The sequence below is a fragment of the Promicromonospora thailandica genome (assembly GCF_024171955.1).
GTDB classification, from domain to species: Bacteria; Actinomycetota; Actinomycetes; order Actinomycetales; family Cellulomonadaceae; genus Promicromonospora; species Promicromonospora thailandica.
The window spans coordinates 171,129-268,991 of record NZ_JAMTCS010000010.1 but is presented as its reverse complement, the minus strand read 5'-3'; the positions used below and the strand labels follow the sequence as shown (position 1 = coordinate 268,991).

At 72.8% G+C, this 97,863-nt stretch carries 79 protein-coding genes and 2 pseudogenes (1 of these 81 cut by a window edge); 48 read left to right on the top strand and 33 right to left on the bottom strand.

The annotated features are described in order from the left end of the window. Window positions 1-254, top strand: a 254-nt coding sequence (locus APR03_RS17350; protein ID WP_253837585.1) for a hypothetical protein, incomplete at its 5' end; no start/stop codon positions are given. Window positions 255-417: 163 nt separating this feature from the next. Here the strand turns inward: APR03_RS17350 and APR03_RS17345 are convergent. The 3 genes from APR03_RS17345 to APR03_RS17335 form a co-directional block, all read right to left on the bottom strand. Next, entirely contained in the window at window positions 418-852 is a 435-nt protein-coding gene (locus tag APR03_RS17345; RefSeq protein ID WP_253837584.1) for a VOC family protein, read from the bottom strand. Between the two features lie 88 nt (window positions 853-940). Further along, on the bottom strand, window positions 941-3,277 hold the full coding sequence (locus APR03_RS17340) for an FdhF/YdeP family oxidoreductase (RefSeq protein ID WP_253837582.1): 2,337 nt from the start codon (window positions 3,275-3,277) through the stop codon (window positions 941-943). Window positions 3,278-3,307: 30 nt separating this feature from the next. Then, window positions 3,308-4,546, bottom strand: coding sequence for an MFS transporter (locus APR03_RS17335; protein WP_253837580.1), 1,239 nt, complete (start codon window positions 4,544-4,546; stop codon window positions 3,308-3,310). A gap of 204 nt (window positions 4,547-4,750) precedes the next feature. Between APR03_RS17335 and APR03_RS17330 the strand changes: the two genes are divergently transcribed. Beyond that, window positions 4,751-5,536, top strand: coding sequence for an alpha/beta fold hydrolase (locus APR03_RS17330; protein ID WP_253837578.1), 786 nt, complete (start codon window positions 4,751-4,753; stop codon window positions 5,534-5,536). Between the two features lie 100 nt (window positions 5,537-5,636). Here the strand turns inward: APR03_RS17330 and APR03_RS17320 are convergent, their stop codons facing one another. The 3 genes from APR03_RS17320 to APR03_RS17310 form a co-directional block, all read right to left on the bottom strand. Next, window positions 5,637-8,288, bottom strand: coding sequence for an FAD-dependent oxidoreductase (locus APR03_RS17320; RefSeq protein ID WP_275977639.1), 2,652 nt, complete (start codon window positions 8,286-8,288; stop codon window positions 5,637-5,639). Then, window positions 8,285-8,584: a 2TM domain-containing protein gene (locus APR03_RS17315; protein ID WP_253837576.1), complete on the bottom strand. Its 300-nt coding sequence runs from the start codon at window positions 8,582-8,584 to the stop codon at window positions 8,285-8,287. Before APR03_RS17315 ends, APR03_RS17320 begins: the two co-directional genes overlap by 4 nt. A 109-nt stretch (window positions 8,585-8,693) precedes the next feature. Beyond that, complete coding sequence (locus tag APR03_RS17310; RefSeq protein WP_253837574.1) at window positions 8,694-11,927, bottom strand: BTAD domain-containing putative transcriptional regulator; 3,234 nt, start codon at window positions 11,925-11,927, stop codon at window positions 8,694-8,696. Between the two features lie 296 nt (window positions 11,928-12,223). Here APR03_RS17310 and APR03_RS17305 point away from each other — a divergent pair, with 296 nt between their 5' ends. The 4 genes from APR03_RS17305 (at window position 12,224) to APR03_RS17290 (ending at window position 17,824) form a co-directional block, all read left to right on the top strand. Continuing rightward, complete coding sequence (locus APR03_RS17305; RefSeq protein WP_253837572.1) at window positions 12,224-15,439, top strand: ATP-binding protein; 3,216 nt, start codon at window positions 12,224-12,226, stop codon at window positions 15,437-15,439. 13 nt (window positions 15,440-15,452) lie between these two features. Further along, entirely contained in the window at window positions 15,453-16,076 is a 624-nt protein-coding gene (locus APR03_RS17300) for a TetR/AcrR family transcriptional regulator (RefSeq protein WP_253837570.1), read from the top strand. Window positions 16,077-16,443: 367 nt separating this feature from the next. After that, window positions 16,444-16,914, top strand: a complete 471-nt coding sequence (locus APR03_RS17295; RefSeq protein ID WP_253837569.1) for a VOC family protein — start codon at window positions 16,444-16,446, stop codon at window positions 16,912-16,914. 40 nt (window positions 16,915-16,954) lie between these two features. Beyond that, window positions 16,955-17,824, top strand: a complete 870-nt coding sequence (locus APR03_RS17290) for an oxidoreductase (protein WP_308216511.1) — start codon at window positions 16,955-16,957, stop codon at window positions 17,822-17,824. A gap of 66 nt (window positions 17,825-17,890) precedes the next feature. On the opposite strand, the gene APR03_RS17285 is transcribed toward APR03_RS17290, so the two are convergent. Further along, a complete protein-coding gene (locus APR03_RS17285) occupies window positions 17,891-18,751 on the bottom strand; it encodes a helix-turn-helix transcriptional regulator (protein WP_253837567.1) in 861 nt (286 codons plus the stop codon). Window positions 18,752-18,868: 117 nt separating this feature from the next. After that, window positions 18,869-19,606 (bottom strand): SDR family oxidoreductase, encoded by a 738-nt coding sequence (locus APR03_RS17280; protein WP_253837566.1) that lies wholly within the window; start codon window positions 19,604-19,606, stop codon window positions 18,869-18,871. Here APR03_RS17280 and APR03_RS17275 point away from each other — a divergent pair. From APR03_RS17275 to APR03_RS17265, 3 genes are all read left to right on the top strand, one after another. Next, window positions 19,500-20,558, top strand: a complete 1,059-nt coding sequence (locus APR03_RS17275; protein WP_443703137.1) for a helix-turn-helix transcriptional regulator — start codon at window positions 19,500-19,502, stop codon at window positions 20,556-20,558. The two genes, APR03_RS17280 and APR03_RS17275, sit on opposite strands and share 107 nt — an antisense overlap. An 82-nt stretch (window positions 20,559-20,640) precedes the next feature. Then, entirely contained in the window at window positions 20,641-20,943 is a 303-nt protein-coding gene (locus APR03_RS17270; RefSeq protein ID WP_253837565.1) for a hypothetical protein, read from the top strand. A 1,251-nt stretch (window positions 20,944-22,194) separates the two neighbouring features. Beyond that, window positions 22,195-22,959 (top strand): nuclear transport factor 2 family protein, encoded by a 765-nt coding sequence (locus APR03_RS17265; RefSeq protein ID WP_253837564.1) that lies wholly within the window; start codon window positions 22,195-22,197, stop codon window positions 22,957-22,959. A 134-nt stretch (window positions 22,960-23,093) separates the two neighbouring features. On the opposite strand, the gene APR03_RS17260 is transcribed toward APR03_RS17265, so the two are convergent. The 3 genes from APR03_RS17260 to APR03_RS17250 all read right to left on the bottom strand — a co-directional run bounded on the left by APR03_RS17260 (window position 23,094) and on the right by APR03_RS17250 (window position 26,133). Then, the gene (locus APR03_RS17260; protein ID WP_253837563.1) at window positions 23,094-23,786 is read right to left on the bottom strand and encodes a DsbA family oxidoreductase; all 693 of its coding nucleotides are present in this window, start codon (window positions 23,784-23,786) and stop codon (window positions 23,094-23,096) included. Between the two features lie 468 nt (window positions 23,787-24,254). Further along, window positions 24,255-25,217 (bottom strand): AraC family transcriptional regulator, encoded by a 963-nt coding sequence (locus tag APR03_RS17255; protein WP_253837562.1) that lies wholly within the window; start codon window positions 25,215-25,217, stop codon window positions 24,255-24,257. 151 nt (window positions 25,218-25,368) lie between these two features. Further along, on the bottom strand, window positions 25,369-26,133 hold the full coding sequence (locus tag APR03_RS17250) for an SDR family NAD(P)-dependent oxidoreductase (RefSeq protein ID WP_253837560.1): 765 nt from the start codon (window positions 26,131-26,133) through the stop codon (window positions 25,369-25,371). A 174-nt stretch (window positions 26,134-26,307) separates the two neighbouring features. Between APR03_RS17250 and APR03_RS17245 the strand changes: the two genes are divergently transcribed. Beyond that, a complete protein-coding gene (locus tag APR03_RS17245; RefSeq protein WP_253837558.1) occupies window positions 26,308-26,946 on the top strand; it encodes a stage II sporulation protein M in 639 nt (212 codons plus the stop codon). Here APR03_RS17245 and APR03_RS17240 read toward each other — a convergent pair. Beyond that, complete coding sequence (locus APR03_RS17240; protein ID WP_253837556.1) at window positions 26,933-27,586, bottom strand: TetR/AcrR family transcriptional regulator; 654 nt, start codon at window positions 27,584-27,586, stop codon at window positions 26,933-26,935. The genes APR03_RS17245 and APR03_RS17240 overlap by 14 nt on opposite strands. 37 nt (window positions 27,587-27,623) lie before the next feature. On the opposite strand from APR03_RS17240, the gene APR03_RS17235 reads away from it, so the two are divergent. Beyond that, entirely contained in the window at window positions 27,624-28,451 is an 828-nt protein-coding gene (locus APR03_RS17235) for an alpha/beta fold hydrolase (RefSeq protein WP_253837554.1), read from the top strand. A gap of 9 nt (window positions 28,452-28,460) precedes the next feature. Continuing rightward, window positions 28,461-28,931 (top strand): annotated as a pseudogene (locus tag APR03_RS25465) (histidine phosphatase family protein); the annotation flags it as partial. A 131-nt stretch (window positions 28,932-29,062) separates the two neighbouring features. On the opposite strand, the gene APR03_RS17230 reads toward APR03_RS25465, so the two are convergent. Beyond that, window positions 29,063-30,805 (bottom strand): M15 family metallopeptidase, encoded by a 1,743-nt coding sequence (locus APR03_RS17230; protein ID WP_253837552.1) that lies wholly within the window; start codon window positions 30,803-30,805, stop codon window positions 29,063-29,065. Window positions 30,806-31,245: 440 nt separating this feature from the next. Between APR03_RS17230 and APR03_RS17225 the strand changes: the two genes are divergently transcribed. From APR03_RS17225 to APR03_RS17215, 3 genes are all read left to right on the top strand, one after another. Beyond that, window positions 31,246-33,990 carry a CLIPPER-2 domain-containing protein gene (locus APR03_RS17225; RefSeq protein WP_253837550.1) on the top strand — a complete coding sequence of 915 codons (2,745 nt, stop codon included), beginning with the start codon at window positions 31,246-31,248 and terminating at the stop codon, window positions 33,988-33,990. Window positions 33,991-34,258: 268 nt separating this feature from the next. Beyond that, on the top strand, window positions 34,259-35,839 hold the full coding sequence (locus tag APR03_RS17220) for a helix-turn-helix transcriptional regulator (protein WP_253837548.1): 1,581 nt from the start codon (window positions 34,259-34,261) through the stop codon (window positions 35,837-35,839). A 79-nt stretch (window positions 35,840-35,918) separates the two neighbouring features. Then, window positions 35,919-36,347: an ester cyclase gene (locus tag APR03_RS17215; RefSeq protein WP_253837546.1), complete on the top strand. Its 429-nt coding sequence runs from the start codon at window positions 35,919-35,921 to the stop codon at window positions 36,345-36,347. A gap of 9 nt (window positions 36,348-36,356) precedes the next feature. On the opposite strand, the gene APR03_RS17210 is transcribed toward APR03_RS17215, so the two are convergent. Then, on the bottom strand, window positions 36,357-36,815 hold the full coding sequence (locus tag APR03_RS17210) for a nuclear transport factor 2 family protein (protein ID WP_253837544.1): 459 nt from the start codon (window positions 36,813-36,815) through the stop codon (window positions 36,357-36,359). Window positions 36,816-36,979: 164 nt separating this feature from the next. Between APR03_RS17210 and APR03_RS17205 the strand changes: the two genes are divergently transcribed. From APR03_RS17205 to APR03_RS17185, 5 genes are all read left to right on the top strand, one after another. Beyond that, window positions 36,980-37,864, top strand: coding sequence for an alpha/beta fold hydrolase (locus tag APR03_RS17205; protein WP_253837542.1), 885 nt, complete (start codon window positions 36,980-36,982; stop codon window positions 37,862-37,864). Beyond that, a complete protein-coding gene (locus APR03_RS17200; RefSeq protein WP_253837541.1) occupies window positions 37,861-38,349 on the top strand; it encodes a nitroreductase family deazaflavin-dependent oxidoreductase in 489 nt (162 codons plus the stop codon). The genes APR03_RS17205 and APR03_RS17200 overlap by 4 nt, the downstream gene beginning before the upstream one ends. A gap of 76 nt (window positions 38,350-38,425) precedes the next feature. After that, entirely contained in the window at window positions 38,426-40,945 is a 2,520-nt protein-coding gene (gene treY, locus APR03_RS17195; RefSeq protein ID WP_253837540.1) for a malto-oligosyltrehalose synthase, read from the top strand. After that, window positions 40,942-42,771, top strand: a complete 1,830-nt coding sequence (gene treZ / locus APR03_RS17190; RefSeq protein WP_253837539.1) for a malto-oligosyltrehalose trehalohydrolase — start codon at window positions 40,942-40,944, stop codon at window positions 42,769-42,771. The genes treY and treZ overlap by 4 nt, the downstream gene beginning before the upstream one ends. Before the next feature lie 51 nt (window positions 42,772-42,822). Then, entirely contained in the window at window positions 42,823-43,233 is a 411-nt protein-coding gene (locus APR03_RS17185; RefSeq protein WP_253837538.1) for a GNAT family N-acetyltransferase, read from the top strand. 126 nt (window positions 43,234-43,359) lie between these two features. Here APR03_RS17185 and APR03_RS17180 read toward each other — a convergent pair whose 3' ends face one another. From APR03_RS17180 to APR03_RS17165, 4 genes are all read right to left on the bottom strand, one after another. Then, a complete protein-coding gene (locus APR03_RS17180; protein WP_253837537.1) occupies window positions 43,360-43,776 on the bottom strand; it encodes a Dabb family protein in 417 nt (138 codons plus the stop codon). Beyond that, entirely contained in the window at window positions 43,773-45,026 is a 1,254-nt protein-coding gene (locus tag APR03_RS17175) for an MFS transporter (protein ID WP_253837536.1), read from the bottom strand. The genes APR03_RS17180 and APR03_RS17175 overlap by 4 nt, the downstream gene beginning before the upstream one ends. A gap of 376 nt (window positions 45,027-45,402) precedes the next feature. After that, on the bottom strand, window positions 45,403-45,957 hold the full coding sequence (locus tag APR03_RS17170) for a TetR/AcrR family transcriptional regulator (protein ID WP_253837533.1): 555 nt from the start codon (window positions 45,955-45,957) through the stop codon (window positions 45,403-45,405). Between the two features lie 57 nt (window positions 45,958-46,014). Beyond that, on the bottom strand, window positions 46,015-47,043 hold the full coding sequence (locus tag APR03_RS17165) for an LLM class flavin-dependent oxidoreductase (RefSeq protein ID WP_253837531.1): 1,029 nt from the start codon (window positions 47,041-47,043) through the stop codon (window positions 46,015-46,017). Window positions 47,044-47,135: 92 nt separating this feature from the next. Between APR03_RS17165 and APR03_RS17160 the strand changes: the two genes are divergently transcribed. Next, window positions 47,136-47,489, top strand: coding sequence for an ArsR/SmtB family transcription factor (locus APR03_RS17160; RefSeq protein WP_253837528.1), 354 nt, complete (start codon window positions 47,136-47,138; stop codon window positions 47,487-47,489). A 10-nt stretch (window positions 47,490-47,499) separates the two neighbouring features. After that, on the top strand, window positions 47,500-48,000 hold the full coding sequence (locus APR03_RS17155; protein WP_253837526.1) for a flavin reductase family protein: 501 nt from the start codon (window positions 47,500-47,502) through the stop codon (window positions 47,998-48,000). 11 nt (window positions 48,001-48,011) lie between these two features. Here APR03_RS17155 and APR03_RS17150 read toward each other — a convergent pair whose 3' ends face one another. Then, a complete protein-coding gene (locus APR03_RS17150) occupies window positions 48,012-48,917 on the bottom strand; it encodes an aminoglycoside phosphotransferase family protein (protein ID WP_253837524.1) in 906 nt (301 codons plus the stop codon). Continuing rightward, complete coding sequence (locus APR03_RS17145; RefSeq protein WP_253837523.1) at window positions 48,914-50,059, bottom strand: MFS transporter; 1,146 nt, start codon at window positions 50,057-50,059, stop codon at window positions 48,914-48,916. The genes APR03_RS17150 and APR03_RS17145 overlap by 4 nt, the downstream gene beginning before the upstream one ends. Window positions 50,060-50,250: 191 nt before the next feature. On the opposite strand from APR03_RS17145, the gene APR03_RS17140 reads away from it, so the two are divergent. The 7 genes from APR03_RS17140 to APR03_RS17110 all read left to right on the top strand — a co-directional run bounded on the left by APR03_RS17140 (window position 50,251) and on the right by APR03_RS17110 (window position 57,447). Continuing rightward, window positions 50,251-50,892, top strand: coding sequence for a helix-turn-helix domain-containing protein (locus tag APR03_RS17140; RefSeq protein WP_253837521.1), 642 nt, complete (start codon window positions 50,251-50,253; stop codon window positions 50,890-50,892). A 39-nt stretch (window positions 50,893-50,931) separates the two neighbouring features. Then, window positions 50,932-51,501 (top strand): DUF1697 domain-containing protein, encoded by a 570-nt coding sequence (locus tag APR03_RS17135; RefSeq protein WP_253837519.1) that lies wholly within the window; start codon window positions 50,932-50,934, stop codon window positions 51,499-51,501. Between the two features lie 77 nt (window positions 51,502-51,578). After that, window positions 51,579-52,421, top strand: coding sequence for a DeoR/GlpR family DNA-binding transcription regulator (locus APR03_RS17130; protein WP_253837518.1), 843 nt, complete (start codon window positions 51,579-51,581; stop codon window positions 52,419-52,421). 326 nt (window positions 52,422-52,747) lie between these two features. Then, window positions 52,748-54,118, top strand: a complete 1,371-nt coding sequence (locus tag APR03_RS17125; RefSeq protein ID WP_253837516.1) for an ABC transporter substrate-binding protein — start codon at window positions 52,748-52,750, stop codon at window positions 54,116-54,118. Between the two features lie 91 nt (window positions 54,119-54,209). Continuing rightward, window positions 54,210-55,151, top strand: coding sequence for a carbohydrate ABC transporter permease (locus APR03_RS17120; protein ID WP_253837514.1), 942 nt, complete (start codon window positions 54,210-54,212; stop codon window positions 55,149-55,151). Then, complete coding sequence (locus APR03_RS17115) at window positions 55,148-55,966, top strand: carbohydrate ABC transporter permease (RefSeq protein WP_253837513.1); 819 nt, start codon at window positions 55,148-55,150, stop codon at window positions 55,964-55,966. The genes APR03_RS17120 and APR03_RS17115 overlap by 4 nt, the downstream gene beginning before the upstream one ends. After that, window positions 55,963-57,447: a mannitol dehydrogenase family protein gene (locus APR03_RS17110; RefSeq protein WP_253837512.1), complete on the top strand. Its 1,485-nt coding sequence runs from the start codon at window positions 55,963-55,965 to the stop codon at window positions 57,445-57,447. Before APR03_RS17115 ends, APR03_RS17110 begins: the two co-directional genes overlap by 4 nt. A 29-nt stretch (window positions 57,448-57,476) precedes the next feature. Here the strand turns inward: APR03_RS17110 and APR03_RS17105 are convergent, their stop codons facing one another. Genes APR03_RS17105 through APR03_RS25305 form a run of 3 tightly spaced genes read right to left on the bottom strand, consistent with a single transcriptional unit; the run spans window position 57,477 to window position 60,147 of the window. Continuing rightward, on the bottom strand, window positions 57,477-58,142 hold the full coding sequence (locus APR03_RS17105; protein WP_253837511.1) for a response regulator: 666 nt from the start codon (window positions 58,140-58,142) through the stop codon (window positions 57,477-57,479). Beyond that, window positions 58,139-59,299 carry a sensor histidine kinase gene (locus APR03_RS17100; protein WP_253837510.1) on the bottom strand — a complete coding sequence of 387 codons (1,161 nt, stop codon included), beginning with the start codon at window positions 59,297-59,299 and terminating at the stop codon, window positions 58,139-58,141. The genes APR03_RS17105 and APR03_RS17100 overlap by 4 nt, the downstream gene beginning before the upstream one ends. Then, on the bottom strand, window positions 59,296-60,147 hold the full coding sequence (locus APR03_RS25305; RefSeq protein ID WP_253837509.1) for a CPBP family intramembrane glutamic endopeptidase: 852 nt from the start codon (window positions 60,145-60,147) through the stop codon (window positions 59,296-59,298). Before APR03_RS25305 ends, APR03_RS17100 begins: the two co-directional genes overlap by 4 nt. Before the next feature lie 143 nt (window positions 60,148-60,290). Between APR03_RS25305 and APR03_RS17090 the strand changes: the two genes are divergently transcribed. Next, a complete protein-coding gene (locus APR03_RS17090) occupies window positions 60,291-60,890 on the top strand; it encodes a uracil-DNA glycosylase family protein (protein ID WP_253837508.1) in 600 nt (199 codons plus the stop codon). A gap of 3 nt (window positions 60,891-60,893) precedes the next feature. Here APR03_RS17090 and APR03_RS17085 read toward each other — a convergent pair whose 3' ends face one another. Then, a complete protein-coding gene (locus APR03_RS17085; RefSeq protein ID WP_253837506.1) occupies window positions 60,894-61,538 on the bottom strand; it encodes a VOC family protein in 645 nt (214 codons plus the stop codon). Window positions 61,539-61,693: 155 nt separating this feature from the next. Between APR03_RS17085 and APR03_RS17080 the strand changes: the two genes are divergently transcribed. The 4 genes from APR03_RS17080 to APR03_RS17065 are packed head-to-tail and all read left to right on the top strand — an operon-like array spanning window position 61,694 to window position 67,258. Continuing rightward, the gene (locus APR03_RS17080; RefSeq protein ID WP_253837504.1) at window positions 61,694-63,007 is read left to right on the top strand and encodes an ABC transporter substrate-binding protein; all 1,314 of its coding nucleotides are present in this window, start codon (window positions 61,694-61,696) and stop codon (window positions 63,005-63,007) included. Beyond that, the gene (locus APR03_RS17075) at window positions 63,004-63,933 is read left to right on the top strand and encodes a carbohydrate ABC transporter permease (RefSeq protein ID WP_253837502.1); all 930 of its coding nucleotides are present in this window, start codon (window positions 63,004-63,006) and stop codon (window positions 63,931-63,933) included. Before APR03_RS17080 ends, APR03_RS17075 begins: the two co-directional genes overlap by 4 nt. Continuing rightward, entirely contained in the window at window positions 63,930-64,814 is an 885-nt protein-coding gene (locus APR03_RS17070) for a carbohydrate ABC transporter permease (protein ID WP_372494923.1), read from the top strand. The genes APR03_RS17075 and APR03_RS17070 overlap by 4 nt, the downstream gene beginning before the upstream one ends. Window positions 64,815-64,834: 20 nt before the next feature. Further along, the gene (locus APR03_RS17065) at window positions 64,835-67,258 is read left to right on the top strand and encodes a glycoside hydrolase family 31 protein (RefSeq protein WP_253837500.1); all 2,424 of its coding nucleotides are present in this window, start codon (window positions 64,835-64,837) and stop codon (window positions 67,256-67,258) included. A 103-nt stretch (window positions 67,259-67,361) separates the two neighbouring features. On the opposite strand, the gene APR03_RS17060 is transcribed toward APR03_RS17065, so the two are convergent. The 4 genes from APR03_RS17060 to APR03_RS17045 all read right to left on the bottom strand — a co-directional run bounded on the left by APR03_RS17060 (window position 67,362) and on the right by APR03_RS17045 (window position 72,507). Then, complete coding sequence (locus tag APR03_RS17060) at window positions 67,362-68,384, bottom strand: LacI family DNA-binding transcriptional regulator (RefSeq protein WP_253837498.1); 1,023 nt, start codon at window positions 68,382-68,384, stop codon at window positions 67,362-67,364. Between the two features lie 28 nt (window positions 68,385-68,412). Next, window positions 68,413-69,759: an NADP-specific glutamate dehydrogenase gene (gene gdhA, locus APR03_RS17055; protein ID WP_253837496.1), complete on the bottom strand. Its 1,347-nt coding sequence runs from the start codon at window positions 69,757-69,759 to the stop codon at window positions 68,413-68,415. A 186-nt stretch (window positions 69,760-69,945) separates the two neighbouring features. Continuing rightward, the gene (locus APR03_RS17050) at window positions 69,946-71,682 is read right to left on the bottom strand and encodes an L-aspartate oxidase (RefSeq protein ID WP_253837494.1); all 1,737 of its coding nucleotides are present in this window, start codon (window positions 71,680-71,682) and stop codon (window positions 69,946-69,948) included. A 90-nt stretch (window positions 71,683-71,772) separates the two neighbouring features. Further along, on the bottom strand, window positions 71,773-72,507 hold the full coding sequence (locus tag APR03_RS17045; protein ID WP_253837596.1) for a biliverdin-producing heme oxygenase: 735 nt from the start codon (window positions 72,505-72,507) through the stop codon (window positions 71,773-71,775). An 85-nt stretch (window positions 72,508-72,592) separates the two neighbouring features. On the opposite strand from APR03_RS17045, the gene APR03_RS17040 reads away from it, so the two are divergent. The 11 genes from APR03_RS17040 to APR03_RS16990 all read left to right on the top strand — a co-directional run bounded on the left by APR03_RS17040 (window position 72,593) and on the right by APR03_RS16990 (window position 88,573). After that, window positions 72,593-73,516, top strand: coding sequence for an alpha/beta fold hydrolase (locus APR03_RS17040; RefSeq protein ID WP_253837489.1), 924 nt, complete (start codon window positions 72,593-72,595; stop codon window positions 73,514-73,516). Between the two features lie 32 nt (window positions 73,517-73,548). Beyond that, on the top strand, window positions 73,549-73,821 hold the full coding sequence (locus APR03_RS17035; protein ID WP_253837487.1) for a hypothetical protein: 273 nt from the start codon (window positions 73,549-73,551) through the stop codon (window positions 73,819-73,821). Window positions 73,822-74,093: 272 nt separating this feature from the next. Beyond that, window positions 74,094-75,413: an aspartate--tRNA(Asn) ligase gene (gene aspS / locus APR03_RS17030; RefSeq protein ID WP_253837484.1), complete on the top strand. Its 1,320-nt coding sequence runs from the start codon at window positions 74,094-74,096 to the stop codon at window positions 75,411-75,413. A 147-nt stretch (window positions 75,414-75,560) separates the two neighbouring features. After that, window positions 75,561-79,382: a DUF4132 domain-containing protein gene (locus tag APR03_RS17025; protein WP_253837483.1), complete on the top strand. Its 3,822-nt coding sequence runs from the start codon at window positions 75,561-75,563 to the stop codon at window positions 79,380-79,382. Between the two features lie 66 nt (window positions 79,383-79,448). Further along, window positions 79,449-79,832 carry an ArsR/SmtB family transcription factor gene (locus APR03_RS17020; protein ID WP_253837482.1) on the top strand — a complete coding sequence of 128 codons (384 nt, stop codon included), beginning with the start codon at window positions 79,449-79,451 and terminating at the stop codon, window positions 79,830-79,832. Then, window positions 79,829-80,320 carry an SRPBCC family protein gene (locus APR03_RS17015; RefSeq protein ID WP_253837481.1) on the top strand — a complete coding sequence of 164 codons (492 nt, stop codon included), beginning with the start codon at window positions 79,829-79,831 and terminating at the stop codon, window positions 80,318-80,320. The genes APR03_RS17020 and APR03_RS17015 overlap by 4 nt, the downstream gene beginning before the upstream one ends. Further along, window positions 80,317-80,943, top strand: a complete 627-nt coding sequence (locus tag APR03_RS17010; protein ID WP_253837480.1) for a dihydrofolate reductase family protein — start codon at window positions 80,317-80,319, stop codon at window positions 80,941-80,943. The genes APR03_RS17015 and APR03_RS17010 overlap by 4 nt, the downstream gene beginning before the upstream one ends. A 136-nt stretch (window positions 80,944-81,079) precedes the next feature. Continuing rightward, window positions 81,080-82,243: an ATP-binding protein gene (locus APR03_RS17005; RefSeq protein WP_253837479.1), complete on the top strand. Its 1,164-nt coding sequence runs from the start codon at window positions 81,080-81,082 to the stop codon at window positions 82,241-82,243. Beyond that, window positions 82,234-85,047: a DUF5682 family protein gene (locus tag APR03_RS17000; RefSeq protein ID WP_253837478.1), complete on the top strand. Its 2,814-nt coding sequence runs from the start codon at window positions 82,234-82,236 to the stop codon at window positions 85,045-85,047. The genes APR03_RS17005 and APR03_RS17000 overlap by 10 nt, the downstream gene beginning before the upstream one ends. Before the next feature lie 50 nt (window positions 85,048-85,097). Then, the gene (locus APR03_RS16995) at window positions 85,098-86,267 is read left to right on the top strand and encodes a VWA domain-containing protein (protein ID WP_253837477.1); all 1,170 of its coding nucleotides are present in this window, start codon (window positions 85,098-85,100) and stop codon (window positions 86,265-86,267) included. After that, window positions 86,264-88,573 carry a hypothetical protein gene (locus tag APR03_RS16990; RefSeq protein ID WP_253837475.1) on the top strand — a complete coding sequence of 770 codons (2,310 nt, stop codon included), beginning with the start codon at window positions 86,264-86,266 and terminating at the stop codon, window positions 88,571-88,573. Before APR03_RS16995 ends, APR03_RS16990 begins: the two co-directional genes overlap by 4 nt. Window positions 88,574-88,746: 173 nt before the next feature. Here APR03_RS16990 and APR03_RS16985 read toward each other — a convergent pair whose 3' ends face one another. After that, window positions 88,747-90,441, bottom strand: a complete 1,695-nt coding sequence (locus APR03_RS16985) for an HNH endonuclease signature motif containing protein (RefSeq protein WP_253837473.1) — start codon at window positions 90,439-90,441, stop codon at window positions 88,747-88,749. A 171-nt stretch (window positions 90,442-90,612) separates the two neighbouring features. Here APR03_RS16985 and APR03_RS16980 point away from each other — a divergent pair, with 171 nt between their 5' ends. Beyond that, window positions 90,613-92,655 carry a bifunctional 3'-5' exonuclease/DNA polymerase gene (locus APR03_RS16980; RefSeq protein WP_253837471.1) on the top strand — a complete coding sequence of 681 codons (2,043 nt, stop codon included), beginning with the start codon at window positions 90,613-90,615 and terminating at the stop codon, window positions 92,653-92,655. Window positions 92,656-92,661: 6 nt separating this feature from the next. Here APR03_RS16980 and mtnN read toward each other — a convergent pair whose 3' ends face one another. The 3 genes and pseudogenes from mtnN to APR03_RS16965 form a co-directional block, all read right to left on the bottom strand. After that, on the bottom strand, window positions 92,662-93,375 hold the full coding sequence (gene mtnN, locus APR03_RS16975) for a 5'-methylthioadenosine/S-adenosylhomocysteine nucleosidase (RefSeq protein WP_253837469.1): 714 nt from the start codon (window positions 93,373-93,375) through the stop codon (window positions 92,662-92,664). Between the two features lie 158 nt (window positions 93,376-93,533). Next, window positions 93,534-93,977, bottom strand: a pseudogene (locus tag APR03_RS16970) (S-ribosylhomocysteine lyase); the annotation flags it as partial. A gap of 66 nt (window positions 93,978-94,043) precedes the next feature. Beyond that, on the bottom strand, window positions 94,044-95,837 hold the full coding sequence (locus APR03_RS16965; protein WP_253837467.1) for a SulP family inorganic anion transporter: 1,794 nt from the start codon (window positions 95,835-95,837) through the stop codon (window positions 94,044-94,046). 160 nt (window positions 95,838-95,997) lie between these two features. On the opposite strand from APR03_RS16965, the gene APR03_RS16960 reads away from it, so the two are divergent. After that, complete coding sequence (locus APR03_RS16960; protein ID WP_253837465.1) at window positions 95,998-96,948, top strand: Nif3-like dinuclear metal center hexameric protein; 951 nt, start codon at window positions 95,998-96,000, stop codon at window positions 96,946-96,948. An 82-nt stretch (window positions 96,949-97,030) separates the two neighbouring features. After that, complete coding sequence (locus APR03_RS16955) at window positions 97,031-97,783, top strand: zinc ribbon domain-containing protein (RefSeq protein WP_253837464.1); 753 nt, start codon at window positions 97,031-97,033, stop codon at window positions 97,781-97,783. Window positions 97,784-97,814: 31 nt separating this feature from the next. Here the strand turns inward: APR03_RS16955 and APR03_RS16950 are convergent, their stop codons facing one another. Next, window positions 97,815-97,863: the final stretch of an MFS transporter gene (locus tag APR03_RS16950; RefSeq protein ID WP_253837463.1), read on the bottom strand. The gene runs 1,148 nt beyond the window's last position; 49 of the gene's 1,197 nt are visible here — the last part of the coding sequence; its start codon lies off the right edge, out of view; the stop codon is at window positions 97,815-97,817.

Below are 97,863 nucleotides of genomic sequence, written 5' to 3'. Positions count from 1 at the left end.
ACGTCGAAGACCCCGGACACGTCGAGATCCTCTCGATGCTCGCGGACCTGAACGCCACCGACAACACGTTCTTCGTGATCTACCCCGAGGACGAAGACATCGACTGGTCGATCTCGGTCCACACCCGCCCCGGAGCGTTCGGCGGCTACGAGATCGAGCACCGCGACCCCGCCACCGGCGAGCAAGCCACCACCGTCGAAGCCGACCACGCCACCATCGCCACCCACGTCCTGGACTGGCTCAGCCACCGCTGACCACTTCCGAAACACGCCCTAGGGCGGGCCATCACCGATGGTCGGGGGAGGGAACCGCTGGGTTTCCTCTCCCGACTTCTGATCGCTCATTACAAGTTAGGTCACCCCGTCATCTATCCGTGCAGCAGTCCCAGGCATCCGCCGGCAAGCGTGCGACGTGAGGTCAGACGTCAGGTGCCATGAACTCGAGCTGGATGTTGTCCAGGTCCCGGAAGACGACCGTCGAATACGTAGACGGGTCGGTCACCCGCTGGATCCCGGAGTGTGCAACGCCGAGGGTGTCGAGCCAGTCCGCCCATGCCTGGAGATCATCGCGGCCCTCCACCTGCAACCCGATGTGGTCCAGGCCGGTTCGCTTCTCGTCGAACTCCTCGCCCTGGTTGCCCTCGTTGTGGTGCAGCCCGATGGTGATGCCGGTGTGCGGCTCGATCATCAGCAGCGCGTACCCGGTCCGCTCTCGACCGTAGTGCGGGAACGTGCCTTCGACCGGCGTGGTCTGGAACACCTTCTGATACCACGCGATGCTCGCGTCCAGATCTCTGACCGTGAACGCGAAGTGGTGCAGTCCGACAAGGCCCGGCGTGGTCGGCTCGCTCATCTCAGGCTCCTCTCACAGCTCTTGGGTTGGGCGCGTGGTGCGCCCGCGCCATCAACCTAAGAAATGACTCTTGATGCGCAGTGGATGCTCACTTGACCGGACTGTTTCCCCGTCGAGGAGGAGGTCCGGACGAGATGTTCCGCGAAAGGGCGACACGAACTCTCAGGTTCTTCATTAGGGGCTGGTCGCTCTGGATGCTGTAGTCGCTGATGCCGATCAGGACGTTCATCTCCGGCATGTAGCCGGCTGCACTTCCCCTCGGCAGGTCGTAGGCCAGAGCCCGGTAACCGCGCAGCTCACGGACGCTGCCGTCCTTGGCGGTGGCAGTAATGTCCACCAGCGATCCCTGGTCGATCCCGCGGAACGCCATGTCGTCCTTGTTCATCAGGATCAGGGTCCGCAGGTTCTTGACGCCGCGGTAGCGGTCGTTGTCGGAGTAGATCGTGGTGTTCCACTGGTCGTGCGAGCGCATGGTCTGCAGCACGAGCACGTCGCCGGATTCCGGGATGACGTCTGGCAGCGGGACCGAGGCGAATTCGGCGCGCCCAGTGAGCGTGTGGAAAACCAGCTCACGTGCGGGCTGCTCGATTCGAAAACCTCGCGGAAGGCGGACGCGTCTGTTGAAGTCGTCGAAGCCGGCAAGGGCCTGGGCCATCACGTCGCGGATCCGGTCGTAGTCCTCGACGTACCACTCCCAGGGGGTCGCGCTGCCGGGGAGCGTGGCCCTGGCGATCCCGGCGATGATCGCGGGCTCGGACAGCAGGTGGGGCGAGGGCGGCTTCCGGTTGCCCCGGGACAGGTGCACCATGCTCATCGAGTCCTCGACGGAGACGGACTGCAGGCCGCTCCGCTGGGGGTCCCGCTCGGTGCGGCCCAGGCAGGGCAGGATGAGCGCCTTGCGGCCGTGGTCGAGGTGGCTCCGGTTGAGCTTGGTGCTGACGTGGACGGTCAGCTCGCACCGGCTGAGGCCGACCGCCGTGTAAGGCGTGTCCGGCGCGGCACGGACGAAGTTGCCACCCATGCCGACGAAGACCTTGACCGCGCCGCGGTGCATCGCCCGGATGGTGGCCACCGTGTCCAGGCCGTGCTTGCGAGGAGGATCGATCCGGCAGACGGCGGCGAGACGGTCCAGGAACTCCTGAGACGGGCGGTGGTCGATGCCGCAGGTCCGGTTGCCCTGGACGTTGCTGTGCCCGCGGACGGGTGACGGCCCGGTTCCCTCGCGGCCCAGGTTGCCTCGTAGGAGCAGGACGTTGACGATCTCTCGGACGGTGTCCACCCCGTGCTCGTGCTGGGTGACGCCGAGGCACCAGCTCATCAGGGTGCGCTCGGACGCCCGGTAGATCTCCGCGGCCTGGTGCAGCTCGGTTCGGCTGAGGCCGGACTGGGTGACGAGGTCGTCCCAGCTGGTGGCTTCGACCAGTGCGCGGTAGTCGTCCAGTCCGCTGGTGTACCGCTCGAGGAACGTCTCGTCGATGGCCTGGGCATCGGTGCGGTGCTCTTCGAGGAGTGCCTTCGCGATGCCACGCAGCAGCGCGAGGTCTCCACCCGGGCGCACCTGGAGGTTGAGGGTGCTGGTCCGGGTGGCCCGGTTCAGGGCCATGTCGGCGACCTCGTGCGGGATGATCGCCCGTCGTGCGGCCGCCTCGACGAGAGGGTTGACGTGGACGACCTGGGCGCCCCGGGCATAGGCCTTGGTGAGGGCGGTCAGCATCCTGGGTGCGTTCGAGGCGGCGTTGACGCCAAAGATGAACAGTGCGTCGGCGCTCTCCCAGTCCTCGAGGTCGGCCGTGCCCTTGCCCGTTCCCAAGGCTGCCTGGAGTGCGCGCCCAGACGCCTCGTGACACATGTTGGAGCAGTCGGGCAGGTTGTTCGTGCCGTACTCCCTGGCCATCAGCTGGTACAGGAACGTCGCCTCGTTGCTGAGCCGGCCGGAGGTGTAGAACGCGGCCTGGTCGGGGCTGTCCAGTGCCCGGAGCTCCTGGCCGATCATCGCGAACGCGGCCGCCCAGGTGATGGGCACGTACCGGTCGGTGGCAGGGTCGTACACCATGGGTTCGGTCAGGCGTCCCTGCGCCTCCAGGTCGGCGTCACGCCAGGTCTGCAGCTCCGAGACGCTGTGCCGGGCGAAGAAGTGCCTGTCGACACGGCGCGCCGTCATCTCCCAGGCGACGTGCTTGACGCCGTTCTCGCAGAGGTCGAGCTTCAGCCCCTTCAGGTCGTCGGGCCACGCGCACCCCGGGCAGTCGAAGCCGCCGTCCTCGTGGTTCATCCGGAGCATGGCCGCTCCGCCGGGGACCAGCACACGCTCCGTGGCGAGGAAGCTCGCGACCGAGCGCGCCGCTCCCCACCCTGCTGCCGGGTGCTCGTAGTCCGACTGCGACCATGACGCTCCTGCCGCCTCGGGTGTGTCCGAACCGGTCATCTGTGCTCCTTGCGTGAAGTTGTCCGTAGGTCACGCGCGCGCGGGCAGCAGCGGCCTGTCCCGGCCGACAGTGGTGACGTAGAGAAGGAGGCCCGCGGTCGTCAGGACGGCGCCGGCCCAGACGGTCGACAGGGTTCCCCAGCCGGCGTCCAGGGTGATCGCGCCGCCGATCGCGCCGAGGGAGTTGGCGAGGTTGAGCGCGGCGAGGTTGAGGGCGCCCATGAGGGTCGGCGCGTCGGGGGCGAAGCCGGTGAGCCGGACCTGGATGGTGGGGATGGCGAACATCATGGTGGCGCCCGTGCCGAAGAAGCTGAACAGCAGGACGGTGAGGTTGTCACCCGCGAGACCGATCAGGATCAGGAAGACCAGCACGCCCGCGTAACCGTAGATCAGCCCACGATGCGTGTAGCGATCGGCGATCCGCCCGCCCCAGGTGTTGCCGACAGCCATACCGACGCCGAACACGCCCAGGGCGATCGGGATGACGGACGCGTCCTGTCGTGCCGCGTCGGTGATGAAGGGGCCGATGAAGGTGTAGACGGCGAAGATGCTGGAGATGCCGAGCGACGCGACGGCGACCATGAGCCAGACGTTGAGGCGGCGCAGCGCGCCGAGCTCGTTGCGCACGGAACCGCCGCGTAGGTCTGCGGTGCGTGGTAGCCAGGTCACCAGGGCTGCGCCGGCGAGCAGGCCGATGATGACCACGGCCCAGTACATGGCGCGCCAGCCGGCGTTCTGCCCGATGAAGGTGCCGAGCGGTGAGCCGAAGATGGTGGCGACGGTGAGTCCCCCCATCACAGTGGCGAAGGCTTTGCCGCCGCGGCCAGGACCGTAGACGTAGGCGGCGACGACGGCACCTGCGCCGAAGAACGCACCCTGGACGCTGCCGGCGATGAACCGGAACACGACCAGCAGGGCGAGGTTCGGGGCGACCGCGGACAGGCCGTTGCCGATCAGGAACAGCGCGACCAGGCCGAGCAGCAGGGTGCGGCGGTTGACGCGTGCGGCGAGCAGGGTGATCGCGGGGGAGCCGAGCATGACTCCGAAGGCGTAGGCGGTGATGGCGTAGGTGGCGACGGGGATGGTCACGTCGAGATCGGCGGCGAAGAGCTGGATGATGCCGTTGCTGCCGAACTCTCCGGTGCCGATCGCGAAGGTGCCCAGCGCCAGGGCGAACAGGGCCAGTCGCGGGTTGCGGATGGAGGTTGTGGCCTGGTCGTGCCGCTTCTCCTCGGCTGTGCACTGCTTCTCGAAGGCCTGCTGGTGCATGGGCTCTTTCCTTTGGTGGTGACGATCTCTCGCTGTGATGCTCGCCGAGCGCGCTGGACAACCACTGGATCGGTGGCCGCGGGCTGTTCCAGTGCCACTCAAGTACGGACCGGCACCGTGGCCTGACAGAGCAGGTCCAGCACTAGCAAGAGGAGTCCGATCGTGTTCCGAAAGTCCCTGAAGGCATTTGCCGTCGGTTCGGCGGTGGTCGTCGCGGCGAGCATGAGCCTGTTCGCCGTGACAGCAGCGGCCCATCCCGGCGGCCACCACGGCCATCCCGCGAAGAAGCCGACAGTCGTGCTCGTGCACGGGGCGTTCGCCGACAGCAGCGGCTTCGAGGCCGTCAGCCGCCGGCTGCTGGCCGGCGGCTATCCCGTGGTCGCCGCGCCCAACCCGCTGCGCGGAGTCTCGTCCGATGCCGCGCAGGTCAAGGCGCTCCTTGCGAGCATCGAGGGTCCGGTCGTGCTTGTCGGCCACTCCTACGGCGGCGCCGTGATCTCGTCGGCGGCCACCGGGAACGAGAACGTCAAGGCACTGGTCTACGTGGCTGCGTTCGTCCCGGATGAGGGCGAGAGCGTCGAGCAGCTGGTCGGTAAGTTCCCCGGCAGCACCGTCGGGGAGTCGTTGAAGCCCGTCCCCCTGTCCGACGGACTGGTCGACCTGTATATCAACCCCGCCGTGTTCCACGAGCGGTTCGCGGCCGATCTGCCGGCCAAGGACGCCGCGCTCTACGCGATCTCGCAGCGTCCGGCCACCAACGCCGCGCTCGGAGAGCCGGCGGCGGGCACCCAGGCATGGCACTCGATCCCGAGCTACTACCTGATCAGCGGTGCCGACAAGATCATCCCGCCGGCGGCGCAGGAGTTCATGGCAGAGCGGGCCGGATCGACGGTGCAGACGGTACGGGGCGCATCCCACATGGTCTTCGTCTCCCGTCCCGACACGACCGTCTCGCTCATCGACCGGGCAGCCCGCGAGACCGCCCGCTGACCTCACCGAGGACGAGACGAGGCTCGGGTCGGGCGGCACCGGGAGTGCCGCCCGACCCGAGCCTCGTCGTGCGTCTCGGGGCATACCTCGAGACCGCTCGTCAGGCGATCGTCAGGTCGCTGGTGGGCAGGGTCTGGCAGGCGAGGCGCCAGCCGGCCTCGATCTCCTCGGCCGAGAACATGCCCCTGGTGTCGGTCTCGCTGGACCCCGAGAGCACGCGGACGCGACACGTGCCGCAGATGCCCTCGTCGCACGACTGGGGCAGCGGGACCTGAGCCGCGTTGGCGCCGTCCAGGACCGACTGCCCGGGCACACAGGTGAACTGGCGGCCCGCCGCCCTGGCGTCGACGGCGAAGGAGGTGACGCCTGCCTGTTCGGCCGCCAGAGCGATGTCGTGCGCACGCTCGCGGCGGGTGGTCCGGCTCCGGCTCGAGGTGAAGGCCTCGACGTGGATCGCCGAGCGGGGCACACCCGCGGCGGTGAGGTGGCCGATCACGTCCTGCATCATCGGCCCTGGCCCGCACAGGTGCACACGCGAGACGTCGCTCGCGTAGGGCGCGAGCACACTGCGGCCGATCCGCCCCGTGGGTCCCTGCCAGCCTGGTCCCGGTCGAGAGACGAACGTGTTCACCTCCAGGTGAGGCAGACGTGCGCGGAGCGCCTCCAGCTCCGGGCGGAACAGGATCTCCTCCTCGGTCCGGTACCCGGCGAGCAGCACGACCTGTCCGGCGTGCGCGACGTCCGCGGCCGCCTCCAGCACGCTCATCAGCGGCGTGATGCCGACGCCGCCTGCCACGAGCAGCAGCGTCCCGGTGCCCGCGTCGCGCCGGGGGTCGTAGGTGAACTGACCGTACGGCCCGTGGAGCCTGAGGGCTTGTCCCTCCTTGACGTCGTCGTGCAGGAACACCGAGCCAAGGCCCTGAGCCTCGCGCTTGACCGCGATCTCGACGAAGTGCGTGTCGGACGGCCCGCTGCAGACCGAGTAGGACCGTTCGATCGGTTCGACCGCGACCGGCAGGTCGAGCGTGAGGTACTGGCCCGCCGTGAAGGTGAACGGCAGCCGTCCTCCGTCGATCGGTTCCAGGCGGATCCGGTTCACGGTCGGTGTCAGCCGCGTGACCTGGCCGACACGCAGATAGCCCTGCCACTGCCTGGCCGGGGCGGCGCCCCTCGCAGCACGCGACGACCGACGGGCGGCGCGCGACGACGGACGGCCGCCGGACCCCACCGTGCGCCACATGGCGGCTGTCTGGCTGGGCCGCAGGGCTGCCATCGCCGCCATGAGACCACCGGCCAGCGCACCGACGACCCCGGTGCCCCAGGCATCCTGACCTGCCAGGAGCAGGCCCGGCACCGGGGTGTGACAGCCCGCCAGCCGTGTTCGAAGCCGTCCGGGGGTGGTGGGCAGCCCGTAGAAGACGCCGTGCCTGCTGTTCTGGTAGGTCTCGAACGTCAGTGGCGTCGCCAGCTCGGAGAACGTCACGGTCGCGCCGAAGCCTGGCCACTGGCGGTCGAGCCGATCCAGCAGCCGCCTGGTGACCGTCGACTTGAGCTGCGCGTAGTCGGCCGGGCGGTGGTCCTCGGAGGTTCCGCGCCACCGTGCGAACAGGCTGGGCTCGACCAGCTCCAGCACCTCCACGGTGTGCGACCGGGCAGCAGGGTTGTTCAGCGACCCGAACGAGACGTAGAGGGTGCCGTCGCCAGGTTTCTGGTGAAATCCGCCGTCACCGCCGAGGTCCGGCATGAACCAGTGGTTCTCACCCTGAAGCCCGAACTGCGCGGGGGTGCGGTCCAGGCCCAGGAACAGCATGAGCGTGGACGGCCCGTCGGGCAGGTCCGACAGCGCCGACTCGGCGCCAGGGGCTGCCCCCGGCGGGAGCAGCGCGTAGGTGTTCCGGGCGCCCGCCGCCGAGACGACGGTCGACGCCTCGATCCGGTATCGGTGGCCGGTCGCGGCGTCTTCCACGTCCACGCCGCGGGTCCGGCCGCCCTCCACCACGATCCGGTGGACCCGGTGGCGGGTGCGCAGCTCGACCCCGCGCCGGCGGACTGCCGCCAGCGTGAGGCTGCTGATCTCGGCCGGTCCACCCACCGGGTGGGTGGCGCCGTCGGCGAAGTAGGTCAGGGGAACCGAGGCGTGGTAGCCGAAGGCGCTCTCCTCGGGCGGTGGCCCGTACAGGCCCCATCGTGCCGCGACGACCGCCCGTAGCCCGGGGTCCCGGAAGCTGCGCGAGACCTCCTGCCACAGAGTGCGGTAGGCCGACGGGAAGAGGCGCTCGACGACCGGCAGCCCCAGCGCACCGACAGGCGCGGGGAACGAAGCAAGGGTGTTGCGCGCGGTCAGGGCACCCATGGCGCGGGGGACCGATCGGAAGAACCGGTCGATCGCTGCCGACTCGGCGGGAAACTGCTCCTTGAGCCGGTCCCGGAACCGGTCCCGCGAGGACGGGACGGCGAAGTCGAGACCCGGGAAGTGGAGGACGTCGAAGTCGTCCGGAAGCCGGGTGAACTGGGCTCGCCCGTCGGTCATGAAGTCCAGGAACGGCTGCGATGCGGCACTGAGGTAGTGCAGGCCGGTGCCGAAACGGTACGTTCCCTGCCGGGAGAACTCGTGCGTCATCCCGCCGGGCGTGTAGTGCTGCTCGAGGACGAGCACGCGCTGACCGCCGAACTGGGCGAGTGCTCGGGCGGCGGCCAGTCCGCCCATCCCGGACCCGATCACGACCACGTCGAACCGGTCGGTCCCGCTCAACGGCGTCGGATCCGGTCGATCTCACGCTGGACTCGCTCCTCGTCCGGCGTGGACGGCAGGTAGACGGCCCAGGCGTGGAACGCGAGGCCGATGCCCCAGCTGAGCAGGAGATACAGGGGCCAGAAGAAGATCCTCGGGGTCAGGAACCACCACAGGCTCACGCTCACGAGGTTGACGAGCACGAACGACAGGGCGTGGGCCTGAAAGCCGCGCTTCCGGTGCAGCCTGCGGACCGCCTGCGCACGCAAGCTGTCCTGGTCGACTGTCTCGTCGGGTTGGTCCTGGTACGGCCTCATAGCGGGTACTGCTCCGTTCCTCATGCCGCCGGGCGGGTACCGGCAGATCCTGGGGACGGACATTAAGGACGGGTACTGGAGCGGCTCTGGAGCAGGACTTGATCGCGGCTCAGCCTTCCGGCAATGAGGCGAGCAGCTCCTGGGCGCGCCGGGCGAAGAGGTGCGCCTCTCGTTCGGTGGAGAGCGCGCGGGCCCGCTCGACGGTTACGCGAACCTCCCCGAGCGGCTGACCGGTCGCCAGCAGCAGCCGGGCTCGCAGAAGGACGAGGTACCCCTCCGCGTAGCGCTGGTCGTATGCCTCGACCGCCTGCTCGGCGCGGTCGAGCGCACCTGCCGCTTCCGCCGGCCGGCCGGCCGACAGCCACATCTCCGCGAGCAGCCCGTACCAGGTCGCCAGACCCGATCGCGGTGGGTCCAGCAGAGCGGTGGTGATGAGGTGCTCGGCCCGGGTGGCGGCACCGACAGGATCCTGGCCGGTCAGCGCGTGCGCCCAGCACCGGGCCAGCCGCTGGTAGCTGCCGAGGAAGAGGAAGGAGAACTCCGGGTCCACGCGGATCCCGCGCTCTGCCGCTCGCAGGGCCCAGACCGGGTCCCCGGCGAGCGCCGCGACGGTGACGGCGAACGCGGCCCAGACGGTGATCGCGTAAGGGTCCTCGCCCGCAGCGGTCTCCAGGGCGTCGAGCTGCTCCCGGGCGGAGTCCACGTCGCCGTGCAGGGCGGTCATCAGGGCGAGCATCACGGGGGAGAGGAGCTGCAGGTCGTGCCGGAGCTGGTCCTGCTCGCCCGCTGTGTCGTCCAGCATGGTGGTGCGCGACTTGCTCAGGTACCGGAAGGCCTCGCCGACGTTGCCGACGTCCCACTGGTGGATGCCCCAGGCGTGCTGGCCATAGGCGCGTACGACGGCGTTCTCCGACGCCTCTCCGTGGTCGAGGAGCCGCCGGGCCAGCGGCGCGGCGAGGTCGAGGCGGATGCCCTGGGAGTACCCGGCCCACCGGGAGAAGAGGAAGTCGGCGGCTACCACCTCGTGCCCCAGCTGCCGAGCCAGCTGCTCGGCGCGCTCCATCACGTCGATCGCCGACGCGACGTACCCGGAGCGCATCCCGACGACGGCGGTGAGCTGAGCCAGGGCGGTCAGCTCCAGCTCTGCGAGGCCCGCGGCCCGGGCGGTGTGCGCGGCGGCCCGCAGGTGCTGCGCCGCGGTCTCGAAGGCGGACTTCCCGGCCGCACACCGACCCGCCTCGACGAGGGCACCCGCCGTACGTGTGGGTTCTGCGAGCGGGCCGGCGGCCCAGAGATGGTGCGCGAGGCGCTCGGCGATCGGTTCGCTCTCGGCGCTCGTGCGCTCCAGGGCGTCCGCGAGGCGCAGGTGCAGGCGGCCCGCGTGGAGCTGCGAGATGGTTCCCACCACCGACTCCCGCACGAGGTCGTGGGTGAACCGCACGGTGAACGGATCGTCCGGGACGGGCTCGACCAGGCCCTGGGCCTCCAGCGGTTCGAGCCGGTCGTGGCAGGCCGCGACGTCCAGGCCGGCGGCCGCGGCCAGGAGAGTGACCTCGACGTCCCGGCCGACGAGCGCGGCGAGCTGGAGCAGGCTCCGGGCGTCGTCGTCGAGGGTGGCCATCCGGCCGCGCACGACGTCCAGCACCGACGACGGCACCCCCGCCGCAGCGACCGACTCAGTGGTGAGATCACCGATCTCGGCCAGGAGCCGGGACAGCTCCCGGACGAAGAACGCGTTGCCGCCCGTGCGGCCATGGATGGCGAGGGCGACGTCAGGACCCGGCCGTTGACCGGTCTCGCGGTCAACCAGCTCGGCCACGTCCTGCGGACGCAGCGGACCCAGATGAACCCGCCTCTGCCCGGCCGCCCGGCTCACCACGGCGAGCATCCGCGCCAGCTCCGAGTCGGATTCGGGCTGGCTCTCGCGCAGCGCACCGACGACCGCGGTACCGGCCGGTAGCCGTGTCGCCAGATGGGACAGCAGGCGCATCGAGGTGGAGTCCGCCCACTGGAGGTCGTCGATCACGACCACCAGGGGACCGTGCGAGGCGGCCGTCGCGACGACGGACACCACGTGCTCGAACAGGCGGAACTGAGCGTTGCTGTCGGGGATGATGTCCCCGGCCAGCAGATCTCCGTGCGGCTGCATCAGCTGGCCCAGGTCGCCGGCCAGGGACTCCTGGCGTTCGTCCGGCGGCAGGGCGTCGAGGATCGCTCCGAGTGCCTGGGTCCAGGGCCACATCGTGGGCGCCCCCGCGCCGTCCAGGCACTCTCCCCACACGGTGAGGGCGCCGCGTCGTTCGGCTTCGCCCGAGACCTCCGTCAGCAGGCGGGTCTTGCCGACGCCCGGTTCTCCCTCGACGAGCACGAGAGCGGAGCTGCCGGCGAAGACCGGTTCCATGACCTGACGCAGCACGGAGATCTCGCCGGAGCGCCCGACGATGCCATGGGCCGGAGACCTGCCCGGCCGGTCACGGACCGGACCGTGACCGCTTTGCCGCAGCGCCTGGGAAACGTGCTGACGACCCGCGGATGCTCGTCCGTGCAGCAGGCGCTCGTGCACGGTCCGCAACACAGGACCTGGGTCGAGGCCGAGGTCGTCGGCGAGCCGACGTGCCGCCGACTCGTACGCCGAGAAGGCCTCCGCCTGGTGACCGGCAGCCCAGAGGGCGGTGACCAAGCCGGCCTGGACGGGCTCGTGGAGCGGCGCCATGGACGCGGCCAGGCGGAGGCAGGGCAGAACCTGCTCGGCCTGACCGGCCGTGGACACGAGGTCGGCCGCGGCCGAGCAGACCTCCAGGAACTCGGCGTTCAGGCCGGCGAAGACACCCACCGCGGCGGGGTCGGGACTCAGGCCGTCGCAGGCCGGTCCCGTCCAGAGTGCTGCCGCCTCGGCGTAGCGGTCGAAGGCGACCTCGGGCAGACGACTGCCGATGGCCGTCTGCGCGGCCCCCACGAGCTGACGAAAGGCGACGAGATCCAGGGTCTCCGCGCCGGCGGTGCAGACATAGGTGTCGCCTCGCCGTACCAGGTACGAGCTGCTTCCCCGTGCCGCTCGCTCGGGTTCCAGGAGGTGTCGCAGCGTCCCCACGTATTTGTGGATGGTGTTGAGCGCGCTCGGGGGTGGGCCCTCACCCCAGATCCAGTCGATCAGCTCACCGGTGCTGACGGGTTGTCCCGCACGGGCCAGGAGCAGGGCCAGGAGGTATGCCTGCTGGCGCGGACCGGCGTCGAGCTCGACGCCGCCTCGCCAGATCCGGAGCGGACCCAGCACTCGCAACCGCAACGGGCCGCCCGCGGCGGCTCCTGGATCTCTGCTGGGCCCGCCGGGTCCGGTCTCCATCACCACGGGTGTCACCCCCGCTCACTCTTCCGACTGGTCACGCATGGGTCACGGCACCATGCCGGCAAAAGTCTATGACGCGGTGTGCTCGTGGCCTTCGACCGCGACAGGCCGTTCCCGCGGGGTGGCCCCGGCACGAACAGGAAACACCTTCTCGCTAGAGTGGCACTCCAGCTATTACAGTCATGCCATAGCAGGTGGGCACCACGGCGTCAGACGCTGATCCATCTGCCGGTTCGAGTGAGGAACGGATGGACGTGGGCAGTCTTGCACCACCCGCCGCCGCAATGGCCCCCATGGCCTCGGGGCCGACACTGCGCCTGCAGGTCCTGGGACCGCTGCGCATGTGGCGGGACGACCAGGAGGTCGACGCGGGACCGAGGCAGCAGGCCTCTCTGTTCGCGCTGCTTCTCGCCCGGTACGGTTCGCCCGTACGCCGCGCCGACCTGATCGACATGATCTGGGGCGCCGAAGCGCCGACCAGCGCGGTGAACGTAGTCCACAAGTACGTGGGGGCGCTTCGGCGCCTGCTGGAGCCCGACCTGCCGCCACGCGGAGCAAGCTCCTACCTGGTACGCCGCGGCGACGGATATATGTGCGCCACGGGACCCGCAGTGCTCGACCTCGCCCGCTTCCAGACCCTGACGGCTTCGGCACGCACCGCCGTCGGACAAGGTATGCCTGAGGTGGCGCTCGACAGGTACGTGGAAGCCCTCGGGCTATGGCACGGTCCGGCCGGCGACCGACTGGTCCACAGCCCCGGCGCCGCAGCCGTCTTCACCGGCTTGAACGACGAGTTCCTCGACGCGTGCACAGCGAGCACAGAGACTGCCGTCGCGTGCGGCCGCCCCGAGCGTGTGCTGCCCCCGCTCCGGCTGGCATCCTCGATGGCACCCCTGCACGAGCCGGTCCATGCCGCGCTCGTCACGGCGCTCGGAGCCGCTGGTCAGCAGGCGGAGGCGCTCGCGGTGTTCCGCGCCGTCCGGCTGGCACTCAGGAAGGACCTCGGCGTCGATCCGGGTCCGCTGCTCGAGCGCGCCCACCAGCGTGTGCTGCGCCAGGACCTGACTCCTGCGGGCACGCCGTCGCCCGTGGTGCTCACCACACCTGGGACGTCCACGGTGGTGAGTCCTGGCCGAGACCTCGCGCGCGACTCCCTGGTCGGCAGGTCCGGCGAGCTCGCCGTCCTCCGGGCCGGGCTGGACCGTGCCGCGGGCGGCGGCAGCGGGCTGGTCCTCGTCGAGGGCGAGCCGGGTGTCGGCAAGTCCCGGCTGCTGGACGCAGCGGCAGCAGAAGCGGACGACGGCCATCGTCTCGTTGCGCGCGGGCGCTGCACCACCGGGGAGGGTGCTCCGTCGATGTGGCCGTGGATGCAGGTGATCCGTCAGGTCCTCGACGACGTCGACGGCCAGGAGCGCGCCATCTGGCTCGAGACCGGGCTGGGGGCGATCCTGGAACCTCAGGACGAGGTACCGGCCCGACCGGTCCTGTCCACCGGCACAGGTCAGTTCCGCCTGTTCGAGACGGTCGTCGCACTCGTGGCCCACGTCTCGGCGTGCCGGCCGGTCGTCATCGCCGTCGACGACCTCCAGTGGGCGGACAACGCGTCGCTGCAGCTGTTCGGCCACCTGTCGTCCCGCCTGCCGCCCGGCGTCCTCCTGCTCGGTGCCGTCCGGGACCGGGCGCCGGTGCCCTGCGCCGACCTGGCGCGGATCCTCGCCGCGGTGAGCCGCTCGCCGGGTCATCATCGGCTCCGCATCGGTCCGCTGGGAGTGCACGACGTGGCGGAGCTCGTACGCCTCGAGACCGGACAGGTGCCCGATCCGGACGCCGCACGAGCCCTCCACCTGCGTACCGACGGCAACCCGTTCTTCGTCCAGGAGCTCGCTCGCCTGGCGGCCGGTGCCGGCCCGCTCACCCAGGAAGCCGTGGCACGCGCCGGGATCCCCGCGACCGTGCGCGACGTCGTCCGAGACCGGATGGCCGGGCTCGACGGCGACGCCACGCGGCTTCTCGAGATCGCTGCGCTGATCGGCCGGGACGTGAACCTGAACCTGCTGGCCGAGGCGGCCGGTCTGGACGCCGCGACCTGCCTGGCACGGTTGGATCTCGTCCAGGCTCTCGGGCTCGCCACGACGCTGCCGGACGATCCGTACTCCGTGCACTTCGCCCATGACCTGGTCCGGCAGTCCGTCTCCGACGCGACTCCCGCTCGACGGGCCGCTCGCCTGCATCTGAGGATCGCGGACGCGCTGGAGCGGACCCATCTGCAGGGGGAGTCCGCTCCGGAGCGCGTGGCCCATCATCTCTGGGAGGCCGGACCTCTCGCCGATCCGGCGCGTACCGCCGCCGCGCTGGTGCGTTCTGGCCGCCGGGCCGCCGCCAAGTCGGCGCTCGACGTGGCGGAGCAGCAGCTGCGGCTGGCGGCGCAGATCAGCCGGACTGCCCGTCTCGCGACGGCGGAGCTCGGGGCGCTGTCCGAGCTGACCGCGGTCGTCGGCATGCGCTCGATGTTCGCGGGCGCGGAGCTTCAGGTGCTGGAGCGCGCCGAGCACCTGGCCCGGAGTCTCGGGCGCGAGGTCGAGGCCGCAGGCATCCTCTACTCCCGGTGGGCCGCCCATGTGCAGGGCATCGACCTCGACCGGTGCGGTCCGCTGGCGCAGCAGCTACGTGACCAGGGCGAACCGTCGCCTCACCCGATCATCCGGACCTACGGACTGCAGGCGTGGGGCATCCACCAGTACCACCTGGGCAACATCGGCGAAGGCGTGCGGTACCTGAGCGAGGCACAGCACACCCTTCGCACGGACAGCACCGTGCCCCGGGACGATCCTGTCCGGAACGGCCTCCAGCTGCTCCTCACGGGGATGCTGGCCGAGACCACGGCTCTCCACGGTGACCTCGACGGTGCACGCGCCCTGCTCGATCCGCTCGAGTCCGCCGGTGACGACTACACGGCCACGGTGTGGGCCACCTGGAGCGCGCGCATCGCGGCCATGGCGGGCGACCCGGCCTGGGCACTGCATGCCGCCCGACGCGGCATCACGATCGATCCGGAGCTCTCCTACGCCTTCCTGGGTACCTACCAGCGGCTTGCGCTGCTGTGGGGCCGGGCGGCCACCGGTGACGATCCCGCGGCCGCTGCCGACGAGGCCCAACGGGTGATCGAGGAGAACCTGGTCGACCCCGTCCGCTCCTGCGTCTCCACCTGGTACGGGCTCCTGGGGGAGATGCGGCTCCTCGCGGGACAGACGGACCTGGCGGCTGTCGCCCTCGACCATGCCGAGCACCGGTTGGCTGCCCACGGCCAGCGCTACGCCGAGGGCCTGATCCTCCTGCTCCGAGCTCGTCTGCTGCACGCGCAGGGCCGTCCCGTCGACACCGTACGGGCCGCCGCGGAGACAGCACGGCGGCTCGCGGCCGAACGCGAGGCGCACCTGTTCGTCCGTCGCGCCGACAGCTTCCTGGTGTCGCTCCGCGCGCCGGCGCCTCGTCCCGGCGCCGACCACTAAACTGGCGCATGCCATGGCCACCACCAGCTCACCTCGTCTCAGCCGCCGTGATCAGTACGCGGCTCTCACTCGGGAGGCGATGCTCGGCGCCGCGCGGGAGCTGTTCGCGGAGCGAGGCTACGAGGCGACGACGGTCGAGGCGATCGCACGACGAGCCCGCGTGTCTTCCGCGACCGTCTACGCGCAGGCCGGGGGCAAGCGCGGACTCCTGAAGAGCCTCATCCTGGCATGGTCCGTCAACGACACGGTGCGGGACGCACCCGGGCGCTGGGCGCAGGTGCACACCGCAGCCGAGAAGCTCACCCAGCTGGTCGAGGGCACCCTCCGGGTGTACCGCGACTACGGCGACCTGATCGAGATCGGCCGCCGCGCCGCGGCGTCGTCCCCGGTCGCAGCGGAGTTCACCGTCGAGACCAGGACGCGGTTCCGGGACCTGCTCGCCACGTTCGTCGCGCAGGTCCGAGAGACCGGTGAGATCGCAGACGCCCTGACCGACGACGAGGCCGTGGACGTCCTCTACTTCTACCTGCGATTCGAGCAGGTCTCGCTCCTGACGCGGGACTTCGGGTGGAGCCAGAGCCGCGCGGCCGACTGGTTGTGTAGCCGGGTGGCTTCGGGGCTGCTGGCCCGCACCTGAGTCCGACCTGGGTGGGGAGGGGACCGTGGCTACCGAGGGCGACGCCGCATCGCCCACGGGCTGCGGACGGTTTACCACTGGTGGTCCTGACGCTGCCCACGGTCGCTGGCATTCTGGACCGGTAGCGGTTGCAGCGGGGGAATCCCGAACTGCGGCGCGCGAACGTGATTCTCAAGGCGGCGAGCGTGTTTTCTCGAGCGAGGCTCGGCATCGACGCTAGAGCGGCTGGGCGGGCCTGACGACGGGTTGGGTGGTACCGCGAGAGCCATGACCAGGGGTACCAGGCAGGCTCTCCCGGCGAGCCCTATGGCGGGCTTGCAATGGTCGTGGGCCCGACCCTGGGCCCACGACCAAGGAGAAGATCCCGATGCCACTGCCCGCAGCCTCCGCACGCAGCACCACCTCGCCGTTCTCGTCGATGCACGGCCACCACACAGCGATCCGTTACCCCGACTTCGAGGCGGCACGCTCGTTCTGGGTCGACACGATGGACTGGCGGGTCCTGCAGACCTGGCCGTACGGACAGCTCACACTCGCTTACGTGATGCCGCCCGACCAGGACGACTTCCACCTGGAGATCCTGGCCGGGCCTGGTGCCGCCGCTCAGACGATCTACGACGACGTGGACGCGAGCCTGGTCGTGAACGGGTTCAACCACGTCTGCCTGTCCGTCGACAGCGTGGACGAGACGCTCGCCGCGCTCCGTGAGCGTGGGGTCGACGTCGTCAACCCGCCGTTCGAGATCGACGACATCAGCGCGCGGCTCGCGTTCTTCCGCGACCCGTGGGGCAACATGTTCGAGCTCACCGAGCGGATCGGCGGCGACCACGCCCACTGACCCCGGCACGTCACCACATCACATCAGCACGACGACATTCATGAGGAGATCTGCCATGGCAGTCTGGTTCGTCACGGGCGCGTCCCGTGGCCTGGGTGCGGAGATCGCTCGCGCCGCTCTGGCGAGCGGGCACAGCGTGGTCGCCGCTGCCCGCGACCCGCGAACCGTGCGCGCTGCCTTTCCCGATGCGGGAGAACGGCTACTGTCGGTGGCGTTGGACGTCACCGACGAGGCGCAGGTCCAGGCCGCCGTCGAAGCCGGCGTCGAGGCCTTTGGCCGCATCGACGTCCTGGTCAACAACGCCGGGCGTGGGCTGCTGGGCGCGGTCGAAGAGGCGAGCGACGCGGAGGTCCGCGCGGTGTACGACACCAACGTGTTCGGCGTCCTGACCGTGACCCGCGCGGTGCTGCCGGTCCTGCGCGCGCAGCGGTCGGGTCACGTCGTCAACGTGTCCTCGGTCGGCGGCTTCGTGGGCTCCGCTGGGTGGGGTGTCTACGCTTCGACGAAGTTCGCCGTCGAGGGTTTCTCTGAGACGATGGCCCTGGAGCTGGCACCCCTCGGGATCGGCGTCACGCTGGTCGAGCCCGGGTATTTCCGCACCGACTTCCTCGACTCGTCGAGCCTGCACCGGGTGACTACTGCGGTCGAGGACTACGCCGAGGGGCCGGCGGGAGCGATGCGGATGACCGCAGAGCAGGTCAACCACGGTCAGCCTGGTGACCCGGTCAAGGCCGGCCTCGCGATCGTGTCCGCGATCGACTCCGGCCGGGCCCCGCTGCGACTGCAGCTCGGCTCGGACTGTGTGGCCTCGGTCGAGGCAAAGCTCGTGGCCGTGCAGACAGAGCTCGACGCATGGCGCGAGGTCGCCGTCTCCACCGACCACGACGACGTCGCCACGCCGGCACGCTAGCGCGAACGGCCGGGTGGGGTGAGCGAGCGCGCCTCGCTCACCCCACCCGGCGTTGCGTACCGACCGTCACAGCGGAGCAGGTACGGGTTTCTCGGCCGGCGTCCGGCCCGACATGAGGAGCAGCTTCTCCGCCGACGGCGAGCCGCGGTCGGCGCTGTACACGATGACGGTCTGACCGTTGTCGGCCGGTAGTGGTAGCGCCTCGTAGTTGAGCCGCAGGTCACCCACTGCTTCGTTGAAGAAGAGCTTCACGCCGTGCGTGTGCTCGAACAGCTGGTAGTCGGCCCAGAACCGCGCGAAGTCCTGCGACGCCGCGGTGAGGTGGTCGACGAGAGCTGACAGATACTCGTTGGCCCCTGCGGCAGCGGCATTGCGCAGGATCGCCACCATCTGGGGCGCGATGTCCTCCCAGTTCCGGTACACGACCCTGGCCCGCGGGCTGAGAAACATCCAGCGGGCCATGTTCCGCTCGTCGGACGGCATGCCTGCGAAGTCGTCCAGCAGGAGCGTGGCCGCCCGGTTGATCCCGAGCACTTCCAGGTGCGGCCCATGGATCACCGCCGGAGCGGGATCGAGCGCCTCGATCATCGCGATCAGCGCCGGCCGAGCTCGCATCGTGATCGGCGGGATCCGCCGGGTGTGGATGCTGTTGGGGTTGAGGAGCGCACGCAGGTGCAACCGCTCCAGGCGATCGAGGCGCAGTGCGCGCTCGACCGACTCGAGCACCTGCTCGGAGACGTTCCCGACGCGCCCCTGCTCCAGCTTGACGTAGTAGTCCACGCTCACGCCGGCCAGGATCGCGACCTCCTCGCGGCGCAGGCCGCGCACCCGCCGTGCGGAGATCGCCGCAGGCAGCCCGACGTCCTCGGGCTCGAGCGCCGCACGGCGCGACGTCAGGAAGTCCCGTAGGGCGTTGTCGGTCCTCATCCCCCCAGTATCCGCCGGAGAACGGGTGACCGGCGGATGAAGTCGCGCGCAGCGGGCGGGGCATGCTGTGCACGCACCGGCCATGTGACGGGGGACCGATCCATCGCGAGACCTCCGTCAGCGCTGCCTGGCCGGGCGGACGACGGCCTCGTTGACGTCGACATCCGACGGCTGACCGATCGCGTAACCGATGGCGTCGGCGATCGCTGACGCGGGGATCGCCAGCGCCTCCGTGGCGGCCCGTGCCGCCTCTCGCGCCTCTGCGGCGCCCCCGCGTGCGGTCAGCTCGGTGCGCGTGAAGCCCGGGCTGACGACGGTGACGCGGATGTTCTCGCTTTCCTGCCGCAGCCCCTCGGAGAGTGCGGCGACGGCGAACTTCGTGGCGCTGTAGACCGCGGACGTCGGATCGACGCGGTGGCCCGACACCGAGGACACGTTGACGATGTGCCCGCCGCCCTGCTCCCGCAACTGGGGCAGCACGGCCGCGATGCCGTAGAGCACCCCGCGCAGGTTGACGTCGATCATCTGCTCCCAGTCCGCGACACGGAGGTCGGCGAGAGGGGAGAGGGGCATGACGCCGGCGTTGTTGATCAGGACGTCGATGCGGCCGTGCTCGGTGTAGGCGGTTTCGGCGAAGGCTCGGACCGACTCACGTCGGGTCACGTCGAGCTCGACCGGTGTCACGGCTGCTCCTTCCGCGCGAAGGTCGACAGCCAACGCCGCGAGCCGATCGGTGCGCCGGGCACCGATGACGAGGTTGTGGCCGAGTGCGGCCATTCGCCGAGCGGTGGCCTCGCCGATGCCGCTGCTGGCTCCGGTGATCAGGACAGTCTTGGTGCCGGTGGTGCTGTTCATGGTGCTACCTCAGCGGTCGGCGGGCCGGCGAGGAAGGCCGTGCCATCCAGGGTGTGCCACACCGAGCCTCGCGCGCCCAGGTAACCTCGTGGTCATGCCCACCCCTGACAACGAGCTCGCCGCGTTCCTGCGCGCGCATCGGGCACGTCTGAGTCCGGAGGACGTCGGGCTTCCTCATGGGGGCCCCGGGCGTCGGGTCACAGGACTGCGACGTGAGGAGGTCGCGGTGCTCGCCGGGGTGAGCGCCGACTACTACACCCGGCTCGAGCAAGGGCGTGAGCGCAACCCCTCACCGCAGGTGATCGACGCGATCGGCCGGGCGCTGCGCCTCGGCCCGGACGCTCAAGGTCATCTCCATCGCCTGGCCGGCCTTGGCCCCGGCGCTGCGCGCGCGATGGCGGACGGCCTCGTGCATCCGGACCTGCTCGACCTGCTGCACGCGTTTCCACACGCGGCGGCGTACGTGCTCGGTCCGGCGTTCGACGTGCTCGCGACCAACGCGGTCGCGGACATGCTGCTCTCACCGTTCGCTCCCGAGCGGAACATGCCACGCGTCCTGTTCACACACCCGGCCGCGAGGACCGTCTTCGCCGAGTGGCCTGTGGTGACCTCGGCGACGGTGCACGCGCTGCGGCTCAACGCGGGTCTTTATCCAGGCGACCAGGACATCGCCGCTGTCGTCGACGAGCTCGGGGCACGCTCCGCCGAGTTCCGGACGCTGTGGGACGACCACAGAGTCGGTGGCCTCAAGCGCGCGTACAAGGTGTTCGTGCATCCCGACGTGGGCCGGATCGAGCTGACCTACCAGACGTTCGACGCGCACGACGCCCCGGGCCAGCAGCTGCTGGTCGGCACGCCTGCTCGCCGAAGCCGTAGTGAGGAGGCCGTCGCGTACCTCGCCTCCATGACCGCAAATCCCGGCGCCGAACCTGCCAGGGTGCCGCACACCTAGGCTCGCACGGCCTTCCTCGGCCTCGCGCCTCGGCCCACGCTGGAGCTGCCGTCCGCCGAGACGGCACCACTGGAAGGGCGACATGACGGAAGCACTCGAGATCACCACTCTTCGACCGGCACCGGGTCTGACCGCCGCTGACTTCGTGGCGGCCAACGCCGACATAGACGACTACCTGAGGCGGCAGCCAGGTTTCCTGTGGCGGCGGATCGTGCAACGCGACGACGGCACCGTCGTCGACATCGTCGCCTACGACAGCCGCCCCCATGCCGAGCGGGGCGCCTCGGGGATCATGAGAGAGATGGGGAACTCTCCCGTCCACTCGACGATCGATCACAGCACCGTCGACTGGCAGCTGACGACGGTGCTACGGCACGTCCAGTAGCGCTCTCCACCCGGGTCCCAGCAACCGCTCGAGCCGATGCACATCAGGTCTGTCGGCGGTCGCGCTACAAGTTGGTGCAGATCAGGATGAAGCTCAAGCGGCGCACGGCGGTCGACGTCGTGTGCAGGGCCGGTGGGGGCGTCCCGGGCCGACCCGGCCGCCTGCGTCAGCGCTCGGACGGTTCAGCACCGCGCACGATGATCTCGACCTGACGCTGGTGGAGCCGCTCGTCATCGAGGTCAGCGCGGATAGCGGGTGGGACGACTGCGCTGTCCGGCACCTCCTCCGGTTCTCCCGCACTCGTCCGGGTCCAGCGCGGGTGCTAGGGCCTGTCCTGCGGATGCCCTCGTCACAGGGTTGGTAACGTCCAGTGGTCTGCCCGGTCTGGTTGACGCACTCTCCGAGAACCTCTGTGCACTGGTAGATCCGCTCAACTGGACCGGCACGTGCATCGGCGACCAATCCTGTGCTCACACGAGCGCGCGCGGCTACCGCCCGGACGCTGAGGGTCGCCGCCATGTCTTCTGCGATCATGCCGACGGCCGCCTTCAGCGCCCTCTCCCGAGAACTGGTCAACGCCGCTCCAGTCTGTTGGATGCACCGGCCTCAGCCGACTAACACGGCGTGCTAGTGTCCGGCTATCACGCCGTGCTAGTGGCTCCGACACCGTCCTGGGCGGCTTATCGGCCGAATAGGAGACGGTCCATGGTGCAATACCTCATGTACGGCTGGTTGGTCAGACCTGGAGAGTCGCGGTGGGGCTCTTGGTGAACATCATCGGGATCTCCGCTCCGGCCGGTGAAGCGCACTGGTCCCGGCTGGACCTGATCGGCTCGCTCGTCGCCACACTCCTGCTCACACGCCGGCAAGCCGCAGGGGAGGAGTAGGGCGTGCGAGGCATGATCTTCCGTGTGATCGGCGGCTGGGCGTGCAGCAGCCGAACCGGGCTCGTGGCCGGATGCTCGTCTCCAGCATCATCTCCACCGCGGTTCACGGTTCTACCGACTCATACATCAACATCTGGTAATTCGTACTCTGGTCATGGCCGGCGGTGTCGGCGAGCTGAACGAGCGCCCGCGGCACTACCGCGTACCGGTCCAGGCCGCTGGCCGAACCGTCGGCTCGAGAGCCTCTGGGCCGACGTCGTCCGGCTCAGCGCGGAGCCGATCTGCACCGGGCAGCGCGGGCGTCCGCTCTGCAGCGTGCATCACCTCAGTTCCGGAGCTGCTGGCATCGAGAGGATGGACCGCCATGACCGTGCCGATGGTCGGCAGGACCTACAGGTTCGACATGGGATGGCTGAGGGTACGGTTCAGCTTCAGGTCATCGTCGCACGGCAGCTTCGTCGTGGAGGAAGGCGGCGGGCTGACGCCGAACGGCCATGCCGAGACCGTGACGCTCGATCTGAAGGAGATCCGCGACGGCGTCTACCTGAACTCGTGGACCGAGGCGTGCGGCACGACGGTGACCCACGTGGTGGATCTCCTGAACGCGACGGTGTACGCCAACGTGACCGTTGACGGCACCCTGTACAACTTCACCGGGACCATCACCGAGGTGACCGACCTCGCCGGCACCGACCACAGGGCGATCGGGAGTGACCAGTCAGAGCGCAACACCGAGATCGTGCTCACCGCGATGCGAGAGCTCTTCGCCGAGAGAGACCGTGTCGCCGTGGACCGCTCTGGGGCCCAGCTCCATGCAGACCGCGGCGCTCAGGCGCCCGATGGCCTCGGGATGCTCCGCCCCGCTGCGCTCGGCCTGCGCGGATCCTCCTGGGATCTACAGCGCATCGCGGCCCAGGATGATCTTGTCTTCACCCACAGCATCGTCTACGGCTGGGCGTCCGACCCGGTGGTGATCGTCGACATCTTCCGTCTGGAGAGCGGTCGCATCGTCGAGCACTGGGACGTCGTGCAGGACCTCGCCGCGACCGGGTCGACGGCCAGGGGCCCGCGCCACGACGTCACCTCGAGGCAGAGCCCGCCGCCCCGCGCGGAGCACAGCGGCGAATGACCAGAATCAGCAACACCGCGCCTCTGCGGACCCTGTCTGCGAGGCGGCGGGCTGCTCAGCCCGCCCGCGCGGAGTGTGTCGAGGGCAGCCCTGCGGATGCCCTCGACGTACTCCGCGCGACGGCCGCTTCGAACTCACCGCGTGGCTACCGCCTGCGTCTCGTTCCAGCTCGTGTCCAGCACCCGCAACAACTGCTCCACCGGCTGCGCTCCGGAGACGGCGTACTTGCCGGCGAACACGAAGAACGGCACGCCGTTGATCCCGTACTCCCGGGCCTGGCGTAGGTCGGCCTGGACGGCGTCGACAAACTCGCCGCTGTCCAGGGCGGCGAGCGCGGACGCGCGGTCCAGGCCCACCTCTGCGGCGAGGTCCGCCAGCACCTGGTGGTCGGACAGGAGGGCGCCCTCGGTGAAGTACGCCCGGAACAGGCGCCGGATCATCTCGCGCTGCTTGCCCTGCGCAGCGGCGAAGTGGCTGAGCTGGTGCGCCGTGCGCGTGCTCACGCCCTGGGCACGGTCGAGCCGGTATTCCAGGCCGAGCCGTGCCGCGCGCTCCGTGACGCCCTCGAGCACCTTCAGTGCCTGCGCCCGCGACATGCCGTGCTTGGTCGCGATGTGGTCGGCCGGGCTGATCGGGGCATCGCCCTCGGCCATCTCCGGCGCCAGCAGGAAGCTGTGGTATCGCACCGTGACGTGCGAGGAGTGCGGAAACTTCTCCAGCGCCTGGTCAAGGAGGGTCTCGCCCATGTAGCAGAACGGGCACACGACATCGCTCCACACGTCCACGACCAGCTTGCGGGCGGCCGAGCCGAACGACTCGCCCGCCATCAGGAGCACACTCCATCCAGGCTGCAGACACCAAACGTCTGGGCCGTGGGGAAGACCTCGAACCGAGACGACACAACAGGGTCGTCGTCGGCGGCATCCTCGTGAACGCCTGGCTGACCGTGCGCACGGATGAGATCACGCGTGTTGAACTCGGACATCACTACCTCTCTTGCTGGGCATCCGGGCTGTACCCGTGTGCTGAGAACTTCCCCTGCTCCATCGATACTGGGGGACCAGCGTGGTGATATCCATAGCGAACAGTCCGGGATACTTTACGTATCGTCCAGATGACGGCCCGCGCGCGTCCGGCGCAAACAGGGGATCGCGAACTTCGCGAGCATCACGGACGCCACCCCCGACCTCACGGTCGGGGCCTCCCTCCTTGGGCGGCCGGCGCAACGGGCTGCGGCCATGTGCGGCGGTCCGGACCCGGTAGAAGTCGATCCGATGCCCGGCGGATGGCGTCGGTCAGGGCGGGCTCACCGCAGAGCCTGCCGACGCCGGCTCCGGTTTCCGTGCCAGGTTGCGGAACTGCCTGGGCGATGAGCCGACCACGCGGCGGAATGCGGTGCTGAACGCGCTCTCGGACTGGTAGCCCGTGGCCCGTGCGAGCTCCGAGATCGACATCGTGTCGCGGGCCAGGGCGTCCCGCGCGAGGCTCATGCGCCACTGGATCAGGTACTCCAGGGGTGGTACCCCGACGTGCTTCTTGAAGGACTGGGCGAACGCGGAACGCGACATGTGGCTCATCTCGGCGAGCTCGTTGAGCGTCCAGGAGTGTGCCACGTCCGCGTGCACGGCGCGTAGGGCGGTGCCGATCCCGTCGTCGTTCAGGGCGCCCAGCCAGCCGGTGGGGCGGTCGGTCTGGCCGGCGTGCGCACGCAGCATGTGCACGAGCAGGACCTGTGCGAGGTGGTTCTGCACCAGCGGGCCACCCGCGGCGGCCACCCTGACCTCGGCCGCCAGGAGCGCGATCAGCTGCCCGAGCTCCAGGCCCCGAGGGTCAGCCGCACGCACGACCACCAGCGGCGGCAGAAGGTCGGTCAGGAGCGCCGCGTTCTGCTCGTCGAACCCGATGTGCCCGACGCAGAGGTAGAGGTCGTCCTCGGACTCCTGGCCGATCCGCACGAGCCCGTCGTCGGCTCCCGCCCACACCGGCTCCGCAGGGCGCGGGGTCGCGTCGAGCGTGCTGGCCAGCACGTAGGGCGGCGGGTTGCCCAGCATGAAGGTGTCACCCGCATGCAGCAGCACCGGCTCGTGCCCCTCGAGGATCAGCCAGCACGTGCCGCGCACAAGACCACCGATCCGCACGTGCAGGAACGTGTCGAAGCGCAGCGCCCACTCACCCACGGCCCGCAGGTTGGGCCCGATCACCGTGCGGGGCTCGAGCAGGCTGATCGCATCCGCCACTGGGTCCCGAAAGCCGAGCATGGGCAACGCCTCCTGGACGATAGATAAGAATCTAGCGGCACGAGACTATAGATCTTGCTCCGCCGCTGTCGCGATATCGGCATGGTCTGCAATCCGGCGGCACGGACACCTTGCTGAGGCAGTCGTGTGGTGACTACCTCAGCGAGGTCCGTCAGACGGCGAGTGGCGGCTTGGGCGGCTCGACGGCCGTGAGGCCGCCGTCCACCGGGATGATCGCCCCGTTCATGTACGAGGCTCCGGGCCCGGCGAGGAAGGCGATCACCTCGCTGATGTCCTCGGGCCGGGCGACGCGACGCAGCGGGATGAGGGAGATGTACCGGTCGAGATACTCGGCAGGCGCGCTGGTGTAGACGGGGCCGGGTGCGACCACGTTGACGCGCACGCCGGCAGGGCCGTACTCGGCGGCCCAGGCGCGGGTCAGGGAGTTCACCGCCCCCTTGGTGGCAGCGTAGACCGCGTTGTTGAAGTCGCCGACGACGGCAGCCCCGCTGCTGATGTTGATCACGCTCCCGCCACCCCGCGCGGCCATCTTCGAGGCCAGCGCCGCCGTCAGCAGGTAGATGGCCCGCACGTTGCCGTCGAGCATCGCGTCGTACTGCTCCGGGGTGATGCTCGCGCTGGGCCCGAAGCTCGCCGCCGCGGCGCTGTTCACCAGGATGTCCACCTCTCCGGCCTCGCGGATCAGCCGGGTCACGTCTGCCTGGTCGGTCAGGTCGGCCGCGACGAAGCGGGCGGTTCCGCCGTCGGCCTCGATCTGCTTGACCACCTGTGCACCCCGCTGGGCGTCGCGGCCGGTCACCACGACCACGGCACCCCGCGCGGCGAGTGCGTACGCCGTCGCCCGGCCGATGCCGGAGGTGGAACCAGTGACCAAGGCGGTCTTGCCGTACAGCTCGCGCTCGATGACGTCGGACATCACTGCCTTCCTCGCCCGGGATCCGGGCCGCGTTCGTATTCGTCCCCTGCGCCATCGATCTTGCGGGACACCACCGGGGAGATCCATAGCCCAAGGTCCAGGATTCTTTACGCATCGTCCAGCGACGTGCGACGCCGCGTTCCTTCGTGGCATCACCGTGCTACTTTTGTTGGCATGGTCATGCTACGAAACGACAGGCGGCTCTTCCGGCGCGCGCTCGACACCATCCAGGCGAACCGTCGCGCGTATCTCGCCCTGAACGCGGTCCTGTACGGCTCGCTCCTCGTCGGCTTCGGAGTCGGCCTGCTCTTCCCGGGCCTGACGGCCGCGCAGACCGAGTCCCTCGAGAGCGGCGGCACGGCCGACCAGGTGCGGTCCCTGCTCCAGAACCCGTGGCTGTTCGCCCTCGTCATCCTGGCCAACAACGCGCTCCGGGCCGGCCTGCTCAACCTCGTCCTGCCGTCGATGATCGTGCCGTTCGCGGGCATCGTCTGGTACGTCTACACCCTGTTCACGGTCGGCCTGGTGCTCGCTCCGGTCGACCGCGACGGGTGGCTGGTGCTCGTACCGCACTCGCTCACCGTGGTCATGGAGGTCCAGGCCTACGTACTGCTCGCGCTCGGTGTGTATCTCCTGGGCAGGGCGTGGATCCGGCCCCGGGTGGTCGGCGCCGGGAGTCGTCGGCGGGCCTACGTGACCGGGCTGCGTCAGCTCGGCGTGCTGAGCCTGCCGGCGCTCGCGCTGCTCGTGGTCTTCGCGCTCTACGAGGCGTTCTCGGTCGTCTACCTGGTGCCCTTGCTCACCGGGGGCTGAGCCGGGTGCGGCCTGGGTCGGCAGGACGGTCCCCGGTGGCGCCGCGACGGAGGAGCTCCAGCGCGAAGCGCGCGGTGTCGCGCAGCTCCTCCCGGCCGGCCCCCAGCTCGGCGCGTTCCGACAGGCCGTGCCACAGCGTCTGGACGAGCTCCGAGACTGCCGCGGCGTCGGTGGTCGGCGCCATGTCTCCCTCGCGGACGGCCTGCTCGATCCGTGCGCGAAGCCGCGACTCGTCGGAGCGCTGCAGCTCCATGACATAGGTGCGCACGTCGAGGGTCGTGGAGGTGTCGGCCATGACCGCGCTGCTCGTGAGGCAGCCCGGGTGGCCCTGGTCGGTGCGGCTGAACTCGTCGACCGAGTCGAGCAGCACCCGCTCGAGCACGCGCGCGATCGACGTCTCGGCCACGGCCCGTTCGTAGATCGCGCTGTACCGCCGCGCGTAGGTGCGCACGGCTTCGTCGAACAGCTCGGCCTTGCTGCCGAACGCGTTGTACAGGCTCGATGTCGAGATTCCCAGCGTGGTGGCGAGCATCCTAGTCGACGTGCCGGAGAACCCGTGGCGCCAGAACAGGTGCGCGGCGTCACGCAGGGCGGCGTCCCGGTCGAACGAACGCGGCCTGCCTGCGGCGGTCTCGGTCATGTTGACGATTGTAGAGCGTCCGCTCCATAATCCGATTATGGAGCGAACGATTCAGAAACTGGTCCCGGTCGAGGGCAGCAGCGTGAGCATCGACGTCTACGGGGAACCGGACGCGCCCGCGCTCGTCGTCATCCCGGGCGCGATGGCGGACGCCGCAGAATGGGGAGGGGTGGCGCGCGACCTCCGCGGCTGGCCGACCGTCGTGGTCGTCAACCGGCGGGGCCGCCAGCCCTCGGGTCCGCTGACGGACCAGTACTCGCTCGGGGCGGAGATCGAGGACGCCGCGACCGTGCTGCGCGGGTTCAGCGACGTCCGCACGCTCTTCGGATGGAGCTACGGCGGCCTGATCGCGCTCCAGCTGGCCGCCACCCTCCGCGTGCCGCACCTGATCGCCTACGAGCCGGTCATGGCGCCGTTCGGGGCGCCGGCACTGCCCGACCTCCGGCGCGCGCAGGACGCCGGAGACGCGGAGGCGATCGTCGAGACGGTGCTCGGCAGGGTCACCGGCATGGGCGCCGACCGGATCGAGTCACTGCGCTCGCAGGACGAGGTGTGGGCTCAGCTGCTGCGGCTCAGCGCCCCGGCCTACGCGGAGACGCACGCGATCAACGAGGCCGGGCGGCCGGAGTCGTTCGCCGGGGCCGCTGAGCGGGTCGACCTGGTGGTCGGCGAGCGGAACCGTGGCCAGGCGCCGTACGGCACGACGTTCGACGACGTGGCCCGCCGCGTGCCGGGAGCGAGGGTGCACGTGCTGCCCGGGCAGGGCCACCTGGCCCACCTGGAGGCTCCCGAGCGGCTGGCCGCGCTGCTGGACGAGCTCGGGTCGGGCGGGTCCGGCGGGCGACCTGTGCGGGACGCCGCATAGGCTCGCGCGATGGTTCTCCACTTGGTGCGGCACGGACGCCCTGTCGTCGACGTGACAGCGCCCGCCGCGACCTGGGCTCTTGACCCGGAGCACGAGCACCTCGTGGCGGAGCTCGCGGCGCGGGCGCCCTGGCCGGCTGGCGCCGTGTGGTTCACGTCGCCCGAGCCGAAGGCGGCGCGGACGGCGCGGCTGCTGGTGGGCCGGGACGTGCCGGTCGTGGACGACCTCAGGGAACAGGCGCGCGCCCTCGCCGGCAGGGTTCCGGATCTCGCGTCGGTGGTGCGCGCGGCGTTCGCGGACCCCTGGGCGTCGGCCCACCCGGGCTGGGAGCCGCTGGACCGGACACGGACGCGAGTGGTCCGCGCGGTGCGGCGGATCCTCGCCGAGCACCCCGGGCGGGACGTCGTCCTGGTGGGCCACGGCACCGCCTGGACGCTGCTCGCCGCCGAGCTCACCGGGGCCGGTCCTGACCTGGAGCGCTGGGCCGCTCTGGCGATGCCGGACGTGATCACGGTGGAGGCAGCCGGCGGGCTTCGCGGGCCTGCTGGTCGCCGCGGGCGCCGTGCTGCTCGTGCTGCGGCGCCGCGCCGAGCGCGGCTGAGCTCGAGCGGTCACGGCTCCGCCGTCGGGCTCGGCTCCGGCGCTGAGGTGGATCCAGGGGCGGAGGCCGGGGTCGACGGAGCGGGCGACTGGGCCGGTGCGCTCGGGGCGGATGCCGACGGTTCCGGCGACGGCTCGCTCGGCGCCGACGTCGACGGAGAGGGGGTCGGCGTCGGTGCGGGCGTCGGCGGAGCGGGTTCCGTCGGGGCGGGCGTGGGAGTCGGTGTCGGGGTCGGCGTCGGGCTCGGAACGGGCTTCGGTGTCGGCTTCGGCGTCGGCTTGGGGGTCGGCTTCGGGTCCGCCGGCTTCGGATCGCTCGGCGACGGCTTCGGGCTCGGCGCGGGCTTCGGGCCCGGCGTGGTCGGCTTCTGGGCGGGCGGCTCCGTGCGCGGCCGGTCCGCGGGCGTCGTCGCGGGCTGTCCGCCCGCGCCCTCGTCGGGGGCTGACGGCCCTTCCTCCGGTCCCGACGCGCCCACGGCCGCCTCGTCGGCGGGCAGGTCCGACGGGGCGACGGCGCGGTTCGGTACCGGCCCCGCCGCGAAGAACTCGAAGTGCCACGGCTCGGGCTTCGTGCCGCCGAGCCGCGCCCAGGTGGGGTTGTCCCAGCCATGGTCCGGGCCGTGCACGCGGAGCCACGTGTACTCGGCCGACCGGCCGCTCGAGATCGGCGCGCCCAGGTCCACCGCCAGTCCCCAGCCGTGGTTCGACGTGCCCGGGACCGCGGCGAGGTGGGGCTTGGCGCCCGCCACGGCGACCTGCTCCGCGTAGGAGCGGTACGAGTCGGTGATCGGGATCGGACGCCCGAACTCCCGCTCGAACTTCTCGCTCAGCACGGTCAGCCGCTCCGCGGCGTCACAGCGCAGCCGGTGTCCCGGGGCGAAGTCCAGCGGGCACAGCACGTCGGCAGGGATGCGACCGTTGGCATACCCGCTGGTCGAGCCCCCGAACGCGGAGACCGTGTCGAGCAGGCTCTCCCGCAGCGTGCTGTCGCCCTGGTCGCGGGCGTCCGGCGTCCACGTGAACGGCGACCTCGGCTCTACCTCGACCAGGCCTGTGGCCGGGGGCGCGTCGAGCAGCGTGGCCAGCCGAACCGCCGCCAGCACCACCTCGTGATAGCTGACCCGTCGGCTCACTGCGCCCAGGGTGCCGCCGGGCAGGCGCTCGGGCACGGTCGGTGCGGCGGCCTCGGGCGCGTCCGGTTCGTCGGCCGCCCGCGCGTCGGCCGCCGGCTCGCCGGACCTCCCGGGCGTGTGCGACACCGGGATGGCGGTGAGCGGTTCGTCGGGGCTGCTGGGTCTGCCGTCGTCCACGGGGCGCGGGGCGGCCGCTCTCGCGACCGGCGCGTCCTGGACGCGCAGCGCCTCGGTCCGGCGGGCCGTCCCGAGCTGCTGCATCTGGTAGGTCGTGTAGAGCATGCCGAGCTCGGCCGCGGCCTGTGCCATGGCGGGATCCAGGTCCGGCCCCTGCTCCCGCGCCTCGCGGTTGGCCCGCACCAGCACGGCGACGATCTGGGCCGGGGTGACGTCCTGGGGTGTCGTGACGGTGGGTGTCGTGACGGCGGGTGACGGGCCAGAGGGTCCGGTGGCCGACTCTCCCGCCTCGGCGACGAGGCGGCCAGGCGTGCCCGGGACGGCTGCCAACAACAGGCCGGTCGCGGTCACCGCCGCGACAGCGCCGGTCCACACCGTGCGCAGCACTCTGCGCGAGTCCGGACGAGAAGTGGTCGTGACGAGCCCGTTCCCCTGCTCCAGCACGTATCGCTCCTTGCTGTCGGTCGTGTCCCGCACGGCGCGCACCGGGTAAAGAAGATCTTCGCGACAGACAAAGAACTATCACGAGTCGACGGGTCGCACGCGACGAGTCCACCGCCGACGCCCGACAGCGCCGGCCGGTCGCGCTGCGGCGCGGGTCTGGGGGAAGGTGCCGCCATGCCGGAGGGGGCGCGTCACCTCGCCGTATGTTCGCAGGGCTGTGCGGGGGTGAAAAAGTGCAGCGAGTTGATGACACGGTTGGTGATTTTTTGGTTCCCCGCTGGTGATCCGGCGCCGACAGGATGGCATTGAACTCGCCGTTACTGGATACGGGCCGGGTGGCCCGTGAGCGAGGGGAACTGCAGATGCGCGTACGAAGGTCAACGCGGACGACCGGAGGGTGGTCGGTTCGGAACCGGCGTGGCCGTGCTCCGGCGGCCCTGATGGTGCTGAGCCTGATCGGCGCGGGCCTGGTCGCCACGTCGCTCGCGACGCCGCCGCCGAGCGCCGTGGCCGCGCCGGGCAACCCAGGCGTGCCGGGCGAGCCGCAGGTGCTCTTCGTCGAGGACTTCGAGAACCGGACGCCGGGGTCGAACGTGCTCCTGACCGACTACACGGGAGCGAGCGGCACCACCTACACCGCCGACCCGTTCTGGGTGGATCGCAACGGCTGCAACGGCTTCATCATCAACCAGACCAGCACGCGCGTGCCGGGAGACTGCAGCGGGTCGCAGCCGGACTCCTTCGGCGCCGCGATCTTCACGTCGCTGACAGCCCTGCCCTACACGCTCGGCACCATCAACGGGTCCGACCCGGTGAGCAACGCGGCCGCGTCGTCGTACACCTCCGGCAGCGGTACGCCGAACCAGGTCCAGTTCCGTACGGCCGAGCCGCTGACGCTCACGACCGAGGGCCGGTACGTGACCTTCTCCGTGGACGCCGTCGCGCAGAACTGTCAGGCCACGCACCCGCAGCTGCGCTTCTACCTCGTCGACGGCGAAGGGGACGAGATCGCGGTGTCCGACACGGCCATCGACCCGTGCACGGACCCCCGGGGAACGCAGTACACCTCCCCGACCCAGGACGGGACGACGCGCCTCGTCACCGGAGGCCGGTTCCCGGCCGACGGCTCGAGCCTCGTCACAGGCGGCTCGTTCGGCATCGTGCTCCGCAACGAGAACGGGGACGGTACCGGCAACGACGGTGCCTACGACAACATCCGCGTCCTGGACGTGACGCCGCAGCTTGACAAGGAGCTGAGCCCCACGTCGGTGGCCACGGGCGGCGTCTCCACGCTGACGCTGACGATCACCAACACCACCGACCTGGCCGCGAAGGAGGGCTGGTCGTTCACCGACACCCTGCCCGAGGGGCTGGTCGTCGCTGACCCGTCCGCGGCTGCCACCACCTGCCCGGCGGGTGTGGTCACCGCCGAGGCCGGCGCCACGTCGGTGAGCGGTACGGGCAACCTGGACGCCGGGATGGCCTCCTGCACCGTCACGGTGGACGTGACCTCCGACGAGGCCGGTACGTACACCAACGGCCCCGACAACATCTCCGCGATCGGCCTGGACTACCCGGACACGTCGACCGTCACGTTCGGCGACCCGAGCCTGGAGCTCGTCAAGACGGCCGGCGAGCCCGTGGACGTCAACGAGAACGGCGTCACGGACACCGGTGACACCATCGGCTACACCTTCGAGGTGACGAACACCGGCGACGTGGCGATCGACGACCTGGCGATCGACGACCCGAAGGTCGGTGCAATCACCTGCGAGGCGACGTCGATCGAGCCGGGCGACACGGTCACCTGTGCCACGGACGAGCCCTACGTGGTCACGGACGAGGACGTCGAGGCGGGCGCGGTCGAGAACTCGGCGACCGCCACCGGCACGCCGCCCGGCACGGACACGCCCATCGGCTCGCCGCCGTCGGAGACGAGCACGCCGACCGAGGCGCCCGACCCCGACCTGTCCGTGGTGAAGTCCGCCTCGCCGTCCGACCCGGCTTCCTACACGGTGGGCCAGGAGATCGCCTACAGCTTCGAGGTGACCAACACGGGCAACGTGCCGCTGAGCGACGTCACCGTCGACGAGACGGAGTTCTCGGGCACGGGCGAGGCTCCGGTCCCGGCCTGTCCCGCCGACGTGGTTCTGGCGCCCGGGGACTCCCTGACCTGCACGGCCTCCTACGTGCTCACGCAGGACGACGTCGACTCCGGAGAGCTGACCAACACCGCGACGGCCACCGGCACCCCGCCGGGGGACACGCCGCCGCCGACGTCGGACCCGTCGACCGTGGAGATCCCCAGCCTCCCGGAGCCGGGCATCGAGGTCGTCAAGACCTCCGACACCGAGGAGATCAGCGCGGCGGGCCAGGAGGTCACCTACAGCTTCGCGGTGACCAACACCGGCAATGTCACCCTGACGGACATCGAGATCAACGACACGGACTTCTCGGGCACGGGTGAGCTGTCGGCGATCGAGTGCCCCGCGGGGGCGGCGAGCCTCCTGCCGGGTGCGTCGGTCACCTGCACGGCGACCTACGTGGTGACCGAGGCCGACTTCGCGTCGGGTCAGCTGTCCAACACCGCGACGGCCACGGGGACGCCGCCGGGCGACGACACCCCGCCGCCCGAGTCGCCCCCGTCGACCGAAAACATCCCCTCCACGCCCGAACCAGGCATCGAGGTGGTCAAGACCTCGGACACCGACACGATCACCACCGTGGGGCAGAAGGTCACGTACAGCTTCCAGGTGACCAACACCGGGAACGTGGCGCTCGCCGACGTCACGGTGGACGACACGGACTTCTCCGGTACGGGTGAGCTGTCCCCGGTCGACTGCCCGCAGGAGGCTGCCGACCTGGCGCCCGGTGCGTCGGTGACCTGCACGGCGACCTACCGGGTGACGGAGGCGGACCTGGACTCGGGCGAGCTGACCAACACCGCGACGGCCACCGGCACCCCGCCGGGGGACACCCCGCCGCCCACCTCGACGCCGTCGACGGCCGAGGTCACGGTCGACCCCGGTCCGGTCCCCCCGGCGCCGTCAGCCCCTGACCACCGACCGGGTGGTGCGCTGGCCTCGACCGGCGCCGACATCGGCTGGGCCGCGGGCCTCGCGGTGCTGCTCGTGCTGGCAGGTGTGGTGACGCTGGTCGTCGTCCGCCGCCGGACGGCGGGCTGAGCCACCCGGTTCCTCGCCTCGTCGGACGAACCGACGAGGCGAGGAACCGGCGGTTCGTGTAGCGGTTTACAGAATGCCTTACAGTCGGTTCTGGCGACTCATCGGAAAGCACGTATCCATTCCCGCCGAAAGCGCGCAGAAAACGCTTTTGAACGGGATGGATGTCGGGATTGTCCGGCGTCTGGTTCCTTCCGATAAGCGTCTCGACGCCAGGGTAGAAATGGGATGCACCGAATTGTCTGACGACGTTGATCTGGCTGTTCCCGCTGTGCTGAATGCTCTGTCCGCCGGTGATCTGGACGCCCTCGAGGATCTCGCGGACCACTGGTGGTTCGAGCTGCCCGCCCGGTTCGGCCGAGAGCTGCTGGACCTGCTCGAACGGCTGCCCGCCACGGTCGTCGGACGGCGTCCGCGGCTGCTGATGGCGGGCGTGCTCGCCTACCAGCTCGCCGACCCTCGCGGTGACGCCCAGCTCCGGTCCGCGATGCGCCTGTTCGAGCTCCACGGCGCGCGGTTGTCGAAGCGGCTGCGCTCGTTCACGAGGCCCGGCGACGCGGTCGCGGCCGGCGTGCTCGCCATGCACGCGGCACGCGCGCGCGGCCTCTACCGCACTGCGGAGGGGATCGGCGCCTGGGTCGAGGAGCACCTGCTCCAGACCGACGACACGGGCGCGCTGCCGTGGGGCGTCGACCGCCGGGTGGGCCGGCCGGGCGTGATCGCCCTGAACCGGGGCGTGACCGCCATGCTGGCGGGGGAACCGGCCACCGCGGTGCGCCATCTCCGCCGGGCCTACGAGCAGGCCGGCCCGCCGCCGTTCCAGCACTTCGCCGGGGCGTCCGCGTGCGCGAACCTCGCCCTGCTCGCCGCCGTGCGCGGCCACCACGCGCTGGCCGAGACCTGGCTGGAGCGGATCCGGGAGTGCGGACCCGTCCCGGCCTGGCTGGAGCACCACCTGCTGCTGGGCGCCGTCGTCGCGCGCGCGGTGCTCGCGATCGACCGGCGGGACGTCCGGGCGGCAGCGCAGGCCCTGGCCGAGGCGGGCACGACCGAGGAGCAGGGGGACCTGTGGCCGTACCTGGCGGCGGCCCGGGCGGCGTACGCCGTGGCCTTCGGCGAGTCGGCGAGAGGCCTGCTGGGCCTCGACGCGGCCTGCTTCGCCCACGGTATGGCCGCGCGCCCCGGCCCGGGTGCCCACCCGGTGCTGCTGCGCGCCCACGCCGAGCTGCTCGCCGCGACCGGGGAGGGCAACCGGGTGGTCGCCCTGGGCGAGGCCGCGGCGGGCAGCGAGGTGCTCTGGCCGCCCGTGGCCCGGGTGCGGCTCCTGGCCGGCGACGACGAGGGCGCGTCGGCCCTCGCCGGGCGTGCACTGCGCGACGCCGCGGTGACGCCGCGCGACACGGTCGAGCTCCAGCTCGTCCTCGCCCTCGCACAGCTGCGGGCCAGCCGGCTCGACGACGCGCGGGCGCGATTCGCGCAGGCGGCCGAGCTCGGGCGGCAGGGGCTGCTCGCGCCGTTCGCGCTCTTCCCGCGGGAGGAGGTACTCGAGCTGTGCCACGAGACGGGCACCGACCCGCGGGACCTGGGGATGCGGCACACCCTCGACGACACCAGCCACCCCGTCTCCGGGCCGATCGTCGTGCTCACCCGGCGGGAGCGGGCCGTGCTCGCCGGTCTGGCGGCCGGCGCCAGCCCCGTCCGGATCGCCGCGGAGCACGGCGTCTCGGTCAACACGGTGCGCACCCAGGTGCGCAAGGTCTACCGCAAGCTCGACGCGTCCAGCCGGACGAGCGCCCTCGCCCGCGCGGGGCAGCTCGGCCTGCTCTCGCCGGACACGTCGCGCAGCGCCTGACCAGGGCGGCACATCGGCTGGCCCGGCGGGAGTGTCGGTGTCGGGTCCTACAGTGGCGTCCGACGATGCGGAGGGTGACATGACCGAGGACTCCGGCGAGACCGCCGACACCGACGACCTCGAGCCGCGCTATCTGGCCTACCTCGCGGTGCTGAACGAGCGCAGGTTCGACGACCTGGCGCGGCACGTGCACGACGAGCTGACGTACAACGACGAACGCCTCACGCGGCAGCAGTACCGGGACCTGATCGCTGCCGACGTCGCCGCCGCGCCCGACCTGTTCTACGACCCGCGCCTGCTCGTCGTGGCAGGCGACCAGGTGGCCTGCCGGCTCGTCTTCGACACCGCGCCGCAGGGCGATTTCCTCGGGTTCGCGCCACGCGGGACGCGCCTGCGGTTCGCCGAGCACGTGTTCTACCGCTACCACGACGGGCGCATCGCGGAGGTGCGGTCGCTGATCGACCGGGCCGCCGTCGCGGAACAGGTGGAACAGGCCGGGCGCGGGTGAGCGGACGTGCTACCCGTTCGCGATGCTCTCCTGCACCGACCGTCCCCAGGCCACGCCGTCCTCGTGCGTGGCGGCGAAGTCCGGGTCCACGTAGACGTGGACACGCCGGATGAGGTCGCCCTCGAACTCGAACACGTTGCAGAACAGGCCGTAGGTGAAGGCGCCGTCGGGAAAGGTGACCCCGGACGTCGTGGTCCCGTGCTCCACGCCCTCGACCACCACGTGGTCGCCGGACGAGATCACGGTGAATCCCTCGATCTCGTGCTCGAGCTCCGCGATGCCCCGGGCGAGGCCCTGTGCGAACGCCGCGATCTGCGCCTTCCCGCGGGCGAAGCCGAACTTCGGGTAGAACATCACCGCGTCCTGCGTGAAGAGGTCGGTCACGGCGGGGTCGCCCGCGTCCACCCTCCGGAAGTAGTCGACGGCGATCTGCTCGCGGCGTGCCTGGATGTCGCTGGTGGTGTTCATGGGTCCTCCGGAGGTGGCAGGATTCTTGACCGAACAGTCCATAAAGTTAGCCCGCTCGGGCGGGTCGGTCAAGCGGCGCCCGATATGTCTGTCGAAAACCATGTCGACGTGTAGAGTGACTAGATAGTCTACTGAGGCAACCGCGTCTCGACGAAGGAGTATCCGTGCAGCTCGTGCAACTGTCCGACGGCCGCGACCTCGAGTACGAGGTGGAGGGGCCGGACGCCGGTCCCGTGGTCCTGTTCCATCACGGCATGCCCGGTTCGGCGGTCCCGATGGAGACGGTCTCCGGGTCCATGACCGAGCGCGGTTACCGGGTGGTCACGTACTCGCGTGCGGGGTACGGCGCGTCGAGCCCGGCACCCGGGCGCACCGTCGCGGACACAGGGGCCGACGGCGTCGAGCTGCTCCGGCACCTCGGCGTGGCGCGGCACCTCGTCGTCGGGTGGTCGGCCGGCGGGCCGCACGCCCTGGGGAGCGCGGCGGCCGCCCCGGACGACGTCGACGGTGTGCTGCTGGTGGCGCCCTTCGCCCCCTTCGACGCGGCGGGTCTCGACTACGTCGCCGGCATGGGCGCGCAGAACGTGGTCCAGTTCGGCACGGTCGAGCAGGGCGAGGCCGCCATGCGTGCGCTCGTGGGCCAGATGGCGGCCGCGGTGACCGGCGACCAGCCCGTGGGCGAGTCGGCCGAGCTGGCCTCCCTGCTGCCGCCTCCCGACCTCGCCGCCCTGGCCGGCGAGTACGGCGCGCAGAACGCGGCCCACATGGGCTACGCCCTGTCCCGTGACGACGAGGGGTGGTTCGAGGATCTGAACGCGCTGACCAGCCCCTGGGGATTCGACCTCGACGCGGTCACGGCGCCCGTCGAGCTCTGGCACGGCACGGCCGACCAGATGGTGCCGGTGGCCCACGGGCAGTGGCTGGGTGAGCACCTGCCCGCCGCGGTGGTGCACGTGGAGCCCGGGCACGGACACATCTCCGTGGCGATCGGCAGCCTCGGGGAGAAGCTCGATGCCCTCGCCGCGCGGACGCGCGGGGCCCACGCATGACCGCCGTGCTGTGGGCGGTCGGCGTCGTGGTGGCGCTCGCGCTCCTGGTCCTGGTCGCCGTGACGGTCGTGATGCGGACCAAGAGCCCGCGCGGGCTCGCCGTCGTCCGCGGTTTCAACCGCCGGTTCAACAACCCGCGGATGCTGCGCCAGGCCGGCAAGGAGGGATCGCCGCTCGCCGCGGTGCGCCACGTCGGACGGCGTTCGGGCGCGTCGTACTCGACCCCCATCGGCGTGCTGCCCATGGGCGACGACTTCCTCGCGATCCTCTCCTACGGGACCGGCACGGACTGGCTGCGCAACATCGAGGCCGCCGGGTCCGCGGACCTGGTGACCGACGGGCGCACCCACCGGGTCGCCGCCGACCGGGTGGTCGGGCGCCCGGAGGCGATGCCGTACCTCCCGGCCGGTCAGCGCCCGTTCGTCCGCCTCTTCGGGGTGACGGAGTTCCTCGTGCTCCGGCGGGTGGGCGCGGCGCAGGGGTAGCCGCACGCACGCCCGGGCGAATGACGCCCACCCCGCCTACCGTGAGGGCCGAGACCCGCGGAGCGACGGAGGCACAGTGCACACCCATCTTCCTGGACCCGGTCGCCGCACCCCGGTGAGCACCTACCGGCTGCAGCTCGGACCCGACCTGACGTTCGCGGACGCCGAGAAGGCGCTGCCGTACCTCGACACCCTCGGCGTCACGGACGTCTACCTGTCGCCCGTGCTGCAGGCGGCCCCCGGCTCCACGCACGGGTACGACGTCGTGGACCACACCCGGGTCAGCGACGTGCTGGGCGGGCGGGACGGCCTCGAACGGCTCGCGGCGGCGGCGCACGGGCGCGGGATGGGCGTCGTGGTCGACGTCGTACCGAACCACATGGCGGTGCCGACGCCCGCCTGGCACAACCACGCGCTGTGGTCGGTGCTCCGGCACGGGCCGGAGTCGCCGTACGCGACCTGGTTCGACGTCGACCTGGCCGAGGGCGAGGGCCTGCTCATGCCGGTGCTGGGCGCGCGCATCGGCACGGTGCTCGCCGCGGGCGAGCTCGTGCTGGACCGCGCCGTCGTGCCGGGTGACGGCGACGCCGAGCAGCCCGTGCTGCGCTACCACGAGCACGTCTTCCCGGTACGGCCCGAGACCGAGGACCTGCCGCTGGCCGAGCTCGTGGGCCGGCAGCACTACCGGCTCGCGTACTGGCGGGTGGCCGACGAGGAGCTCAACTACCGCCGCTTCTTCGACGTCGGCACGCTCGCCGGCATCCGCGTGGAGGACGCCGGCGTGTTCGACGCCACGCACGCGCTGCTGCTCGACCTCTTCCACGCGGGCGTGGTCGACGCGTTCCGCATCGACCACCCCGACGGCCTGGCCGACCCGCGCGGCTACCTGCGGCGCCTGCACGAGGCGACCGGCGGCGCGTGGGTGGTGGCCGAGAAGATCCTGGAGGAGGACGAGCCCCTGCCCGACGACTGGCCGGTCGCCGGAACCACGGGCTACGACACGGCCTGGCGCCTGCACGCCCTGCAGGTGGACCCGGACGGCGCGGCCCCGCTCGCCGCCGTCCAGCACGAGGTGACGGGCGAGCGCACGAGCCTGGACGACGTCGTCGAGCAGGCCAAGCGGCAGGTCGTCGAGACGTCGCTGTACGCGGAGACGCACCTGCTGGCGACCATGCTCACCGACATCTGCCGGGCCGACGTGCGGCTGCGCGACCACACCTTCCGGTCCCTGCACGACTGCGTCGTCGAGCTCGTGGTCGCGTTCGGCCGGTACCGCGCCTACGTGGTGCCGGGAGAGCCCGCGCCGGCCGAGGCCGAACGGGTCGTGCGCGAGGCGGCCGACGTCGCCCGGTCGCGGCTGGACCCGGACCGGCACGACACGCTCGACCTGGTGGTCGACCTCGTGCTCGGCCGGGAGGCCGGCTCCGCGGGCCGCCGCGACGAGGAGCGGCGGGCCGAGCTCGTCGTCCGGTTCCCGCAGGTGTGCGGCGCGGTCATGGCCAAGGGCGTCGAGGACACGGCGTACTACCGGTGGACCCACCTGGTCAGCCTGTGCGAGGTGGGCGCGGCGCCGGCGCGGTTCGGCGTCGGCCCGGACGAGCTGCACGAGCACGCGCGGCGCACCACCGAGTCCTGGCCCGCCACGATGACCGCGGGCTCGACGCACGACAGCAAGCGCGGCGAGGACGTGCGCGCCCGCATCGGGGCGATCAGCGCGCACGCCGACGACTGGGCCGACCTGGTGCGGCACGTGCGGGCGGCCACGGCGGACCTGCGCCCCGCCGACCTCGACGGACGCACCGAGAACCTGCTCTGGCAGACCCTCGCGGGCACCTGGACCGCCGCCGGCCCGATCGAGGCCGACCGCCTCACCGCCTACCTGGTCAAGGCGTCGCGCGAGCAGAAGGCCTGGACCACCTGGACGGCGCCCGACGCCGCCCGCGAGGACGACCTGGTGCGGTACGCGACCGGCCTGCTGAGCCACCCCGACGTCGTCGCCGCGTTCGGCTCCTGGGTGGAGCGGGTGACGCCCACGGTGCGGCGGTCGGTGCTCGGCACCACGCTGCTCCAGCTCACGGTGCCCGGCGTCGCCGACGTCTACCAGGGCACGGAGGTCACGGGCACGTCGCTCGTGGACCCGGACAACCGGCGCCCCGTCGACCTGGACGGCATCGCCGCGACGCTCGAGGCGCTCGACGCGGGGCGCACGCCGTCCGGCCTGGCGGAGGAGAAGCTCGCGCTCACCGCGGCCGCGCTGCGCGTGCGAAGGACGCACCCGGCGGCGTTCGTCGGCGAACAGGCGGGGTACGAGCCGCTGCCCGTGACCACGGGACGTGCGGTGGGCTTCGTGAGAGGCGGACCCTCGGGGGCCCGGGTGGCCGTGGTCGCGACACGGCTCGCGGACCACCCCGGCACGGCCGAGGCGTCGGTGGTGCTGCCCGACCTCCCCGCCGGCGAGACGTGGCGGTCCGCGCTCACGGGCGCCGCCGTCGCGAGCGGGCCCGTGACCCTCGGCGGCCTGCTCGGCGCGTGGCCGGTGGCGCTGCTCGTCGCGGAGCCGTCCGGCGCCGGACCCGCGGACGGGGCGGACGCGTGACCGCGCCGCTGCGCGTCTGGGCGCCGCGCGCCGCGCGCGTCGACCTCGTCCTGCCGGGGCCTTCTGCACCCGGCAGGGAGCTCATGGTGGCGGATGGCGGCGGCTGGTGGCGCTCGGCCGGCTCCGTGGCGCCCGGCACCGACTACGCGTTCGCGCTCGACGGCGGCCCGCCCCGCCCCGACCCGCGCAGCCCCTGGCAGCCCGCCGGGGTGCACGGCCCCTCGCGCACGTTCGACGTTCTCGCCCATGCCTGGGCCGACGGCGCGTGGGCCGGGCGCGACGTGCGCGGCGCCGTCGTCTACGAGCTGCACGTCGGCACCTTCACGCCCGAGGGCACGCTCGACGCCGCCGTCGGACGGCTCGGCCACCTCCAGGCTCTCGGCGTCGACATGGTCGAGCTCATGCCGCTCGCCGCGTTCGGCGGGCGGCACGGCTGGGGGTACGACGGCGTGGCGCTGTGGGCCGTGCACGACCCGTACGGCGGCCCGGCGGCGCTCCAGCGCTTCGTCGACGCCGCCCACGCGCACGGCATCGCCGTCTGCCTCGACGTCGTCGACAACCACCTCGGCCCGTCCGGCAACTACCTGGGCGAGTTCGGCCCGTACTTCACCGACCGGCACCAGACCCCCTGGGGCGCCGCCGTGAACCTCGACGGCGAGGGGTCGGCCGAGGTGCGGGCGTTCGTCGTCGAGAAGGCGCTGCGCTGGTTCCGCGACTTCCACGTCGACGCGCTGCGCCTCGACGCCGTGCACGCCCTCGTCGACGACTCGCCCCGGCACCTGCTCGCCGAGCTGTCCGACGCCGTCGCCGCCCTGGCCGCCGAGCTCGGCCGGCCGCTGTCGCTCGTCGCCGAGTCCGACGCCAACGACCCGCGCACCGTCACGCCCACCGCGTCGTCGGTCGACGGGCGCCCCGGTCTCGGCATGACCGCGCAGTGGGCCGACGACGTGCACCACGCCCTGCACGCCCTCGTCACCGGCGAGCGCCAGGGCTACTACGTCGACTTCGGCGCCCCGGAGACCCTCGCCACAGCGCTGACCGGCGTCTTCGTGCACGACGGCGGGTGGTCCACCTTCCGCGAGCGCCCCTGGGGCGCGCCGGTGCCGCCGGAGACCGACGGGCGGCGCTTCGTCGTCTGCTCCCAGAACCACGACCAGGTGGGCAACCGGGCGCTCGGCGACCGGCCCTCCCGGGTGCTGGCGCCCGGGGCGCTCGCGGTGAGCGCCGCCGTGGTGCTGCTGGGGCCCTGCACGCCGATGCTGTTCATGGGCGAGGAGTGGGGCGCGACCACGCCGTTCCTGTACTTCTCCGACCACGAGGAGCCGGAGCTGGCGCAGGCGGTCTCGCGCGGGCGCGCGGCGGAGTTCGGCGGGCACGGCTGGGCCGACCTGTACGGGGCGGACGTCGAGGTGCCCGACCCGCAGGCGCCCTCCACCGTCGAGGCGTCGCGGCTGGACTGGTCGGAGGTGGAGTCCGAGGGCGGCCGGCGCATGCTCGAGCTGTATCGGGCGCTGGTGGGGCTGCGGCGCAGCTCGGCGGCCGTGGCCTCGGGCGACCGGACGGCGACGACGGTGCGCGTCGCGGACGGTGCGCTGGTCATGACGCGCGGGGCCGTGGACGCTGGTGGGGCGGTGGACGGTGGTGGGCGCGTCGACGTGGTGCTGGTGCCGGGGGAGGGCACCGTGTCGGTGCCGGTCCCGGCGTCGGCATCCCGGGTCGTCCTGGACTCGGGTGTGGTCCTGGGCGGTGACCCCGCCCGCCTGGACCGGACGGTGTCCGGGGCGATGGTCACCCTCCGCGGCCCGGGTGTGGTGGTCCTGGCCTGAGCGACGGCCCGGGTGCTTGTCCTACCGTCGGGAGCCCGGCACGCTGGGCCGATGCCTGTCGACGACGTGACCCTGACCTGGCGCCGACCCGTGACCGACGCGGAGCTCGTCGAGCTCACCGCGTCGCACGGCGGGAACCCCGAACCGGGCTGGTGGGACCGGGTGCGGCCGCACTCGCTGGGCTGGGTCACGGCCCGCGCGGCGGACGACCTGCTGGTCGGGTTCGTGAACGTGGCCTGGGACGGCGGCGGCCACGCGTTCCTCATCGACACCAAGACGCGCCCGAGCCACCAGCGCCGGGGCATCGGTGCCGCCGTCGTGCGGCGTGCGGTCGAGGGGGCGAGGGCCGCGGGCTGTGAGTGGCTGTTCGTCGACTTCGAGCCGCACCTGGAGGCGTTCTACCTCGAGGCCTGCGGCTTCCGCCCGACGGCGGCGGGCCTGATCCACCTCCCGGACGCCTGACCGCCGCGGCACCTGACGGAGATCGCCTTCGAGACCGAGGTTGCTTCGCTTTGAGGGGGCTCAAAGCGAAGCAACCTCGGTCTCGAAGGTACAGGGGTGAGTGGGGGACGGGCGGGGCGGGCCGGCCTACTTGCCGTGGCGACCCGGGGCCGCGCTGCCCGTGTACTCACCGAGGTCCGAGACGAGCTGGGTGAGCTCGGCGTCGGCGTCGTAGCGACGCTGGTGCAGGGCGGCGATCTTCTGCTCCATCTCGGGGTCGTCGTCGTCCGTGATGTCGAACGAGGCGAACGTGTCGACGAGCGGCAGGCCCACCCGGTCGGTGTGCCGGTGCGACGGGTGGATCAGGTACTCCCAGTAGCCGTCGAGGTCGTCGATCACGAAGGTGGCGCCCCACTCGTACTCGCCGCCGAAGTCGCGGCCGACGACGAACGACCGGACCGACGGGATGCTGCGGCCCTGGTTGCGCAGGCTCTCCAGCGCCTCGTCGAGGGCCTCGGGGGTGGTGCCGGGCTTGAAGGTGAAACGGTTGCCGTGGACGATCATCGTGCTGTCCTCTCGTTGGTGCCGGCCAGGTGGCCGACGGGTCCTGCGGTGCGTCCCGCCGCGTGGCGGGGGCGGGTGACGGCGGCGCCCAGGAGGGCTGCCGCGACGGTGCCGAGTCCTGCCCACACGAACGCGCCGGCGATGCCGACGGCGCCGATGAGCGGGCCTGCGACGACAGGGGAGACGAACTGCCCCAGGAAGATCGCGCTGACGAGGCCGGCGAGCACGCGGCCCCGCTGGTCCGGCCGGGCGAGCTCGCCGAGCCGGAGGTTGAGGTTGGGGACGACGAGGCCCACGCCGACGCCGCCGACCAGCAGCCCGGCGATGACGCCCGCCGTCGACCCGGCCAGGCCGACGAGCAGCCAGCCCGCGCCCAGCACGCCGATGCTCGACGCGGTGAGCAGGCTCGACGGGACGTGCGCCCGCACCCGGCGGAAGGCCAGCGCCCCCAGCAGCCCGGTCAGGGTGCTCGCGGCGACCGCGACGCCGACGACGGCCGGCGGGGCCGCGTAGTCGTCGAGCAGGAACGGCACCTGGGTCGGTGCCATGTAGAACACGGTCGTGGCGGTCAGCGCGACGAGGTAGACGCCCGCGGTCCGCAGGGCCGCGCGCGGTGCCGGGGCGGCGACGGGGGCGTCGTCGTCGGACCGGGCCGCGACCGGGCGGGCCCGGGTGAACCCGAGCACGAGCAGCGCGAGGGGTGCCGCGGCGGCGTAGAGCCAGAACGGTGTGCGCCAGCCCGCGCCCGCCAGGATGCCGGCCAGGGGTAGCAGGACGACGCCGCCGAGGCTCGCGAACGCCTGCTGGTAGCCGAGGTATGCCGCCCGGCGACCGCCCGTGAACCAGGTCGTGAGCAGCGCGGTCACCGCGGTGGTGACGGCGCCGACCGCCAGCCCGAGCACGGCCCGGGTGGCCAGGAGCTGCGGCAGCCCGGTGACGTACAGCCCGGCCGTGCCGGACGCCGCGTACAGCGCCAGCGCGGTGACCAGCACCGACCGGGCCCCGGCCCGGTCGACGACCAGGCCGGCCAGCGGTGCGCCGACGGCGATGGTCAGCGACGTGATGGTCAGCGCGAGCCGGACCGTCGTCTCGCTGTCCGCGCCGAACGACGCCGACATGGCGGGCAGGGCCGGTGCGATGAGGGCGCCGGCCATGAGGGTCAGGCTCGCCGCGCCCAGGACCCCGGCCCGGGCGGGCAGGCCGGGCCCGTCCGTGCCGGGTGCGCGCAGGTGCGCCGTGGTGGGGGGCATGGTCAGTCCCAGAGGCCGAGCATCGTGAGGATGGCCAGGGAGACGGCGCCGAGCACGAGCCACCAGACGCGCTTCTCGGTGGTCCAGCGGTCGGTGTCGGGGATCTGCGTGTTCATGAGGTTTCCTTCCGGGGTCGTCGGGGTCGTCGGGGTCGTCGGGGTCGTCGGGGTCGTCGGGGGAGCAGGGGTCAGGACCACTGCGTGAACATCGCCACGGCGACGAGCACGAGGGGTACGAGGGCGGTCCAGCGCATGACGCGGTCGTTCTTCACGGGTTTCTCCTCTCGTATGGAGTGAACAGTCACTCACTCTGCATGGCAGACGGGGCTCAAGATCGGGTCCCGTCGAGGGCCGCCCCGGTGGGGCGGCCGTGCGGGCTACAGGTGACGCATGCCCGCGGTGAGGAGCCGGGCCCAGGGCCCGGGCACCTCCTGCACGTTCGCGGCGACCAGCAGGTGGCACAGCTGGCCGAAGGCGATGAATCGCTGCACCGCCTCGTCCGTGCCGCGCGATCGATCCTTGGCGTACGTGACGATGCGCTCGAGGCCCGCGCGGAAGGCCGCGCCGATCTCGGGGATCTCGGCCACCGACTGGGCGTGCACCTGCAGCAGCAGCAGCGTGCGGTCGGTGATCAGTGCCGCGTAGGCGTCGGCCATCGCGTCGAGCACCTCGTCGGGAGAGATGCTCGACGCCGTGTCGGCGCCCGCCTCGAGGGCGGCGAGGATCTGGTCGAAGCACGCCTCCAGCGCGGCCGTGAACAGCTTCTCCTTGGTGGGGAAGAGCTTGATCACGTACGCGGGGGAGATCTTGGCCTCCCGGGCCACGTCGGCGATCGTCGTGCCGTGGTAGCCGCCGCGGGCGAAGGCCCGGACGGCTGCCGCGGCCACGGTGGGCCGGCGGAGCTCCGCGGTGGAGAGCGTGCTGCGTGCCATATGAGTGAACGTACACTCACTGGTTCGCGGATGCAACCCCCGCGCGTGAGGCGGCGGTCACACGGCCGGCGCGACGTGCCGCACGACCGTGTCCAGCAGGCGGAGGTTGGCGTCGACGCCCAGCAGGTTGGGGATCGTGAGCAGCAGGGTGTCCGCGGCGCGGACGGCGTCGTCGGCCCGCAGGTCCGCGACGATCCGGTCCGGCTCCCCGACGTAGCTCCTGCCGAACCGCGAGACCGCCCCGCCGAGCACGCCCACCTGCTCGAACGACCCGTGGCGGGACCGGCCGAACAGGGCCTCGTCCTGGTCGGACACGATCGGCAGCACCGTGCGGACGACGGCGACGCGTGGGGTTCCGGGGTGCCCCGCCTGGTCCCAGGCCTCGCGGAACAGCCGGATCTGCTCGGCCTGGAGCTGTGTGAACGGCACGCCCGTGTCCTCGGACAGCAGCGTGCTGCTGAGCAGGTGGTAGCCCTGCTCGCCCGCCCACCGGGCGCTGTCGCGCGTGGCCGACCCCCACCACAGGCGCCGCGCCAGACCCTCGGAGAGCGGTGCGAGGGGGAGTGGTGCCCGGACGCCGGTCTCCTCCGGGTCGCTCACCGCGACAGGCTCGCCCGAGACGGCGGCACGGAACAGGCGCGTGTGCTCCCGCGCCAGGTCGCCGGCGGACTGCCCCTCGGCGGGCCGGTGGCCGAACGCCTCGTACCCGCGCAGGGCGGGCTCCTGCGAACCCCGGCTCAGCCCGAGCTGGAGCCGTCCGCCGCTGATGAGGTCGGCCGCGGCGGCGAGCTCCGCCGCCTGGAGCGGGTTCTCGTAACGCATGTCGATCACCGCGGTGCCGAGCTCGAGGCGCGTGGTCCGCGCGGCCAGCGCGCCGAGCAGCGCCCACGGGCCGGCGAACTGGTCCTGGAAGTGGTGCACGCGGCTCCAGGCGCCGTCGAGGCCGAGTTCCTCCGCGCCCACGGCGATCTCGACGTGCTGCACGAGCGCCTCGCGGGCGGTCCGGGTCCGTGACCCCTGGACGGGCTGGTGGTGGCCGAAGGACAGGTAGCCCCAGTGCCGGGGTCCGGCGTCACCGTCTGACATCGCGTGCCTCCTCAGGTACGAAAATGATGGGACCTAACGAGTAGCAGACCGCTGAGGTACGATGCAACTCGTACCTGAGGCAGGAGGCTGATGTGACCACGAACGAATCGCCGGCGCAGGACCCCCGGCTCGACCTCGGCGCCGTGCTCCGCGCGCTGTCCGACGAGCACCGGCGCGCGGTCATGACCGAGCTGGCGGCGGACCGCTCCGACCCCGAACGCACCTGCAACTCGTTCGACCTGCCGATCAGCAAGCAGACGCAGACCCACCACTTCCGGACGCTGCGTGACGCCGGCCTGATCGAGGAGATCAACTACGGCAACCGCAAGGGGATCAGCCTGCGCCGGGACGCCGTCGACGCCCGGTTCCCCGGCCTCCTCGACCTGCTCGCCGCCGAGCACGAGCGCACCCACCGGCAGCCGGTGGACGCGTCCGCGACCCGGTGAGGCGCCCGTCGTGCTGACCGGGACCCAGGACCCGCGCGCGATCCGCGACACGTTCGCCCGCTTCCCCAGCGGCGTCGCGGCGCTCGCCGCCGTCGTCGACGGCGACCCGACCATCCTGGTCGCCTCGTCGTTCACCGTGGGCGTCTCCCAGGACCCGCCGCTCGTGCTCTTCGCCGTCCAGCGCAGCTCGACCACGTGGCCGGCGCTCGCGACGGCTCCGTCCATCGGGGTCTCCGTGCTCGGCGAGCAGCACGCCGAGAAGGTGCGCCAGCTCGCCTGCCGCGACAAGACCCGGCGGTTCGACGGCGTCCGCACCCGGGTCGAGCGCAGCGGCGCCCTGTTCCTCGAGGGCGCGCCGGTCGCCCTGGAGTGCACCACGCAGGACGTCTACCCCGCGGGCGACCACGACATCGTCGTGCTCCGCGTGCGCGGCGTCGAGACCGACGCCGGCCAGGACGCCCTGGTCTGGTACCGGTCGCGGATCATGACCCTGCCGGGCGAGGTGGCATAGCCCGGGGCGGCTCAGCCCGGGGCGGCCAGGGCGGCCAGGACGCGGGCGCAGCGCGGCGGGTCCAGGGTCAGGCCGTGCTCCAGGCCCCAGACCAGGTAGTCCGTGACCCGCCACAGCGCCCAGGCGCGCGCCAGGTCCGCGTCCAGGGCGGCCGACTCGACGAGCACGTCGAACCAGTACGGGATCTCGCGGTCGGCCATCTCGTCCACCCGGTGCCAGAGCACCTCGACCGCCGTCCGCTCGGCGTCGCCGCGCCGCAGCACCGGGTCGACGACGACCCAGCGCCCGCCGGTGTCGCGCAGCACCTGGTCGAAGTGCAGGTCGGCGTTCACGGCCACCGGGTCGCGCCGGGTGGCGAGGATCGTGGTCGCGGCGTCCTCGGCGGCGTCGAGCACCGCGCCGTCGAAGGGGCGGCCCAGGCGTTCCCACGCCGAGCGCAGGTGCGGCGTCAGCTCGGCCACGTCGTCGGACGTGTGCCGCACGCCGGGGGCGACGTCGTCGCCCGCGGGGACGGACAGCCGCCGCGCCACCTGTCCGATCTCGTGGAACGCGACGTCCAGCGGCTCGCGGAGCAGGGAACGGTCGGCGTCGAGCCGCTCCAGCAGGAGGGCGCCGTCCCCGGTGTCCGCGTCGAGCTCCGCCACCACGCCGTGCCCGCCCCAGAACCGCAGGGCCGCGGAGAGGGACGCGACGTCGTCGCCCGGGGGCGCCAGGCGCAGGGCCGCGGGCACGCCGTCCCGACGCACGGGCACGACCAGCGCGTTCGAGCCGTGCCGGGGCGGGCCGTCGACCGTCAGGCCCCAGCGTGCGCACCAGGCCCCGACCTGCCGGGGCAGGGTGTCGAGCCAGGCCTGCTCGGCGGCTGTGGCCGTCCACCAGCGCGGCATCGCGCGGAACGTCGCCGGGACCTCGATCACGGGGTCACGGTACGCCCGGCGGGGCGTGCCGCCCGCAGCGCCGTCACAGCGAGCGCCGTCAGGAGCAGGGCCAGCGTCCCGACCAGCGCGGCCCGCAGGCCGAGCAGGGCCAGGAGGCCGCTCGCGACGACGACGCCGAGCGACGTCGCCGTGCGGAGCAGCGCGAACAGCTCGGCGCGGCGCTCGGGCGGCGCGAGCCGGTCGAGCGCCAGCGAGTAGAAGGTGCCGAGCGCGGGCAGGAAGAAGCCGATGACGGCGGCACCGGCCAGCGCGACGGCCAGGTGCCCGCCCAGCAGGACCAGGCTGGATCCGGCGGCCGTCGCGGCGAGGTAGGCCACCACCGCCCAGGGGCGGGGTACGCGGTTGCGCACGCTCACGACGACGCCGCCGGTGACCGAGCCGAGGCAGAGCACGAGCGCGAAGAGGAAGGCCCACTGCGCGCCGAGGTCGAACCGGAGGGCGAAGGAGACGGCGCCGATCTCGACCGACGCGACCACCCCGGCGCCGGCCAGCGCGCCCAGCAGCCAGACGTAGGCGGCGCGGGGGTAGGTGCGCCGGGTGGGGCGGGGAGCATCGGTGTCGGTGCTGGTGCCCGGGCCGCGCCGCGCCCCCGGCACGGTGGGCACGAGCAGCAGCGGGGCGGCGCCGAGCGCGGTGACCAGCACCATCGCGCCGACCGGCGACGCGGCGCCGAGCACGGACGCGAGCACGGGCGTCAGGGCGAACGTCGCCTCGTTGAGCGTGGCCGCGACGCCGAGCGCGCGGGGGAGCCCGCGCGGGTCGACGAGGTGGTTGAGCAGCGTGCGCTGGACGCCGTACGCGGCGCCGTTGACGGCCCCGGCCGCCACGACGGCGGCGACCAGCAGCGGGTAGGGAGCCCCCGTGCCGGCCAGGGCGGTGAAGCCGGCGAGCGCGAGCGCCCGGACGGCGACCAGGACCCGCAGGTAGTGCACGCCGTCGAACCGGCGGCCCAGCCGGGCCACGGGGACGGCCGCGATGATCTGGGCCGCGGTCATCGCGGTCACGAGGCCGGCCCCGGACTGGGCCGAACCCGTCACCGGCAGCGTGAGGAGGGTGAACGCGATGGGCGCGGCGGCCGGCGGCACGCCCATCGTGGCGTAGCCCGCCTGCCAGCGGAGCACGGGCCACCGGCCGTGTGCCGCCGGGGGTGGGGTAGGGGTGGTCGAAGCCGGCGTGCTCGCCGGAGTCACTGCCATGAGCGTCGCGCCCCTGTCTCCGTAGGATGCCCGGACGGCCGGCTCCTCGGCCGGCGTCCTCGGTGAGCACTATATTGCTCATGGCGGGGCGGTGTCGACGCGTGATCGGAGGGCGCATGACGGAACGGATCCGACCGGAGGTGGCGGTCGCCGTCGGACGGCGCATCCGCGCCCTGCGGTCCGAGGCGGGACTGAGCGTCGCGCAGCTCGGCGAGGCGAGCGACGTCAGCAGGCGCATGCTCACCCAGATCGAGCTCGGCCAGGCGAACCCCAGCCTCGGCACCGTCGACCGGATCGCGTCGGCGCTCGGCACCACGTTCGCGGCCCTCGTCGGCCTGACCGGCGACGGAACGGCCGGCTCGGTCGGGCCGGTCGGGTCGCCCCACCCACCCGAGGGCTCACCCGAGGGCTCACCCGAGGGCTCGCCCGACGGCGTGCTCGTGTGGTCGACGCCCGCCGGCAGCTGGGGCCGCCTGCTGACGGCCGTCGAGACCGACCGGCACGCGGTCGAGATGTGGCGGTGGCACTTCGTCGCGGGCGACAGCTACCGGACGTCGCCCGACGCCGGGACGCCCGACACCATGGTGCACGTGCTGCGCGGGCGCCTGCGGGTGCGTCCCGTCACCGAGGGCGTCCCGGTCGTGGAGGTCCAGGAGCCGGGGACGACGCGGATCACCGACCGCTCGGCGTACCACCTGGGGGCGGCGTCCGCCGAGGCCGACTGCATGTTCGTGGTGATGGTGCCGCGCGGGGTGTGAGGCGCGGGAATCGGGGAGGTGCGCGGTAGCGTCGCCCGCATGTCGAGATGGGTCGTGCTGCCGGGTGCTGTCGGTGACCAGCGGGAAGCCCTGGTGACGGCGCTGCGCGAGGAGCTCGCGGTCGCGGGTCCGGCCGGGGCGTGGACCGTGCTCCCCGAGGGCGACGTGGTGGGAGATGTGGTGGGGGACCCGGGGGAGGACGAACCCGGCCCGGACGCCGTCGTGCGCCTCGTCGACGCCGTCGTGCTGCGCGAGCTCGGCGCCGAGGCGGCCGCGCACCCCGCCCTGGTGCGGACCGCGGCCCAGTGGCGCGAGGTGATGCGGGCCGGACCGTTCGCCCCTGGCGCCGCGGGTGTGCGGCAGGTGCTCTTCCTGCGGGACGCGCCCGAGCCCCGGCTCCGGCGTGCGCTGGTCGGGCGCGACTGGGGCGGCGACCAGGTGGTGGTCCGCGGTCGCGAGGTGTACCTGCGCTACGCCGGCACCGTCGAGGGGAGCCTCGCCCAGCACGGCACGGTGCTGCGGTATCTCGACGGCGTCGGGACCGCGCGCGACTGGGACACCGTCCGTGCGATCGGCGAGGCGCTCGCCGGGGCCCTCGCCCGGCCCTGAGCCCGAGGCTTCCCTCGCGGTCCGGGACGCGGCAGACTCTGACCCAGGATCAGGGCCCGACGACGGGAGGCTCGACGATGGCGCGCGACGCGTCCGCCGGCACGGTGTCGGCGCTGCCCGGGCGCGGCACGCCGGACGAGCCCGGGCTGCCCGCCGGCGCCTCGCCGGTGCCGCGCGCCATGGAGCTGCTGGCGCTGGTGCGACGCGGCGGCCGGATCGAGGTCAGCGAGGCCGCCCGGACGCTGTCGGTCTCGCAGGAGACGGTGCGCCGGGAGCTGCGCAAGCTGGAGGCCCAAGGGCTGGTGCGGCGCAGCTACGGGCTCGCCTTCCCGGTCGAGACGAGCTCGTTCGAGACGGCGCTCTCCCAGCGGCAGCAGAGCTTCCCCGAGGAGAAGGCCCGCATCGCGGCCGAGGCGGCGCGGCGGCTGGGTGAGGCGCAGACGATCTTCGTGGACGAGGGCTTCCAGCCGCTGCTCGTCGCGCGGGCTCTGCCGCAGGACCGGGCGCTGACGGTCGTCACCTCGTCCCTGCCGGTCGCCACGGAGCTGTCGGCGCGGTCGAACGTGCAGGTCATCATCATCGGCGGGCGGGTACGCGGCAAGACCCTCGGGGTGGTGGACGGTTCCGCCGTCGACATGCTGCGCTCGTTCCGCCTCGACCTGGGGCTGATCGGGGCGAACGGCGTCACGGTGGACGACGGCCTCACCACGCCCGACCCGGCCGTCGCGAGCGTCAAGGCCGCGGCGATCGAGGTGAGCCGGCGGCGCATCTTCATCGGCGCGCACCACAAGTTCGGCGTCACCAGCTTCGTGCGGTTCGCCGGCCTGGACGACTTCGAGGCGATGATCACCGGCACCCAGCTCGGCGCGGCGCGGGCGCGGGCGTTCCACGCGGCCGGCGCGGAGATCGTCCAGGTCTGACCGGTCGCCCCACCGGGCGGAGCAGTTGGTGCCCGGTCCGGGATACGTTTTCCGGTCGGCCGGCGCGGCACAGAACCGGGCAGAACGGGCCCCGTGGCCCGCCTGGCGGCAGACGGTGCGCGGTGCGCGGCCTCGCCGTCGTGCGCCCGCCGGCGGCGTTCCTGTGCGATACCACAGTCCCGGTGACCGTTTGGGTTTCACCCCCGTTGACCCCGGTGGCGACCCGGCCCACGATGTGCGGCACGACGACGCCTCACGACGACGTGACCAGGACCGACGCGACCAAGAGCGCCGGGGACGACGTGACCAGAAGGGTCGAAGCAATGATGCTCACGAAGACTGCGCGCCGGAAGGCCGCGCCCGCCGGAGCCGCCGCGGTGCTGGCCCTGGCGCTGACCGCCTGCGCCGGCGCAGGCGGCGGCGGGAACGACGACTCCGCCGCGGGCGACGGGGGACCGGTCGAGCTGACGCTCGCCACCGTGAACAACCCGCAGATGAAGGACATGGAGGAGCTGAAGTCCGCCTTCGAGGAGGACCACCCCGACATCACGGTCAACTTCATCCAGATGGAGGAGAACGACCTGCGCGACGCCGTCACCAAGGACGTCGCGACCGACGGCGGCCAGTACGACATCGTCACGGTCGGCTCCTACGAGGTGCCGATCTGGGCGGAGAACGGCTGGCTCACCGACCTCACCGGCGACCTGGAGTCGGACGCCGGCTACGACGTCGACGACCTGTTCGGGCCCGTCAAGGACGCGCTCACCGTGGACGGCTCGCTCTACGCCGTCCCGTTCTACGGCGAGTCGTCCATGCTCATGTACAACAAGGAGATCCTCGACGAGGCCGGCATCACGATGCCGGAGCACCCGACCTGGCAGGAGGTCGCGGACATCGCCCGCGAGGTCGACTCCGACGACGTCGACGGCATCTGCCTGCGCGGCAAGCCGGGCTGGGGCGAGGTGTTCGCGCCGCTGACCACCGTGGTGCAGACGTTCGGCGGCACCTGGTTCGACGAGGACTGGAACGCACAGGTCGACTCGCCGGAGTTCACCGAGGCCGTCCAGTTCTACGTGGACCTGGTCGGGGACGCCGGCGAGGCCGACCCGGTCTCGACCGGGTTCACCGAGTGCCTCAACAACGTGAGCCAGGGCCGGTCGGCCATGTGGGTCGACGCGACCGTCGCGGCCGGCCTCCTGGAGGACCCCGAGTCGTCGCAGGTCGCGGGCAAGATGGGCTACGCGCACGCCCCCGTCGTCGAGACCGAGGAGTCCGGCTGGCTGTGGTCGTGGAACCTCGCGATCCCGGAGACCACGCAGAACCGCGACGCGGCCGTCGAGTTCGTGAAGTGGGCCACGAGCAAGGAGTACCACCAGCTCGTGGGCACCGAGCTCGGCTGGAGCCGGGTGCCGCCGGGCGCCCGCACCTCCACCTACGAGATCCCCGAGTACGAGGAGGCCGCCGCGGCCTTCGCGCCGATCACCCGCGACATCATGCTCGCCGTGAACCCGGAGCAGCCGGGCGTGGCGCCCCAGCCGTGGACCGGCATCCAGTACGTGACCATCCCGGAGTTCCAGGACCTCGGCAACCAGGTCTCGCAGGACCTGGCCGACGTCTTCGCCGGACGCAGCGAGCTCGACCCCGTGCTCGACCGCGCCCAGGACCGCGCCCAGCAGGCGGGCGACGCCCAGAAGTAGCCGGACCAGCCGGACCGAGGGCGCGGGGAGCACGGCTCCCCGCGCCCCACCCCGCCGTCGCGCGGGGTCGTGCGAGCCCCAGGAGCCCCCCATGACCACACTCATGTCCCCGCCGACGGTGAGACGGCCCCGCCGTCCCGCAGCCGGGCCGGCCGGACGACGGAGCCGGCTGGCCGTCTCCCGCGCCCTGCTCTGGCCGGCGCTGGCCACGTCGATCGTCCTGACCCAGATCCCCTTCGTGGTGACGATCTACTACTCCCTGCAGCGCTGGAACATGCTGCGCCCGGGCGACCGCGGATTCACCGGGCTCGACAACTACGCGAGCGTGCTGCGCGACGGCTCGTTCCTGTCCTCGCTCGGCTCGACCGTCGCCGTCACGGGCAGCTCCGTCGTCCTCTCGACGCTGCTCGGCCTCCTGTTCGCGGTGCTGCTCGACCGGAGCTTCGTGGGCCGGGGCGTGGCCCGGACCCTCATGATCACGCCGTTCCTCGTCATGCCCGCCGCCGCGGCCCTCGTGTGGAAGTGGTCCATCCTCGACGCGGCCACCGGCATGGCCAACTGGGGGCTCGGCCTGGTGGGTCTGCCGCCCGTCGCCTGGAACACCGAGGTGCCGATCGTCACGATCATCCTCGTGCTCACCTGGCAGTACACGCCGTTCGCCATGCTCATCCTGCTCGCCGGCCTGCAGGCCCAGAACAAGGACGTGCTCGAGGCCGCCGCCGTCGACGGCGCGGGCGCGTTCCGCACCTTCACCGCCATCACGCTGCCCCACCTGCGGCAGTACGTCGAGATCGCGGTGCTGCTCGCCTCCATCATGCTGCTGCAGGTCTTCGACCCCATCGCGATCATGACGCGCGGCACCGGCGGCACCAAGACGCTGTCCTACCTGCTGTACGAGCGGGCCTTCGTCGGCCTGGAGGTCGGCGAGGCCGCCGCCTACGGCGTCATGACCGTGCTCGTCACGATCGTCGTCGCCTCCGTCGCGCTGCGCACGCTCTTCAAGGTCTTCTCGAGGGAAGGGATCGACCGATGACCACCTCACGCCTGCGCGGCGGCCTCGTCACCGCGCTCACCTGGGTGCTCGTGCTCGGGTTCTTCTTCCCGGTCGCCTGGATGGTGTTCACCGCCTTCAAGCCCGAGAGCCAAGCCGCCACCGTGCCGCCGACGTTCGTACCCGACCTCACGCTCGACCGGTTCCAGGCCGTCTTCGACCGCGACATGCTGCCCTACCTGATCAACTCGCTCAGCGCGAGCGTCGGGTCCACGCTCCTGGTGCTCGTGCTCGCCGTCCCCGCGGCCTACGCGCTCAGCATCCGGCCCGTCGGGAACGTCCGCGACGCCCTGTTCTTCTTCATCTCGACGCGCTTCATGCCCGTCGCCGCGTCCATCATCCCCGTGTACCTGCTGCTGCAGTCCGTGGGCGGGCTCGACAACATCACCTGGCTCACCATCCTCTACGTGGGTGTCAACCTGCCGATCGCCGTCTGGATGATGCGGTCCTTCCTCGCCGAGGTGCCGCGCGAGATCATCGAGGCCGCCCAGATCGACGGCGCCCGCCTCGGCACCGAGATCTTCCGCGTCGTGCTGCCGATCGTGCTCCCCGGCGTCGCCGCGGCCGGGCTCATCTGCTTCATCTTCGCCTGGAACGAGTTCTTCCTCGCCAACCTGCTCACCGCGCAGGTGGCACGCACCACCCCGCCGTTCCTCACCAGCTTCGTCGACGGGCGCGGCCAGTTCCTCGCCGTGCTGTCCGCCGCCGCCACCGTCGCGATCGTGCCCGTCGTGCTGGCCGGCTGGATCGCCCAGAAGCAGCTCGTGCGCGGCCTCGCGATGGGAGCCATCAAGTGACGCTCGACCTCGCGACCACACCGGCCGACGACGCGGCCCCGGCGGGAACCGTCGAGCTGCCCCCCTACGACCGGGCCGGCATCCGCACCGGCATCGTGCACCTCGGCGTCGGCGGCTTCCACCGCGCGCACCAGGCGCTCGCGGTGGACGAGCTCCTGCGCCGCGGCGAGGCACGCGAGTGGGGCATCTGCGGCGTCGGTCTCATGTCCGGCGACGCCGCGATGCGCGACGCCCTGCGGCCGCAGGACGGCCTCTACACGCTCGTCACCAAGCACGCCGACGGCGGCCTGGAGGCGCGCGTGGTCGGCAGCATCGTGGACTACCTGTTCGCGCCCGACGACCCGGAGGCCGTGCTGGAGCGCCTCGCCCACCCGGACACCCGCATCGTGTCCCTGACGATCACGGAGGGCGGGTACAACTTCGACCAGGTCACGGGAGAGTTCGACGTGACAGCCCCCGCCGTCGTCGCCGACGCGCGGCCGGGCGCGGTACCCACCACCGTGTTCGGGTACGTGGTCGAGGCCCTGGCCCGACGGCGGGCCCGCGGGGTGCCGCCCTTCACCGTGATGTCCTGCGACAACGTGCAGGGCAACGGCGCGAAGGCGCGCGCCGTGTTCGCGGCCTTCGCGGCGCTGCGCGACCCGGAGCTCGGCGCGTGGGTGCACAACGCCGTCGCGTTCCCCAACTCGATGGTGGACCGGATCACGCCCGTGACGACCGACGCGGACCGGGCGCTGGTCCGGGACCGGTTCGGCGTCGAGGACCGCTGGCCGGTGGTGGCCGAACCGTTCTTCCAGTGGGTGCTGGAGGACGACTTCCCGCAGGGCCGGCCGCCCCTCGAGCACGCCGGGGTGCAGCTCGTGGCGGACGTGGAGCCCTACGAGCTCATGAAGCTGCGCCTGCTCAACGTGAGCCACCAGGCCCTCGCCTACCTGGGGTGGCTGAGCGGCTACCGGTACGCGCACGAGGCCGTCGCCGACCCGCTGCTGGCCCGGTTCGTGCGCGACTACATGGACGAGGCGACGCCGACCCTGCGGCCGGTGCCGGGCGTCGACCTGGGGGAGTACAAGGCGACCCTCGTGGAGCGGTTCGGCAACCCGGAGGTGGCCGACACGCTGGCCCGCCTGTGCGCCGAGACGTCGGACCGCATCCCGAAGTGGCTGGTGCCGCTGGTGCGCGAGCGGCTGCGCGCGGGCGGCGGCGTGACGCGGTCGGCGGCGATCGTCGCGAGCTGGGCCCGCTACGCCGAGGGCACCGACGAGCAGGGTGAGCCGATCGCGGTCGTGGACCGGCTCGCGGACGTGCTGGTCGCCCGCGCCCGGTCTCAGCGCGACGGCGACCCGCTCGCCTTCCTGCGCGACCCGGCCCTGTTCGGCGACCTGGTCGACGAGCCGCGGTTCACCGGTCCGTACCTCGACGCGCTCGGCTCGCTGCACCGGTCCGGGGCGCAGGCGACGCTGAGGACGCTGACGGGGGCGTGACGGAGGGATGCGGGCTCAGGTGACCGGGCTCAGGTGACGAGGCCCGTGCGGTAGGCGTGGACCACCGCCTGCACCCGGTCCCGCAGCCCAAGCTTGGCCAGGAGGCGGGACACGTACGTCTTGACCGTTTCCTGGCTGAGCACGAGCCGCTCGGCGATCTCGCCGTTCGACAGGCCCTCGGCGATCAGCCGCAGCACCTCCAGCTCGCGCGGCGTCAGGCCGGTGTCCACGGGGGCGGCGCGCACCGGCCGGATGCGCTCGGCGTACCGGCCCACGAGCTCGCGCGTCACCTCGGGGGCCAGCAGCGCGGCCCCCGAGGCGACCGTGCGGATGCCCTGCAGGAGCTGCGCGGCCGGGGCGTCCTTGAGCAGGAACCCGCTCGCGCCGGCGCGCAGCGCCTCGTACACGTACTCGTCGAGGTTGAAGGTGGTCACCACCAGGACCTTGACCGGGTGGTCGACCTCGGCGCCGGCGAGCAGGCGGGTCGCCGCGATGCCGTCGAGCACGGGCATGCGCACGTCCATCACCACGACGTCGGGCCGCAGCGCGCCGGCCAGCTCGACGGCGGCCCGCCCGTCGCCGCACTCGCCCACGACCTCCATGTCGGGCTGCGCGTCGATGATCGTCGCGAACCCGGTCCGGATGAGCACCTGGTCGTCGCACACCAGCACCCGGGTCGGGGCGGCGCCCGTCACGACGCGCTCCCGGTCGGGATGTCGGCCCGGACCACGAAGCCGCCGTCGTCGGCCCGGTCGGCGTGGAGCCGCCCGCCCACCGCGCCGACCCGCTCGCGCAGCCCGGACAGGCCCCGCCCGCTCCCGGCCGGCGGGCGGCCCGCGGCCGCTGCGTCCGGTGCGCCCGTCGTCACCGTCACCTGGATCTCCTTCCCGGTGTGCCGCACGTCCACCGCGGTACGGCTTCCGCGGGCGTGCTTGAGGGCGTTGGTCAGGGCCTCCTGCACCACGCGGTAGGCCACGAGCTCCGCGCTGCCCGCGGCCCGGGCCGGTGCGCCGGACTCGGTGAGCTCCACCGGCTGGCCGGCCCGGCGGGTCTGCTCCACCAGCTCCCGCAGGTCACCGGTCGACGGCGCGCGGGCCGGCCCGGGGTGCCCGGGGTCCAGCAGGTCGAGCAGGTGCCGCAGGTCGGTGACGGCGCGGCGGCCGGTGTCGGCCACGGCGTCCAGCGTCCGCTCCAGGCGGTCCGGGGCCGCCGTCAGGTACCGGGCGGCCTCCGTCTGCACCACCATCGCGGTCACGTGGTGCGTCACCACGTCGTGCAGCTCGCGGGCGATCCGGGTGCGCTCGGCGGTCCGGGTGTCCTGCTCGACCCGCGCCCGGCGGTCCGCCTCGGCGGTCCGCGTCGAGCGCACCCACGCCCCGACGCCCCAGGCGAACGCCAGCGCGAGGAAGAACGTCAGGTACTCGTCCGGGCGCTCGGTGCCGCCGCGCAGGTCGAGCGACACGGCCAGCGCCACGTACCCGGCCGCGAGCGCCGCGGCCACGCCGAGGCGGTGCCGGGCGAGGTGGACGCCCGTGCTCACGAGCGTGACCGCGACGGTGTTGCCGGCGAACGACTGGAACGCGAGGTGCTGGGCGAGCACGAAGCCGGCCACGACCAGGGTGAGGCACAGGAGGGGCAGTCGGCGCCGCACCACGAGCGGCAGGCACTGGAGCGCGACGGCCAGCAGGGCCCAGCCGTCCAGGGGGTGGGCCGGCAGGCCGCCGACCTGTGTCCCGTAGTCGCGCAGCGCCGGCACGAAGGCCGACGCCGCGAACCCGAGCGCGAGCGGGAGGTCCCGGACGGTGACGTCGAGCCGGCGCCACCGGTCCAGGGCCGGGGTCAGATCGGTCACCGGGGGAGCCTAGCGGGCGTCTGCCCGGGGACCGCGGCTCGGGCCCGGGCGGCGCGGCGGGCCGGGACGATGGTGCCGCGCCGGTGGGCCACCACCAGGAAGACGACGGCGACCGCGGTGCAGAACGCCACCGAGTAGAGGCTGCCCTCGGGGCCGAACGCGCCGCCCGTGACCAGGGCGGGCCCGGACGTGCCGGCGTCGAGCAGACCCTGCGGCGTGTCGTTGCCGGACACCTCGGTGCTGAAGATCGTGCTGCCGGCGACGTTCCAGCCCAGGTGCAGGCCGATCGGCACCCAGAGCTTGCGGGTGGCCACGTACGCCGCGGTCAGCATGCCGCCGGCCTCGAGCGCGATGGCGAGCGCACCCCACAGGGTGGCGTTCGGGTTGAGCAGGTGCGCCAGGCCGAACAGCAGGCCGGTGATCGCCAGAGCGGTCCAGGTGCCGGTCCAGCTCTCCACGACCCGGAACAGGACGCCGCGCCACAGCAGCTCCTCGGTCACCGCGGCCATGGCCATGAAGCCCAGCAGCCCGAGCGCGCCCGAGGGGGAACCCAGGCCGTGCACGGAGTAGCTGCCGAGGAGGGCGAGGTTGAGGATCACCAGGCCGAACAGCCCGATGCCGAGCAGGGTGCCCCAGGTCACCGAGCGGACGGCGCCGAGCCGGGCCAGCTCGGTCACCTGCCGGCGCTCGGTGCGTCCGACGACCCAGCGGTAGACGGCGAGGCCCGCGACCGCCGTGGCCACGCCGACGAGGAGAGTCAGCCAGGGGTTGTGCTCGACCAGGGCGAGGCCCTGGGCACCGAGGATCGAGACGGCCACCACGGCCACGAGCTGCCACACCACACGCACGATGGACTCCTTCGGGGATGCCGCGGCGGGTGCGCCGCGATCTACCCAGAACGCTATGGATCGGGCGTCGCCGGGTAGTCACCGCAGGGTGGACACTTGCGGGTAGCTCGCACGGGGGACACGGACGGGGTGAGACTGGGCCGGTGCAGACCGCCCTCGACCTGATCCGGGCCGAGATCGCCGCCCACCCCTCCAACGCGTGGGCCCGCGACCTCGGGTACGAACCCCTCTACGCCGCCGCGCCGGGCGCGCGGGTCGCGCTCGTCGGCCAGGCGCCGGGCCGCAAGGCGCAGGAGAGCGGCGTGCCGTGGAACGACGCGAGCGGCGTGCGGCTGCGCGGCTGGCTCGGCGTCGACGACGCGACCTTCTACGACCCGGACCGGATCGCGATCCTGCCCATGGACTTCTACTACCCCGGCAAGGGGGTCTCCGGGGACCTGCCGCCCCGCAAGGACTTCGCGGACCTGTGGCACCGGCGCATCCTCGCCGAGCTGCCGCACGTGCGTCTGATGGTCCTGGTGGGCGGGTACGCCCAGAAGTACTACCTGGGCGTGCGCGCCCGGCCGACCCTGACCGAGACGGTGCGGGCCTGGGCCGAGTACCTGCCCGACGCGATACCGCTGGTGCACCCCTCGCCGCTCAACTTCCGGTGGCAGGCCCGGAACCCGTGGTTCGAGGACGAGGTGGTGCCCGCGCTGCGGTCGCGGGTGGCGCAGGCGCTGGCCGCCGACGCTCGGGCCTGATTCTCAGCTGGTCCGGTCCGGCACCGGCTCCCATGCGAACCCGTCCGGGTCGGTGACGGCGCCGAGGCCGCCGTGCACCACCAGCCGGTGCGAGCCGGTGCCCTCGGGCGGCACGCCGGCGTCCTTGGCCAGCGCGCGCCGCTTGTAGAGGCCGAAGCCGAACCGGCTGGTGGCCATGTCGAGGTCCATGTCGAAGTCCACGTAGGACCCGAAGCTCTTGCCCACCTTCAGGCCGTGGTCCACGTAGAACCGCTTGCTCGCCGCGACGTCCTCGGCGCCGACCAGCAGCACCACCTCGTCGAACCGGCGCTCGGCCGGGCGGGAGTCCTTCTTGGCGGAGGTCGCGACCTTCCAGATGGCGCCGTCGGGCGCCTGGACCACGCCGCCGTGGCCCCAGAGCGACTTGGCCACGGGCTTGAGCACGGCGGCGCCCGCGGCGACCGCCGAGTCGAACAGCGCGTGCACGTCGCCGGGCTGGGCCGAGATGAGGGACACGTGGAACCCGCGGAAACCGCTCGTGGGGGCGTCGGTCTCGCGCAGGTCGAGGAGGTCGCCCAGGCCGAAGGCAGCGTCGTAGAAGGCGCGGGCGGCCGGGAGGTCGGTCACGCCGAGGGTGATCGAGTGGATGTGCGCGTCGTTGTGTGCCATGTCGTCGACGGTAGGCCGGTCGGCCGGGGGAGTGCTTCTCGATTCCTGACCGGTACGGGGTGCGCGGGCGCGAGACCTGTTTGACGAGGTCTTTACAGCGCTGTAAATTCCGACGGTCGCTGCGAGCAACGGAGTTCGAGCATGGGAGATGCAGTGTGAGCCGACAGGTGAACCAGAGCCGGCAGGTGGACCGGCACAGGGGCGGCACGCTCAGCCGCCGCTCGTTCCTGGCGGGGTCGGCCGCGATGGTCGCGCTCGGCGCCGCCGGGTGCGCACCCGCCGCACGGGCCGGCGGCGGGGTGACGCTCCGCTTCTACGAGCAGAAGCAGGAGGTGCTGGCGTACTTCGACGACCTGCTCCGGCGCTTCGAGAAGGAGCGCGGCGGCGTGACCGTGGTGCACGACAGCACCGTGGCCATCGCGCCGCAGTTCGTCCGCAACGAGCCCGCCGACGTCGGCTGCTTCAACGACAACCTGGAGCTCGCCCGGTACATCAAGCGCGGGGTGCTCGGCGACCTGTCCGACCTGCCGTCGGCGCACACCGTCCGCACCGACATCGGCGAGCTGACCGACCAGTACGCCACCTACCCCGGCCGCACCAGCGTGCTGCCCTACTCGCTGGCCGCCGCGGGCGTGATCTACAACAAGAAGATCTTCCGGGACCACGACCTGCCGGTCCCGGAGACGTGGTCGCAGTTCGTCGACGTGTGCGAGGAGCTCAGCCGCGCCGGCGTCACCCCGATCTACGCGACCGACCGGGACACCTGGACGCTCTGGCAGGGCCTGTTCGACTACTCCGTGGGCAGCCTCGTGGCGCCCGGCGAGTTCTTCCGCCGGCTCAAGGAGCTGGGCACCGACGTGGGGCCGGACTCGGAGGTGTCGTTCGAGAAGGACTTCGCCGTGCCGATGGAGCGCGCCAAGACCATCTCGTCCTACTTCAACCCGGACCACGCGGTGCGGGCGTACGCCGACGGCAACCTCGCCTTCGGCAAGGGCGAGGCCGCCATGTACCTGCAGGGCCCGTGGGCGCTCGGGCAGATCGCCCTCGTGGACCCGGACCTGGAGATCGGCACCTTCCCGCTGCCCGTCTCGGAGAACCCGGACGACCGGCAGGCGCGCGTGAACATCGACCTGGGCCTGTGGATCCCGACGGCGTCGCCGCACCAGGACGAGGCGCGCGAGCTCGTCGAGTTCCTCATGCGGCCCGACATCATCAACGCCTACAACAGCGACAACCTCGCGTACTCGACGCTCCAGGACGCCCCGCCGCAGCAGGACGAGCGGCTGGCCGGCCTCCAGGAGTACGTCGACCGGGCGGCCTTCTACCAGGGCGCCGGGACGTTCGTGCCGACGTCGATCCCGCTGGGCAACTACCTGCAGGCCGCGATCCGCAGCGGCAACTTCGAGGGCATGCTGCGCCAGCTCGACGCGGACTGGCGCCGGCTGGCGGGACGGGGAGCCACGGTATGACACACCGTACGAGCGCGACAACGTTGTATCGCAGGAAGTCGTATCGCCGGGGGTCCTATCGCAGGGAGCGGCGCGTCGACCGGGTCTACTACCTCTTCCTGGTCCCGACCCTGCTCGTGTTCACGGCGTTCGTCGTGATCCCCGCCCTGATCGGCATCTTCTACAGCCTCACCGACTACGTCGGCTTCGGGGAGTGGTCGTTCCTGGGCCTGAGCAACTACGCGGCGCTGTTCAGCGACCCGCGCATCCTCGAGGCCTACGGGTTCACGCTCGGGTTCGCGGTGGTCACCGTCGTCGTCGCGCAGGTGATCGCGCTCGCGCTCGCCGTCGCCCTGACCCGGCGCATCCGGTTCGCGACCACGCTGCGCACCGTGTTCGTCATCCCCATGGTGGTCTCCGGGATCGTCGTCGCCTACGTGTTCAACTTCCTGTTCTCGAACTCCCTGCCGGCGATCGCCACGGCCGTGGGCTTCGGGCCGCTGGAGGAGAGCATCCTCGGCAACCCCGACCTGGCCTGGCTGTCCATCGTCATCGTGTCGGCGTGGCAGACCATCCCCGGCGCGCTCCTGGTCTACACCGCAGGGCTCACCTCCATCCCGACCGACCTCTACGAGGCCAGCGCCCTGGACGGCGCCTCCCCGTGGCGGCAGTTCCGGTCGGTCACCGTCCCGCTCATCGCGGGCTTCATCCTGATCAACACGATCCTCGGCGTGAAGGGATACCTCGGCGTGTACGACGTCATCGTCGGCCTCACCGGAGGCGGACCCGGCACCGCGACGAGCAGCGTCGCCATGACCATCTTCGGCGGCTTCACCGGCGGCGACTACGCCTACCAGATGGCCAACGCGACGGTGTTCCTCGTGGTCACGGCGCTGATCTCCGTGGCCCAGATCATCGCCACGCGCGGAAGGGCGGTCCGGCTGTGACCACCACCCAGACCCCGGTCCGCACGCAGCCGCCCGCGGGCCTGCGCGCACCGGGCCGCGTGCACCGCACGAGCTGGCCCCTCACGATCCTGCTGGCGCTCGCCACGCTCACGGTCTTCGTACCGTTGTACGTCACGCTGTCCATGGCGTTCAAGACCAGCGCGCAGTCGGCCGACGGCAACGCCTTCTCGCTGCCCGCCCCGCTCAACCCCGCCAGCTTCGCCGAGGCGTGGACGCTCACCCGGTTCCCCGTCTCGTTCGGGATCTCGGTGGGGGTCGCGGCGCTCGCGGTCGTGCTCACGCTGCTGCTCAGCTCGCTCGCCGCCTACGCGATCGCGCGCAACTGGTCGCGCCGGTTCTTCCGCTGGTCGATGATCTACCTGCTGGTCGCGCTGTTCCTGCCGTTCCCGGTGGTGGCGCTGCCGCAGATCCAGCTCACCGCCCTGACCGGCCTGGACAACCCGCTCGGCGTCGGCATCCTGCACGCGATGTTCCAGCTCTCGTTCAGCGTGCTGCTCTACACCGCGTACCTGCGCTCGATCCCCATCGAGCTGGAGGAGAGCGCACGCATCGACGGCGCGAGCACCTGGCAGATCTTCTGGCGCATCATCCTGCCGCTGCTCGGGCCCATGAACGCCACGGTGGGCATCTTCGCCTTCCTGGCGTCCTGGAACGACTTCATGATGCCGTCGCTCATCATGGCCGACCCCACGCTGCAGACCCTGCCCGTGGTGCAGAACATCTTCCAGAGCCAGTTCGGCACCGACTACAACGTCGCGTTCGCGTCGTACCTCATGGCGATGGCGCCGACCATCGTCGTCTACCTGTTCGCGCAGCGCTGGGTGATCAGCGGCGTGACGCAGGGCGCCGTCAAGCACTGACCCCCGATCCGAGGAGCCTCATGTCCCAGCCCGTCGACCAGGCCGTCGACAGCCTGCCCGTCATCCGGCCGCTGCCGGACGCCGCGCCGCACGCCCGCCCCGAGCAGCAGGTGCTCGGTGCCGGCTGGCGGATCACCGTGCTCACGGACGGCGTGTTCCGCGTCGAGCGGTCGGCGGACGGCGGCTTCGAGGACCGTGCCTCCACGTTCGCGATCCGGCGCGACCTGCCGCCGGCCGAGTTCGCCGTCGAGCGGCGGGGCGACGGCGTCGTGGTCACCACGCGGCGCGCCCGGCTGCGGTACGACGGCGGGGAGTTCTCCGCGAGCGGTCTGGTGGTCGAGGTGCTGGGCCGCGACTCGGGGCGCTGGCGGTACGGCGAACCGACCCGCGACCTGGGCGGCACGGCCCGCACCCTCGACGACGTCGACGGCCGGACCGAGCTCGAGCCCGGGGTCGTCGCGCGCGACGGCATCGGCGTGCTCGACGACTCGGCGTCGTTCCTGTTCGAGGACGACGGCTGGGTCGGTTCGCGGGTCCCGGGGCGGCAGGACCTGTACGTGTTCGTGCACGGCCGCGACTACACCGACGCCGTGGCCGACCTCTACCGCGTGTCCGGCAACCCCATGCGGCTGCCGCGCTGGGCGCTCGGCAACTGGTGGAGCCGGTACCACGCGTACAGCGACGCGTCCTACCTGGAGCTGCTGGACCGCTTCGACGCCGAGGGCGTGCCCTTCTCCGTCGCGGTGATCGACATGGACTGGCACCGCGTGGGCTCTGTGCCGCCTGAGCACGGCAGCAGCTGGACCGGCTACTCCTGGGAGCCCACGCTCTTCCCGGACCCCGAGGCGTTCCTGCGCACCCTGCACGAGCGCGGCCTGCGCACCACGCTCAACCTGCACCCGGCCGACGGCGTCCGCGCCTTCGAGGACGCGTACCCGGCGATGGCCCGCGCCCTGGGCGTGGACCCGGACGGCGGGCAGCCGATCGGCTTCGACCCGACCGACCCGGCGTTCCTGCGGGCCTACTTCGCCCAGCTGCACCACCCGCTGGAGGCGCAGGGCGTCGACTTCTGGTGGATCGACTGGCAGCAGGGCCGCACCTCGGGGATGGCGGGCGTGGACCCGCTGTGGGTGCTGAACCACTTCCACCACCTGGACGCGGCGCGCGACGGCCGGCCGGGCATGACGTTCTCGCGGTACGCCGGCCCGGGCAGCCACCGGTACGCCGTCGGGTTCTCCGGCGACACCGTGGTCTCGTGGGCGTCCCTGAACTTCCAGCCCGAGTTCACCGCCACCGCCGCCAACATCGGCTACTCCTGGTGGAGCCACGACGTGGGCGGCCACACGCGCGGCGTGCGGGACGACGAGCTCGCCACGCGCTGGGTGCAGCTCGGCCTCTTCTCGCCGATCCTGCGGCTGCACTCGGCCAACAACCCGTTCATCCGCAAGGAGCCGTGGCAGTTCCCGCCGGAGCACCGCGCCGCGATGGGCGACGCCCTGCGGTTCCGGCACCGTCTGGTGCCCTACCTGCACACCATGAACCACCGCGCCGCCGCGGGTGTGCCGCTCGTGCGGCCCATGTACCACCTCGAGCCGCGCCGGCACGAGGCCTACGAGGTGCCCCACCAGTTCGCGTTCGGCAGCGAGCTGCTCGTCGCGCCTGTCACCACGCCCCGCGACCCCGCCTCGCTGCGGGGCCGGGTGCGGGTGTGGCTGCCCGCCGGGGTCTGGACCGACGTCTTCACCGGGGCCGTCTACCGGGGCGACCGCACGATCGAGATGCACCGCGGGCTCGGGTCCGTCCCGGCGCTGCTGCGCGCGGGCGGCATCCTGCCGCTCGACGCGGGGCCCGACCTGGACGCCACGCGCAACCCGTCGGCGCTCGAGCTGCTCGTGGCGCCGGGGGCCTCCGGGCGGCTGGTGCTGGCGGAGGACGCGGAGGACGACGCGGTGGCGGGTGCTGCCGCGGTGGACGACGCGGTGGCGGGCGCTGCCGCGCGGACGGACCTCTCCTGGGACCGTGAGCGCGGCGAGCTGGTGATCGGCGCCGCGCAGGGGGCCACCTCGGTGCTGCCGGAGACCCGCGAGTGGACGGTGACGTTCCTGGCCGCGCTGCCCGCCGGGCCGGTCACGGTCAACGACGCGGAGGCCGAGGTCACCGGCGTCGACGGGCGGTGGAGCGTGCACGCCTCCGGGCCCGCCGCTGCCGAGATCGTCGTGCGGGTGTCCGGGGGGCCGCTGCACGTCGGCACCGACCGGCTCGCGGCGGCGCGCGAGATCCTGGAGTCCGCGCAGGCCGGCAACCCGGAGAAGCTGCAGGCGTGGGAGATCGTCAGCAGCGACCGGACCGCGACGGAGAAGATCGCCGAGCTGGCGGCCGTGGCGCTGCCGGAGGCGGTCCGGGCGGCGGTCCTGGAGCAGCTGGCGGCGGTAGGCGCTGTCTGACCTCGAGGCGCCGCGCCGAGGTCGGTCCGTTGTCTCGAGATCGGTCCAGGCCTGTGCCGATCTCGGTGCAACGGACCGACCTCGGCGAGCGGGGCCAGGGCGGTCAGGGAGTGGGGAGGTTCGGGGCGCTCTCGCGGTACGCGATGGTGTGGCCCACCGTGACGTGGCGGCCCGGGCCGGCGTAGCCGTCCAGGCGGTCGAGCAGCAGGTCGAGGGCGCGCTCGGCCAGCTCGCGGGTGTCGGGCGCCACGGAGGTCAGGCTCGGCGCGGTGCTCGCGCCCAGCTCGATGGCGTCCCAGCCGACCACGGCCACGTCGCCCGGCACGTCGAGGCCGTGCCGGCGCAGGGCCCGGAGCGCGCCGATCGCCGCGAGGTCGTCGCGGCACAGCAGCCCGTCGATCTCCAGCCCGGCGGCCAGCGCCACGTCGAGGGCCTCCTCGGCGTCGCGCGCGTCGCCGTCCTGCCGCCGCTGCACGAGCAGCGCCGGGTCCACCACGAGCCCGGCCTCCTCCAGCGCCGTGCGGTAGCCCTCGATGCGCAGCGTCGACGTCCACGACACCCGCTCGGTCTCGTGCCCGAGGAAGCCGATGCGCCGCCGTCCCGAGCGGACCAGGTGGGCCACCGCCTCCCGGGCCGCGGCGACGTTGTCGATCGCGACCTGGTCGGCGTCGTCGGGCTGCGGGTCCTCGCCGAGGAACACGATGGGCATGCCGTGCCGTTCCACGTCCAGCTCCCGGGCGGCCAGCACCTGGGGCTGGAGCACCATGCCGTCCACGATCCCGGCCTCGCGGTCGTGCAGCACCGAGCGTTCGCCGTCCGCCGTCGCGCCGGTCTCGGCGAGCAGCAGGCGGTAGCCGCGCGCCTCCGCGACCCGGGCGAACACGTGGGCGAGCTCGGCGAAGTAGGGCCGCCGCAGGTCGGGGAAGGCGAGGCCGAGCATGCTCGACCGTCCCGTGGCCAGGCTGCGCCCGGTCCGGTTGGGGCGGTAGCCGAGCTCGTCGACCGCGGCCTGCACGCGCTCACGCATCGCCGGGCTGACGTGCCGGTAGCCGCGCACCACGTTGGACACCGTCTTCATCGAGACCCCCGCGCGGTCGGCCACGTCCTGGAGGGTCACGCGTCTCATGACCGCAGGTTACCCGCGGGCCCGCGCGTCAGATCAGGCCGAGCGCGAGGGTCGCGTCCGCGACCCGCGTGAAGCCCGCGATGTTCGCCCCCGCCACGTAGTCCCCGGGCACGCCGTACTCGTCGGCGGTCTCGAGGGCGCGGTCGTGGATGGAGCGCATGATCTCGGCGAGGCGCGCCTCGGTGTGCTCGAAGGTCCACGAGTCGCGCGAGGCGTTCTGCTGCATCTCGAGCGCGCTGGTGGCGACGCCGCCCGCGTTGACCGCCTTGCCCGGCGCGAACCGCACGCCCGCGTCCCGCAGGAACCGGATCGCCTCCGGCATGGTCGGCATGTTGGCGCCCTCGGCGACGATCTGGCAGCCGTTCTCGACCAGGGACTTCGCGTCGGTGCCGTTCAGCTCGTTCTGCGTGGCGCAGGGCAGCGCGATGTCGCACGGCACCTGCCAGATCGACCCGCCCGCGACGTACTGCGCGGTGCCGCGCCGGGCGGCGTAGTCGGCGACGCGGCCGCGTCGCTCGTTCTTGATCTCCTTGAGCAGGTCGAGGTCGATGCCGTCCTCGTCGACGACGTACCCGCCCGAGTCGGAGCACGCCACCACCCGGGCGCCCAGCTCGTGCAGCTTCTCGATCGCGTAGATCGCCACGTTGCCCGAGCCGGAGACGACCACGCGCTTGCCGTCGAACGAGTCGCCGGTGCTCGCCAGCATCTCGCGCACGAAGAAGACCGTGCCGTAGCCCGTGGCCTCGGTGCGCACCTGCGAACCACCCCAGCTCAGGCCCTTGCCGGTGAGCACGCCGGACTCGTACCGGTTGGTGATGCGCTTGTACTGCCCGAACAGGTAGCCCAGCTCGCGCCCGCCCACGCCGATGTCGCCGGCCGGCACGTCGGTGTGCTCACCGAGGTGGCGGTACAGCTCCGTCATGAACGACTGGCAGAACCGCATGACCTCGGCGTCGCTGCGGCCCTTGGGGTCGAAGTCGCTGCCGCCCTTGCCGCCGCCGATCGGCAGGCCGCTCAGCGAGTTCTTGAAGATCTGCTCGAAGCCGAGGAACTTCACGATGCCGAGGTACACCGAGGGGTGGAACCGCAGCCCGCCCTTGTACGGGCCGAGGGCCGAGCTGAACTCGACGCGGAAGCCGCGGTTGAGCTGCACGCGGCCGGCGTCGTCGGTCCACGGCACGCGGAAGATGATCTGCCGCTCCGGCTCGCACAGGCGCCGGATCACCTCGGCGTCGGCGTACTGGGGATGCTTGGCCACGACCGGGCCCAGGCTCTCCAGGACCTCGCGGACGGCCTGGTGGAACTCCGTCTCGCCAGGGTTACGGGTGATGACCTCGTCGAAGACCGGGACGAGGCGCTCGTCGAGCAGGGGCACGCGGTATCTCCTTCAGGTGGTGCAGGCGGCGACACCATAAGCACCCGCCCGGGGCGCCTGCGACGCCGTCCCACGGTTCGGCGCGCCGTCCGGACCCTCCCGAACCCCGTCACCCCGTCGAGTGCGGGCTTCTCGCCCTCTTCGAGCCTCGGAAAGGGCGAGAAGCCCGCACTCAGCGGAGGCTGGTCACTCGACCAGCTTGCCCGCCGTCGAGACCTCCTGGGCGGCGATCAGGGCCGCGATCTCGTCGGGGACGGCGGGGATCTCCTCGCGGACGACGCCGGTCTTCGGCGACCAGACCAGATTGACCTGCAGGTTGGGGTCCACGTCCGGGTAGTCGCTGCGGTTGTGGCAGCCGCGGGTCTCGCGCCGCTCCAGCGCCGCCTCCAGCGTGGCGCGCGCCGCGATGAGGGAAGCCCTGAGGTCGAACGCGTGGGCCAGGTCCTGGAACCCCGCGATGTCGGGGTGGACGCCGACGTGCGTGGCGCGCTCCTCGATCTCGGCCAGCTCCGCCAGGCCGGCGAGCAGCCCCGCCTCGTCCCGCACGACGCCCGCGTGCTCGGTCATGGTGTCGCGGATCGCCCGCTGCAGGGCGCGCACGTTCTCGTGGCCGTCGGCGGCCAGCAGGTCGGTGACCTCGGCGCGGGCACGGTCCTCGGCGTCGTGCGAGCGGCGCTGCGCCTCCAGCCCGGCCGAATAGGCCGCGGCGGCCCGCCCGACGATGCGGCCGAAGACCAGCAGCTCGATGAGCGAGTTGCCGCCCAGGCGGTTGGCGCCGTGCAGGCCGCTGGACGCCTCGCCGATCGCGTACAGGCCGTCGATCTCGGTGCTGTGGTCCTCCGGCCGCACCCACACCCCGCCCATCGAGTAGTGCGCGGTGGGGGCGATCTCGATCGGGTCGGTGGTGATGTCGAGCATCTGCAGCTCGAGCATCGTCTGGTAGACGCGGGGCAGGCGGGTCATGATCGTCTCCCGCGGCAGGTGCGAGACGTCGAGCCACACGCCGCCGTTGGCGGTGCCGCGGCCCTCCTTGATCTCCGTGTACGCCGCCAGGGCCACCCGGTCGCGGGTGGACAGCTCCATCCGCTCGGGGTCGTACTTCGCCATGAACCGCTCACCCACGGCGTTGCGCAGGATGCCGCCCTCGCCGCGCGCCGCCTCGGAGACCAGCGTGCCCGCCGCGTTCTCCGGCTCCAGGATGCCCGACGGGTGGAACTGGACCAGCTCCGGGTCGCGCAGCCGGGCGCCGGCCTCGACGGCCAGGCGGAACGAGTCGCCGGTGTTCTCGTCCCGGCGCGAGGACGTGCGCCGCCAGATCCGGTTGTGCCCGCCCGCGGCGAGGATCACGGCGTCGGCGTGGATGAGGTAGCGCGTGCCGTCGGTGAGGTCGAAGCCGTAGGCGCCGAACACGGCGCCGTCGTGCGTCAGGATCCGGGTCACGTAGACCGAGTCCAGGACCGGGATGTCGAGCTGCGTGGCCCGGTTCACCAGGGAGCGCTGGATCTCCAGGCCCGTGTAGTCGCCCGCGAACGCGGTGCGGCGGTAGGTGTGCGCGCCGAAGAACCGCTGCGAGATGCGCCCGTCCTCCTCGCGGGCGAAGGCCATGCCGTACCGCTCCAGGTCGGCGATGCCCTGGGCGGCGCCCTGCGCCACGATCTGCGCCGTGTGCGGGTTGGCCAGGAAGTAGCTCTCCTTGATGGTGTCGGCGGCGTGCTGCTGCCAGCTGTCCTCGGCGTCCATGGTGCCGAGGGCCGCGTTGATGCCGCCCGCGGCGAGCGAGGTGTGGGCGTCCATCCGGGGGCGCTTGCCGAGCGCGAGGACGTCCACGCCCTGTTCGGCGAGCTCGATGGCGGCCCGCAGGCCGGAACCGCCCGTACCGATGACGAGCGCTGTCGTGGAGATGCGACGTTCGGTGGTGTGCATACTCCATCTGACACCGCAGCCGGCCGGGACGTGACGGTCCGGGCTGTGACAAGACAGACGTGTGACATGTCAGACGTCCGACCTGCGTCGTCAGCAGTGGATGGCAGCCAGTTCCGTGAACACCGCGCGGTTGAGCCGGAACGCCAGGTGCACCTCGTCGAGCGTGGTGGCCACCTCCGCCTCGTCGAGGTCGAGCCGGTCCAGTGCGTCGCGGTAGGCGTCCTTGAAGACCTTGACCTTGGGGATGTCGGGGAACGTGTAGAACGCCACGCCCTCCTCGTCCAGACCGTAGTGCTGCTTCATCATGCGCTTCACGATCTGCCCGCCCGACAGGTCACCCAGGTAGCGCGTGTAGGAGTGTGCGGCGTAGTGCGGCAGGCTGCCGCCGACCTCGCGGACGTGGTCGGCGTACGCCCGCGTGGCGGGCAGGATCCGGATCTCCTCGCGCCACGACGGACCGTAGAGGTAGGCCAGGTCGCGTTCGAGCGCCGGGACGCGGGTGAGCTCGGTGAAGACCAGGCCGGCGCCGCCGCGGTCGTCGTCCCGCCCGTCGCGCAGCGCGGCGCCCTGGCCGTCGCGCAGCGCAGTGCTCGCCTCCTCCAGCGCCGCGTAGACGGGCAGGAGCTGGGCCGAGAGGTCGGCGTGGGCGGCCCGGGTCAGCGCCCCCGACAGCAGCTGCTCGACGAACTGCTCGGAGTTGGCCTCGCCGTGGGCGGCGCGGGTGCCCTCGCGCAGCAGGGTGGACAGGGGGACGGGGGCGTGTTCCTCGACGGGCAGGCTCACGGGGTCTCCTCTGACGACGGCGACGTGCTGACAGGGTGTCATCACGTCGCGATCCTAGTTAGGTGGGCCTTACCTCGTCTACCCAGTGCTCACCCGGTCGTGCCCGGCGCCGGGCTAACGTCGACGGATGCTTGATGTCACTGATCCTGGGCCCGATGCCCTGACAGAGCTGCCCCCGCCCGTCGTCGTCGACCTGCCGGGTGCCGGCGGGCAGGACGGCGTCGGCGTGGCCACCTACGTGCTCGAGCCGGCGGACCGGCCCCCGGTGGGCGACGTCGTGCTCTGCCACGGCACCCCGTGGTCGGCGCGCGTGTGGGCGCCCGTGGCGCGCGCCCTGAGCCGGGACCACCGGGTCTTCCTCTGGGACATGCCCGGGTACGGCGCCTCGGCGAAGGACGCCGCGCACCCCGTCGACCTCGTCGCCCAGCGGCGACGGCTGGCCGCCCTGCTGCGGCACTGGTCGCTGGAGCGGCCGCACCTGGTGGCGCACGACATCGGCGGCGCGGTGGCCCTCGGCGCCCACCTGCTCGAGGGCGTCGACCTCGCGAGCCTGTTCCTCCTGGACGTCGTGACGCTGGAACCCTGGGGCTCGCCGTTCTTCCGTCTCGTGGCCCGCCACGAGGAGGTGTTCGCGGCCGTACCGCGTCCGCTGCACGGCGCCCTCGTGCGCGAGTACGTCGCAGGGGCGGCGAACCACGCCCTCGCGGCCGACGTCGTCGAACGGCTCGCCGAACCCTGGCTCGACGAGACGGGTCAGGCGGCCTTCTACCGGCAGATCGCGCAGCTCTCGCCGGATCACACCCGGCCCCTCGCGGAACGCCTCGGCGACGTGCGCTGCCCGGTCCGGGTGGGCTGGGGCACCGCCGACCCGTGGATCCCGTTCGAGCAGGCGGACCGGCTCCGCGCGCAGCTGCCCGGTGATCCCGAGGTCGTCACCTTCCCGGACCGCGGCCACCTCGTGCCCCTGGAGGACGCGGACGCCGTGTCCGCCGCCCTGCGCCGATGGCTCGGATCCCCGGGGTTCCGCGGCTCCGGAGCCACACCGGTGTAGCTCGCCGGTCCTGGTGGCGAGCCCTGTGGGGCGTGGGTACGTTGCAGGAAGACCGGGCAAATTTCACCCGGTCCGCGCAGGGTGAGTCGTACGGGCAGGGCGGTTCGTACGGGCAGGGCGGCTCGTACGGGCAGGGCGAGGGCGGTCCGGCCGGTGAGGCCTCCGGGCTCGCGGGCGCCGTCGGCGAGTCCGGTGAGCCGGAGGAGTCGTCCGGCACGCAGGAGCAGGCCGGGTACGGCAGCGAGGAGCAGGGTAGCGAGGAGCAGGGCGGGGCGCAGCAGCAGTCCGGCCAGGGCTGGGGCTGACCCTGGCTCGTCCGGCGGGGTCCCGGCCTGCCGCCGGGCCCCGCCGTCGGGTCCGCGGGCGCAAAGAGGTGGCGGGCGCTGCGTCGTCGGACATAGCGTGGGCCGCGGCGAGCGTGAGGCGTGACGACCCTCGGCCCGGGTGACCCGGGCGGACGCCCGGCCCGCGCGTGCGGCGTACCGACGAGAGGCCGGGGTCTCCCGGCAAAGGAGTGGTGGCACCGCGACCTGGCCCCCGCCCGCTCCTCCAGGGCTCTCGCTCTGCAGGAGGAATGATGAGACCACCCTTGCCGTACCCGAGCACCACCCCGCCCAGGACGCTCGCCGCCGACCTTCCCGCCGTGCCGCCGGGTACCGTCGTGCGCCTGCAGGGCTGGGTGCACCGGCGTCGCGAGCTCGCGACCGTCACGTTCCTGGTGCTGCGCGACCGCACCGGACTGGCCCAGGTCGTGGTGCGGGGTGACGACCGGCGGGTGCCGCCCGAGGAGACGACGGTCGCGGTGACCGGCACGGTCACCGCGAACCCGCAGGGTCCGGGCGGGGTGGAGGTCACCGCGTCCGGCGCCGCGGAGCTCGTGATCGAACCCCTGACCGACGCGGCCGAGACGCCGCCCGTCGAGCTCTGGCGCCCGGCGCCGACCGCGTCCCTGCCCACGCTGCTCGACCACGCCGCCGTCGCCTGGCGGCACCCCGTCCGCAAGGCGTACTGGGAGGTCGCGGCGGCGAGCCTGCGCGGCTTCCGGGCGACGCTCGACGCCGCCGGGTTCACCGAGGTCTGCACGCCGAAGCTGGTGGGTTCGGCCACGGAGTCCGGGGCGGACGTGTTCGCCGTGGACTACTTCGGCAGGCCCGCCTACCTGGCGCAGTCGCCGCAGTTCTACAAGCAGCAGATGGTCGGCGTCTTCGAGCGGGTCTACGAGGTGGGTCCCGTCTTCCGGGCCGAGCCGCACGACACCGTGCGGCACCTCGCGGAGTACCGCTCCCTCGACGTCGAGCTCGGGTTCGTCCGGGACCACCGGGACGTGCTCGCCGTGCTGCGCGACGTCCTCGCAGGCATGGCCGACGCCGTCCGCGGGTCGGACGCCGCCGCACGGCTCGGCGTCCGGGTGCCCGAGGTGCCCGAGCAGCTCCCGGTGCTGCACTTCTCCCGGGCGCTGGAGCTGGTGGGGGCGCCGGCGGACGAGCCCGACCTGGCGCCCGAGCACGAGCGCGCCCTGGGGGAGTGGGCGCTCGCGGAGCACGGGTCGGACTTCGTGGCGGTCGAGGGGTACCCCCTGGCGAAGCGGCCCTTCTACACGCACCCGGAGCCCGGCAGCGGCCGGTGGAGCAACAGCTTCGACCTGCTGTTCCGCGGCCTCGAGCTGGTCACCGGAGGGCAGCGGCTGCACCGGCACGGCGACTACGTGGCGGCGATCCGGGCCCGGGGTGAGGACCCGGCGTCGTACGACTCCTACCTGGCCGCGTTCCGGCACGGGATGCCGCCGCACGGAGGGTTCGCGATCGGGCTGGAACGGTGGGTGGCACGCCTCGTGGAGGCGGCCAACGTCCGCGAGGTGACGCCCTTCCCGCGGGACCTGCACCGCCTCACACCGTGACGGCCGGGCGGGCCGGCCGGGCGGTCCCGGTCGGCTCGCCGCGGGCGTGTCAGAGGTCACCACTACCTTGTGGCGCGTGCTGCTGCGAGCAGTGCACTCCTGGGGCGAGCTCTGCCCTGGTGACCGACGACGACGTGATGGGGCGAGATGCTGCAGGAGCTGATGGACCGGGTGCGGGGCGGCGACGAGACGGCGCGGGGCGTGGCGGAGGCGCTGGCGCCGTTGGCGCTGCTCGGCGGGGGTCTTCACGAGGACGCGACGGGCTACGTGCTGCACGGGACGACGCCGGAGGTCCTGACGCGCCTGGCCGCGGCGGGCACCGAGGACGTCGACCGGCTGCTCGGCCAGCCGGGTCGCGTGCAGTACTGGTCGAGCTGGATCTCGCCCGAGCTCGTCAAGCAGGTCGCCGCCGCCCACAAGGGCTGGACCACCGACAAGGGTCTCCACGCCCGCCGCCGGTTCTACGCCGCCGCCCCCGTCGAGCAGGTGGTCCGGCTCTCCCGGCTGCTGGCCCAGGTGAGCGACACCGTCGAGATCCCGGGCGTGCCCGAGTGGCTGTCGCTCCTGCTGCACGACACCGGCCACGTCGGGTCCGGCCGGCGCGGCTCGGGCAACGGCGACGGCGCCGTCCGGGAGCGCTGGACCCCCCAGGAGTACGAGGCGGCCGCGAGCGAGGGCGGCGTCCCGTCCGGCGACGCCCCGCGAACCGTGCTGGTGGGCATCGTGCACCGCGCCACCAGGAGCAGGTCCTGGCACGCCGACGCGCGGGACGGCATCGTGGCCTCGGCCGCGTTCGACGAGTACGTCACGCGGCACGTCGCCGTCGTCGCCGACCTGGCGCCCACGCTGACCGCCCCCGGCAAGGAGGCGCTGCTCGGCCGGATCGGGCGGCGGCTCACGGAGAGCGGCTCCGGACCGGCCGGGTTGGGGGACCTGGCGCGCATCACGGCCGCCCTCGCCGTCGACCCCGCCAAGGGTGTGCGGGCCGCCGCGCTCCAGCACCTCGCGACCCTCCCGGACACGCAGCAGGTGGCCCTGCTGGCACCCTTCCTGACCACGACGCCGTCCGGGCGGCTGGGCGAGGCCGCGACCCGCCTCGCCGCGCTCGACGGCGGCCTGGTCGCGTGCGAGACCGCGCTCGCCGCACTGCGCGACCAGACCGGCAGGGCGGCGGCCGGCCACGGCGCGCGGCTCAAGCTCCTGGAGCAGACCGTGGAACGGGCGCGGGCGCTCGAGTCGCCCCAGGAGGACGTCGTCGTCGACCTGCCCGCCTGGGAGCCGCTGCTCGACCCCGTGCTCGAGGACGACTGGGCCGAGCGGCTGCGGGCCGACGTCGAGCAGGCGACCGTCGAGGCCCGGGCGAACCTCGAGCAGATCAGGAAGAACCGCAGCGGCGGCGGCACGGACTGGCTGCTGAGGTCGGCCGAGAGCAACCTCAGGCAGCTCGAGCAGATCACCACCAAGGACGTCGAGGCGCTGCCGCGCGTGCTGACCGCCGCCGCACCTGCCAGGAAGCTGAAGAGCTCACCCCTCGTCCGCTGGCTCACGGACAGGCGTCGCGACCGGTTCGCCGGGAAGGGCCTGATGCTCGCCATCCGGCTCCACGCCCTGGTGCACACCGGCCGCAGCGACAACAACGCGCTGATGTGGAGCCTGCGCGAGAACCTCGGCGAGCTCACCGACCTGCGTCAGCTGCACGAGGGCCTGGACCGCGCGGGCATCGCCGGTGCCGAGCAGATCGTCGCCGAGCTGGTCCTGGACCGCTGGTGGGGTGCGCAGGAGGTGCCGGCGCGGGTCGCGTGGCCCTGGTTCGCGCAGCGCCCCGAGATCCTGGAACGCCACCTGCGCACGGGCGAGGGCAGCGAGAGCGCCGCGAAGGCGCTCGCGGTGCTGCGCGAGTTCCCCGCCCTGCCGGCCACGCTGCTGCCCCGGCTCACGGCGCTCGCGCTCGGCACGGGCAAGACGCACCGGCTCGCGGCCCAGCAGGTCCTGGAGGCCCACGAGGGGGCGCGGACCCTGGCCGAGCAGGCACTCTCCGACAGCAAGGGCGAGGTCCGGGCGTCGGCCACGGCGTGGCTCGCGCGCATCGGTGACCCCGCCGCCGTGCCGGCCCTGCGCGCGGCCCTGCGCACGGAGCGGCGCGAGGAGGTTCGGGCGGCGCTGCTGACCGCCCTGGAGACGCTCGGCGACGACATCTCCGCCGACCTCGCGCCCGACGTCCTGCAGGCCGAGGCCGCCAAGGGGCTCCGGGGCAGGATGCCTGCGAGCCTCGCCTGGTTCCCGTTCGAGCAGCTGCCCGAGGTGCGCTGGGCGGCGCGCGCCAGGTCCGGTGACGGAGCGCCCGGCGAGGTCGTGCCCGCGGACGTGGTGCGCTGGTGGGTGGTCCTGGCCACGAAGCTCAGGTCGCCCAGCGGGGACGGCCTGATCGCCCGGTACGTCGGGCTGCTGGACCCGGCCTCGCGGGCGGCCCTCGGGTCGTTCGTGCTGCGCGCCTGGGTGGCCCAGGACACCCGCGGTCCCGATGCCGAGCAGTCCCGCGCGCACGCCGACCGCCTGGCCCAGGGCACGTGGGACCGGCTGCAGTCGATGGTCAAGCAGTACCCGGAGTACTACGCCGCCGAGGCTGCCAAGTCCGTCGAGGACATCTGGAAGGGTCTCTACCGGGACCACCAGGCCACCTACCTGGGGTCGGCCACGCAGGAGAAGGGCCTGCTCGCCCTGACCGTCGGGATGCCGGGCGGACAGCTCGCGACGACCGCGCAGCACTACTTCTCCGCGCACAAGGGCCGTCGCGCGCAGGCGGAGTACCTGGTGCGTGCGCTCGCCGCCAACGGGGACCGCGCCGCTGTGCAGCAGCTCCTGGCCGTCTCGCGCCGGTTCAAGCAGCGGACGGTCCAGGACACGGCGACCGCCCTGGCGCAGGACATCGCCGAGCGCAACGGCTGGGACGCCGACCAGCTCGCCGACCGCACGGTGCAGACCGCGGGCTTCGACGACGACGGGATCCTGCGCCTCGACCTGGGCGCACCCGACGGCGACCGGGTCGTGACCGGGCGTATCACCGAGGCGTTCACGCTCGAGCTGCGCAACCCGGCGGGCAAGGTGGTCAAGGCGCTGCCGGCCAAGCGCGCGTCGGACGACGACGAGGCGTACACCGACGCCAAGCGGCAGCTCAAGGAGTCGCGCGCCGAGCTGAAGGCGGTGGTGGCGCTCCAGACCCAGCGGTTCGCCGAGGCGATGGTCACCGGCCGCACGTGGAGCCTCTCCGACTGGACGGAGTTCGTACTGGGCCACCCCCTGATGGCGCGGCTCGCGGCCCGCCTGGTGTGGGCGGCGGAGGTGCCCGGTGCGGACGGGGCCTCCGCGACCGTGACGTTCCGGCCCGGCGACGGTGGGGCGCTGATCGGTGTCGACGACGAGGACGTGACGGTGCCGGACACGGCCGTGGTCTCCCTCGTGCACGCGGCGACCCTCGGGGACGACGCCGCGACCGGTGCGCCGGCGTGGCGCGCGCACCTCGCGGACTACGAGATCACGCCGCTGTTCGACCAGGGACTCGGTGCCGAGGGGAGCGTCGTCCTGCCGGACCTGCCCGCCGACGCGCGGGTGATCGACACGCACGAGGGCTGGCTCAGCGACTCCTACACGATCCGCGGCCGCGCCACGAAGCTCGGCTACACCCGCTCGCAGGCGGAGGACGCCGGCTGGTTCTCCGCCTACCGCAGGGAGTACCCGTCGCTCGGCATCACCGTCGACATCGAGTTCACGGGTGCGTTCCTGCCCGAGGAGAACATCACGGCCGCCGTCCGGCACCTCGTGTTCCGTCGTACCGGAACCTGGAACGACAACGGCCGGATCGCGGTCAAGGACGTGCCCCGGGTGCTGCTCGCGGTGTCCTACCGCGACTACGTGACCGTGGCCGAGGGCGGGGCGTTCGACGCGGACTGGGAGAAGAAGAGCCAGTACTGACCGCTCCTGCGCGTGCAGGAACACTGAGCCCTTGCGCTTACCGTCGGGCGTCAGTAACTTAGCCATATGGCTCAGCATTCGACGCTCGACGGCACGTTCCAGGCGCTCGCCGACCCGACCCGGCGCGCCGTGCTGGGTCGGCTCGGCGCGGGGCCCGCGAGCGTCGGCGAGCTGGCGGCACCGTTCGACATGGCGCTCCCGTCGTTCATGAAGCACATCCGGTACCTCGAGAGCACGGGCTGGATCCGGTCGCACAAGGTCGGCCGGGTCCGGACGTGCACGCTCGAACGGGAGCGGTTCGACGTCGTCGCGGGCTGGCTCGACGAGCAGCGGCGCCTCTGGGAGGGGCGCACGGACCGGCTCGAGCAGTTCGTCACGGCACGCGAGACCACGGCGCGCGAGACCACGGCACGCGAAACCGCCGCACGCGAGGAAGAGGCGCGCTCATGACGACCACGACCCGTGGCGAAGGCGGGCGTCCCGACCTCGACCTCACGGTCTCCCGCGTGATCCGCGCCCCGCGGGCCGCGGTCTGGGACGCGTGGGCCGACCCGGCGAGCCTCGAGCAGTGGTGGGTGCCGGCGCCCCAGGTCTGCCGGGTTCGGGAGCTGGACCTGCGCCCGGGCGGGTCCTTCCGCACGGAGCTGAGCCAGGACGGCGTCGAGTTCGGCCCGCACATCACGGGCTGCTTCCTCGCCGTCGACGAGCTGGAACGCATCGTGTTCACCGACGCGCTCGTCGCCGGCTGGCGTCCCGCGCCGACGTCGTTCGTGACCGCCGTGATCACCATGGAGGACCACCCGGACGGTACGGCGTACCGCGCGACGGCGCTGCACCGTGACGCCGCCGACCGGGACCGGCACGAGGAGCTCGGGTTCCACGACGGGTGGGGCACCGTCACCCGGCAGCTCGCCGCGCTGGTGGAGGTGAGGGCATGAGGCTCGTCCTGATGCAGTTCGTGAGCCTCGACGGTGTCTCGCAGGGGCCCGGGTCACCGCAGGAGGACACGAGCGGCGGGTTCACCCGGGGCGGGTGGCTCGTGCCGCACATGGACGAGGTGTTCGTGCGCCGCACCGTGGAGTGGCTCCGTCTGGCGGACGGGCTGCTGCTGGGCCGGCGCACCTACGACGCCTTCGCCCGCGACTGGCCGCAGATCACCGACCCGGCCGACCCGTTCACCACGCTCATGAACAGCCTGCCCAAGTACGTCGCGTCACAGACCCTCGCCGCCGGCTCGTGGGAACCGACCACGGTGCTGTCCGGTGACGTCGCCGCACAGGTCGCGGAGCTCACGCGGCGTCCGGGCCGGGAGCTGCAGATCCACGGGAGCGCCCGGCTCGCGCAGTCGCTCCTCGCCGCGGGCCTCGTCGACGAGCTGCGGATCGTGGTCGCGCCGGTCGTCGTCGGGCAGGGCAGGCGTCTCTTTCCCGACGGCGGCGCTCCTGCCGGGCTGCGTCTGGTCAGCAGCGAGGCGACGCCGGCCGGGCTGGTCGTCCAGGTCTACACGTGGGCCGGGGCGCCCGCGCAGGCGACGTACGCGGGGGTCGCGGAGCTCGTCTGAGCATGCGCCGGCTGCGGGCGTCTGCCGGGGCGTCTGGTGCCGGCCGCCCGGCCCGGCGGGCGTGTCAGTGACTCCCGCTACCTTGATCGCACGCTGACCTCAGTGGCCCTGACCTGGGCTGTCGTGGTCTCTCCGCATGCGATCACCGAAGGACGCCATGACGACCGACACCACCATCCCCGCGGGCACCGCTGCCGGCTCCGGCGCCGGGCCAGAGATCCGCCCGCCCGCGGAGGTCCGCCACGCGGGGGAGCTCGCGACGCTCGCCGCCTGGGACGCCGAGCGCGGGCACGAGCGCCCGCCGGGCTGGCGGCTCAGCCCGCGGGCGGTGCGGGCGTTCGTCGTCGGCTCCGAGGAGCTCGGCGTCAGCCGCAAGTTCTACGGCGACGACCCGCTGGTCGACCGCGCGGTCGTCTCCCTGATGGGGCGGCAGGGCCTGATGCTCGTGGGTGAGCCGGGCACGGCGAAGTCGATGCTCTCCGAGCTGCTGTCGGCCGCGGTGTCGGGCAGCTCGACCCTGACGGTGCAGGGCACGGCCGGAACCACCGAGGACCACGTGCGGTACTCGTGGAACTACGCGCTCCTGGTGTCCGAGGGGCCGAGCGAGCGGTCGCTCGTGCCCTCCCCGGTCTGCACGGGCATGCGCGAGGGCCGCGTCGTGCGCTTCGAGGAGATCACGCGCTGCGCCCCGGAGATCCAGGACACCCTCGTGTCCATCCTGTCCGAGAAGCAGCTCATGGTGCCCGAGCTCGGCCCCGACGCCCGGGTCGCAGCCCGCCCGGGGTTCACCGTCATCGCGACCGCGAACCTCAAGGACCGCGGCGTGCACGAGATGTCGGCCGCCCTCAAGCGGCGGTTCAGCTTCGAGACCGTGGCACCCGTGCGCGACAGGGACTTCGAGATCGAGCTCGTCCAGCGCCAGCTCGAGGCGGAGCTCGGGCCGCGCGGCGACAGCCCGGAGGTGCCCCGTGAGGTGCTGGAGGTGCTGGTCACCGTGTTCCAGGACCTGCGGACGGGCAGTACCCGCGAGGGCGCACCCGTGAAGCGGCCCGAGACGGTCATGTCCACGGCGGAGGCCGTCAACGTCGCGGTCGCGGCGTCGCTGGAGGCGCGGTACCTGGGCGACGGCACCGTGACCACCGCCGAGGTCGCCCGCCAGATCGCCGGGGTGGCGCTCAAGGGCGAGGAGGAGGACGCGCGGCGGCTGCGGCACTACGTGGACAACGTCGTCCGGGAGCGGGCACGCCACGACGCGGGCTGGAAGGCGTTCTTCGGCGCGGCGGAGTCGCTGTGGCGGTGACGGCCGGGGCCACGGACGCCCTGTGGGAGGCCGCCCCCGGCCGTCTGCGTTCCGCCGCGCGGGCCGTCCGGACGCTGCGGTCCGAACGCGGCGTCTACTTCGCTCCCGTCCGGCACCACAGCCCCGCGTGCGCTGTGGCGGTGCGGGTGGCGATCGAGGAGCTGCGTCCCTCGGTCGTGCTCATCGAGGGGCCCGAGGAGTTCACGCGGCTGGTGCCGGACCTGCTGCACGAGGCCACGCGACCGCCCGTCGCGGTGCTCAGCCTCGATGCCGGGGCGGGCTTCTACCCGCTCGCGTCCTTCTCCCCGGAGTGGGTGGCCTTGCGCGCCGGGCAGGCCGTGGGCGCCGGGCTGGCGTTCATCGACCGGTCCTTCGGGGAGCGGTCGGACGAGGAGCGCGCCGTCTCGGGTCAGGAGGACCCGTTCGCGCGCACCCTCATGTCGGAGCGGTACCTCGCGCACTCCGAGGCGGTCGCGACGCTCGCCCGGCGGCTCGGGTGCCGAGACCACGACGAGGTGTGGGACCACCTGTTCGAGACCCGCCCCAGCAGCGCCCTGGCGGACTGGCGGACGCTCTTCGACGACGTCTTCGCCTGGGCCGCCCTGGCCCGCCTGGACTACGAGCAGAGCGTGCTCGCGGCCGACGGCTCCCTCGACCGCGAGGCACGCATGGCGGCCCGCATCGCGGAGGCGCTGGATCGACGGGATGCCGATACGGGTGCCGGCTCGGGTGCTGCTGGCTCGGGTGCTGGGCCGGCCGGGGATGCGGCGGAGGCGTCCCGGGGGCCGGTCCTGGTCGTGACCGGGGCGTTCCACACGCTCGCCCTGGTCGAGGCCTTGTCGGGCGCGCCGGACGGTGCAGCGGTCCGCGACCGGCAGCCTGAGGCCGGCTACGGCGCACCCGAACCCGACGAGGCCTGGCTGGTGCGGTACGACCACGAACGCCTCGACGGGTTGCGCGGCTACGGCGCGGGCATGCCGTCACCCGGCTACTACGAGCGGCTGCACGCCGCGCACCTGCGGGAGCTCGGGCTGGACGACACCCCGCCGGGGCAGGCCGGCGCGACGGCGGGTTCGGGCGGGCGGTCCGCGGCGCGAAGCTCCGGGGGCCGTGGCGGTGTCGGTCGTGGTGGTGCGGGTGCCGGCTCCGCAGGTCCTGTCGGCCCCGGTGCCCTCGCCGCGGAGGTGCTGGTCGACGTCGCCCGCGGAGCGGCCGACCGTGGCCACGCCGTGAGCCTGCCGCAGGTCACCGCGGCGGCCGAAGCGGCGACCCGGCTCGCCGACCTGCGCGAGCGGGCGTTCCCGGGCCGCACCGACCTGCTGGACGCGATGCGGTCGTGCTACGTGCAGGACGACGGCGGCATCGGCGGACCCGGGGAGCCGGAGCGGCCGCTCGGCCTGGCGATCGCGGAGGTCTTCGGGGGACGCGCCCTGGGCGACCTGCCGCCCGGGAACGCGTCGCCGCCGCTCGTGCGCGACGCCCGCGCGCGCGTGCAGGCCGTGCGGCTCGCCGTCGACGACCCGATGCCGCGCACCGCCCGGCTCGACGCCCGGCGCACGCCCTCGCACCGCGAGCGGCGGCAGGTGCTGGCGCTGCTCGACTTCGTCGGTTCGGGCTTCGGCCAGCTCGTGTCGGGGCCGGACCACGTCGCGGGCCGCGGCCTCCATCTCGTCACCGAGGAGTGGCGGTACTGCTGGACCCCCCTGGTCGAGGCCCGGCTCGTGGAGCTGGTCCACCTCGGCGCGACGCTGGACGCCGTGGCCGTGGCCCGCCTCCACGAGGCGGAGGCGCGGTTGACGGAGTCGGCCAGTGGTAGTGGCGGGGGCGCCTCGGTCGACGCCGCGGCCCGGCTCGTCGCGCAGACCCTCGTGATCGGGATGGGCACGCACCTGCCCCGCATCACCTCCCTGCTGCGGACCACGATGGACACCGACCGCGACCTCGACTCCGTCGTCTCCGGTGCCCGCCGCCTGCTGGGCCTGTGGCACGCACGCGTCGAGCTCGGTGCGCAGGAGCACGCCGACGAGCTCCTGGACCTCGTGGACCAGGCCCTCGCGACGGCGGCGTACCTGGTCGGCGACGTCGGCAAGGTACGAGCCGAGGACGAGGACGCCGCTGTCGGCACCCTGATCGCGCTGCGCTCCCTCCTGCGTGACACCGCGGCGGCACGGGTGCACGGCCCCGGTGCGTCGGCGTCTGCCCGGCGTCGAGCCGCGGAGGCCGGAGCCGGCACGGCGGGGGACCTGGCAGACGCGGTCGACCCCGGCGCGGCCGGACGGCTCGCCGTCGTCCGCGAGATGGGGCGCCTGCGGGACGGCGACACCACCGCCCCCGGTGTCACGGGCGCGCTGCTCGCCCTGGGCTTCACCGACGGGACGGTGCCCGACGACGTGCTCGTCGCCCGGGTCCGCGGCGCCCTGAGTGCCGGGGCCGACCCGGGAATCGCGGTGCGGTTCCTGGGCGGCGTCATGCGCGCCGCCCCCGACCTCATCCTGCACACCCCGGAGATGTTCGACGCCGTCGACGGCGCACTGCGCACCCTCGAGGCCGACGCGTTCCTCGCGGTGCTGCCGGACCTGCGGCGGGCCTTCACCTGGCTGCGTCCCACCGAGACGCACCGCCTGGCGCGACGCGTCGCCGAACGGACCGGCGCACGCGTGGAGCAGGTCGACGTGCGGGTGGCGCTCGCGGAGGAGGACCTGGCCGTCGGCCTGGCCCTGGAGCAGGAGCTGACGGCCGTGCTGGAGAGAGACGGCCTGGCCGGCTGGGGGACCGCCGGACGGGACAGGAGAGGAACAGCGTGAACGTGATCGACCCGGGGGCGGCGCCGTCCGGCCCCACTGCAACGCCCGGCATGACAACCTGCACAGCCGCCGACGACGAGGCGGCCCGGCGCTGGCGCCTGGTGCTGGGCCGGTACGCGGCCGACGAGCTGTCCGTCGGGCAGCAGGACCAGGGCCTGGAGCGGTCCCTGAGCTACCTGTACGACCGCGAGTACACGGCCCGGGGTCACCGGACGGGAGGCGGCGACCGTGCCGGCGGAGGCTCCGGGCGGAGCGCCGGTCTCGGCGGGTCGCAGCCGCACGGCGTGGACGTCACGGCGCTCGGCTGGCTCAGCGAGGCCGGGAGCCTCTTCCCGCGCGAGACCTTCGAGCGCATGCAGGTCGATGCCGTCAGCCGCTACGGTCTCACGGAGCTGCTCCAGGACGACACGGCGATCGAGAGCCTGGAGCCCTCGCGTGAGCTGGCCGTCGCGATGCTGCAGGTGCGCGGGTCCCTGAACGACCGCGCGGCGGCGGGCCTGCGCCGGGTGATCCAGCGGGTCGTCGACGACATCGTGCGGCGACTGCGGCCCCGGTTCGCCACGGCGGTCAACGGCCGTATCGACCGGTCGCGCCGCTCGATGCACCGCGTCGCGCGGAACTTCGACTGGAAGCGCACCCTCCGGGCCAACCTCGGCCGGGTCGACGCCGACGGTCGCATGACCGTGCAGGACGTCCGCTTCTCGGCGCGGGCCAAGCGCACGCTGACCTGGGACGTCATCCTGCTCGTGGACCAGTCCGGGTCCATGGCGCCGTCGCTGCTGTACTCCGCGGTGTGCGCGGGAATCCTCTCCGGCCTGCCCGGGGTGAACGTGCAGCTCTACCTCTTCGACACGTCGGTGGTCGACATGACGCACGTGGCCGACGACCCCGTCACCGTGCTCATGACGGCGCAGCTCGGCGGCGGTACCGACATCGCGCGTGCCGTGCGGTACGCGGAGCAGCAGGTGCGCAACCCGTCGCGGACCGTCGTGGCGCTGGTCAGCGACTTCTACGAGGGCGGATCGGTGTCCAACCTGCTCGCGGGGGTCCGGCGGATGGCGTCGTCGGGCGTGACCATGCTCGGTCTCGCCGCGCTGGACGAGGCCGCAGAGCCCGCCTACGACCACGGCACGGCACGCCTGCTGGCCGAGTGCGGCATGGAGGTCGCCGCGCTCACGCCTGAACGGTTCGCCGAGTGGCTGGGGGAGGTGCTCACGTGACCGACACCATCGTGGAGCCGACGTACGACTGGGCCGCGCCCTACGCCGGCCTCGGCGACGACGCGCTCAAGGCACTCGGCAACGCCGGCCTGCTGCGCAGGGCGCGCAAGGCGCTGGCCGACGACGCCGTCACGGTCACCTCCGCCGACGCCCAGGGTGCGGTCCTGGACGTGGCGGGAGCGACCGTCCAGGTCGACGGCCGCGGACCGGCGGCCGTCTCGTGCGCGTGCCCGACGGCAGGCGTGTGCCAGCACGTCCTGACGGCATGCCTGTGGGCGGCTGGGGTCGCGCCTGCTGGCGGGCCGGACAGCGGTGGCCCGGGTGCCGGCGGGTCGGGGGCCGGTGTCCCGGGAGTCGGCGTCCCGGGGGGCGGCGGATCGGGTGCGGGCGGCGCCGTTGTTGTCGGAGCCGACGATGGCTCCGGTGGCGGGCGGTCGGTCGCCGTCGGGCCGGAGGCCGCTGGGTCTCTCTCCGGTGGCACGGCCGTGCCGGCCCTCACTGCCGGCCCGGCATCGACCGTGGCCGAGGCACGACCGCCGTCCCCGGCGGTGCTGCGCCGCCGACGGGAGGCGCTCGCGGAGGTGCGCGACGTCGTCGCCCGGCTGATGTCGGGCGGGCTCTCGCACCTCGGCCCCGACGACGCGGAGTCGCTGGGCCTGCTCGCCGGACGGGTACGGCTGGCCGGTTTCGACCGCGTGGGCACGGTGCGATTCGACGGGTTGCTGCGCGTCGCGGGCGGGCAGGTCGCGGGTTTAGCGGGCCGCGACGACGCCGTCACCGAGTCCGACCTGCTCGACACGTTCGCTGAGGTCTGGGGCATGTGCGAGGTGCTGCAGCGCACGCTGGACGGTGCGGTCACGGGGACAGACGCCCAGCGAGCACCGGGTGGCAGCCGTGCGGGAGCTGGAGACCGCGCGGGTGCCGGTGGCGGCGCGTCCCGGGAATGGGTCTCCGCGACGGGCAAGGACGCCGACGACGAGATCACCGTCGACCGCTGGGTGCCCCTCGGTGTCCGGTGGTGGACGTCCCAGAGCGGGTCCCGCGGGCTCGCCTACCTGGGCTGGGACGCGGGTGCCGGTCCGGACGCGGCCTCGGACCCGGCCTCCGATCTGGCGTCCGATCTGGCGTCGGACCCGGCCTCTGATCCGGCGTCCGATCTGGCGTCGGACCCGGCCTCCGATCAGGCCTCGGACGCGGTATCGCCCGCGGCCTCGGACGCAGGCATCGGCCCGAGCTCGCGCAACAGGTCGGACGTGGACGCAGGAGCGCGCACCGGTCCGGACGTGGGAACCCGCCCAGGTGTAGGTACCGGCCCGGATGTCGGCGCCGCCCTGGGCGCCCACCAGGACGCGCGATCGACCACGCCCGCGGGCCACGCCGGTGGGCGGGTGCGGCAGGTCGTGACCGGGCGTCCCGCGGGCACCGACCTGCGGTTCCGTCGGAGCTGGACCTCCCCCCTCCTGTGGGATCGGTCCCTGAGCGCGCTCTGCGAGGGGCCGTTCAGCCTCCCCTCGGTCCGGATCACGCCGGACGGCGCCCTGGGCGCGGGCGGACGGCCCGTGCTCCGTCGGCTCGACGGCGACGGGTTCGACCTGGACGAGCTGCGGGCGATCGCCGAACGCACCGGCGCGGGAGTGCGCCCGCGTGACGTCGTCGGGTTCGGGCGCCGCCCGGCCGGAGTCAGGCTGGTCATGGTCCGGGACGTCGGCGACGTCGGGATCGACGACGTGCGCCAGGAGATGACGCTCACGATCGTCGCCTCCGACGGCGAGTCCCGGCTGCTGCGACTGCCGGTGTCGGACGAGTCGGCGGTGGAGACGCTGCTGTCGGTCAGGTCGCGGCTCGTGGCGGTGACGATCGAGCGCCGCGAGGGCCGGGACGAGCCGGTCGGCCTGTTCGTGCGGGACAAGGCGGCGATCCGACTCGTCAGCCCCACGATCACGCCCGCCTGGTCGCTCGAGCGCAGCTACTGGGACTTCTGGCGCCGCCGGATCCGGAAGCTCCGCACCCAAACGGCCGGCGCACGGACGGTCCGGACGCCCGCCGCACCGCCGAGTCCCGTGCGACGGGTGACCGTTCTGCTGAGCGATGTCCTCGTCGCGGTCGCGGCTACCGGCCGCCCGACGCTGACCGCCCGGCAACGGTCCGACGTCGAGCAGGCCCGCAACCTTGCCCGGGACCTGGGACTGGTCACGGTGGAGCGGACCGCCGGGGGACTCCTTGGTACCACTCTGTCGCCCGAGGTGGTACTGCAGGCCGCCTTCGTGGTGGGCCGGGCCAAGGCGGTGGTCGATGTGACCGGCTGACCAGCCGGGCGTGGCCGCGGGCCCCGCGGCACTGCGGCGCGGACGCGTCATCCGGCACCGGCCGGTCACGGCGCCGGTCACCGCGCCGGTCGCTACGCCGGTCGCCCGGCGTGCTTCCGGATGACCGTGCTCCCTGCTCAACCGGCGGGCGCCCGCACGACCGCCCCCGCCGGTCATGCGGACCGCTCCGTCAGGGTCGCTCTGGAGGAACGACCCATCGGCCGGATCTCGCGGCCGTGTCGATCCGTCAACGTCCACCCCGAGTGTCGGGCTCCGTCCGGGTTCCCGGTCCAGCGCATGGCGATCCCGGTGGTGTCGACCAGGTCGTGGTGGTGCCAGCACAGCAGGGCCGAGTTCGACACGCTGGTGCTCCCGCCCTGGGCCCAGTGGCGTTCGGCGTGGTGCACCTCGCAGCGCGCGGGTGGCTGGGTGCAGTCCGGGTAGACGCAATGCCTGTCCCGGGCGATCACGGCGCGACGCATCTGCCCGGTGACGGTCCGTTGCGCCCGTCCGACGTCGAGCACCTGCCCGTCCGCCCCGAAGACGACACGTGTCACCGCCGAGTCGCAGAGCAGCCGCCGCAGCGTGGCGGTGGGTACCAGCGAGCCGGAGATGCCGAAGCGAGGGGGCGCCGCGGTGACGTCGGTCAGCGGTGAACCGGCGCCCGCCGGCCCGGTCGATCGGTCGAACAGCACCGCCTCGCCGACCTTCGAGCCGGTGGTGCTGGTGCCGCCGACGGTCACCGAGCTGCCCGGGGCGAACCGAGTCGTCAGGCGGTTCAGCTCGGTCCACGACACCGTGACGGTGACGTGCGGCCGCACGGAGGCGCCCGATCCCGTGCGGCCGTTGTCGAGCACGGTGCGGGCGAGGTCGGCAAGGGCCTGGGCGCGCCGCTGGGTGGGACTGCGGTCGTCGCCCGGCGTGGGGGCGCCCATCACCGAGTCCATCGCGGCGCGCAGTGCCTCGCCGTGCTCGTCGGTGAGGAACCCGTGGACGTGGTAGCCCCCGAAGGTCTTGGCCACGTCGAGGTGCTCCCGGTCCGAGGCGACCTTGTAGCCGCGCTCGTCGGCGTCGGGGTCGGCCACCTGCGCGAACCGGTCGACGAGCCGCCGGAACATGAGCGGGCCGTGCTGATCGGCCAGGTCGAGGAGCACCTCCTCGCCGGTCGGTCCGGAGGCGCCCGACGGCGAGGCTCCGGCATCCGAGACGTCCCCGGCCGGACCACCGTCGGAGGTGCCGTCGCCCGGAGCGCCGTCGCCCGGAGCGCCGCCGTCCACCGCGTCGCCCTCTCCATCCTCCGCGCCGTCGATGCCGGTGTCGGCACCCGCACCATCAGCGCCCGCCACGTCACCGGTCGGCACTGGATCAGGATCGATGGGCGCCGGGTCGATAGGCGCCGCCAGGGCCCTCCGGCGCTCCTCGGACGTCGGTCCCACGTCGACCATCGCCCGTACCTGGTCCATCCCGATCCGGCCCTCCAGGGCGGCGGTGAGGGTGGCCGGGAGATGCGCGAGCAGCCGCTCGGCGGTGAGCACCTCCCGGCTCGCGGTCCGCAGGGTCACCTTCTCGCGCCGGGCGAGCCAGGTCCGGAAAGTCCGGGAGCCGTCGAGCGCCCACAGTCCGTCGGACTCGATGCGTGGCAGCCAGGTCATACGCAGCACGTCGAGCTGCACGCACAGCGCACGCAGCTCCGGGGAGGCGGCGGCGAGGCGAGGACCGATACCGGACGGGCCGGCGGTCGTCGCCTCGTTCAAAGCCAGCGGTCCGGCTGTGTGGATCAGCTCCTGCGTCAGTATCCGGAGGTCCGCGACGATCTCCTCGAACGGGCGCGTGTCTGACGAGGGCGCACCTGGGTCCCGCAGCACCATCTCGTCACCCCCTCGAACCCCTGCCGCAGCCTGTCCGCGGTTCCTCGACACTATCGAACAGGCGTTCCTGATGGCAGGCGATCTAGATATCTGTGGATAACTTTTCATGCACGGGTCGACCAACGGTCCGCCGACCTCCCGATGTCAGTGGCTCACGGCACACTGGGGTCCATGCACACGGTGGTCTCGCGAGACAGCTCCGGCATCGGCCTACGGGCGGTGTCCGACACCGGCGTGCCCGAGGAGCCTGCGCGGGTCGTGGACGGAACCGCACTGGCCCGGGAGGTCGCCGCGGACGAGACGCGACAGACCCGCTGGACCTGGGACGACACGAACAGCTGGTACCCGGGCCTCCTGGCCGACGGAGTCCGCATCGACCGTGCGCACGACCTCCGACTCGCGCACGCCGTGCTGCGCGCATCCGCTCTCACCGCCCACACGGCGCTCGCCGAGGCGGGGCCCACCGCCTGGGACAGGCTCAGTCCCGTCCCGCCCCCGGGCGGGCCGACCGCGGCGGCGCTCACCCGGCCGGACCGGCACCCCGGGGCCGAACCACTCTTCGAGCTCGGCGAGATCGTCGCCGCACCACGCCCGGCAGCGCGTGGCTCCGCTTTCGGCGCCCGTGCCGCGGCAGGCTATGGCGGCAGGCCCGCAAGGACCGACGGCAGAGACGCGGGCAGGACCGAGGACAGGACTGATCGCAGGACCGACCGCAGAGACACGGGCAGGACCGACGGCAGAGACGCGGGCAGGACCGACAGCAGTGACAACAGGAGTGACACCGGCAGGGACGCCGACCGAGACGACGACGGACCGGGCACCCACCGAGGCCCGGGCACCGGGTCGCGTGCGACGGACGACACCCCCGGGCCGCTCGACCCTGTCGCGGAGCTCGTCGCACAGCTCGCCGCGATCAAGGACAGCACCGATCCGGGGCGTCTGCGGCTGCTGCTCGCGGCCGAGTCGGCGGGGGCGCTCGCCGCGGCCGAGATGCACCACGCCGGGCTGCCGTGGCGGGGTGACGTCCACGACCAGATCCTGACGGACGCGCTGGGCCCGCGGCCTCGGCCGGGCGCCCGGCCGGCCCGGCTGGAGGCCCTGGCCCACCGGATCCGGGAAGCCCTCGACGCGCCGCCCACGCTGAACCCCGACTCCCACCCCGACCTGCTGCGCGCCATGGAGTACGCGGGCGTGGGCGCTCGCAGCCTGCGCAAGTGGGAGCTGGAGAAGCTCGACCACCCCGTGATCGCCCCGCTGCTCGAGTACAAGGGCCTTTACCGCCTGTACACCGCCAACGGCTGGAACTGGCTCGACACCTGGGCGCCGGACGGGCGCTTCCGCATGGAGTACGTGGTGGGCGGGGTCGTCACCGGCCGGTGGGCGAGCACCGGCGGGGGTGCGCTGCAGCTTCCGCACACGGTCCGCCGTGCGGTGGTCGCCGACCCGGGCTGGACGTTCGTCGTGGCCGACGCCGCGCAGCTCGAACCGAGGGTGCTCGCCGCCCTGGCACGCGACGAGCGGATGGCCGCTGCCGGCCGCAGCAAGGACGGTGCGAACACCGACATGTACGCGGGCATCGTCGCGGCGGGCGCGGTCGACACCCGGGAGCACGCGAAGGTCGGCATGCTGGGCGCCATGTACGGGGGCACCACGGGCGTCAGCGCGCAAGTGCTGCCTCGGCTCGCCCGAGCGTTCCCGCAGGCCATCGAGCTGGTCGAGCGGGCTGCCCGGGCGGGGGAGCGGGGCGAGGTGGTCACGACCCGGCTCGGGCGCAGCTCCCCGCCGCCCGGCGACTCGTGGGCGGCCGTGCAGGGCTCCGCGTTCGACGAGGACGCGGGGGCCGACGCGCAGTCCCGAGCCCGCAGCCAGACACGGTCCTGGGGCCGGTTCACCCGCAACTTCGTGGTGCAGGGCACGGCGGCCGAGTGGGCACTGTGCTGGATCGCCTCGATCCGGCGTCGGCTCTGGGCCCTCGGCGAGAGCACGGTCGCGGCGGCGGGTCTGGCCCCCGCGCCGTTCGACCGCCGTCCGCACCTCGTGTTCTTCCTGCACGACGAGGTGGTGGTGCACGCCCCCGCCGACCTCGCCGACGCCGTCGCGCACGAGGTGCGGGAAGCTGCCGACGAGGCCGGCAGGCTCCTGTTCGGCGACTTCCCCGTCGACTTCCCGCTCAGCGTCGCGGTGACCGAGAGCTACGCGGACGCCAAGGGCTGAGCACGGTCAGGAAGACGAGGTCAGCATCCCGATCGCGGCCGTCACCAGGCTCGCGGACCGCTGGGCGGCGTCGTCCACGTGCGTGAGGAACTCGGTGCCGTCCGGTGCGCAGAGGTCCGAGACCGCCCGCACCGACACGAAGTCCGTGCCGAAGCTGTGGCAGAGCTGGGCGAGCGCGACCGACTCCATGTCCACCGCGAGCAGGTCGGGGAAGTCGTCGCGCAGCCGCGCCGCCAGCTCGGCCGTCACGAACTTCTCGCCGGAGCCGATGGTCCCCTCGCGGAGCACGACGTCCTCGGTGCGCGCATGCCGGACGGCGTCGGCGAGCTGCGGGGCGGCGGCGTACGCCTCGGGCATCCCCGGCACCTGGCCGAGCGCATAGCCGAAGGCGCGCGCGTCGGCGTCCGCGTTCACCAGGCGGGTGCCCAGCACGACGTCGCCGACGGCCACGTCCTTCGCGAGGCCGCCGGCGCTGCCCGCGCTGATCAGCGGCACACTCGCGCCGTGGCGGAAGAGCGCGCCCGCCCCGGCGGACGTCGCGTTGACGAAGCCGATCCCGCTGCGGACCAGCACCACGGGCCTGTCCGACAGCGTGATCCGGCGGAACTGGGCGTTGCCGACGGTCTCGGCGTCGGACACCTCGGTCGCGAGCTCGAGGAACGGTGCGGCCTCGTCGTCCATCGCGACGAGCACGACGGCGACGGGTGCGGCGGCGCTCACTGCTCGGTCGTCCTGCCGTCGGCCGGGAGGTCGTTCGGCACGGCCCCGCGCAGGGGGATGCCCTTCTCCGTGGCGTCGCGGACGGCCGCCGCACGCGCCGCGGCGTCCCGTGCGGCCATGTCCGCCGCCGACGCCTCGCCCGGCGCGCCCTCGTCGAACACCTGCGCCCACACGCCGCGCGCCGAGAGGAACACGGACGCGGCCTCCTGCGCCCCGGTCAGCGTGTGGTTGGCGCCCCAGCCGCACTGCACCTCGTTGGCGGCGGGCACCTCGGTGGCGCGGAGGATGTCGCGCAGGGTCGCCTCGATGAGCGACAGCACGTCCTCGTACGCCGGGTCGCCCTGCAGCATGAGGTAGAACCCGGTCTGGCAGCCCATGGGGGAGAAGTCCAGGACGGCGTCCGAGTGGTTTCGGGAGTGCTCCGCGAACAGGTGCTCCAGCGAGTGCACGGTCGGCATCTCGAGGTGGGCGACGTTCGGCTGCGTGAAGCGCACGTCGTACTTCACGATCACGTCGCCCGCCGGGAGCTGCTTGCGGTCCGCGAGCCGCACGTAGGGGGCGGAGACGACGCGGTGGTCCAGGTTGAACGACTCGACGTTCATGCGGGATGCGGTCTCCGCCGGGGCGGACTCTGGGGTGGGGGATGCTGGCTCGGTCACGGTACGAGCCTATGCCTCGCCTCGCGTTCCCCGAAGCAGCGCCTCCCGAACACGTGCGCGCGCGAGCTCGACGGCCTCGTCCGGTCGCACCGCGTGGCGCAGTCCCACCGCACGCAGGAGCTTTCCGTGCTCCGGCTGGACGCCCTTGACCAGCACGGTCATCCCGCGTCGCTCGAGCTCGGCCACCAGGTCGGCCAGGGCTCGGCCGCCGGTCGCGTCCATGACGCGCAGGTGGGACAGCCGCAGCACCACGACGAGCACGTCGTCGCGCACCGACGCCGCCGTGACCTCGCCGAGGATGCGGTCGGCCGCCCCGAAGAACATCGCTCCGTCGATCCGGAAGAGGGCGATGTGCTCGTCGCCCTCACGGGCGGGTCCGGGCAGGGGGTCGCGGTGCACCGACGTCGCCCGGGCCAGCGACCGCAGCGTGAAGAACGCCGCGACCACGAGCCCGATCTGCACGGCGACGATCAGGTCGAACGCGACGGTCACCACGGCAGTGACCACGAACGTCAGGGCGTCCGGGCGGCTGGAGGCGAGCACCGAGCGGATCGTGCGCGCACCGATCATCCGGAAGGACGTCACCATGAGCACGCCCGCCAGAGCGGCCAGCGGGATGCGCCCGACGGGCCCGGTGGCCAGGTAGATCACCGCGAGGATCACCAGCGCGTGCACGACGGCGGACAGGCGGGTGCGAGCGCCCGTCCGCACGTTGACCGCCGTCCGTGCGATGGCGCCCGTCGCGGGGATGCCGCCGAACACGCCGCTCGCGAGCGAGGCCAGCCCCTGTCCGACGAGCTCCCGGTCCGGGTGGTAGGCGTCGGCCGGCGCGTCCGGGTCGGCCTCCGCGGACATTCCGGCCGCGACGCGGGCCGAGAGCAAGGACTCGATCGCGGCCAGCGCCGCGACCGCCAGCGCGGCGCCGGCGAGGTCCCGGACCAGGGCCGGCGTCGCGTCCGGCAGCACCGGCAGGGGCAGCGCGTCGGGCAGCTCGCCGATGCGGGGCACCGGCGCGTGCAGCACCTCGGCGAGCACCGTCACCAGCGCGACCGCGACGAGCGAGGCGGGCAGAGCACGCGCCACGTGCGGCAGCACCAGCATGACGACGGCGACGACCGCCACCACCGTCAGGGTCCAGACCCAGGCGGGTGTGCCGCTGCCGTGCACGACGCCCTCGACCACCGTGCCGTCGACCACCGCACCCGACGGCCACAGCGCCGCCCCCACGGACCGCACCGCGGTGACCAGCGTGTTGTGCCCGGTCTCTGCCGCGACCCCGACGGCGGCCGGAACCTGCTGCAGGAAGATGATCGCCGCGATGCCGAGCGTGAACCCCTCGACCACCGGCCACGGGACGTACGTGACCACACGGCCGAGGCGCAGCACCCCGCAGGCCAGCACGAGCGCGCCGCCCAGCAGGGTAACCAGTGCCACCGAACCGACCCCGTGCTGCGCGACGATCGGCGCGAGCACCACCGCCATGGCGCCGGTCGGCCCGCTGATCTGCAGGTGGGACCCGCCGAACACGGCGGCGACGACGCCGGCCACCACCGCGGTGACCAGCCCGGCCGCAGGCCCGACGCCGGAGCTCACGCCGAACGCGAGCGCCAGCGGCAGGGCGACGACGCCCACCGTCACACCCGCCAGCAGGTCGGACCGCAGCGTGCGGGGACGCAGGTCGTAGTCGGAGCGGGAGGGCAGCAGGTCGCGCACGTCGGCCCGGCGGCGGACGGCGGCGAGCAGCCGCGCGCGTGCCGTCCGAGGCGCATCAACAGGCCCACCAGGTGGCTCGGAACCGGGCATGTCCGGCGCGTCAGATGGTCCGCCGAAGCGGTGTCCGGCGGTGTCCCCCATGAGTGAAGGAACTTAGCAAGATCACGCCCCGTCGTCCTGGTGAAGGGGTGATTTCTCTGCCGTGCCGTCGCCCGGCGCCCGGCCGACCCCGCGTACTACGCTGCCGCGTGTGAGCAGCGGCGACGCCCCCGACCATCAGAGCGGCCACCAGGACGACCACACCGCCGCCCCGCACCCGACCCTGGCCCAGGTCGTCGGCGCCCTCGACCGGCTCTACCCGCCGTCCACCGCGGAGGGCTGGGACGCCGTCGGCCTCGTCGCCGGCGACCCCACCGCCACCGTGCGCACGGTGCTGTTCGCGGTCGACCCGGTGGCCGCCGTCGTCGACCAGGCCCTCGACCAGGGCGCCGACCTGCTCGTCACCCACCACCCCCTGTTCCTGCGCGGCGTCAGCTCCGTGGCCGCCACGACCTTCAAGGGGTCCGTCGTGCACCGCCTCCTCACCGGCGGATGCGCCCTGCACGTGGCCCACACCAACGCCGACGCGGCACCGCGCGGCGTCGCCGACGCCCTCGCCGACGTGGTCGGCATCACCGACCGGCGCCCCCTCGAGGTCGGCACCGCGTCCACCGCCGACGAGGCCACGAGCGGCACGAGCCGCGGCATCGGCCGCGTGGGCCGCCTCGCCGAACCCACCACCCTCGCCGGCTTCGCGCGCCGCGTCGCGGACGCCCTGCCCGCCACCGCGCAGGGCATCCGCTTCGCCGGCGACCCGGACGCCACCGTCACCACCGCCGCCGTGCTCGGCGGATCCGGCGACGGCTACTTCGACGCCGTCCGCGCCGCCGCCGCCGACGTCTACGTCACCTCCGACCTGCGCCACCACCCCGCTTCCGAGCTGCGCGAACGCGCGGAGTTCGAAGCCCGGGCCGCGGGCGGCGCCGGACCCGCAGGCACCCCCTTCCTCGTCGACACCGCCCACTACGCGAGCGAGTGGCCCTGGCTCCGCTACGCCGCCGACGACCTCACGGCGGCGCTCGCGGCGGACGGCCTCGCGATCGAGACCCACGTCAGCGACCTCGTCACCGACCCCTGGACAGGCCAGGTCCCCAGCCGCTGACGCTCGCGCCGTCGCGCGCGGGGTAGCGTTGGACCACCCCAGAGACCGACGGGCCCCCGACCCCACCCGAGAGGACGCCTCCGTGGCTACCGCACCAGCCGAGGACCAGCGCAGGCTGCTCGACGTCCAGGCGCTCGACACCCGCGCGCAGCAGCTCGCCCACCAGCGCAAGAACCTTCCCGCGCTCGCCCGGCTGACCGAGCTCGACGGGCAGATCGCCGACCTGCGGGCCTCGCTCGTCGAGTCCCGCACCCGGGTCGCCGACCTCAAGCGCGAGCTCACCAAGGCGGAGACCGACGTCGAGCAGGTCCGCAACCGAGCCGCGCGCGACCAGCAGCGCCTGGACTCCGGCAGCGTGAGCGCCAAGGACGCCGTCGCCCTCACCGACGAGCTCATCTCCCTGGCCGCGCGGCAGTCGGCGCTGGAGGAGATCGAGCTCGACGTCATGGAGCGGCTCGAGGCGCACGAGGACGCCCTCGCCAAGGTCGAGGCCGCCAACGACGCGCTCGTCGCCGACAAGGCCGAGGTCGAGGCCGAGCGCGACGCCGGCTGGGCGGACCTCGACGCGCAGGCTGCGGCGCTCGCGACCGAGCGGGCCCGCGCCGTCGAGGGGCTCGACGCCGCCCTGGTCGCCCTCTACGAGAAGCTGCGCGCGCAGCTCGGCGGCACGGGCGCCGCGGTGCTCAACGGCAACCGCTGCGAGGGGTGCCGCATCGACCTGCCGCCGGGCGACGTCGCGGCGATCAAGAGCGCGGCGCCCGACGCCGTGGTGCGCTGCGAGGAGTGCGGCCGCATCCTGGTCCGCGTCGCGGGGGCGACGTCGCCGGTCGCCTGACCTTTCCGGTGAGCGGCGGGCGCCCCGTCGCTCACCGCCGGCCGAGCGCTCCCCGCGCGAACGCGGGCGCGAGCGGCACC

What these genes read in the sequence shown, in the direction of transcription:
- APR03_RS17345 (WP_253837584.1), bottom strand. Translation starts at nt 852, where the DNA reads ATGAGCGAGCCGACCACGCCGGGCCTTGTCGGACTGCACCACTTCGCG.
- APR03_RS17340 (WP_253837582.1), bottom strand. Translation starts at nt 3,277, where the DNA reads ATGACCGGTTCGGACACACCCGAGGCGGCAGGAGCGTCATGGTCGCAG.
- APR03_RS17335 (WP_253837580.1), bottom strand. Translation starts at nt 4,546, where the DNA reads ATGCACCAGCAGGCCTTCGAGAAGCAGTGCACAGCCGAGGAGAAGCGG.
- APR03_RS17315 (WP_253837576.1), bottom strand. Translation starts at nt 8,584, where the DNA reads ATGAGGCCGTACCAGGACCAACCCGACGAGACAGTCGACCAGGACAGC.
- APR03_RS17310 (WP_253837574.1), bottom strand. Translation starts at nt 11,927, where the DNA reads ATGGAGACCGGACCCGGCGGGCCCAGCAGAGATCCAGGAGCCGCCGCG.
- APR03_RS17305 (WP_253837572.1), top strand. Translation starts at nt 12,224, where the DNA reads ATGGCCTCGGGGCCGACACTGCGCCTGCAGGTCCTGGGACCGCTGCGC.
- APR03_RS17300 (WP_253837570.1), top strand. Translation starts at nt 15,453, where the DNA reads ATGGCCACCACCAGCTCACCTCGTCTCAGCCGCCGTGATCAGTACGCG.
- APR03_RS17295 (WP_253837569.1), top strand. Translation starts at nt 16,444, where the DNA reads ATGCCACTGCCCGCAGCCTCCGCACGCAGCACCACCTCGCCGTTCTCG.
- APR03_RS17290 (WP_308216511.1), top strand. Translation starts at nt 16,955, where the DNA reads ATGAGGAGATCTGCCATGGCAGTCTGGTTCGTCACGGGCGCGTCCCGT.
- APR03_RS17285 (WP_253837567.1), bottom strand. Translation starts at nt 18,751, where the DNA reads ATGAGGACCGACAACGCCCTACGGGACTTCCTGACGTCGCGCCGTGCG.
- APR03_RS17275 (WP_443703137.1), top strand. Translation starts at nt 19,500, where the DNA reads ATGACGAGGTTGTGGCCGAGTGCGGCCATTCGCCGAGCGGTGGCCTCG.
- APR03_RS17280 (WP_253837566.1), bottom strand. Translation starts at nt 19,606, where the DNA reads ATGAACAGCACCACCGGCACCAAGACTGTCCTGATCACCGGAGCCAGC.
- APR03_RS17270 (WP_253837565.1), top strand. Translation starts at nt 20,641, where the DNA reads ATGACGGAAGCACTCGAGATCACCACTCTTCGACCGGCACCGGGTCTG.
- APR03_RS17265 (WP_253837564.1), top strand. Translation starts at nt 22,195, where the DNA reads ATGACCGTGCCGATGGTCGGCAGGACCTACAGGTTCGACATGGGATGG.
- APR03_RS17260 (WP_253837563.1), bottom strand. Translation starts at nt 23,786, where the DNA reads ATGGCGGGCGAGTCGTTCGGCTCGGCCGCCCGCAAGCTGGTCGTGGAC.
- APR03_RS17255 (WP_253837562.1), bottom strand. Translation starts at nt 25,217, where the DNA reads ATGCTCGGCTTTCGGGACCCAGTGGCGGATGCGATCAGCCTGCTCGAG.
- APR03_RS17250 (WP_253837560.1), bottom strand. Translation starts at nt 26,133, where the DNA reads ATGTCCGACGTCATCGAGCGCGAGCTGTACGGCAAGACCGCCTTGGTC.
- APR03_RS17245 (WP_253837558.1), top strand. Translation starts at nt 26,308, where the DNA reads ATGGTCATGCTACGAAACGACAGGCGGCTCTTCCGGCGCGCGCTCGAC.
- APR03_RS17240 (WP_253837556.1), bottom strand. Translation starts at nt 27,586, where the DNA reads ATGACCGAGACCGCCGCAGGCAGGCCGCGTTCGTTCGACCGGGACGCC.
- APR03_RS17235 (WP_253837554.1), top strand. Translation starts at nt 27,624, where the DNA reads ATGGAGCGAACGATTCAGAAACTGGTCCCGGTCGAGGGCAGCAGCGTG.
- APR03_RS17225 (WP_253837550.1), top strand. Translation starts at nt 31,246, where the DNA reads ATGGTGCTGAGCCTGATCGGCGCGGGCCTGGTCGCCACGTCGCTCGCG.
- APR03_RS17215 (WP_253837546.1), top strand. Translation starts at nt 35,919, where the DNA reads ATGACCGAGGACTCCGGCGAGACCGCCGACACCGACGACCTCGAGCCG.
- APR03_RS17210 (WP_253837544.1), bottom strand. Translation starts at nt 36,815, where the DNA reads ATGAACACCACCAGCGACATCCAGGCACGCCGCGAGCAGATCGCCGTC.
- APR03_RS17200 (WP_253837541.1), top strand. Translation starts at nt 37,861, where the DNA reads ATGACCGCCGTGCTGTGGGCGGTCGGCGTCGTGGTGGCGCTCGCGCTC.
- APR03_RS17185 (WP_253837538.1), top strand. Translation starts at nt 42,823, where the DNA reads ATGCCTGTCGACGACGTGACCCTGACCTGGCGCCGACCCGTGACCGAC.
- APR03_RS17180 (WP_253837537.1), bottom strand. Translation starts at nt 43,776, where the DNA reads ATGATCGTCCACGGCAACCGTTTCACCTTCAAGCCCGGCACCACCCCC.
- APR03_RS17175 (WP_253837536.1), bottom strand. Translation starts at nt 45,026, where the DNA reads ATGCCCCCCACCACGGCGCACCTGCGCGCACCCGGCACGGACGGGCCC.
- APR03_RS17170 (WP_253837533.1), bottom strand. Translation starts at nt 45,957, where the DNA reads ATGGCACGCAGCACGCTCTCCACCGCGGAGCTCCGCCGGCCCACCGTG.
- APR03_RS17165 (WP_253837531.1), bottom strand. Translation starts at nt 47,043, where the DNA reads ATGTCAGACGGTGACGCCGGACCCCGGCACTGGGGCTACCTGTCCTTC.
- APR03_RS17140 (WP_253837521.1), top strand. Translation starts at nt 50,251, where the DNA reads ATGACGGAACGGATCCGACCGGAGGTGGCGGTCGCCGTCGGACGGCGC.
- APR03_RS17135 (WP_253837519.1), top strand. Translation starts at nt 50,932, where the DNA reads ATGTCGAGATGGGTCGTGCTGCCGGGTGCTGTCGGTGACCAGCGGGAA.
- APR03_RS17130 (WP_253837518.1), top strand. Translation starts at nt 51,579, where the DNA reads ATGGCGCGCGACGCGTCCGCCGGCACGGTGTCGGCGCTGCCCGGGCGC.
- APR03_RS17125 (WP_253837516.1), top strand. Translation starts at nt 52,748, where the DNA reads ATGCTCACGAAGACTGCGCGCCGGAAGGCCGCGCCCGCCGGAGCCGCC.
- APR03_RS17120 (WP_253837514.1), top strand. Translation starts at nt 54,210, where the DNA reads ATGACCACACTCATGTCCCCGCCGACGGTGAGACGGCCCCGCCGTCCC.
- APR03_RS17115 (WP_253837513.1), top strand. Translation starts at nt 55,148, where the DNA reads ATGACCACCTCACGCCTGCGCGGCGGCCTCGTCACCGCGCTCACCTGG.
- APR03_RS17085 (WP_253837506.1), bottom strand. Translation starts at nt 61,538, where the DNA reads ATGGCACACAACGACGCGCACATCCACTCGATCACCCTCGGCGTGACC.
- APR03_RS17075 (WP_253837502.1), top strand. Translation starts at nt 63,004, where the DNA reads ATGACACACCGTACGAGCGCGACAACGTTGTATCGCAGGAAGTCGTAT.
- APR03_RS17065 (WP_253837500.1), top strand. Translation starts at nt 64,835, where the DNA reads ATGTCCCAGCCCGTCGACCAGGCCGTCGACAGCCTGCCCGTCATCCGG.
- APR03_RS17060 (WP_253837498.1), bottom strand. Translation starts at nt 68,384, where the DNA reads ATGAGACGCGTGACCCTCCAGGACGTGGCCGACCGCGCGGGGGTCTCG.
- APR03_RS17050 (WP_253837494.1), bottom strand. Translation starts at nt 71,682, where the DNA reads ATGCACACCACCGAACGTCGCATCTCCACGACAGCGCTCGTCATCGGT.
- APR03_RS17045 (WP_253837596.1), bottom strand. Translation starts at nt 72,507, where the DNA reads ATGACACCCTGTCAGCACGTCGCCGTCGTCAGAGGAGACCCCGTGAGC.
- APR03_RS17040 (WP_253837489.1), top strand. Translation starts at nt 72,593, where the DNA reads ATGCTTGATGTCACTGATCCTGGGCCCGATGCCCTGACAGAGCTGCCC.
- aspS (WP_253837484.1), top strand. Translation starts at nt 74,094, where the DNA reads ATGAGACCACCCTTGCCGTACCCGAGCACCACCCCGCCCAGGACGCTC.
- APR03_RS17025 (WP_253837483.1), top strand. Translation starts at nt 75,561, where the DNA reads ATGCTGCAGGAGCTGATGGACCGGGTGCGGGGCGGCGACGAGACGGCG.
- APR03_RS17020 (WP_253837482.1), top strand. Translation starts at nt 79,449, where the DNA reads ATGGCTCAGCATTCGACGCTCGACGGCACGTTCCAGGCGCTCGCCGAC.
- APR03_RS17015 (WP_253837481.1), top strand. Translation starts at nt 79,829, where the DNA reads ATGACGACCACGACCCGTGGCGAAGGCGGGCGTCCCGACCTCGACCTC.
- APR03_RS17010 (WP_253837480.1), top strand. Translation starts at nt 80,317, where the DNA reads ATGAGGCTCGTCCTGATGCAGTTCGTGAGCCTCGACGGTGTCTCGCAG.
- APR03_RS17005 (WP_253837479.1), top strand. Translation starts at nt 81,080, where the DNA reads ATGCGATCACCGAAGGACGCCATGACGACCGACACCACCATCCCCGCG.
- APR03_RS16995 (WP_253837477.1), top strand. Translation starts at nt 85,098, where the DNA reads ATGACAACCTGCACAGCCGCCGACGACGAGGCGGCCCGGCGCTGGCGC.
- APR03_RS16985 (WP_253837473.1), bottom strand. Translation starts at nt 90,441, where the DNA reads ATGGTGCTGCGGGACCCAGGTGCGCCCTCGTCAGACACGCGCCCGTTC.
- APR03_RS16980 (WP_253837471.1), top strand. Translation starts at nt 90,613, where the DNA reads ATGCACACGGTGGTCTCGCGAGACAGCTCCGGCATCGGCCTACGGGCG.
- APR03_RS16965 (WP_253837467.1), bottom strand. Translation starts at nt 95,837, where the DNA reads ATGCCCGGTTCCGAGCCACCTGGTGGGCCTGTTGATGCGCCTCGGACG.